Origin of the sequence: Bacillus sp. B19-2 (genome assembly GCF_022832475.1) — a bacterium.
GTDB classification, from domain to species: Bacteria; Bacillota; Bacilli; order Bacillales; family Bacillaceae; genus Bacillus; species Bacillus paralicheniformis.
This window is the reverse complement of the sequence record NZ_JALHKQ010000001.1, coordinates 1,091,368-1,206,710: the sequence shown is the minus strand read 5'-3', so window position 1 is coordinate 1,206,710 and position 115,343 is coordinate 1,091,368. Positions and strand designations below refer to the sequence as shown.

Genomic DNA, 115,343 nt, shown 5'->3' with positions numbered 1-115,343 from the left:
TGTCAAGAGGAAGCCATTTTAATTGTTCCAGACCGGAGATGGCAAAGAAAATGATCAAGGGAACAAACACAAAAAAAGACAAACAGCCAGCTCCGGCTAAACATCCTGATTTCTTTTTCTTCAATGGTTTCACCTCTGTAGCGCCCTGATGCAAAACAGTATACAGCCTCATTTATTATGACATATATCTTCAAGAAGACCAAGCGATATCCTTCTATCTTGGATCGCGGTCAAAGCCGAATGTGACGTTCGGAAGCGAACGGATTCTGAACAAAAAGTATATAAACCCGGCAATCAGCCAGCCGGCTCCAATCATGAGCGCATTTTTGCTGATGCTAAGCAGCAGCCAGCCGCAGAAAGAGGCCCCAAAAAAGGGCAGAACCAAATAGCGAAGCGTTTTTAAAAAGCCCCTCTCCTGTTCTCGAATGTAGTAATGGCCGATGACAGACAGGTGGACAAAAATAAATCCGATCAGCGCGCCGAAACTGATGAATGAATAGATGACCTCGAGTTCCCCGATCATGGCCGTCAATGAAATCAGTCCGATGAACATAATATTAAAGACCGGCGTCTTTAAAGTCGGATGCACATAGCCGAAAAAGCGTTTCGGAAGAGAGCTGTCCCGCCCCATCGCATACAAAAGCCGCGAAGCGCTCGCATGCGAAGAAAGCGAGGAAGAGATGACAGCGACCATCGTTCCCGCCAAAAAGAAGGACTTTAAAAAAGCGCCACCTGTATATAGGGCGATTTCCAGCGATGCCGAATCGGCGTGCCGGAAGCTATCATAGGACGGATAGATTTGCTGCATCAAGTAAGAAATCGCCGTAAACAGCGTTCCGCCGATCGCTACTGTTAAAAAGATGGCCAACGGAATGTTCTTCTTCGGGTTGACCGTTTCTTCAGACATGGTGGAAATCGCATCAAAGCCAAGAAACGAAAAACACAAAATCGTCGCTCCTGATACAATCAGGGACGGCTCGATATCAGAACGGAAAAACGGATCGGCTGACATCAGCTCGCCCGTCCCGAGGCCGTCTGCCAGCCCGGCGATCATAAAACCGGCAAAAGTCAGGGCGACGATCACTTGAAAAGCGACGAACAGTCCTGTAATATTTGCCGTTAGTCTGATGCCTAAAATATTGACAACGGTAATGGATAAAGCGAGCAGAACGACCCAAAAACCATGCGGCACTTCAGGAAAAGCCGCCGTCAAATAAGCGCTACCGATCGCAAAATTGACCATCGGCAAAAATAAATAGTCCAGCATGATCGTCCAGCCGGCTAAAAATCCTGCATGCGGATGAATACTTTCATATGCATATGTATAAACCGATCCCGCTTGTGGATAGGCCTTGACCATGCTGCCGTAGCTCAAAGCGGTCAAAAGGAGTGCGGCAACAGTAAATATGTATGCCGCCGGAACGTGCCCCTTTGTCAGTTGTGCGACCACTCCGTATGAATCAAATACGACGAGCGGGTCCATATAAGCAAGGCCGATCACAACGAGCGGGCCGAGTGTAAGACTTCGTTTAAGCGCAGTTTCGTTTTTCAATGACTTCTAAATCCCCTTATGTAAAAAATACAGAAATTAAGACATATTTTATCTGTTTTTTTGCACTTGAGCAACCGTATAAAACCTCTTTTTCCCGTATAAAAATAATAAATGTTGCAAACCCTTTGAAAAAAGGCAAGGAGTATGAAGACATGGATATATTGAGAGGCTATGTTGAAGCTGTCAAAAGAAATATCGAGACGATGAATGCATCTGATTATGATGGAAAAGAAGAGGATTTAAGAAGACAGCAGGTAGAGCTCGAACGCTATGAACAACGGTTAAAAGAGAAAAGCGCTTCGGCCGACCGATTTGATCAGATAGTCGATGCCGCTGTAGATTGTGCGGCCGGCGATATTTCATTTTCACAGCTTGAACATATGTATCAGCAAGAAGGCAGCTAGCGTCCGGGTCAGCGGACGCTTTTTTCACGTTTCAGGATGATGCGGACAGATCAGCCTGGATATCATGAATAATAGACTGCATATAGTAGCGAAAAAATCATGTATATGTGAAGAAGGTGGTAAAATATAGTTTGAAAGGGGAGGGAGCAATTTTGACTAACTATATTTGCACGACGTGCGGTGTTCAATATGACGCTGCTCCGAAAGAGCCGGCGGAATGCATTATTTGCAATGAAGAAAGGCAGTATGTCAATCATTCAGGGCAAGCTTGGACAACGCTGGAAGAAATGAAGCAAAGCGGAAGGTTTCAAAACGAGATCACATTGGAAGAAGAGCGCCTATACAGTTTAACGACAACGCCCGAATTCGGCATCGGTCAATCGGCATACCTGATTCAGGAGCCCGGTTTTAACTTGCTGTGGGATTGTATCACATACCTGGATCAGCGGACGTTTGAGTACATCGAGCGGATGGGCGGAGTCCAGGCGATCGCTTTATCACATCCGCATTATTATGCTGCACAAACGGAATGGGCTGAAATGTTTGATGCTCCGATCTATATTCATGAAGATGACAAACAATGGGTGCAACGGCCGAGCAGCCGGATTGTGTTTTGGTCCGGCGATTCCCTCAAGCTGTCAAGCGGATTGATCTTGCACCGGCTTGGCGGCCATTTTAAAGGGGGAGCGGTCTGCCATTGGGCAAACGGAAACGGAGGCAAGGGAATCCTCCTCTCAGGAGACATTATCCAAGTCGTTCAAGATCGCAGATGGGTGAGTTTTATGTACAGCTATCCAAATTTGATTCCTCTTCCCGCCGGCAAAGTGCAGCAAATGGCTGATCAAATAAAAAATGTTCCATTCAACCGGCTGTACGGCGCTTTTCGCCGCTCAGTGGAAAATCACGCCGGAGAACGTGTACAGCTGTCAGCAGCAAGGTATGCAGAAGCGCTTCAGGGGACGCTGTTTTCGACTTGATCTGTTCCCTGGCTATAAAACTTTTCAACCGGTATGTTTTGGTATATGATATGAAGGTAAAAGTTGCGCGGAAAAGGTGAAAAGCATGAGTGAGCACAATCAGGAAACAACAGAAAAACAGGTGCAGGCCGAGTTAGATGAAGAAACTTTATTTCTCGTTTCACAGACGTTTAAAGCGCTCTCAGACCCTACGAGAATCAAAATTCTTCACCTGCTCTCACAAGGCGAACATTCGGTCAATGAAATAGCGGAGAAGCTGAGTTTGCTGCAGTCAACCGTTTCTCACCAGCTCAGGTTTTTAAAAAACCTTCGTCTCGTCAAATCAAGAAGGGCAGGGACTTCCATTTTTTATTCCCCGGAAGACGAGCATGTCCTCGATGTACTTCAGCAGATGATCGATCATACACAGCATGACTAAAGCTTATGAAAAGGCAAACTCCACATCCCGAGTTTGCCTTTTACGCTGAGCGTTTTTCTTCGATTCTCCCTTTTTTTAAAACAAAAAAAGAGAAACCGACATAATAAACGGCCAGTACAAAAAAACCGATCATCGTCGCAGGGTCCTGCGCAAAAAGGGCGCCGTACGCTGCTGAACCCCCGTTTGAAACCGCAGACTGGAGCTGGCCGATCTCGGCGATCCGGTAAAGAAACCGGTATAAAAATAACAAAAGTACGATCAATTCAATCCATAAATGCGTTTTGAAATAAAGGATGCCGTCCCGATTTTCGATTGACACATGCTTCAGCGCATAGACGGTCAAGATGAGCCCGAGCGCGATCCCAATCAGATCATAAAAGTATGATAAAGGGTGAAGTGCGCTCATCGTCAGCAGAAAAACGAAAATTCCCGAAAAGAGGATGATCCGGAACAACATGCGTGCCGGCTTTAAAGGCTGATAGCCGACTGAGCGTTTGAACTTGATATAGACGATGGACACAATCGCGAAAAACTGTAAAAAATAAAATATGATGTTTTTAAAACCTCCTTTTTTTAAGGAGTATATGTCCAAACTGTATAAATCGTAACAGGAAAAGTGATTTTCTAAATAATTGGGTGATCAGATCCCCTTTTTTGTCATGATATTCCAAATGGTGTGTGCGTTAGAATGAAAATAGGCAGCGTAAGATGAATGTGAGGGATCTGCGATGAAAATTGACCGGCTATTGGCCATCGTGATTTTATTGATTAATAAACGCCAGGTGCAGGCAAAGGAGCTTGCCGGCATGTTCGAGGTCTCTGTCAGAACGATTTACCGGGATATCGAGGCGATCAACCAGGCGGGCATTCCGATTGTCACCTCACAGGGAGCGGGAGGCGGGATCAGCATCATGGAGCGGTTCCGGCTCGAAAAGAAACTGCTTTCTGCAGACGAACTGGCTGCCATTACGACGGCTTTGGAAAGCGTTTCTTCGACGTATGAAGTGCTCCATCACGGTTCTGCCCTTGAAAAAATCCGGTTTCTCGTTTCCGAAGAAGAAATGCCGGAATTCCGCAAGAAAACGGAAAAATGGTTTGTTGACATCTCTTCCTGGGGTGAAAGTCCTGTCATCAAAGAAAAGATCCGCTTGTTAGATGAGGCGGCAGACAGCACGCGGGCGGTCTCCTTTACATATATGAACAGAGAGGGGCAAACCGGAACAAGGAAAGCGGAGCCGCATACCCTCGTCCTAAAGGGAAGGCACTGGTATTTATATGCGTTCTGCCTGAAGAGACAGGCGTTTCGCTTCTTTAAACTGCTGCGTATGAAAGACGTGCGGATGCTTGAAGAAAAGTTTGAAAGAAAGGTAGTCGATCTGTCTTCACTTCCTTGGGAAACATCATGGTACAAACCGGACAATCTGACCGAGTTGACCCTTCTCATTAAGCCGTCGGGAGAGCCTTTGGCGAGAGAATGGTTTGGCTCAGAAGCGCTCACTTATGAAAACGGACAATGCGTGGCAACCGTTTCTTATCCGGAAGATCAATGGCTGTACGGATTTCTGCTCCAATTTGGAACACATATCGAAGTTCTCGCACCTCCCCGCATCCGTCAAAAAATAAAAAACTTGGCTAATCAAATTGTACATTTATACGAAACCTGACACGATGCTGTCAGGTTCCTTTTTGTATGATGAAGAAAAAGGAGGAATGAAACATGGAACATCATGTTTGCCAAAGCTGCGGCATGCCGATGACAAGCGAACTTTTCGGCACAGAAAAAGACGGGGGGAAGAATCGCGACTACTGTGTGTACTGCTATGAAAACGGAGCATATACACATCCGGATGCGACATTGAAAGATATGATCGAAATCTGTGTTCCTTATATAAAAGAAGAGGGGAAAACAGAAGCAGAAGCGAGAGCGCTCTTGGAGCGGACGCTCCCTCATTTAAAACGGTGGGCGGCGGATACGCAAACGAAAGGCGGGCAAAGAAGATGAGCTTTTCTCATTTCGAAAAACAGAAGGCACAGTTATTCAGCGGGATATCGACCGTGACAAGCAACCGTGATGAAGCATCTGAAAAAGGTAAAATTCCTTCCATGTGGAGTTTATACCGTGAAAAATTTCTGCATACTGAACGCCAGGACATACGGAGAGACACGATCGCCCTTTATTCAGATTATGAGACGGACGAACACGGGACATATACATTTTCAATCGGAACGTTCGTTGATCAGCAAGAAAAAGCGGCCAATCACATTTCGCTCCCTGCATCCGAATATGCCGTTTTTGTTTCAAAGCGGGGGAGGATCGCGGAGGTCGTGCTTGAGACTTGGCAGGAGATTTGGACATGGGATGAAAAAAATCTCCGTACTTATACCGGCGATTTTGAAGTTTATGATGAACAAGCAGAGAATCCCGAAAACGCCCAAGTTACCATCTATGTTGCTGTCGATCGAAAAAAATAATGCTTGCAAAACTAATACCATTAGTTTTAAAATGAAAACTAACGGTATTAGTTTTTTATTTTGATCGAAGAGGTGAAAGCAATGAAGATTACCCGATTTGAATCGGTCTACCAGCTGACTTTTTTTCCGCGCATATTTCCTGTCAACTGTTATTTAGCGGATGAAGAAGACGGCCTCACATTAATTGATACAGGGATTCCGATTAGCAAAACAGGGATTTTAAAGGCTGCGGATCATCTCCGCAAGCCGATTAAACGGATTTTGCTGACTCATGCCCACAGCGACCATGTCGGTTCGCTTGACGAGCTGTGCCACAGCCTTCCCGGTGTGAAAGTGTCCATATCTGAACGGGATGCACGTCTGTTAAAAGGTGATACAGAGATGCTGGAAGGGGAGCGCGGAACAATCAAAGGAGGCATTCCGAAAAACATCAAAACAAATCCTGATATCCTTTTAAAGGAAGGAGACAAGATCGGTTCATTGCTGACCGTTTCATCACCCGGGCATACGCCTGGCAGCATTTCGTTTTTTGATGAAAGAAGCGGCCTTCTCATAGCCGGTGACGCGTACCATACGCGAAGCGGCATGACGGTATCGGGGCATTTAAAGCTCTCATTCCCTTTTCCGGCTTTGGCCACGTGGGACAAAGAAATTGCTTTAGAAAGCGCGCAAAAGCTGTTAGATTTAAAACCGAAGGCGCTTGCCGCCGGCCACGGCGATCTTGTCCATAATCCGGCTCAAGCGATGAAAAAAGCGGTAAACGAAGCATATATCAAATTGAACAGGAAAGGATGAAGAAATCGTGTCTCCGCGAATCGGTTTGAATAAAGATGCAGTATTGGAAGCTGCCGCATTTCTGGCTGATGAGGAAGGCATTCATGAAGTGACGCTTGCTTCTCTTTCCAAAAGGCTGAATGTCAAATCTCCGTCTCTGTACAATCATATAAAAGGATTGAACGACTTACGAAAAGAACTCGCACTTTACGGCTTGACGATACTTTATGAAAACATGGCTTCTGCTGTCGAGGGAGCCGAAGAGGATCAGGCTGTCAGCAGAATGGCTCACGCCTATGTCGCTTTTGCCAAAAACAGACCGGGGCTTTATGAAGCCACTTTTATTGCAATGCCTGATGAAGATGAACGGCTCGACGAAGCAGGAGACAGAATCATCGAATTGGTGCTTTCCGTTCTGAAAGACTATCATTTAGACGATGACTTCGCGATCCATGCGGTCAGAGGCTTGAGAAGCATCATGCATGGATTTGCAACACTCAGGCAACACGATGCGTTCGGACTTCCTTATGATGTGGAAGAAAGTTTTGATCTGACAATCCGTGCCTTCCTAAAAGGCATTGCTGTCTATCAGACCGAATAAACAAGGAAATTTTCCCTTAATTGTTTACATTTTTTCGAAAATTTAGTATGATCGTCGTATGGCTCTTCCATTTTTTGAGTCATAGGTATGAGAAGGCTTAACCAGCCACTAATTGCCTTGGCCTAACAGCCGAGGATTTTTTTATGTCGGCAAAGAGAGACTGGATATGCAAAAATTGGTTCACACATGATGTGTTCCATGTTATGCTGTTATTGTGAATATATTCACAAAAGGGCGTGCGCAATGAAAAAAACTCCGATTTACGTAGAAATATCTATCCAGACAGATATGGAGCGGCTATGGCGCTATACCCAAGATCCTGCCCTCCATCGGCAATGGGACTTGCGATTTACGGACATTACCTATTTAAAGCGCAGACCGGGTGAACCGCAAAGGTTTTTATACGAAACAAGAATCGGCTTCGGCTTGAAAATTTCCGGTACAGGAGAGTCTGTCGGAAACGTATATCAAGACACGGGAGACAGAGTCTCGTCACTCAAGTTCGCTACAAACCACCCGCTTTCTGTCATTCGCGAAGGCAGAGGATACTGGAAATACAGCGAGAGCGAAACCGGGATCACGTTTATGACACAATACGATTATGACACCCGTTACGGGAGGCTGGGCCGGCTTGCAGATATGGCATTCAGGCCGCTCATCGGCTGGGCGACGGCCTGGAGCTTTGCTGCGCTTAAAATTTGGCTTGAAAAAGGACTCCATCCAAGGCTGCTTTTTCAAAAAACATTGATCTATTGGCTCGTTTGTCTGCTGTTTTCTTTCGTCTGGATTTACCAAGGGCTTGTTCCAAAGCTCATCATGGCTCATCCTGAGGAAATCAGCATGCTTTCGGCTTTCACGGGCGGCCGTTTTCATCCCGAAATGCTCCTGAAGCTTATCGGTTTGGCCGAGGTGATGGTCGGTCTGTTATGGCTTTATCCAGGTCGGAAAAGGAAGTGGTTCCTTCTGCATATCGCCCTGCTTGTGCTGCTTTCGGCATCTGCGGGAATGACTGATTTCGCATCTTTTGTCCAACCTTTTAACCCGGTCGTGCTGAATACAGCGCTTATCATCTTGTCCGTTGTCGGCTATGTGAGCGCTTGCGGCATTCCAAACGCGGGTAATACGATCAGAAAGAGGCGTTGATTTGGTTTCGATGTATGAACGGGTGATCGAGGACTTTCACCTTCTTCACCCAAAACTCAAGGAACGGTATCACCTCACTCAAGAAAGCGCGTTCAGAGGAAAAGGAGTCATGACGGAAATATCCGGCGGTTCGTACTTGATCAGGCTGTTGTTTAAAGCGGGAACGGTCTTCCGCTGTTTTTTTCCCGAAAGAGAGAGGAACGTTCCGTTCACGATTGAAAATCATATTCGACTGACGAAAAATGATACACCGGCAGCCGTTTGGAACAGAACTTTCTTTTTTCGTGACAAACAAAGGTATTTTGATGCTGTCATGATTTATGATGAAAGCCGTGTTGAAATCATCGACTATTTCGGACATCCGCCAATCTTAATCTCAAGCCTGCGGTTTAAGGCGGAAGCCGACGGATCGTTGTCGATTACTTCTGTCAGACAATGGCTGCCTTTATTCAGTAAAAAGCTGCCCCTTCCAAAGTGTTTATACGGTATTTCCAGCGTGAATGAATCGTATGACGAAGAAAAAGGCTGTTTTACGATTGATGTTCATGTGAAAAACCCGCTGTTCGGGACGCTGTTTGCCTACAGAGGAACGTTTAACAGGGAGGGGGAGACGGCATGAAAGTCCGCCGCTTTTTTGTAAGCGTTCTTTGCTTTGCGGTTTTTTTCGCCGGAAAAGCGCCGGACATCCCGGCAGCAGAGGCGCTGCTTTTATTATCGATGCTGTTTTTTGTTCCGGCCGCGCTCGATCTCATTCAGCATGAAAACGGAATGTTTCGGCTGATCAGCGCGTGCTTTCCTTATGCGGCATGCGCGGCTTCGTTATCCCTGTTGTTCCATTCCCCGCTTTTTTCATCGGTTTGGCTGTGCTATACGGGGATGATCGCCTTTTACGGCGTCCTTCGCCTCTGGGAAAGAGGAGGAAAGGGCCTTGAAGAGGCATCGATTGACAGCAGCCTGCTTTACCTTCCTTTCGGAGGGGTTTGGCTTTTTGCTTATACGCTGAATCTCCAGATCATGAATTTCAGCCCGCTGATTGTGCTGCTGACAGCGGTGCATTTTCATTATTCTGCCTTTCTCATTCCGATTTTTAATGGAATGCTCGGAAGGAAGCTGAAAAAGAAAGGCCTTCTTTATGCGGCGGTGACATGGCTCATCATGCTGTCTCCGCTTTTCATTGCGGTCGGCATATCGTTTTCGAAAACCATTGATGTCTTCGCCGTTGCGCTGTATTTGGCGGCCATATACGGCAGCGGCTTTCTCGTCTCGGTCGCGGCCTTCAAAAACAGCGCGGCTCGCCGCTTTGTTATCTTTTCGTCTTTAACATTGATGATCACTATTGCTTTTTCATTCATTTACTCTTACGGCGTTTTTCGCGGCCGGCCGACTTTTACAGTTCAGGAAATGATTTGGATTCACGGACTTGTCAACGCTTTAGGCGTCATTATTCCAGCGCTGACCGGCTGGCATCTTGAATCTCCTGAGCCGGACTGTGAAAGGAGGCAAGGCGAAACGATGAGCAACATTTACGGTACATGGAGAATCGGAGCCGATTTTTTACACCGGCAGCGATTACAAAGCGATTCGTCTTACCAAGGTCTTACCGATGATATGAGCGCATTTCAGAGAAACGGATTTCAGCTTGAGACCGTTTCTCCTCTTATTCTCGATTTCTACGAGCATACTGCCGATTATTCGTTAACAGCGGAGATCGCCTGGCGTCCATGGTTTAAGCCGCTTGCACACATATACCGGCTGATTTCAAAAATGACAGGGCAAATTCATTTGGGGACAAAGACCGGGCGGCAAACGATGGAGGGCGAGATTATCGGTGTTGATTCAGCCAAAGACGGCAGGAAGAATGTGCGCGCCTGGGTCAGAACGAACGAGGAAGGCGAGACTGTGTTCGTGGCGCTTTATTCTGCTCATACCCATAATCACATCACATATATGAATATTGCGCTGCCATTGCCGTTTTCCAATATGACAGGCATTTTAAAGCCGAAAGCAGAGGACGGCTGCCTGATTTTGACGAGCAGTGACAAACGATCTGACCGGGGGGATGAAGGGATTTTCCTTTCGACCGGAACAGGTACGTTTAAACTGCCGCTTGCCGAACGTTTTATCATCAAAGAGCAGGGACGAAAGAGGCTCTGCGCCCATCACCGCATGTGGCTGTTCGGCATACGGTTTCTCGACATTCAATATCATATTGAAAAAAAGGATTCTGCCGTCAATAGGGCGAAAATAGCAAATGAAAGCTAGGCAAAAATCGAATCGAACTGGAGGGTATTTATGCTAAAAAACGTTTTGCTTGAACAGTTTAAAGCATGCTATAACGAAACGACTTGGTTTGTTTGTTTTCAAACGGCTTCCGCTGATCTCACGGAAAGCCAGGCAAGGCAAAAAGGGGAAGGTTCGGAAAATTCGATTTTAGAAATTGCCAACCATTTGATTTTTTACAACGAGCGCTATTTAAAGCGGTTTAAAGGAATTCCCGTTCCGGCTTTTGATTATACGATCGATGATACGTTTGTAAACAAAAGCGGACTGGGCTGGGAAGAAAGCCGGCAGGAACTGAATACGATCTATGACGAATGGATCGATGCGCTTTCGGCATGCGAAGAGGAGATGCTGAACGAGCCGGCCCAGCATGATCCGCATTCCACCTGGGCGGAGATTTTGTCCCTTCTCATTCTTCATAACGCTTACCATCTGGGACAAATCGTCACCATCCGAAAACAGCAGAAATCGTGGGACCCTTCAAAAGGCGTCAACTAACGGTGTTGTCAGGCAAGATGGCGGCTTAAGGCGGTCACCCACCCTAAGCCGCAGTTCATTTTGCCTGGGGGGATGCTTCGATTATTGCTTTTAGGTGATAATAGGCGTCTTTTAGCCAGGGATGGACAACTTTCAGTTTATCTTTTTGTTTCCACAAATACTGAATATAAACAAACGCCCCGTGCTCCAGAGAAATTTCAAGCGCTTCATGAAGCTCCTTGATGTAAGGCGGAGTCCCCGTCTGATCCCATTCGATTTTGTCCGCTGAAAACAGGACAAGGTCGAGCTGGGAGGGATTTTTTTTAAGCGTTGTATGGCATTCTATTGCATCTAAAATATCTTGATCCGCCACCTGAAACAGGTCCCGCGCCATCACTTTCGACAGTTTTTGATGGATAATCATCGGAAATATCCGTTCTTCGGGCAGAATATCAATACCGAGCGCCTCAGCAGCTGCAATCCTTTTTGCATTAGGGATGACACCGCTGATGTCATGCAAAATTCCGGCTATTCCCGCTTTTTGTGCAGGAACATGAAAACAATTTGCCAAATCTTCCGCCGCTTTTTTCACCCTTATCGAATGTTCGGCTGTTTTTTCGTGGTTATGGCGTCTCAAAAATTCAAGGGCATCTGAACATACATCGCCTGTGCAGCGAACTTCCATCTCTATTCCTTCAATATTCATCAGCGATTCTCCTTTTTGATGTTATTTCATGATAAACAAAACACATTCGTTATCTTATCATAACATTGACAAATCCTAGAACATACAATTAAAATATTTTGTTAACCGGAAAATAAAAAGAAGGGACTGTCGATTGACTATGTCTGAACTGACAAAACAGCTGATCTATGATATGTATGTTAAACTCCTGCACCTGAACGAACAAAAAGCGGATACTGATCTCAAGGCATTTTTAAAGCAGGCGGCAGAATCTGATGTTAAACGGCTCCCGGGGAATATGACGACGATCCATGTCATCAGCTGTATCGGTCATGATGAACCGATTAACAACACAGGCATCGCCAAAAAAATGAATTTATCAAAAGCAAATATTACAAAAATCAGTTCAAAGCTGCTAAAGGAAGGCCTTATTAAACGGTTTCAATTGACGGACAACAAAAAAGAGATATACTTCAGGCTGACGCCTAGCGGAAAACAAGTGTTTGAGCTTCATGAAAAGCTTCATCAGCAAAAAGCGGAACAGTTTCAGCGGTTTCTCGATTCGTTTTCTGCAGCAGAACAGGGAGCTATTTTGAAATTTCTTCAAGGTATGGCGCATATGGCAGAAACGGATAAGAAACAATAATAATATTATGTTAACTTGAAAAAAAGAAGATAAAACCGATTGACAAGAAAACCCTTCCAGATTATAGTTGAGCTAATAAGTTAGTTATCCAGATAACTAAGAGGTGAAGTGAATGGCAAGGCCGAATGTGACATCAAAAGAAACGTTAATTGAGGCGGCTAAGCGCCGCATTGCCGGACATGGTCTGGACAAATTGACGTTAAAGGCGGTTGCTGAAGAAGCAAAGGTGACACAGGGAACGGTTTACTATCATTTCCGGACAAAAGAGCAGCTTGTGTTTGAAGTGGTCCGCGACCTTTGCCGCGCGTCGTGGGAAAGGTTGAAGGCAAATGATAAACCCGCTGCCGAAAAGATAAAAGACGGATTGTCATCGGCGAAATCAAGAACACGGAAAGATGCGTATTACCATCAGTTTTTTTTAGAATTGGCCGTTTTAGGTTTTCGAAATGAAAAGATAAACGAACAGCTTGGAGAACTTCTCGAAGAGGAAAATGCGGTGTTGGCAGAACAGCTTTCCGAGATGTGGAAGCGTTCTCCTGTTGACGGGGTTTCTTTCAGCACGTGGGGCGTTCTTTTAAACGCACTAATCGACGGTCTTGCGCTTCAGTCGCTGATGTCTCCGGAATTTGCCTCTGAAAAAGTCTACGGGGAATTAGAGGCGGTGCTGCAGATGCTGACGGAAACCGCTGTAAAACAGCATGGAGGGGAGTAAAGGGAGATGGAGATGTTGACTGAAAAACTCGGTTTGACTCTTGTTTTTTCGTTTTTTTGCTTCTTGAAGCCGGAACTTTTGCCCTGCTATATGCCGTGATCCTCGCTTACCGGCGAGTTGACAAATCGAGGTTTGCGGCGGTTAAGCTTGGCATTGTAGGGTCGGCAGTCGGTTTATTTCTCGACACTTTTTCTTTATGGCATCATTCATGGATTCTCCCGGCGCTTTCAAAGGGCCAGGTGAGTGGATTTGCGGTTTGGATGGTCTTCGCGTATGCCATGTATTTGATGATACCGTTCATACTTGAAAAAAGAAGGTCTGCAGTTTAAATGTTTTATGTAAGATTCGCCCGCTTTATGCCAAAACGGGCGAACAGTCTTTAATCTTGCGGAACCGATTGTTCTGCATTGATGTATCCCGCACCGTAAACATTTGAATCGCGATCTTTCCATAAATCGGTTCCGTCTATTAACAGTTGTTTGATTTCATCAGGTTCTGTCCCCGGGGCTTGCTGAAGAATAAGTGCTGCAATGCCTGCGCAGATCGGCGTGGCCATCGAGGTTCCCGATAATATCATATAATCCGTGCCGACTCTGTTTGCTTTTTGCATCTTATCAAGGAAAGATCCGGGTGAACGAAGCGATGTAATATTTGTGCCCGGTCCCAGCAAGTCCGGTTTAACTTGACCGTAGATCGTAGGCCCTCTGCTTGAATAAGAGGCAACATCATCATCTTCCCGGCTGACTGTATCCCGGTCATCCAAAGCTCCGACTGTAATAATCTTGCTGCTGACGCCCGGGCTTGCAATCGTTTGCGCATCAGGACCGGAATTTCCGGCTGCAGCACATACAACAATGCCTGCGTCCCATGCTGCATGAACAGCTTTAACGACCGGATCTTCTTCCTCATTCTCGTAGCGTAACGCATCTGCCCCCAATGACATTGAAAGAATGTCGATCGGATCATCAGGATTTTCCTCATTGAATTGAATGCACCAATCGATACCTTGAATGACGGTTTCCAGCGTGCCGGATCCCATTTTGTCCAATACTTTTACACCGACAAGTTCCGCTTCAGGAGCAGGTCCGCGGTACTGACCCGATGAGGCCGCTCCGTTTCCGCATGCATCGCCGGCGCAGTGTGTGCCATGGCCATTGTCATCATACGGTTCTGTCCTTTGGTTGACAAAGTCTTGAAAAGCCCTGATCCTGCCTTCAAGATCTTTGTGAGGGTATATGCCCGTATCAATGACAGCGATTGTGACACCTTTGCCTGTCAGTGTCTGGTTGTTTCTGATCACCTCTTTGGCACGGCTTGATTCAACCGCTACGTCAAGGAGCGCTTTCACTTTGCGATTTAAATAAATTTTGCGAATGTCACCGCATTGAGATAGAAGCGATTGCAAAGAAGAAGGGGTGACTTCCGCGCTGCAGCAGCTAATGTTGGAGAAGCGATGCTTGATTTTGTTTCTTCTATTACTGCCGATCATTTCATTGACTAATTGATAGCCTTTATGGTGGCTGTCTTTTTCAAATTCAATAATGACCGGTATTTTTTTGTTCTTCATTAATATTTTTTCGAAAAATCCGTGTAAAAAGCAAGGTGTCCATTTAAAAGGTTTATAGAGTTTCAGCACGCTTTCTCTCAGTGGCCGGTCCAGTTTATGGGCGTTGGACCTTACCATTTGAACCATATAGGAACCGAACATCCTAGTTCCACCTCATCTCTTAGTTTTTTCTTCCTCTTAATCTATGAATGAAAGGGGGTTCCCGTAAAGTTGGCTGTCCTAAAACGGCGGCAAAAGAGGCCTGTTTCCTATTCGCTTCTGGAAGTGGGAACGGAAGTCCAGGGTTTCAACGAATCAAAATACATGATATTCTAGTCATGTCAATATCACCCTCTAGAAAGCGGCCAAAGGAGCTGAATTCATGGCAACAATCGAAGATTTTTTTAAACTTGATATTCGGGTTGGGACAGTTATAAAAGCGGAAGAGTTTCCGGAAGCGAAAGTGCCGGCTATTAAGCTTGAGATCGATTTCGGAGAAGAGATTGGCGTCAAACGTTCGAGCGCTCAAATCACAAAGCGTTATACACCTGAAAAGCTTGTAGGCCGGCAGGTGACAGCAGTCGTCAATTTTCCGCCGCGGCGGATTGCCGGGTTTAAATCTGAAGTTCTCGTTCTTGGCGGCGTGCCGGAAAAAGGCGACGTTATTTTGCTGGCGCCTGATCAAGAAGCGCCCAATGGAACGAAGATCAGCTGATACATAAAAGAGAGGCTCCCTCCAAACAGGAGGTAGCCTCTTTCTTATTTCACCTTGAATTTTTTCGTCAATTCTCGCAGATCTTCCGCCATCTGTTCAAGTGTGGCAGAGGACGTGCTGATTTCTTCCATTGAAGCCAGCTGTTCTTCCGCTGATGCTGCAATATCTTGTATTCCGGCTGTGCTTTCCCTTGAAACATCGGCGATTTCCTGAACGGCACCGGAGACTTCCTGCGAGCCTTTCGACAATTGTTCGACTGCCGCATTGAGCGTTTGCAGCTTGCCGGCGATCTCATTCGTCATGCCGCTGATTTCGTGAAAGCTCGTTTCTGTTTTCTCGGTTATTTTGAGTCCGGATTGGACTTCATCGTTGACCGATTGAAACATGTTGAGAGAATGTTCGATTTCTTTGACGATTTCCTGAATCAGCGCTTCGATTTCTTTTGCCGAATCCGCTGATTGGGCAGCAAGCTTTCGAACTTCTTCGGCGACGACTGAAAAGCCTCTGCCTGACTCGCCGGCGCGGGCCGCTTCAATCGCAGCGTTCAATGCCAATAGATTCGTTTGATCGGCAATTCCGTTAATGACCCTGAGAATTGATGTGATATCTTTCGATTTGCCTTCGAGACCTTTGACGACGCTCTCAGCTTGTTTGACAGATCGATCGATGGAGTTCATCTGGCCGACCGTTTTCTGAACGAGTTCTCCGCCGGTTTCGGCGATTTCTGTCGATTTGATCGATGATTCAGTAATCGATTCCGACACTTCGGTCATTTCGCTCAGATGATCATTCATTTGACTGAGCTGCTGCGAGCTGGTTTCGACTTTTTCATTCTGGCTTTCGGCCCCGTTAGAGAACTGTTCGATCGCAGAAGTAATATGTTCTGTCGCCTGGCTCGTCTGTTCCGCGCTTGCTGTCAGCTGCTCTGATGATGAGGCGACATTCTCAACCGATTCCTGAATGGTGCCGATCAGTGTGCGGAGCGATTCCGCCATATCATTGAAGCTTGTGCCGAGCTGCCCGAATTCGTCATTTGAACGCACTTCGATTTGCTGAGTCAAGTCGCCGCTGCTGATGTGCTTTGCAGATAGAACGAGCTGATTCAATGGCTTGCTGATCGCGCGAACAATAAAGAAAATGAGAATTCCACCGAGCACCAAAGCCCCTGAAAAGACGATCAGAGCCATATAAAAGACGGGCTTTGTCGCGTTTGTTATCTCATCGGAAAACATCGTCCCGGCGATTTTCCAGCCTGTTAATTGATTTGTGGCAAACGCCATTTGCTTTTCTTTTCCTTCAAAAGTATATTTGAATTCGCCTTTTTCTTTGCCGTAAACTTGGTCAACCCAGCCGCCATCGCCTTCAGTTCCGGCTTTAATCTTAGGGTGGGCGATATATTTTTTAGATGCACTTGAGATAAAAGCAAAGCCGTCTTTTCCGACTTTGACATCGTTTGTCGCTTTAATCAACTCGTCGATATTCAAGCTGAGCGCGGCGACGCCCGACCCGTCTTCATTCTGCTTGGCGATGGTAATGACCGTGTTGCCGGTGGCGGCAGAGGTGTATGGATCAGTGACGATGATTTCGCCTTTTTTCTCAACCGCTTCTTTAAACCAAGGTCTTTCCGCGGGATTGTAGCCGTCAGGCATTTTCGTATAAGGATGCTGCACGTAGACACCGTCTGCAGAGCCTGTGAACACGGCTTCTACACCTTTATTTTGTCTGGCGTATTGTTCAAACTGTTGTCTTAACGAAGTCTGGCCTTTTTCCTTGTATGTTTTTTCTTTGATCTCTTCACTGAAATATGTAACAGCATCCGCTTTTTTCTCAATGTTTTGATCGATCATTTCGTTTAATTGATCGACGCTGTTTCTTGCGCTTCTCATGATTTCATCTTCAATCGACCCGCCTGCCGTATAATAGGAAACACCTGAAAGGATTATAACAGGGAGCGTTAAAATCAATAAAAATGAGACCGCTAATCTTTTGGAAAGAGATGGATGCTTGAACCAGTCCAATATTTTTTTCATTCGCCAAAACTCCTTTTTATAGGTTACGAGATTAATATCGGACAATTTTCACACTTTTGCATTAAATTTTAAATTTCAGACTTCGAAATAAAATTCTCAACTAAGGCGAACGCAACAGTTTTCGGGATTGGCTGAAAAAGGGCTGCATAACTGTTGACAAAGTTTACCTTCGTTTATATACTAATCGGTAAATACAGTGAAAGGAATAGGTATAGGGGACATGAAGCAGTAATCTTATTTTCCATCGTTTTTTTAAATATGAAAAAACGGAAACTTGGAGAATAGGATGAGTATGCCCTTTTATACCTTGCATCAATTTCTGAAATTTGCATGTTTTTTGTCGTGCAAAGAATTGGGATCGGTTCATACCGCTTTCACGATGCGTATTTTGGCATGATATCCTCTCCGGGTTTCCGCGAGAGGTTTTTTGTTGTCAGCCAAAATAAAACAGAGGTGAACGGTATGACGATCTTAATGAAAATAAGAGGTTTGCAAAAAAGCTTTGGAGAGCAAACGATTTTAAAAAACATCGATTTTGACATTTCCAATCAAGAGCGGATTGGGTTGGTCGGATACAATGGAGCGGGGAAAACAACGCTCGCAAATATATTGAGCGGTCATATAGAAGCCGACAAAGGTACTGTTCAAACAGACCGGACGCTTAAAATCGGCTATCTGCTCCAGTCGATTGAGTACTCCGTTCATGATTTCAACAGCATCTTAACAGGCGATGAGGGCGGGAAATTATATCAGTTGGCCAGCCGTCTTGGCTTATCAAAGGTCCAGAGCTGGAATTCCGAACGGCTCAGCCATTTGAGCGGGGGAGAAAAACTAAAGCTTGCACTGGCGCACGTCTGGAAAACGATGCCTGATCTCCTCATCTTAGATGAGCCGACCAATCACTTGGATTTAAAAGGAATCAGCTGGCTCCTTGAAGAACTGCAACAATATCGAGGGGCTGTATTGATGATTTCCCATGACCGTTATTTCTTGGATCAATCCGTCTCCAAAATACTTGAGCTGGAAGATGGGAAATTGCACACTTACCAAGGAAACTATAGTGCATACCGGCAGGAGAAAAAACGGTTATATGAAGAACGTCTGCACCAATACGAAGTTCAGCAGAAACAAAAAGAAAGAATCGAGTCACAGATTGCAATTCTTCAAAATTGGTCGCAGAAAGCCCACCGTGACTCAACAAAACAGGGAACACAATCAGAACGAAGGCAGCTCGGTTTTAAAGAATACCACCGGGTAAAAGCCAAAAAGCTCGATAACCAAGTCAAATCAAAACTGAAACGCCTTGAACAGGAATTGGAAAAAAACAAAGCGGAAAAGCCACAAGAAGCTGTGTCTGTCAATTTTCAATTTTCATCGGGAGAAAAAAGGGGCAAGCGGATTATTGAAGCAAAAGACCTGACAAAAGCGTTTGACGGACGCACTTTATTCCAAGACAGCCATTTTTACGTTAAACATGGCGAGAGAATAGCGCTTATCGGAGACAATGGCTGCGGCAAAACGACCCTTGTGAAGATGATGTTGAATGCTGAACCTGCAACAGCAGGAACGCTATGGAAAAGCCGATCTGTAAAGGCCGCATATTTAAGCCAGGATGTCAGTGATTTAAGCGTTGATCAAACAGTGGCTGATGTACTGAATTTGTCTGACAGAGCCGAAATCGCAAATGCGCGGACCATTTTGGCCAATATGGGAATCAAAGAAAACCGCTTTCATGATGAAATCGGGACGTTCAGTCTCGGGGAGCGGACCCGGATCAAACTGGCAGGCATGATTTTAAAGGATTATGATCTGCTGATTCTGGATGAACCGACCAACCACCTTGATTTGCCAAGCAGAGAGCAGCTTGAACAGACATTGCTTGAGTTTCAAGGCACGATCATCATTGTGTCGCATGACCTGTATTTTACAGATCAATTGTGCAACAAACTTCTTGTATTTGAAAATGGGCGCATCATCCGCGTCGAAACCGGATTGAAAGATTATCGGAACAGAAAGAAACAGCGACATGCAAAACGCGATGAAGAGGAGCGGCTTCGCATCGAAAATCGGATGACCGCTGTTCTTGGAGAATTGGCCGGACTCACACCCCAAGACCCAAGATATCATGAATTGGATCAGGAATTTTCAGAGCTGGCCAAACGCAAACGGGCGTTTTTAGAAAAAGAATAAATGGACAGAACCATTTGTGTTTTTTAACACAGATGGTTCTTTTTTTGTTTGACGTGGTTTAAATTACCACCCATTATAGATGGCACCCAAGGTAATAATAGGATAAAAATGATGGACTTACTACAGCAATAAAAAAGGGTGATCAACATGTGGAAAACCATTGTTTCCTATTTTCCGGACTGGCTAGTCCTGATGCAGGCTTTTTTTGTCTTTTTCATCCCGTTTGTCATATCAAAAGTATTTCTGTGGCTTCGCACGGCAGGGGATGATTGATATGAGATGGTGGAAAGCAAAAACACGCAGATTAATACAGTCGTCCAACAAACCGGAAACACCTAAAAATGAAGTGCCGTCTTTGGAATCAACGGGGTATTTGACCGGCGATTTTGATCACGACCTGCAAGCGGTCAAAACAGCCTTGGAGAATAACTCAGACGTTCATTTCCGAGAATTCGACTTAGGGCGCACCGGCATCCGGGCGGCGATAATTTTTGTTGAAATGCTTGCAGATCAAGACCTGATTGACAAACATATTATGAAATCCCTTATGAATGATTTTTCCAAAGAATATAACATTGAGCTTTCATCATTAAGAAGCAATGCACCGGACTTAATCAAAAAGCAGATTTTATCAATCAGCGGAGTATCAGTGGCAAAGCATGTCAGTGAAATGGTGCCGGAAGTGTTGATGGGTACGGCCATACTGCTGATCGACGGTTCAGCGGAAGTTTTATTGCTGGGAACCGTTAAAAAAAATACAAGGAAGATTGAGGAGCCCGTATCTGAATCCTTGGTCAGAGGGGCGCGCATCGGTTTTACGGAAACGATTGGCACAAATACAGCCCTTTTGAGGCAGCAAGGAAAAAACCAAAGTTTGTCTATGGTTCAATTTCAAGTTGGGAAGCGAGCCGTCAAAAACCTTGTCGTTGCCTATATTAAAGACGTGGCTGAACCAGGAATGGTGGAAGAAGTCAAAAAAAGAATCGAAAAGATAGATATCGATGATGCGCTCGAATCAGGTTTCGTCGAGCAGCTGATCGAAGACAATTATCTCAGTCCATTTCCGCAGGTGCAAAGCACTGAACGTCTTGACAGGGTGATGAGTGCGTTAATGGAGGGAAGAGTGGCCATTTTATTGGACGGGACGCCTTTTGTTTTAATCGTTCCGGTTACATTCAGCATGCTCCTGCAATCGCCCGAGGATTATTATGAACGCTGGCTCCCGAGTTCACTGATCCGCATCATGCGAATCGGCGCAGCCATGATGTCGCTTCTTGGCCCCGCTTTATATATTTCCTTTATTTCGTTTCATCCCGGGCTGATTCCGAGTGAACTTGCGATTTCCATTACCGGAACGAGGGTGGGCGTACCTTTTCCATCGCTGATCGAAGCGCTCATTATGGAAGTGGCGATCGAAATTTTGCGCGAAGCCGGCCTTCGGCTGCCAAAACCAATCGGTCCGGCGATGGGAATCGTCGGCGGTATCATCATCGGGGAGGCTGCCGTACAGGCAGGCATTGTCAGCCCGATTATGGTCATCGTTGTTGCCGTTACCGCGATTTCTTCATTCGCCATTCCGCAATACAGCGCCGGTATTTCGCTGCGCATGCTGAGATTTGTGGCGATGTTTTGTGCAGCCATGTTCGGCTTGTACGGGGTGATTTTATTTTTCCTCATGCTTGCCAGCCACGCGGTGAAGCTGAAAAGCTTTGGTGTTCCATACGCAAGCCCGGCTGTCCCTTATCGTTTGCGCGATTGGAAAGATTTCATCGTTCGCATGCCGATACAGATGATGAAAAAGCGGCCGAAGATGTTAAAAACAGACGATTCGACACGTCAGTAGCAGAAAAAGGAGGGGGACGCTTATGATGGTCAGGCACGAAGAGCGCATTACCACTTCGCAAACAGCTGTTATCATCACCAATTTCCTACTTGGGACAGGGATCCTGACGCTCCCGCGAACGTCTGTTGACGAGGTGGGGACACCTGATGTTTGGATCACGCTTGTATTAGGCGGCTTGGTCGCTCTCTTGGCCGCGTTTATTATGGTAAAGCTCAACCATCAATATCCTGATAAAACCTTTTATGAATACAGTCAGGACATCATCGGCAAATGGATCGGCAGCCTGATCAGTTTGTTTTTCGTGTCTTATCTATTGGCCCATTCCGGTTTTCAGGTCCGTTCAATGCTTGAAATCATCCGTTTTTTTTTACTGGAAGGAACTCCCCGCTGGGCAATTGTGATGGTTTTTTTGTGGGTGGGATTATACTTGATCGTTGGCGGTTTAAGTTCGATCGCCCGGTTGTTCCAAATCGTGTTCCCCATTACATTCATTCTTTTTCTGCTGGTCGTGTTTATGAGTATCGGAATTTTTGATGTGGACAACTTGCGCCCTGTACTTGGGGAAGGAATAGGGCCTGTCTTAAAAGGAATAAAGGTGACCGCATTGTCTTTTTCAGGTGTTGAAATCATTTTGATCCTGATGCCCTTCATGAATCAGCCTCGCAAGGCCATTCATACGGTTGCGATCGGGATCGCCATCCCTTTGCTTTTCTATATGATCACAGTCGTTATGGTGATCGGCGCCCTGTCTATAGACGGGGTGGTTTCACGGACCTGGCCGACGATTGATTTGATGAGAAGCTTTGAAATACCCGGTCTGATATTTGAAAGGTTTGAGTCGTTGCTGCTGGTCATCTGGATCATGCAGCTGTTCTGCACCTTTGTCATTTCTTTTTATGGTGCGGCATTAGGATTGGCCCAGCTCTTTAAAACAAATATTCGGCCGATGCTGTTTGCTTTGCTTCCGGTGATTTATCTCATGGCCATGATTCCGAAAAATATCAACAATATGTTTGCATTCGGAGACTTTATTGGAAACAGCGGCGTTTATTTAGGCGGCTTGGTCCCGCTCGTCCTGCTGGTGATTTCAAAAATAAGAAGGAGGAAACAAGGAACTGACAGAGGCTGATGATTGAAAAAGGAAAGGGGGGGATTTCTCCATGATGGTGAGTCAGCAAGACAAAATTACCGTTTCACAAACCGTCATCGTCATCACGAATTTTTTGCTGGGAACAGGCATCTTGACACTGCCGCGGACATCTGTGGAAGCGGTCAAGACACCGGATGTCTGGCTGTCTGTTGCATTCGGAGGATTGATTGCTCTATTAGCAGGTTTCATCATGGTGAAATTAAGCATGGAGTACCCCGAAAAAACGTTATATCAATACAGCCGCGATATTATTGGCAAGTGGCCGGGAAGGCTTTTCAGCCTGCTTTTGATTTGCTATTTTCTCGCAACGTCAAGTTTCCAAGTCCGCTCCGTTACAGAGGTTATAGGATTTTATTTACTGGAAGAAACGCCGCTTTGGGCGATGGCGATGGTTTTTTTATGGATCGGGATCTATTTAATAACCGGCGGTATCAATCCGATTGCCCGGCTTTATGAAATCATTTTTCCGATTACAGTTCTCATTTTTCTTGTCGTCATATTTATGAGCGTAAGCATATTCGATATCGACAATTTGCGGCCGGTTCTCGGGAAAGGGATCGTGCCGGTGGTGCAAGGAGTCAAGACAACGTCTTTTGCTTATACAGGCATAGAAGTCCTGCTGATCATTGTTCCTTTTATGAAAAATCCCGAGCAAGCGTTAAAAGCTACTTTGGTCGGGATTTCTTTTCCGATTGTCTTTTATATGATCACCGTTATTATGGTCATCGGTGCACTGTCGATCGATGGAGTGACATCCCGGACCTGGCCGACGATTGATTTGATGAGAAGCTTTGAAATGCCGGGGCTGATCTTTGAACGGTTTGAGTCCTTGCTGCTAGTCATCTGGATCATGCAACTATTCTCCAATTTTACGATCAGCTATTTTGCTGCTGCTGTAGGTCTGTCACAACTCTTGAAGAGAAGGATGGAACCAATATTATTCGGCTTGCTTCCGGTCATTTATCTCATTGCGATGACGCCGAAAAATATTGATCAACTCTTTCAATTTGGAGATATAATCGGCAACAGCGCCATCTATTTAGTCGGTGTGATCCCGCTCGTGCTACTGATGATTTCGAAAGTGAGGAGGCGAAAGTATGAAAAAAATTAGCACCATTCGCTTTTTATCGATTGTTTTACTCTTGTTTCTATTAACCGGGTGCTGGAGCAGCCACGAAATTGAAGAGCTCGGTCTCACATTTGCGATGGGGATAGACAAAGGCAAAGAAACCGAACTCGAAAAAAAATTTGACGAAATGGGAGGCGATTACCCGAAAAAAGACCGGATCACGATGATTTATCAATATGTGAACGAACAAGCCGCCGGTTCAAAATCGACCGGAGGAAGCACTGATCAAAAAACGTATATTAACATTTATGAAACGGGAGACTCGCTTCAGCAAATTAACACCGAAGTAGCATTGAGACAGGACAGACCTGTATTCAGTCCTCATTTAAAGGTGATTGTCATCGCCGCTGAACTTCTTCGCACCTATTCGCTCGCAGAACTGCTTGATCAGCCTCTCCGCGATAATGAAATCAGGCCGAGCAGTATGGTGATGGTCACAAGAGGGCGGGCGAGAGACACGCTTGAGCTGAAGGAAACTGGCGAAATGCCGGCGTTTCGTCTGCGCAAAATCGTCGAAAATGAATATAAAGCGAAAAAAATTCTTCCTCCTGTGACGCTTGCCAAATTGACAGGCAAAATGAGGTCAGGAACGAGCTATCTTCTTCAGAATGTTATCGGTACCGATGGAGAAGTCAAATATGCAGGAGCAGCCGCAATCAACGGAAAAACCAATAAGCTGATCGGCTATTTGGATGAACATGATTTAGAAGGGGTGATGTGGATCAGCGGTGAGGGAATTGGAGGCACGGTTAAAAGTTATGATCCGAAAGAAAAGAAGGTAATCGTATTTGGCGTCGAATCGATTAAAAGCAACATCAAGCCTATCGTTAAAGGAAACCGTCTTTCTTTTGAAGTGAACGTAAAGTCAGATGGATATCTGGCGGAAAACTGGAACACGAATGAAAAAGCTTTCGATGAAAAATTTTTGGAAAAAGCCGAGAAAATGACCGCGAAAACGGTGAAAAAATCGATGGAGAATATTACAAAAAAAATGAAAACCGAATACAAAGCAGATCTTGCCGGATTCGGAAACGAGCTGAGGATCAAGCATCCGAGGCTTTGGGAAAAACTAAAGAAAAATTGGGATGAAACCTTTACAGATATACCGATTACATTTCATGTTCAAATCGCGATTAAAGAATACGGAACCGTTGGGGATCAGTAACAGAAGTACTTCAAATCACGAAAGGCGGAGAAACGCGCAATGATCCGTTCCGAAGATAAAATCACGACTTCTCAGGCCATTGTTGTCTTTGTCAGTTATATTATGGCGGCCGGGATTCTATCCTTGCCGAGAACCGCTGCAGAAGAAGCCGGGACGCCGGATGTATGGATTTCCGTCCTATTAGGCGGACTTATCACAACGGCCGTCGGAGTGGTGATGACAAAATTAAGCCAGAATTATCCCTGCCAAACATTTTTTCAATATGGTGAAGACATTGTTGGAAAGTGGCTCAATATTGTGATCAGCCTGCTTTTCATTGACCATTTTATAGCGATTGCGGCTTTTGAAGCAAGAATTATGGCGGAAGTCATTACCTTTTTTTTGCTGCAGCAAACACCGATTTGGGTGATCGTCATGTCGATGATGTGGGTCGGATTATATGCAATAAAAGACGGAATGGGATCGCTTGCCCGTTTATTTGAAATCATTTTTCCGATTACAATCCTTTTCTTTTTAACCGTCGTATTTATGAGCTTTGGCATTTTTGAACTGGATAACCTGCGGCCAGTCCTCGGGAAGGGTGTCATGCCGGCAATAAAGGGGACAAAAGCGACAACGCTTTCGTTCATTAGCGCAGAAGTCATGGTGTTCCTATTGGCGTTTATGAAAAAGCCGAAAAATGGTGTCAAAGTCGTCGTCATGGGAATCGGCATCGCAATGCTCTTTTACTTAACAACGGTCGTATTTGTGATCGGGGGGCTTTCAGTTGACGGGGTGACCGCGATGACATGGCCGACGCTTGACCTCATTCGCAGTTTTGAAATGCCGGGCTTGATATTTGAACGTTTTGAATCGCTGCTTCTTGTCATCTGGATTATGCAGCTGTTTGCGACTTTTTCCGTCTCATTTTACGCTGCATCCCTGGGGCTCTCGCAAATTTTCAAAAAAAAGAGCAGACCGATCATGTTCGGTCTGCTTCCGGTGATGTATTTGCTCGCAATGACGCCAAAAAATATCGATGATGTATTTTCTCTCGGCGACATGATCGGCTATCAAGCGGCTGTTTTATTCGGCATTGTGCCGATTCCTCTGTTATTGATTTCGAAAATGAGAAAAAAGAAAACTTTGCAAAGCTAGATGTTCATCCCGCTTTGTTGACTCGCTTTTTAGCTCTCGGTTTCACCCTGTCATTCGGCATGAAAAACACGAGCAAAAAGGCGGCCGCTGCGGGGAAAATTGCCCAAGTAAACGTATGAACAATCGAATTTGACAGCGCCTCGGTGATGTGATTTAAAATATCCGGCGGCATTGATGCCCGGGCACTAGACAAAATCTGGTTGGCGTCATTCGGTGAGGCGGGATTTGAAGCGCCTGTGCTTTTAAACATATCTTCCATCTGTTCTGAAAATTGGTTTTTTTGAATCATTCCGAACATACTGGCGCCGATCGTCATGCCGAGAGAGCGCATAAAGTTGCTCGTGGAAGTCGCTGAACCGCGCTGTTCCGGACCGAAATGATGGATAGCTGCCATGCTTAATACAGAGAATGAAAAGCCGACTCCCAAGCCGACAACAATCATATAAATTGTTAATAATAAACGCGGAGTGTCCATGTTAAGCGTGCTTAATAAAGAAAACCCGCTGACGAGAACCAGTCCGGAGATGAGCATAATGTTCCGGTAGCTCATTTTTGTCGTCAAGAATCCGCCAAGCTGGGCTGATACGACAGAGCCGAGCATCATCGGCAAAAGAACAAGGCCGGAGTTTGTCGCAGAATCTCCGTACACACCCTGAACAAAGATCGGAATCTGGATGGTCGCCGAAATAAATGTCCCGCCGTAAAATAAAGCGACAAGCGTGCTGCCGGCAAACAGCCGGTTTTTAAACATATGAAACGAAATGATCGGTTCACTGGCCTTACGTTCGATCATGAGGAAGCAAATCAATAAGACGGCTGCACTTCCGAAAAGAGTAAGGATGACATTCGAATCCCAGGCGTATTTCTCCCCGCCGAGCTCCAACGCAAACATGAGGCAGACGACCGCTCCTACGAGCGTGATCGCTCCTAGCCAATCAATGCGATGCTTTTCATGCTGTTTCGTCTCTTTGTAAAATAGAAGAATGAAAACAAAAGAAACCATACCGAGCGGCAGATTCATATAAAAAATCCAGTGCCAGCTGATGTAGTCAGTGACATAGGCGCCGATGAGCGGTCCGAAAATGCTCGAAAGGCCAAAAACAGCGCCGAAAAGTCCAGTGATCTTACCGCGCTTTTCCAGTGGGAAAATGTCAAAAATGATGGTAAAAGCAATCGGAATGAGCGCGCCTCCGCCAATTCCTTGGACCGCGCGGTAAATGCTGAGCTGCTCAATGGTTGTAGCCGTTCCGCACAATGCTGATCCCGCCATGAACACGATGCTGCCAAAAAGAAAAAAACGTTTTCTACCATACATATCCGACAGCTTGCCGAATATTGGCATGCCGGCCATTTCGGCGACCATAAAGGCAGATACAACCCAGACAAAGCTGTCGAGTCCGCCAAGATCGCCGACAATTGTTCCCATTGCCGTGACAACAATGGTATTGTCCATCGAAGCCATCAAAATAGCGAGCAAAAGTCCTGCTACAACAAATCCTAATTTTTGATTTTGAGTTTGTGACAAATCAATCGATTCTCCTTTTAAATCAATTCGTTCTAAAGCAGCGTTTGGCATGGACGCTTCATCCTGTTATGATTATTTATATCAGAAAATAAATATCTTAGCTGCTAAGACATAATGATTTTATAGAAGGGTGTTACCGATGTCAAGAACAAATCATATTGAAGGAGAAGGGCTGCTCAACGAGCTGATACAGCAATTGAGGTTTCACAGCACCGCAACCATTTTTCTGCACGAGGCGATCGGCGAGAAAATCGGACTGAACGCAACGGATCATAAATGCCTTGAGATCATCTCGCGGGAAGGTAAAGTAACAGCGGGGGAGCTTGCCGCAAAAAGCGGGCTGACAACGGGAGCGATCACAGGCGTGATCGACCGTCTTGAGAAAGCGGGCTATGTCAGACGCATCAGGGATTCGTCCGACAGAAGGCGTCTATTAGTCGAGCTGATCCCGGAAAACCTAGAGAAGATCTCTCATATCTTTCAAGACTTGGCGCAAGAATCTGCCGGATTTTTAAGCCGATATTCAGAGGAAGAACTGCAAACCATTATCAAATTTTTGAAAAACAGCACGGCGTTTGCCGCCGATTATGCCAAAACTTTAAAGAAGCTAAAATGACAAAAAGACCGGTTTTGCATCAACCGGTCTTTAATACACGTTCATATTTTTCCAATTTGAACTCTTCCGGAAAAGAAAGTTGCTCCGCCGCCCATATCAGCTAATCGATCAGGCGTCAGTGCATTGACGAGATAATGCTTCCCATCTGCATCCGCCCATAATCCTTGGCTGACGGCCACACCCGGAAGGACGTGTTCTCCGACCGCAGCGGGCAGGATGCATGATCCGCGGTCATTCCAAACTTTCACCAAATCTCCGTTTTCAATGCCTTTTTCTTCGGCATCCTTTATATTCAAGTGAAGCTTCGGCTCCTTTTCTAATTTAGTATGCTTTTCATTGTTTGAAAAGGTCGAATTTAAAAAATTATGATTCGGTCCAGGTACAAATAAAAACGGATACTTGTCTGTTTCAACAAGCGGGGTATGAGTCGGCAGACCCGGGTAGCCGTGCTGTTCCATCAGTTTTGAATACAATTCAATTTTTCCGCTGGGTGTTGGCAGTTTATCAGGAAAAATCGTTTTCCGATTGGCTTTGACAAAATGCTTTTCAGTCAGGCTGTCGTAGTCAATGCCGTCGAGCCACGGATTATCAGGGCAGTCAAGCGCCTGTCTGATCATCTCTTCGTCGGAATCTTTCAGCGGTTCATCATCAAAGCCCAGCGCCTCAGCCAAAAGTCTGAATACTTCTGTATTTGACTTGCTCTCACCGTATTTCTCAATAACAGGCTGCTGAATTTGCGCATAATGGTGCCAATATGATGTATAGAAATCCGTATTTTCGAAAGCGGAAGAAGCCGGCAGGACGATATCGGCATACCGTGCCGTTTCCGTCAGGAATAAATCGTGAACAACCGTGAATAAATCATCGCGCTCAAGCCCTTTCCTGACTTTGTTCGCCTCCGGCGCGACGACGGCCGGATTGCTGCTGTACACAAACAGCGAACGGATCGGAGGCTCGGTTTCCAGGAGAGCTTTGCCGAGCTGATTCATGTTGATGACCCTTGGCGTTCTGCCTTTTAGTAAATCGGGACGCTGCAAAGCTTTTGTATTATAGGCCAAAAATGCCGTGTTGCCTTTGATCGCCCCGCCTCCTTTTTCCGTCCATTGGCCCGTGATCGCGGGCAGGCACGCGATGGTGCGAACGATCATTCCTCCATTGTCATGATGCTGAAGACCGTTGCCGATCCGGATCAGGGAAGGGGAGGTGCGGCCGTACAAGCGGGCGAGCTCGATGATATCATTCCGGGATACACCGGTGATTACCTCTACTGTGGCGGGATCGTATTGCAGCACATGGCGGCGGAGCTCTTCATGGCCGACTGTAAATTCATTCAGAAATGGTTCATCAGCCAAATTCTCCTCGAATAAGACATGCATCATGCCAAGTGCAAGCGCGCTGTCCGTGCCGGGGCGAATCGGAATAAACCAATCCGCCATCCGCCCGGTCTGATTTTTATGAACGTCGATCACAACGATTTTTGCACCGTTTTTCCGGGCTTTTTGAGCAATGGTGATTTGATGCATGTTGGTTGAGACCGCATTGATTCCCCAAAAGATAAACAGTTTTGTTTCCGTTGTATCTTCAGGGTCTGTGCCGATGCTTCCGCCCATCGTGTATTTATAGCCGACAGAACCGGCAGGAGTGCAAATCGCCCGGTCAAGCTGGCTCGATCCGAGGCGGTGAAAAAAGCGCCTGTCCATTCCTTCAGCCGTCAAGTTTCCCATATTGCCGTAAAAGCTGTAGGGCAGAATGCTTTCGGGACCTTCCTGTTCAATGAGCGACTGCCAGCGGGAGCGAATCGTTTCAATTGCTTCATCCCAGCTGATCGGTTCAAAAATCCCGTCTCCTTTTGGCCCCGTCCGTTTCAGCGGGGTTCTCAACCGTTTAGGATCATAAATACGCTCCGTCATATTGCGGACTTTATTGCAAATATTGCCCTGTGTGACCGGATGGTCCGGGTCGCCTTGTATTTTAACGATTTTTCCTTCTTTTTTATGAACGAGCAGCCCGCATTGATCCGGGCAGTCGAGCGAACATACGGATTTGAAAATCCCGTCTTTTTGATCAACAAATGACTCCATGGAATCCGTTCCTTTCCGATAAAATGAATATGATTCTAGCATTATATCACAAAATCTCGTCAATTCTGAAAATAAGAGCCGAAAGAATCACGGCAGAACAACGATAAAAAAGGATGCCCCCGGAAGGGCATCCTTTAAGTTTTTGTTTATTCTTGATCAAAATCAGGTGCGACCGCTTTTTTAATAAATAAAGCGGTAAAGAAAGCGATACAGCATAAAGCGAGAGCAAACCAGTAGGCATGGTGAACACCGTGAGTCATCGCTTCATTCACGATTTGCGGGCTTGCGGCTTCTTGTCCGGCAAGATAGCTTTTCTGGCCCTGGCTCATGATGCTGACGAACACCGAAACACCGAGTGCGCCTGCAACAGGCTGAAGTGTATTGGAAATTGCTGTTCCATGAGGATATAAATGTTTCGGCAATTCGTTTAATGCATTCGTCTGCGCAGGCATCATGATGGCTGAGATCGACAGCATCAAGATGATGTACACAATAATAAACGCCCAGACCGGCACCGAAGGATTGATCCTGCTGAAGAAAAACATCACGCCGACGAGAACGATCGTACCCGGAATGATGAGTTTTCTCGGCCCGAACTTATCGAATAAAGCGCCCATGGCCGGTGACATGAGACCGTTTAGCAAGGCCCCGGGCAAAAGTAAAAGCCCTGCTGCTTTGGCTGTAAAACCAAGCGGTCCTTGCAAATACATCGGCATCACGATTTCGGAAGCGAACATCGCCATAATGACAATCACAAATAGGCAGACCCCGCGCGTGTAATTTTTATAGGCAAACACACGCACATCCAGCAACGGTTGTTCAAGCTTCAGCTGACGAAGCACGAACAGCACGATACTGATCAGGCTGACGATGATTACACCGATGATCAGAGGGGACTGAAACCCTTCCGGAGCCTCTCCGGCACTGCTGAATCCGTATACGATTCCGCCGATCCCGATGGTCGAAAGAATGATCGATAAAAAATCAGCCCGCGGGCGCGTCGCTTCTCCGACATTTTGCAAATACTTCATCGCAAACAGAATTGAAAATACTGCAAAAGGAATGACGATAATAAACAGCCAGCGCCAGCCGAGGATGTCAACAATGACGCCCGAAAGAGTGGGACCGATCGCCGGAGCGAACATGATGACCAAACCGAACGTCCCCATGATTTTTCCGCGGACTTCAGGCCGATAAATCAGCAAGAGTGCGTTCATAATAATAGGGATCAAGAGACCTGTACCGACCGCCTGAATCATGCGTCCCGTCAAGAGCATCGGAAAATTCACTGCGCAAGCGGCGATGATGGTTCCGACTAAAAAAGTCGACATGACGCCGATAAACATCTGTCTTGTCGTGAACCATTGAATCAGTAAAGCGGAAACAGGCATTAAAACACCCATGACAAGCATAAATCCGGTTGCCAGCCATTGAACAGTCGGGGCATCAACGTGAAAGACTTCCATCAGCTCTGTTAATGCGATGTTCAACAGCGTTTCATTTAATATTGCAAAAAATGCACCAATCATGAAGGTGACTAATATTGCTTTAGAATTAAACTTTTTCTCCATATCAAACCTCCTGTAATACAATTTACCCAAAAACATGACGACAAATGATATGTAGGATTCCCGAATATCCGGAGTCCCAATTTGCTTCTTTCGTTTTTCATCTTATATAATAACGTGTCTCCACCGCCGTTCATCATTTTTCTTCATGATTGGCAACTATATGAGTATACTCGGTTTCACCCATATTTACAATAAAATTGTCAGGTTCATCTTTTCAAGTTAACGAGTGGATGATTATGAAAAGACAGGGAGGGAAGGGCATAGATCATCCGTTCAGTCAAATAAGTCCATTATTACGGTGTATTTTACCTTTATTGCGGACAGCTGTTCTGACTGAAGAAAATCATGCCCGAATCCTTTCCCTGATAGATAAAAAAGGTAAGAACTCTCCAAACCTGAAGAGTTCTTTTACATGCACTGTCGACTCCCGTATTCCTTTTCGCAGCAGACACCATTACAATATTTCGATATATCCCTCTGTACCGTGCACGCGAATTTGTTGCCCATCTTTTATCAGCCCAGTAGCATTCTCCACTCCGACAACTGCCGGCAGGCCATATTCGCGTGCGATCACCGCTCCGTGGGTCATTAATCCGCCGACTTCGGTGACCAGGCCTTTTATAGATACAAATAATGGTGTCCAGCCTGGGTCGGTAAAGGAGGTGACTAATATATCTCCATCTTCCAGATCAGCATTTTCCATGTTTAAAATGACACGCGCTCTTCCTTCTATCACTCCGGCAGAAACAGGCAGGCCTGCAATCGCATTAGCCGGCAAATTTTCTCGTTTGTACGCACCTGTAATGATTTCGCCATCAGACGTAATCACACGCGGTGGAGTTAATTTTTCATATGATTTGTACTCGTCTTTCCGTTTGCTGATGATTTGGTCATCTATTTTTTTTGTGCGTACGGCTTCGTGAAGTTCTTCAAAAGTGAGGTAGTAAATATCTTCTTTTTCATGAATAACGCCCGCTTGTACGAGTTGTTCGGCTTCTTTCAGTAACGCCTGCTTGTATACGAAGTAGCGACTGACTATGCCGTATTTTGGATATTCCCGGTAGCCGATGAAATTCCGAATGAGGTCGATCATTCGTTTTGTTTCTTTAGCTTTTTGTTCACCATCCGGTAATTGCTTCAATCGATCGATTAACTCTTGTTCTTTTTCCAAAGCAATCCGCCGCCCTTGTTCAAACTTTCGATTGCCGGCATTAGGCTCAAAGTTTTTAATATGACTAAGAATCATAGGGACAAGTGTAATTGGTTTTTCACTCCAGCGAGGTCTTGTAATATCGATTTCTCCGGGACACCGCATTCCGTATTTGCTGAGATAATCATAGATAGCGTCTTGGATTTGCTTTCCTCCATCAAACTTAACCAGTTCATCGAGAAAGTGATCTTCTTTTGCATGCTGCAAATAATCAATCACTTCTGGATAAGGGCGAATCACATCCGCCACATCCATCAGTGCCAGACCCATTTCCGAAGTAATATTGCCCGGTACAGATTGAGAAAGGGTATCAGCGGCGTTTTTTTCGCCTAGCCACTTGTTCATGTTTTCATTGATCCATGTTGTCGCATTTATAGCAGCCATAAACACAGCCGTACTTTGCGGGTCAAATACGATCTTCTTTAATTGCTGGATATCTTCCAGAATAAAATCAAACAAATCCGATCCCGATTTCGCTTGGATGTTTTGTTTTAACTCTTCGATCGATGTTTGATTGCGCTTCATCAAATCAGAAACGATTGTAGGATCGTTCTCGAATTGCGCCGGCATATCTGTTTGACCATTGCCCGGAATCGGTGCTGTTTGATCATTTGTTATCAATTTTATAAAATCTCGCTCGATTACGGTCATGAGCGCGTCTTTTGTAAGCGGATCTGCTCCAACGGTATTTAATAAAGTTTCCCGGCCGGCACGTGTCGTCAGCCTAGGCGCAACATCAACAAACAATCTCCCGCCGGCTTTACGCATAGGTGCAGGAGTAATTAACAGGTAAAAAGACAATCCTAACGGTTTAATAGGATCAGTCATCATTTGCTGATGACCAACAGATAGATAGACGTGATTTTCTTGATCATTCGCTTCAGGGATCGGGTATAAAGTCGTGATCGGCCGGCTCTGAACAATATAAAATGTATCATCAGCCAAACACCATTCGATATCTTGCGGCTGGCCGAAATGAGCTTCGATCTGTCTTCCGATACGGGCCAGCTGTAAAATTTGCCCGTCAGTAAGTGTTTGAGACATCTGCTGATCAGGATCGATCTGCTTTGTCTCTGTTCCGCCTTGTTTTCGTCCATAAATCGCCAATTTCTTGGTCGCTATTCTCTTATCGGCGATTTGGCCGTTTTGCACTTTATAACAATCGGCAGAGACCAAGCCGGAGACAAGAGCCTCTCCAAGTCCAAAGCCGGCATCGATTGAAAGCAGTTTCCGGTTGGAAGTTATCGGATCAGCGGTAAATAAAATCCCTGAAGCCTGCGGGAAAACCATCTTTTGAATGATAACGGATAAATAAACTTGCTTGTGATCGAATCCATTCTGCATACGGTAGATGACCGCGCGCTCCGTGAACAGGGAAGCCCAGCATTTACTGATATGCTGCAAGATCGCATCCTTGCCGATAATATTTAAATAGGTATCTTGTTGACCGGCAAAAGAAGCATGCGGTAAGTCTTCAGCAGTCGCACTGGAACGCACTGCATAAGCATGTTCCTCGCCATATTGGGAGAGATAGTGTGCAACTGCTTTCACAACATCAGAAGGAATTTCTGCTTCCATAATGATTTGCCGAATTTTCCTGCTGATTTCACCAATTTGATCCCGATCCTCAACTTTTAGCATGGCCAGTTGATCCAGCAACGCTTGGAACGTTTCGTTTCGATTGATGGCTTTTTGAAATGCTGCTGTCGTGACGCAAAAGCCTTCTGGTACTTGTATTCCTTGAATGTTTGATAATTCACCTAAATTTAACCCTTTTCCCCCGACAAGCAAAAGCTGTGTTTTTTCCATTTCGTGAAAACCGAGAACGAAATCACTCATTCTGCATCTCTCCTTCGAAAAAAATTTGACAAGAGCTTTTCAATATGTTAGACTTAAAGTATAAGATGGTATACCTATGACTATTAATCTAAAACATACGTGATCTGATTATATCATCGCGTCTGTTTTTATGCAATATGAAAAGAACCTGGTAAAACGATCCAGGTTCTTTTTTTGTTTCTTCAAGCAATCGAATATAACGATGGCCGATTTAATGGTCGGTTCGCAGACGGTTTATTCTTCGCAAGTCGTCATATTTGCAAAAACGCAGTTTATTTTCCTATAATTTAAACGTGTGATACATATAGAAAGGAAGTTTTTCATATGCAATCTTTACAAAACAAAACCGCTCTGATTACAGGAGGGGGAAGAGGGATCGGCCGCGCAACAGCGATTGCCCTTGCAAAAGAAGGCGTACATATCGGCCTTATCGGCCGTACAGCTGCGAATCTTGAAAAAGCAGCAGAGGGATTAAAGGCGTTCGGCGTAAAAGTATCTGTAGCCGCAGCTGACGTAAAGGATTTAACAGCTGTAGAACGTGCGGTCCAATCCGTAAAAGGAGAGCTTGGACAAATCGACATTCTCATTAACAATGCGGGGATCGGCGGGTTTGCAGGATTTCTTGAGCAATCCCCTGAAGAGTGGGAAAATATTGTCCAGGTGAATCTGATGGGGGTTTACAATGTAACACGCGCCGTTCTGCCTGAAATGATCGAAAGAAAAGCCGGCGATATTATTAATATTTCTTCTACAGCAGGCCAAAGGGGAGCAGCCGGGACAAGCGCCTACAGCGCGTCTAAGTTCGCGGTACTCGGACTGACCGAATCGCTGATGCAGGAAGTCAGAAAACACAATATCCGCGTGAGCGCCCTTACACCGAGCACGGTTGCGACGGACTTGGCAATCGACTCCAAATTAACAGACGGCAATCCGGAACGCGTCATGCAGCCCGAAGATCTGGCCGAATACATGGTCGCCCAGCTTAAACTGCACCCGCGCATTTTCATTAAATCAGCGGGCATGTGGTCTACAAACCCTTAAACAATCGGGAAAGGACAGGCTTGAAACAGCCTGTCCTTTTTTCATGCTATTTTTGCGAAAGGCGGACGGGGAGATGGCGGACGCCGAAGACAAACGGACTTTGAATCGCTTCAAGCTCCTCTGAGCTGTCCCTTTCCACTGATGCATGCCGAAGCAAGTAATCGAGTGCGACTTTCGCTTCAAGCCGGGCAAGGGGAGCACCGAGACAAAAATGGATGCCGAAGCCGAAGCTCATATGAGGGTTTGATTTACGATCAAGCCTAAAGCTGTCGGGATCGTCAAATTTCAGTTCGTCACGGTTCGCTGAAGCGACCCAGTTGATCACCGTGGAACCTTTTGCAATCCGCACGCCCTTGATGTCAAGGTCTTCAGCCGCCGTGCGGCCGATCGCTTGCACGGGCGGATAATACCGCAGTATTTCTTCAACAAAAACAGGAACGAGGGACAGATCTTGTCTTACGGCTTCCTGTGTGGCTTTGTCTTCGGCGAGATAGCGGACACTGTTTGCGATCAGGTTGGTTGTCGTTTCGTTGCCTGCGACCAAAAGAATGATGCAAAAATTCAGCAGCTCTTCTTCTGTCAGCGACTTGCCGTCAACTTCCGCCCGCAGCAAAAGCGAAATCAGGTCGTCTTTTGGCTCCTTTTTTCGCTGCTTGATAATGTTTTTAAAATAATCCGCCAAAAACCGATTGCCTTCTTCACGGCGTTTGTACATCTGTTCAGCGGCTTCAGCCGAGCGGTCTTCCGCACCTGCGACAAGGATGTCTGAATAATGTTTAAACATGAGGCGGTCTTCAGCCGGAACGCCCAAAAGTTCAGCAATGATAATGACGGGAAGGGGAGCAGCCAAGTCATCCACCACATCAAACAAATCCTTCTGCTTCGCTTCGTTAAATAAAAAAGCCGTCACTTCTTCGATATGCGGCTCAAGCTCTTTCACCGCTTTCGGCGTAAAAGCTTTATTAACGATAGCCCTCATTTTTGTGTGTCTCGGCGGGTCCATTGTTAATATGCTTTTTCCTTCCATATTACCGCCGCGCTTTGAAGAGAAAAGCTTCGGGTTTTTTAACACGAATTGAACGTCTTCATACGAAAAGATATCCCAGCATTTTCGCTCATCATCGTAACGTACAGGAGACGTCTTTCTGATCCGGTTATAAATCGGGAACGGAAACAGCCGGTCATTACGGGAGCTGATTTCCTTCATCGGAATCCAATTGGCATAGTGCTTGCTTGATTGAAGTGAATTTGAATTTGCCACAGTCAATTCTCTCCTTTAACATGAATCGTTTATACATGATGAACCGGTTCAATCTTTACGTTATCACTATTTTTACAACGGTTTCAACGGACATATCATGAAAAAATTGTCAATTGGCCGAAAGTATTGGATCTAAAAAAGGTAAAAAGGCGAGGTATGCTGAACAACTGCGGGAACATCAGCTCAGAGATGGATGAAAAAAACGAGGCCGCACCTGATCAGGTACGGCCTCGATCTTTCAGCTGACAGCTTCTCCCTGGGAGAACTGGCTGTTATACAAATCGGCATAAAATCCGTTCTCACGAAGAAGCTCTTCATGGCTGCCTTTTTCAATAATATCTCCGTTTTTCATCACAAGAATCAAATCGGCATCTTTTATGGTAGAAAGACGGTGGGCGATGACAAAACTTGTGCGGTTAGCCATCAGTTTATTCATCGCTTTTTGAATATTCATTTCCGTTCGGGTGTCGACACTGCTTGTCGCTTCATCCAATATTAAAATCTTCGGATCGGCTAAAATGGCTCTCGCGATCGTGAGGAGCTGCCGCTGCCCTTGCGAGATGTTTTGGGCATCTTCGCCCAGTACCGTATCATAGCCGTCCGGCAAGGTGCGGATAAAATCGTCGGCATAGGCGGCTTTTGCCGCTCTGATGATGTCTTCATCTGTCGCGCCTTCACGTCCGTAGGCGATGTTTTCGCGGATGGTGCCGTTGAACAGCCATGTGTCCTGCAAAACCATCGCAAACATGCTTCTGGCCTGTTCGCGCGACAGTTCGCTGATGTCGGTGCCGCCGACCTTGATGCTGCCTTTGTTTAATTCATAAAACCGCATCAGCAAATTGATGATCGTCGTTTTTCCTGCGCCAGTCGGTCCGACGATCGCAATTGTCTGGCCTTCTTTGGCATGGAGGCTTAAATCGCGGATGACCGGAACGTTTTCATCATAGCCGAAGGCGACACGTTCAAATGATACATCGCCTTTTAATGTGCCGGTATCGATGGAAGCCGGCGTCTCCTCGATTTCCTCGCCTTCGTCTAAAAGACTGAACACCCTTTCGGCGGATGCGATTGCCGATTGGATTGTATTCGCGATTCCGGCAGCTTGAACGAGCGGCTGGGAAAATTGCTGCGTGTATTGAATAAAAGCCTGCACGCCTCCGATCAAAAGGGTGCCGTTAAGAACGAAAATACCGCCGGTAATGCTGACAAATACATAGCCGAGGTTGCCAATGAATGTCATGATCGGCATCATCAGACCTGAAATAAACTGCGCTTTCCAGCCTGACTGGTAAAGACGCTCATTCACTTCATCGAATTGCTGAATCGCTTTTTCTTCATGACCGAATGCCTTTACTTCCTGATGCCCTGTGAACATCTCTTCAACGTGTCCGTTGATGTCGCCGAGTTCTTTTTGCTGCACGCCGAAGTGTTTCTGCGAAAATGAGGCTATAAATCGGACAGCGAGCATGCTGAGCGGAACCGTGATGAAGACGACGAGCGTCAGTACAGGGCTGATGAGAAGCATCATGACAATGATGCCGACTATCGTAATGACAGACGTAATCATTTGCGTCAGCGCCTGCTGCAGTGACGTATTAATATTGTCAATATCATTGACTGCGCGGCTGAGCGTGTCGCCGTGCGAATGCTTGTCATAGTACTTTAAAGGGAGCCGCGTCAGCTTTTCATTCACTTCCTGGCGCATTTCGTATATCGTTTTCTGGGCTACGCCGGCCATCAGGTATTGCTGCAAGAACGTAAAGAAAGCAGAAAGCAGATACAGCCCTGCCAGGATCATCGTGATCCTGCCGAGAAAGCCGAATTGAACACCGGTGCCTTCTGTAAAGCTGGCGAAAAGGGAAGAGGTCGCATCTCCGAGAAGTTTTGGACTGATGACATTAAACAACGTCGCCAATATTGCAGCACAGACAACGAGCACCAGCTGGAAGGTCCGCGGTTTTAAATAGCGGGCCAATCTCAAGAGGGTCTTTTTAAATTCTTTCGGTTTTGTCTCGTGCATTCCTTTTGGTATCGAGCCGTGATGCTTTTGTTGTTGGCTCATGCGCTTTCCTCCTCAGCCTGCTGTGATGCCACGATTTCCTGGTAAATGTCATTTTCAGCAAGCAATTGTTGATGGGTGCCGATACCGGCTATTTTTCCTTCATTTAATACGATGATTTGGTCCGCATCCGTAATCGTGCTTACCCTTTGGGCAACAATAATGACGGCGGCATCAGCGGTGGTTTTCTTCAGCGCTTTTCTCAGCTTTTGATCCGTTTTGTAATCAAGCGCGGAAAAGCTGTCGTCAAATAAATAAATTTCCGGTTTTCTGACCAATGCCCGGGCGATGGAAAGCCGCTGTTTCTGGCCGCCTGAAAGGTTGGCTCCGGCCTGCTCGATATCAGATTCAATGCCATTTTCCTTGCCTTCCACAAACTCGGCAGCCTGTGCCGTTTCAAGTGCTTCCAAAATTTCTTCATCTGTTGCGTCTTCTTTGCCAAATCGGATATTGTCCTTGATCGTCCCGCTGAATATTGAAGCTTTTTGCGGGACATAGCCGATTTTCGCGCGAAGCTCCTTTTGCGCCATCTTTCTGACATCTGTTCCGTTGACAAGCACAGACCCTTTTTCAATATCGAAAAATCTCGGGATCAATTGAAGAATCGTCGTTTTTCCGGCCCCTGTGCTGCCGATGATCGCAGTCGTTTCACCCGGTTTTGCTTTGAACGTGATATTTTCGAGAACGGGCTTTTCAGCTCCGGCATAACGAAAAGTCACATCTTGAAATTCCACATAACCGCGCAGGCCGCTGTCTTTCTGCGGCTCTTTCGGATCGGTAATCGAAGGCACTGTTAACAGCACTTCGTTAATGCGGTCGGCAGACGCCTGAGCCCTTGGGATCATCACGAATGTCATCGCAAGCATGATCAGCGCGATTAAAATCATGGATGCATATTGAAGAAAAGCCATTAAGTTCCCGACCTGCATGCTGCCTTGATCGATGCGGATGCCTCCGAACCAGATAATCGCGATGTTCGTGAAATTCATCATAATCATCATGACCGGGAATAGAAAAGCCATGATTCTGTTAACGGCGATACCTGTATCGCGAAACTCTTCGTTTGCCTTTTGAAAACGGGCTTTTTCTTGATCAACACGGTTAAACGCGCGAATGACGCGAACCCCCGTCAAACCTTCCCTGAGAACGAGGTTAAGACGATCCGTCTTTTTTTGAAGAACGCCGAATAAGGGAACAGCTTTCCTTGTAATGAGAAAAATCAGCCCCGCAAGGATCGGGAGAGCGGCCAGAAATATAATCGACAGCTTGGCATCTCTGGAAACGGCAAGCACAATACCGCCAACCAGCATTAACGGCGCTCTCGTCATCAATGAAAGCATCATGTTGAGCACATCTTGGACTTGCTTGACATCGTTGGTGGTACGGGTAATGAGAGAAGCAGAACCGATTTTTCCGAATTCATCCATTGAATAGTGTTCAACTTTAACAAACAGCTTGCGCCTGATATCTCTTCCAAAGCCGAGGGCTGTTTTCGAAGCGAAAAACGCTTTTCCGACAGTCATGATGATAGCCAGAAGAGAGCAGGCGATCATCCAGCCGCCGGTTCTCAATATGAATGGCATGTCGCCGTTCACGATTCCCACATCAACGACATCAGCCATTAACGTCGGCAAATAAAGCTCAAGCACACTGCTCAGCAAAGTAAAAACAGCGACAAGAATCACTTGCAGCTTATAAGGCTTTAAATATTTTAAGAGTGAGATCATTTTTCAACCTTCTTTTCACTTGTTTTTTCTCCGTGTTCGATAAACTCGGATAACTTATGAATCAAATCGGCGAACTGCCTGCTTTCATCCTCGCCCAGAAACCGGGTGAGCTGCAGGAACCACCGATCCAGCCCTTTAAGCGCATCGTCCGCCGCTTTTTTTCCTTCATCGGTTAAAAAAATCCGGACGATCCGCCTGTCATTCTCATCCATACGCCGAAAAACGAGTCCTTTTTTTTCCATTCTGTTCAACATCTGCGTGACGAAGGGGGAGGTGACATGCAGAGCGCGGCTGATTTCGGATGGCATTTTTCCTTCACCGCTTGCTTCATTTAAAAACATCAGCGCTTTTGCCTCAGTCTTTTTCCATTCAACTGCAGGAAATGACTGTTTCACTTCCGCATACCGCAGCCGTTTGAAAGCTTCGATCAACTGTATAACGGTCTCGCGGCTGACTTTATCTTGTTTCATAAAAGCACCTGCTTCTCCATTTTAATTAATTAAGTAAATAAACTAAAACACTGTATTATCATACATAGAACAACAAAAGATTGTCAAAGAAGAAACTTAGAAAAAAGAAAAACCCGATCATTGATGACATGATCGGGTCATTGTACGAGCTTCATAAAAAAATCTTTCATTTCAAGATGGCGAAGATGTTCCGGAACTTTTTCCGAACCGACGATGATCATCGGAGCCAAGCTATCCGTTTTATAAAGCGAGCCATGGCCGCCTCCGCCAAAATGGAGGGGAGACTTTTCGCCGGCAAATTGGAACCCGGGTTTCGCATCGGCGATCACAAACTGTCCACGATGCGAATGCATGGCGCTGTACAGGCGGGCAAGAGCATCCGGGTAATCGCCGTATTTGATCGATGCGCCGTCCGCTTTCATGTCCAATAAAGAAAAATCTCCGCTGATCGTCCATGACTGCCCGTAAGGATCTTGATAACCGCCTTCTGGACGAAACCGCAGCGGTTTTAAAGAACGCTTCGAATCGACGTATATCCAGCCGTTTTTTTTCCACGCTGTGAAAGCGATTCGTTCGTCTTTTTTCAATTCATTGACGGCATCTTGCAGCGGCATGTTTCGATCCGTGACATAAATGTATGCCATTCTGTCGTTTACCGCAAAAAGAAGCTGATCGTTTCGATCGGGGACTTCGTTTATTTTAGCGATCCGGTATCCTTTAAAAAGCGAATGAAGCCGGATGGCGGCCTTGTCTTTATCGCGTCCGATCGCTGTCTGCCCGCCGTCACCCATGATGACCCACACTTCTTTTTCGGCCGCATCGCGCCAAGAATCATATGCATTCAATATGCGCTGCAGCTGCTGATCCATTTTTTCGAGGCCTTTCATATCCATCGGGCCTTTTTTGTGTGCATCGTGGTCAAAATCGGGCAAGTAGGCGACAGTCAGCGCAGGAAGCTTCCTCTTTTTAATTAAATAGGCTATTTCCTGTGCCGTGAACTTGTCGTTAACGCCATAACCTTGCCAAATATGGTGGTAGGGGTTATCGGGATCGAGCTGGGCAAAGCGGCCGAATGAAAAAAGAGCCGGCCCGTTTACCGTCATATGTTCAGGCATCAATTTAAGCTTCTTGAGCGGGGGCGGGATGTTTAATTCGCGGCGGTCAGGCCCCCTGTATATGAGCCCGTTGATGGATGCCGACTGTTTTCCTCGCGCTTGCAAATCATCATGGACCGTTGCCGCCTTTCGGCTTAAATGACGGTGATTAAGAGAATATAGTCCGTCTTCGATCGTTTGTTTGATGCCTAGCGCGACGATTTCTTTTTTATCGCTCCCGTAATTCACGATTCTCTGTTCATCCTGGTTATACCAGACGAGCCCGGGAACGCGGTGGATATTCGGATAAGTTCCGGTGAGCAGCGTGCTGTCAATCGAGACCGACATCGTCGGATACGCGCTCACCACTTCAGGTTCATAATGACCGTTTTCAAGAAAGAATTTTAATGCCGGGGCGCGGCCTTCTTGAATCGCTTTTTTCAAAGGCTGATCCATCAAAGAGTCGATGATCAGGACAATGACCGGTTTTTTGGAAGATTTGACGGCCTCTGCTTCTTCATCCGGGAGCCCCAATTTTTCATCCCCGGCATTCAGCCATATAATAAATGAAATCAGCGCACATATAAAAATGACAAGTACAATGCTTAGCTTTTTCAAAACGGCCTCATTCCTTTAATCCCATCATATGCATATTCTGGCATGGGACGCCGGAAGTTATAGCTGGTAATAGGTTCTAAATGAATCACGGAAGCACTTGGGAAGCCTATTCAATTAGAAAGGAGGGTCAATGATGAAAAAGCATAAATGGTTAGCCGCATTTGCTATCATCGCAATTTTAGCCGTTATTGGCTATGTCGTGGTCAGACATCTTGAACCGGAATATGCATATATGCCTCCTAAAGAAAAAGTCATCTCAAAGGAAAAACGAGTGCACGGATACGATCTATGGGGAGCATTTACACCGGACAAGCCCGCCTCCGCAGGGGAGGGAGCTGTAAAGGTTGATGACCGCCTTCTCGACTTGGGGCGGGAGACGTTTTATAAGGAAACTTTCGGCAATGAAGTGTTTTTAACAGATATCACCGGACTGCTTGACGGTCCCATTACAGCAGCCAACATGACGAAAGCCATTGCCGGATTGAAAGGGAAAGGGACGACGAACTTGCGCATCGAATTGGCCGAAACCGTTAGGATCGGGGGGAAAACCTTTAAAAAAGGCGAGAAGATCGACACCGGCATTGATGTTGCAAAAGGGGCATACGCACCGCTCGGCATGCCTTTCAAATACGCTGACGGAAAAATCAAAGCCGGCATCAGCTGCGCGGCCTGCCACGCCGCAGTCGATCCGAAAACGATGAAGGTGATGGAAGGCGTGACAAATCCTGATTTAAATACAGGGCTGATGCTGGCGCTGGCGACAAATTCAGCGGCATATTTTACACATGCCGAAATTGATAACATTCAACAATTCATGAATGATAAAAGCCCTATGATCACCGCCAGAAACGGCAAAAAAGAACGCCTCCCCGATCCGGACCGACTCGAAGATGCAGTCGATCGTATCTTCCTGAAGTGGCCGAGAGGTTTTTTCGACTCGACGATCGATATGAAAAGCAATCCCACGCAGATTCCGGATGCTTATACATTGGGCGACCATCCGTACAGCTGGAGCGGTGCGGCAATGGCCGGTCCTTTTAAAGGCTTGACTGTGTTCAGTAATAATGTTCATGCGCAAAATTCGGACAGCCTCTCGCAAGCCCCAGCAAGCCGGGCGCTTTTCGGCATGAGCGAAGATGTTTATATCGGGACGATCCTGCAAAGAGCTCCCGCCTCAACATACAGGTATCAGCCGAAAAAAAAGGAAAGTCCGACTGCGTTTTTCAAAAAAGCCGATCCCACTCCCGGAGTACCGGGCGTCAACCAAATGGTCAAGCCGCCAAGCTTTCCTAACATCACATTAGCGGCGCCCGACGGCGTACTTGTGAGCTCACCCGGAGGAAAAGTGAATGAAGAAAACAACGCTGTATCCGCCTGGCAAAATACACTTAGACCGCCTGATCCGCGGCAAAAAACCGACAGACAAACCGTCAGGCGCGGCAGGCGTGTTTTTGAACAAGCGGGCTGCATATCCTGCCATGCCGGCCGGTATTTGACGAACAACAAGGTCATCTCGGCTGAAACAATCGGAACCGAGCCGACAAGGGCCCGGTCTTTTAAGAAAACGGAAAACATATTCGGGAAAAGCCTTATACATTCACCTGACACACCGGTGCCTCTGCCGCGCAAGCCAAAGATCCTGAAAGTCCCGACAGCCGGGTTTGACCCCGAACAGATCAAGCTTTCGTGGGCGCAGGGAGATTCCGAAGGTGGGTACAAAGTGCCGAGTCTGATCGGCGTTTACTGGCGCGCTCCTTATTTGCACGACGGAGGGGTTGCTGTGGGAAGCTCATTAAAAGAGACGGGCATACCAAATACGGTCATAAAAGGTAAACAGGCGGACCCTTATAACAGTTTGCTGGCGATGATCGACAGAGACTTAAGACAGCAGGTCGTCACAAGCAATTCGGAATCGCCCGACTTAAAAGCGGTCAGGGTAACCGGCAAAGGTCATGAATTCTGGATCGACGCCAAAAGCGGCTTTTCCGAACAGGAGCAAAAAGCGTTGATTCATTATTTAATCCATACCGATATGCCGAAAAAGTAAGGAATAAAATGAAACGATAAGCCGCCTGCTGAATGGCGGCCATTTTTAAATCTTCGTCACGGGAGCGGCGATATGATCGTCTTTTCGATCATTTGTGTGACGGAATATGTCATTCACTTCAGCGGTTTTGACGAGTCCAGGGCCGGTTCCAGGCTGCAGCCAGTGCAGGCGAGTCCGTTTTCAGACAGAAAAAACTGGCGTCAGTATGAAAAATCAGCATAAAAAAAGGGGATGAACATACATATATAAGATGCACTTTTTACAATAGAAGAGATGCGGCAGTAAATAAATGTGCAGAAAATTCAGATATTAATAGCTGTTTATGATAAAATGAAAGCAGCCAAGCTTTTGCGCCCGGCTGGTTTCGTTGTCATACTGGCTATTGGTATTGCTGAAGGCGAGAAAAAAACTTCTTTACGAACTGATAAAAGACTTTTGCAGAAGGGGAAAGTTCCCTGTTTTTAGGGGTGATGATTCCGACTGTGCGCTTTACTTGAGGATAATCAATCGGAATCTTCTTTGTAAAACGGGGAGCCGTTTCATTAAAGGCGCTTTCCGGCAAAAGCGTCACCCCCATATCAGCAGAAACCAGCCCTTTGATCGCATCCAAATCTTCGCCCTCTGAGGAAATTTTAGGCGTATATCCGACTTGCTTGCATGCATCAACAGCCATTTTTCGAAGGATGTATCCGTCTGGAAACAGCACATACTGATCATTTCTGAGATCGCCTAGATGAAGGCTTTTCTGGCCTGATAGCGGATGATTGATCGGCACGAGTGCCAAAAGGCTTTCCGAAAACAAAATGTCCCCTTTAATCTCAGCGATATTTGACGGAACAGGACCGAGAAAAGCCAAATCGATATCCCTGTTTTTCACCGCTTCGATTAAAAATTTATAAGATCCCTGCCTTAAAAGAAAAGCGACATTAGGATGCTCCTCTTTAAAAGCGGAAATAACCGTCGGGAGGAACTGGCCCGCAAGACTTGTCGGGAAACCGATTTTAACGGTCCCGCGATTCGGGTCCAAATACTCATCGATTTGTTCTTTCGCGAAATCGATCGCTTTCATCGCCGTTTTAATATGATCTAAAAACTGTCTGCCGATCGGAGTCAGCTTCACATTGCGGCCTTCGCGCTCGAACAAATCAACACCGAGCTCTTCTTCGAGATTGGCGATTTGCCTGCTGATCGCCGACTGAGCGACGTGAAGGTGCATGGCCGCTTCCGATACGTGCTCTCTTTCTGCAACTTCCATAAAATAATGCAATTGGCGTAATTCCATCGTTGTTTCACCTGCTCATCTCAAAATGAGATAGTTTTAATCTAAATTATATATTGTTTGTATAGATTTGAAAACCTACAATAGGATTAGAGTTTGTAAGATTTTATGACCGGGGACAAACGGGAAAAATGAACGGGGGAGAGGAACAATGACTTATAATCAACTACCAAAGGCACAAGGTCTCTACCGTCCTGAATTTGAACATGATGCATGCGGAATCGGCCTTTACGCTAATTTGAAGGGCCTTCCTACTCATGATATTGTCAAAAAAGGATTGCAAATGCTTTGCCAATTAGACCACCGGGGCGGTCAGGGCAGTGACCCGCATACCGGAGACGGAGCAGGCATCATGATGCAGATTCCGGATGCTTTTTTCAAAAAAGTCTGCGCCGGTTTGAACTTGCCTGAAAAAGGACGCTACGGCGTCGGGATGATCTTCTTTTCTAAGGATGACAGCGGGCGCGAAAAAACCGAAGCGCGCATTAACGAGCTGATCGAACAGGAAGGGCAGACGGTGCTCGGCTGGCGAACTGTACCTGTAAATGTCGGAAAAATCGGAACAGTTGCACAGGCAAGCGCGCCGGTCGTCCGCCAGGTATTCATCGGAGCAAATGAAACGCTGAAAGACAATCTGGCATTCGAACGGAAGTTGTATATCATTCGCAAACAGGCCGAAAATTGGGCAAAAGAACACGAGAAAACGTTCTATTTTGTCAGCCTCTCTAGCAATACCATCGTATATAAAGGACTTTTAACGCCCGAGCAGGTTGATGCTTTCTATGAAGATTTGCAGGACGAGGACTTCGTCTCAGCTTTTGCATTGGTTCACTCCCGTTTCAGCACAAACACGTTTCCGAGCTGGGAAAGGGCACATCCGAACCGCTATCTGATCCACAACGGGGAAATCAATACGCTGCGCGGCAATATGAACTGGATGAAAGCGAGGGAGCAGCAGTTTGTATCTGAAGCATTCGGTGAAGACTTGCCGAAGGTTTTGCCGATCCTGGATGAAAACGGAAGCGACTCCTCGATCTTGGATAACGCTTTTGAATTCTTTGTACTGGCTGGAAGGAAGCCGGCCCATGCTGCAATGATGCTGATTCCCGAGCCGTGGAACGAGAACCCGTACATGTCAAAAGAAAAGAAGGCATTTTACGAATATCACAGCTCTTTAATGGAGCCGTGGGACGGCCCGACTGCGATTTCTTTTACAAACGGAAAACAGATCGGAGCCATTTTAGACCGGAACGGGCTCAGACCCGCCCGCTATTATGTCACTAAAGACGACTACCTTATATTTTCCTCCGAAGTCGGCGTGATTGATGTCGAACAGGAAAATATCTTATATAAAGACCGGCTGGATCCCGGGAAAATGCTTCTTGTTGATCTTGTAGAAGGGCGGATTATCTCTGATGAAGAAGTCAAATCCGAAATCGCCGGAGAGTTTCCGTACCAGGAATGGCTCAGTAAAGAACTGGTTCATGTCTCAAACGATATTGAGGAAACCGAAGAAAAATCTGTTCCTGACCTATTGACCCGCCAAAAAGCATTCGGTTTTACGTACGAAGATATTCACAAATATTTAATTCCTGTCATTACAGAAGGCAAAGATCCGCTCGGTTCAATGGGTCACGATGTCCCGCTGGCGGTATTGTCAGACCGTCCGCAATCGCTGTTCAACTATTTTAAACAGCTGTTTGCACAAGTTACAAATCCGCCTATTGATGCAATCCGCGAGCAGATCGTCACTTCGACATTGACATGGCTCGGAGCGGAAGGCGATATTCTCCATCCGAACGAAAGCAGCTGCCGCCGGATTAAATTGTATACACCGGTCTTGACAAACGCGCAGTTCAATTCTTTAAAAGGACTTGTGCATAAGGATTTCAAAAGCAAAACGATTCATACGCTCTTTACAGACGACTTGAAGAGCGGTCTCGAAGATATGTTTAAAGAAGCGGACAGAGCGATCGCCGAAGGCGTGACTCTCCTTATTTTATCCGACCGCAAAATGGACGGTCAGAAAGCGCCGATTCCTGCGCTGCTAGCCGTCAGTGCCTTGCATCAATATTTAGTCCGCGCGGGAAAACGTACGAAAGTCAGCATTATCGCCCAATCCGGTGAAGCGCGCGAAGTTCACCATTTTGCCGCCCTGATCGGCTACGGAGCGGATGCGATTCATCCGTACCTCACGTATGCGACATACAAGCAGGCGATCGAAGACGGAGCGCTCACCATCAGCTATGAAGAAGCCGTTACAAAATACAGCAAAAGCGTGACAGAGGGCGTCGTAAAAGTGATGTCCAAAATGGGTATTTCCACTGTCCAAAGCTACAGAGGCGCACAGATTTTTGAAGCGGTCGGGATCAGCAAAGACGTCATAGACAGCTATTTCACAGGAACGGCATCACAGCTCGGCGGAATCGGCCTGGACACGATTGCCGAAGAAGCGAAGCGCCGCCACAGGGAAGCTTATGAAGATACATTCAGCGAAACGCTTGATTCGGGAAGCGATTTTCAATGGAGAAAAGGCGGGGAGCACCACGCTTTTAACCCGAAAACGATTCACACGCTGCAATGGGCATGCCGTAAAGGTGATTACAGCCTGTTTAAACAATATTCGCAAGCAGCTGATGAAGAAAGAATCGGTTTTCTCCGCAATCTCTTCTCGTTTGATGAAAACCGGAAGCCGCTGCCGCTTGAAGAGGTCGAATCCGCTGAATCGATTGTGCGCCGCTTTAAAACAGGGGCGATGTCATTCGGCTCTTTAAGCAAGGAAGCCCATGAAGCGCTGGCGATTGCAATGAACCGTCTCGGCGGAAAAAGCAACAGCGGGGAAGGCGGAGAAGATCCGGCGCGCTTTACCCCAGACGCGAATGGCGATAACCGCCGCAGCGCGATCAAGCAAATTGCTTCAGGCCGTTTCGGTGTGAAAAGCCACTATCTCGTCAATGCCGACGAGCTGCAAATTAAGATGGCGCAGGGTGCAAAACCTGGAGAAGGCGGACAGCTCCCTGGCAACAAAGTGTATCCATGGGTTGCCAATGTTCGCGGATCTACGCCTGGGGTCGGCTTGATTTCACCGCCGCCGCACCATGATATCTACTCGATTGAAGATTTGGCACAGTTGATCCATGATTTGAAAAACGCCAACCGCGATGCACGGATCAGTGTAAAACTTGTCGCTAAAGCCGGGGTCGGCACGATTGCAGCCGGAGTCGCCAAAGCGACCGCCGATGTCATCGTCATCAGCGGCTATGACGGGGGCACTGGAGCATCACCGAAAACAAGTATTAAGCATACCGGCCTCCCGTGGGAACTAGGGCTCGCCGAAGCTCATCAAACACTAATGATGAACGGTTTGCGCCAACGCGTCGTATTGGAAACAGACGGCAAATTAATGACCGGCAGAGACGTTGTCATGGCTGCGCTTTTAGGAGCCGAAGAATTCGGTTTTGCCACAGCGCCGCTCGTTGTTCTCGGATGCGTTATGATGAGAGCCTGTCATTTGGATACGTGCCCTGTCGGGGTAGCGACGCAAAACCCTGAGCTGCGCAAAAAGTTCATGGGCGATCCGGATCACATCGTGAATTACATGCTCTTTGTCGCAGAAGAAGTACGCGAATTGATGGCCCGGCTCGGTTTCAGAACAGTTGATGAAATGGTGGGCCGCACGGATGTCCTTCGTGTCAGCGAACGGGCGAAAGCACATTGGAAAGCGGGTCAGCTCGATTTATCAAAACTGCTATATCAGCCGGAAGGCGCACGCACATTCCGTACGCCGCAAAACCATAAAATCGATGAATCGCTCGATCTTACGCAAATTCTACCCGCCGTCCAGTCAGCTGTTGAAAACGGCACGTCTGCGGAAGCATCTTTTGAAATCCGCAACATCAACCGTGTAACAGGAGCCATAACCGGAAGCGAAATTTCTAAGCGCTACGGCGAAGAAGGCCTCCCTGAAGATACGATTACGCTCCGATTCACAGGTTCAGCGGGGCAAAGCTTTGGCGCGTTCGTACCAAAAGGAATGACAATGTATTTGACAGGAGATGCCAATGATTACATCGGCAAAGGTCTTTCAGGCGGAAAAATCGCCGTCAAAGCGCCTGACGAATTCAACCCTGCATTCCGTGAAAATGTTATTGTCGGAAATGTTGCGTTCTACGGTGCCACAAGCGGAGAAGCTTATATTAACGGACTCGCCGGCGAACGGTTTGCCGTCAGAAACAGCGGAGTCAGCGTTGTCGTTGAAGGCATCGGCGACCATGGCTGCGAATACATGACCGGCGGGCGCGTCGCCATTCTCGGCGACGTCGGCAAAAACTTTGCCGCGGGCATGTCAGGCGGAATCGCCTACGTGTACACCGAAGACAAAAAAGCCTTTAAACGAAAATGCAATCCTGAAATGATCGAATTTGAAACACTTGAAGCACCTGAGGAAATCGCCGAACTGAAAACGATGATCGAAAACCATTACAGATATACCGAAAGCTCAAAAGCAGCTTCGATACTTGATCATTGGGAAGAGACCGTCGACCGGTTTGTGAAAGTGATTCCGAAAGACTTCAAGCAAATGATAGAGCGGATTAAAGAGCAAAAAGAAGCCGGCTTGTCTGATGAAGAAGCGCTGATGTACGCGTTTGAAGCCGGTACGAAGCAAAAGATTGAACCGTCTGCGGCTGCTTCATCAAAAGAAGCGGTGGCACAGTAAGAAAGGGGAGGGGAAAATGGGCAAAGCAACAGGATTTATGGAATTCAAGCGGGAAAAGCCTGCTGAACGCGATCCTCTCACACGGATAAATGACTGGAACGAATATTCGTCTCCATTTTCTGAGGAAGCATCGAAAAGACAGGGAGCGCGCTGCATGGACTGCGGCACCCCCTTTTGCCAAATCGGCATGGATATAGGAGGTTATACGTCAGGATGTCCGATTCACAATTTAATTCCTGAATGGAACGACCTCGTTTACAAGGGAAGGTGGAAAGAAGCGCTTGACCGCCTTCTGAAGACAAACAACTTCCCTGAATTTACGGGGCGGGTCTGTCCGGCTCCTTGTGAGGGCTCTTGTACAGTGGCGATTTCCGACCCGGCCGTATCCATCAAAGGGATCGAACGGACGATTATTGACAAAGGATTTGAAAACGGATGGATTCAGCCGCGGATTCCGAAAAAACGGAGCGGCAAGAAAATCGCGATCGTCGGCTCAGGGCCTGCCGGTCTGGCAAGCGCCGATCAATTGAATCAAGCGGGGCATTCGGTCACTGTTTATGAGCGCAGCGACCGCCCGGGCGGCCTGTTAATGTACGGTATTCCAAGCATGAAGCTTGAAAAAAGCGTTGTCGAACGCCGCATCAAACTATTGACGCAGGAAGGCATTGACTTTGTCACCAATACGGAAATCGGCAAAGATATTACAGCCGACGAGCTAAAAGAACAGTACGATGCGGTTATCCTTTGCACAGGGGCCCAAAAACAGCGCGATCTCTTGATTGAAGGCCGGGAAGCAAAAGGTGTCCACTTTGCCATGGACTATTTAACAGGCACTATTAAAAGCATGCTCGATTCGAATTTTAAAGATAAACAGTTTATCAATACGAAAAATAAAGATGTCATCGTCATCGGCGGGGGAGACACCGGGGCAGACTGTGTGGCAACGGCCTTGCGCCAAAAAGCGCGAAGCGTCGTCCAGTTCGGCAAACATCCGAAGCTGCCCGATACAAGAACCGCCGAAAATATGTGGCCGGAACTGCCGCATGTCCATTCACTGGACTATGCTTATGAAGAGGCGCAAGCAGCATTCGGCAGCGATCCGAGACAATATTCGATCCAAACGAAAAAGCTTGTCGCAGACAAAAACGGCCATTTGAAAGAACTGCATACGATTCAAATGAAAAAAGTAAAGAATGATCAAGGAAAATTTGAGTTTCACGAAATTCCGGGAACGGAAAAAGTATGGCCTGCTCAATATGTCTTTATCGCCATCGGCTTTGAAGGAACGGAACAGCCGCTGCTTGAGCAATTCGGGGTAAATACGGTGAGAAATAAAGTTGACGCAGCATACGGGGAATATAAAACGAATGTCGATGGAGTCTTCGCAGCAGGGGATGCGAGAAGAGGACAAAGTCTGATCGTTTGGGCGATTCACGAGGGACGCGAAGTCGCCCGTGAAGTTGACAAATATTTAATGGGGAGTTCTGTACTGCCGTAAAACAAAGGGGTATTCACATCATATAAATAAAGCCTGTCCTGCGACCTTCTTTAGGTTGACAGGGCAGGCTGTTTTTTTGTTTGATTCACAGTTTTCACCTGCTGATTCGACTTGCCATATCGTTATTTGTTCGAAGTTATACAAAGGCAATGATAAAAAATTGTGTACGTACTCCATTTCATGGTATATAACATAACCTAAATTATGCAACACAATAAAGGAGGCTATAACAGTGGAAGAAACTTATCAATATCAAGATGACTGGACGGATGCGGATAGACAGCAGCCTTATACTTATGGCGGCTATGGCGGCTACCCCTATCCGCGGCCAAGACCGCGCCCTAGACCGAGACCGCCGTTTTATCCGTATCCATTCTTCTATCCGTTCTTTCCTTTTTATCCATACTACCCTTACTACCCGTACCCTTGGTAATGGGTAAAGCGAAGCTGTCTGGTGAAACAGACAGCTTTTTTCATTTTGATGAATTTTTCAAAACGCTTCCACGAATAATAACAGCGATATGATAAAAGCTCTATATTTCCAAAAGAGAACAAAATTGGATGTGGTATTCGTGTCGTTATTCGTCAAAAAGACCAGCAAGGAAAAGCGATATTTGATTTTCGCATTCAGTGTCATTCTTCTCTATGTCCTTCCGCTTTACATATTAAATGAAGACGCTCATATCCGCGTGCATGACAACCTGGATTCCAACATTGCATGGTATAAGGTGCTGGCGGAAAGCGGTCAACTGCTCGGCGGTGTTAAAGCCGTTATTCCGCAAATCATCAACGGACTGCCGCGGGATGCTTACGGAACGGAATGGAGCGGCATTGTCTGGCTTCATGCCCTGTTTCCCTCGATGACCGCATACGCTATAAGCCAAACGATCACGAGGGTGTTTGCCTTTGTCGGGATGTATCTGCTGCTGAAAAGCCATGTGATTCGCGATGAAAAAGCGTATTTCATCAGAATCGCGGTATCGCTTGCTTTTGCCCTGACACCTTTTTGGCCTTCGGGAATGCTCAGCACGCTTGGCCATCCTTTCGCTTTATGGGCGTTTTTAAACATCAGGGCAGGAAGAGACTCATGGAAAGAATGGGCGACCCTTGCGCTTTTGCCGCTTTACTCAAGCTTTGTGCTCGGTTTCTTCTTTTTCCTGGCGGCCGTTTCGCTGATTTGGCTTTATGATTTGATTACAAAGCGGAGCTTTAACCTTCGCTTTCTCGGAAGCATCGCTCTCATGACAGGCATTTTTCTGGCGATAGAATACCGGCTTGTTTATTCGGTTTTCGCTTCAGGCGAAACGATGCATCGGGTTGAATTTATTTCATCCAGGCATGACATCCTTCATTCGTTTCGGCTGTCATTTAAAAATTTCGTGCTCGGCCACAATCATGTTATGACCGTCCATACGGCAGTGATACTGCCTTTGATTGTGCTCACTTTCGGGCTCGTCGTTGCGAGACAACGAAAAAAGCGGCCAAGCGAAGAAAAGCTGTTCATCTTTTTATTCATTTTAAATTATGCGCTTTCTTTATGGTATGCCCTCTGGTTCAACAAGCTGTGGGCGCTTCCCAAGGAAAAGATCAGTCTGCTTTCGGCATTCAATTTCGCGCGTTTTCACTTTTTGCGTCCTCTTGTGATATACGCATGCTTTGCCGTTGCATGCTACATATTGTGGAAAATGGGGAAGCGATGGCGGCGCTTCGTCCATGCCGCGCTGGTCGCCCAGCTGCTCGTGCTTATACCGTTTCATGAAGAGCTGACTTACGGCGCATACCACCACGCCCCGACCTTTCGGGAATTTTATGCATCAGATCAGTTCAAACAGATCAAACGGTTCATCGGCCGTTCTCCCGATTCCTACCGGGTGGCGAGCATCGGCCTGCATCCCGCGATTGCGCAGTATAACGGTTTTTATACACTTGATACGTATGCCAATATTTATCCGCTGAAATACAAGTATCAATTCCGGAAAATCATCGCCAAAGAGCTTGATAAAAATCCGGTCCTGAAGCGCTATTTCGATGAGTGGGGGAGCCGCTGCTACTTGTTTGTTGACGAGCTCGGAAAACATTACGCGTTCAAAAAGAACACGAAGAAAAAAATCACGAACCTCGAATTGAACACTGAAGCGTTCAAAAAAATGGGGGGGCGCTATATTTTTTCTTCGGTTCCGATTATGAATGCAGAACAAAACAAGCTGGCGTTTTTAAAGCGGTTCAGCCACCCGCAGTCCGCTTGGAACATCTATGTATATGAAGCGAAATAAGCATCGATAAGGAGGAAGCAAATTGAATCTTCAACAGCCTTTGCTGACAATCGTCATACCCTGCTATAACGAAGAGGACGTGTTTGCCGAAACCGCAAAACAGCTGACTGCGGTATTGGATGATCTCACAGCAGACAAACTGATCTCTGCAGAGAGCAAGCTTTTATTTGTCGATGACGGATCGACGGACCGCACATGGCCGCTGATTGCTATGGAAAGCACAAAAAACCGCTATGTGACAGGCTTGAAGCTGGCCCGTAATTCGGGGCATCAAAAAGCTCTCTTAGCCGGACTCGATAAAGCGAAGCAAAGATCGGATTGCGTTATTTCAATCGATGCCGACCTTCAGGATGACATTTCGGCGATTCGCCGGTTTATCGAAAAATATCATGAAGGCTATGAAATCGTCTACGGCGTACGCCGCAGCCGGAAAACGGATACATGGTTTAAACGAACGACAGCCGCATGGTTCTACCGGATCATGAATAAGCTCGGCATCCAGCTGGTCGATAACCATGCCGACTTTCGGCTTTTGAATAAACGGGCGCTTGAAGAGCTCAGCCGCTATGCAGAAGCAAATGTTTTCCTGCGCGGTCTCGTGCCTTTGATCGGCCTTCGGTCGGCCAAAGTTTACTATGACCGTAAAGAGCGGCTGGCTGGAGAAACGAAATACCCGCTGAAAAAAATGCTGTCTTTCGCTTTTCACGGGATTACGTCATTCAGTGTCGCTCCGATTCGTTTTTTTACCCTGATTGGCTTCTTCTTATTTTTCCTAAGCTGTATCGCAGGTATATATGCCATGATTCAAAAGATACTCGGCTACACGAATGCAGGCTGGGCTTCGTTGATCATTTCGATATGGTTTTTGGGCGGTTTGCAATTGATGGGGATCGGCATTATCGGCGAATATATCGGAACGATTTTCACCGAAGTGAAAAGAAGGCCGAGGTATGCGGTGGATATCGATTTGTATACGGAACGGCTCGGCCGGCGCGAACCTGAAAAACGGCCCGGAACGAAGCTCAGTTAATGACGGGCCAAACGGATTACCTAACTTTACAGTTCATTATGAATAAGGAAGGATGTACAAACTTATGGCAGAAAAACAAACCTCTGGCATGACGGTTGTCGCTATCGGGTCGATCCCATTGATCATGACGTTGGGAAATTCGATGCTGATTCCGATTTTGCCGAAGATGAAATCTGAACTTAATTTGTCGCAATTTCAAGTCAGCCTTGTCATTACCGTGTTTTCGATCACTGCAGCGCTCTTTATTCCGCTGCTGGGTTACTTGGCGGACCGCTTCTCAAGGAAAGTGGTGATTATTCCGTGCTTGTTCCTTTACGGGGCCGGCGGGATTCTTGCAGGATTTGCATCGACGACCTTTGCGAACGCCTTCCCGTGGGTGCTTTTCGGGAGAGGACTGCAGGGGCTTGGGGCAGCCGGTACAGCGCCGATCGCAATGGCGCTGACAGGAGACCTTTTTAAAGGGTCTGAAGAAAGCCGGGTGCTCGGTCTCGTTGAAGCCTCGAACGGCTTCGGAAAAGTGCTGTCTCCGATTTTAGGATCATTGATTGCATTGATCGCTTGGTTTTGGGTGTTTTTTGCATTTCCGGCTTTCTGTATTGCACCGATCATTTTGACTTGGATTTTTATCAAAGAAAAAGACAAGAAAAAAGAGCCGCCGCCTCTCGGAAAATATGTGAAAGGGCTGACAAGCGTTTTTAAACATGAGGGCAGATGGCTTTTCACCGCATATCTCGCAGGAGCCGTCTGTTTGTTTACTCTGTTTGGCATCCTCTTTTACTTATCTGATGTTTTGGAAAAAGAATTTCATACAGACGGCGTAAAGAAAGGTCTGATCTTGGCGATCCCTCTGCTTGTGATGTGTACAACATCATATATAACAGGCAGTAAAATTGGACAAAACCAGCGGCTGATGAAAAAAATGATGGTCATCGGTCTTGCTCTGATTACGATTTCCTACGGCACACTGTCTTTTTTCTCCGCGCTCATTCCTTTTATTTCGATCCTTGTCATCAGCAGCATCGGTACAGGCTTTGTTCTGCCGTGTGTCAACAGCTTCATAACCGGGGCTGTCGGAAAAGAGAGGCGCGGCTTTGTGACCTCGCTGTACGGATCGGTCAGATTTTTAGGCGTCGCGATCGGTCCGCCGATTTTCGGGAGGTTGATGGAATGGTCGAAACTCGGCATGTTTATGTCGATTGCTGGCCTGACATTAGTCGTCGGTGTGCTGGTGCTGACGATGATTCACGTCAAAAAGGAAGACACCAAAAAAGGGGAGAAAGGGCTGCAGCCTGCTGACGCAAGATAGAAGGGGAGGAAAAAACATGCGCATAGAAAAGGTTGACACATTTCCGCTGTTCCACAAGCTTTCCTCTCCTTACGGCGATGCGAACGGATTGAAAAGCTACAGAACGTGCTACCTGATTCGGATCACGACAGCTTCAGGCCTGTCGGGATGGGGAGAATGCGCGGATTGGCTGCCTGCATTGGATGCAGGCTTTAAAAAACGGATCATTCCTTACTTAATTGGAAAAGAAGCGGGCAATCGCACGGAGCTTGTCACCATCATCAAAAAGTGGCATCAACGGGCCGCCGCTGCTGTAAGCATGGCTTTAACGGACATCACGGCGAAAAAAGCAGGCCTTTCGGTATGTGAATTATGGGGAGGAAAACTGAGGGAGCAGATCCCGGTCTATGCGTCATTCCAATCGTATTCAGACAGGCCCGATTGGAGCCGCCATTCCCTCCGGCTCGTCGAAAAGGCTGTGCGGTCCGGATTTAAAACCGTTAAGCTGAAAGCGGGAGGCAAGGTGTTTTCCGAAGATTTGGCGCATATTCAGGCATTCCAGGAGATGGCAGGGCAAAACACCGGACTGATCCTCGATGCAAACCAGAGTTACGACCAGGCCGCCGCACGGAAGTGGGAAACGTGGTTTTCCGCCTGGGGCAACGTGCTTTGGTTTGAAGAGCCCATGCCGTTTGACGTCCCCGCTGAATACCGGATGCTGCGTTCAGCGCTTTCTGTTCCGATTGCCGGAGGAGAAAATGTAAAAGGCGCAAAACCGTTTTTGCCGATTTTTTTGGAGAACGCAATCGATATTGCTCAGCCCGATGTTATGCACTGTAACGACACAGACGATTTTCAAACCGTTCTGCAGCTTGCCAGGCATTTCGGAAAAAGGGTTTCTCCCCACAGCTATGACGGCGGACTTTCAAGAATGTACGCCGTTTTCGGACAAGCCTGTCTGCCGCCTTGGACCAAAATGGACGGAGAAGATATCGAACCGCTCGAATGGGATGCGATGGAGAATCCGTTCACACAACTCGTGCCTGTCAGCATAAAAAACGGCTGCATTCAAGTCCCGGACAAAATCGAAATCGATACAGAGCTCGTAGAAGCGTATGGATGGGACGGCTCGTCTTACATATGATAGCGCCAACTCGAAAAAATGTGATATTTTTCATTTCCCCTTACATATAGTAGGAAGAGGACAAGTTTCTTTAAAGGAGATTATATCCGTATGGGAAGAAAGCTCAAAATCGTACATGCTATCGTGTTGGGCAGCGTGTTACAGGGACTCGGCATGGCGCTGTTTTTGTTTCCGAACCATATTCCTTCAGGAGGCGCAGCCGGCATCGCTGTTTTGCTCAATTTTTGGTTTCAGGTTCCGCACGGATTAACCGTCTGGGCTGTCAACTTTTCGCTGCTTTTGACGGCCGTTAAATGGCTTGAACCCGTGACGGTCTTCGGGACGATGGGGGCGATTACCATGACGTCCGTTTCGGTGCAGATCTTCGAATCCTGCATGCCCTTCATGACGACGAACAATATCTGGCTGGATTTATTTTACGGATCCGTCCTTTTGGGGACGGGGGTTGGACTGCTATATAAATACAATATTTCGAACGGCGGTTTTGGTGCCCTGGCTTTAATGATATCGATTTACCGCGGCGGAAAACCGGGAACTGCGCTGTTTATGATGAACGCATTCATCTTCCTTTTGACGGCGTCTGTCATCGCCTGGGGAATCGTTATCCAAGCTCTAATCTGTCAGTGGATTTCGACGAGGATCATCGATGCGATTTATCAGATTCGCTTCCGTCCGTTATTGATGCCTATCGCCAGTCTCCGCAATAAAAAATAGGCCGCTCTTCAAACGACCCTAATCATATAAATAAAATGTATCTGATCGAAGTCCCAGTCTCAGCGTTTCAAGCGGAATGGCATCCTGAAACGGTATATTAGCCAAATTGGCGTCAGGACCGATTTTTTCAATGAAACACGTCTGCAGCTGTTTCGTCGGCGCTTCAAAAATTAAATCCCTTGAAGCGATGCCGGAATGAAGAATCTCCTCAATAAGCTGGGACCGCATTTCTCCATCGCTTTTGCACAGCCCGCTCGTGCCGCTTTCCCTCGTTTCCGTGATCACTTTCTCGGCCCCGGCTTCAAGATCTTCGAGGATGTAATCGATCCATTCGGCTGACTCCAGCTCACTGCTGAGGGCGCTGTCTTTGCTGCCGACTTCGCTGAACACGTGAAACTCTTTCGAAAAATCGGAAATAAAGCTTGCTTTATCTTTATTAGAGAGACGGACCGTTCCGTTTGATATTTCCACATAACGACATCCATATAATTTGCAGTAGCGATAGTAATCTTCAATTTTATCCTGGCTTAAAAACTTCTCAAACAATGTTCCGCCAAAAAAGAATTGAACGTCATTTTGCTTCAGACAATCGATTTTCTCAACCAAATATTTCGTAATTAAAGACGTTCCCCATCCAAATTTCACAAAATCTATATAATCTGCCGCTCCGTGAATCGTATCTTTAAAAAAGTTCAAGGGAACCCCGTTATCAATCAGGATGGTGATCCCTTTCAATCTTGGTTTAAGCTGCCTGTCGGGCAGTATCAGTTCAGAAGAAATCATTGATTACCCCTCACAATCTGCTGTATCTTTCATCCTTTTAGGTAAATGTCTGTCGGCCATTATCCAGCTGTCACAATAAGAATTCACCTTTTCCCGTTTATCGTTTCTCCCATTCATGTGTTGCCGTTCGGCAAGGAGTGATCTTCGTCCACCTCCCCATTAGGCAGCATGTTAGCCTCTTATCGCCTGACTTGCTTCTCAACTAGGTATCTATCCATTTTGTGAAGTCAAAGTAAGTATATTCGCCGTCCTTTCATATGGTTCCTCACCAGTTCTTCACAATGAAAACTGACGTAAAAAGAAGGCCCGCGACAGATTCGCGAAGCCCTTACTTCACATTAGAAAATATATCAGTATATCAAATCCGGATCTCTCACCGTCCGTTTTTATTTTTAGTGCCGCAAGACAGATGTAAGGATTGACTGATATGAATCGGTTATTTCAATTTGGCGCGCCGGGTCTTTCAGATATTCACAAAATTGCTGAAATCATAACAATTTCCAGATCACATTTCGTTTGAAAAGTGAATAATCTGCCTATATGTTCTTTCAGTTCATGTTTCGTATCAGGGGGTAAGAAAACCTTTAGGACGTATTGGGGGAAAATCGATGAACGATGTTTTAACGTATCACACATGGAATGAAAAAGCTTCTGAAGAGGTGATGGATACCTTCAGCGGCGAGATGGACGTTTTGAAATGGGCGTACAGCACATATCAAAAAATCGTTTATGCCTGCAGTTTCGGCGCGGAAGGAATCGTTTTGATCGACTTGATTTCAAAAGTTGTGAAAGAAGCGGACATCGTGTTTTTAGATACAGGACTGCATTTTCCGGAAACATATGAACTTATCAATAAAGTGAAAGATCGCTATCCGGGTCTGTCGATTCGCTTTTTAAAACCCGGCCTCTCGCTTGAAGAGCAGGAAAAACGCTATGGCAGCGAACTTTGGAAACGCCATCCGGACCATTGCTGCCGCCTTCGCAAAATCGAGCCGCTCAGAGAGCATCTGTCAGGGATGGAGGCATGGATGACCGGGCTGAGGCGGGAGCAGTCGGAAACACGGAAACATGTCCGTTATATCAACAAAGACGACAATTTTAAACTGATTAAAATCTGCCCCCTTATTCACTGGACATGGGAAGATGTCTGGACTTACATTAAGCTGAATCAGCTGACGTATCACAAACTTCATGATCAAGATTATCCGAGCATCGGCTGTGAGGTGTGTACGTCTCCCGTGGCAGACGGCGGCAATTTAAGAGCGGGAAGGTGGGCCCGTCAGGAAAAAACAGAATGCGGGCTGCATCAATTCCGGTAGGAGCTGGGTAAAAGATGACGATTACCATTTTGGCATTCATTATCGCTTTGTTTTTTGCCATGAACATAGGAGCGAGCGGAGCAGCAGCTTCAATGGGAATAGCGTATGGCGCAGGCGCCGTCCGGAAAAGGCAGGCGGCCTTGTGGATCAGCGGAATCGGTGTATTTCTAGGCGCCATGATAGGCGGAGGAGAGGTTGTGAAAACAATCGGTTCAGGCATTATCCCCGCGTCTATTCTCAATGTGCATATTGTCGTGATTATCCTCGGAGCATCTGCGATTTCGCTGTTTATTGCAAACATCGCGGGGATTCCCCTTTCAACCAGCGAGGTGACGGTCGGCTCGATTGTCGGGGTCGGCGTCGCGTTTCAAGCGGTATTTACCGATAAGCTGTTGGTGATCGTCATGTATTGGCTGATCATTCCGATTGCCGCTTTTTTTCTCGCTTTTTTCATTGGACAAATGCTGAAAAAAGCCGAGAAGAGGCTGCGGTGGCTCAAACAGCAAAAATGGGCGCGGCTGCTCACTGCACTAGTGATTTTAACAGGGTTTTTAGAAGCCTTTTCGGCGGGAATGAACAATGTCGCCAATTCCGTCGGACCTCTCGTTGGAGCAGGCCTCTTGTCAGTCAGCAGCGGAACGTTTCTTGGGGGGCTGTTCGTAGCTATCGGAGCCATTTGCCTTGGAAGCAGAGTCATTGAAACTAATGGGAAAAAAATTACCGAGTTTTCGCTTTTGCAAGGGTCATGTGTTTCCGGACTCGGTGCGTCCCTGGTCATCGGCGCTTCGCTATTCGGCATTCCCGTGCCGCAAACCCAGATTACGACTTGCAGCATCATCGGGATTGGCCTTTCTGAAAAGGGAAGGGCAATTTTTCGTAAAAGCGTGATTTTGAAGTTAATGAAAGTATGGGTTGTTTCACCGGTTTTTTCACTTGTCATTTCGTATAGTCTCGTGAAAATCTTTCTCGATTTTGATTTATATTCAGTGGCAGTTGTTTTATGTGTTTTTCTTGCCACTCTTGGATCTGTAAGCCTTATGAAACATGCCAGGCAGAAACAATCAGATGTCCGAAGAAACAGGGATCATATAAAGTCGATCGTTGGAGGAAGAGGGCGTAAAAGAGAGCCTGCCGCATGGAGGGACTTTAGTTAACCGGGCCGCCTGTTTAGGATGATCGGGACTAAGCGTTCCCGAACTGCCCGGAATCAGCCGGATTGAAAAAAGGCGGCCGTTCAGCTTGATCTGGTTCATTGCCTGATGATCGCGAGAAGCCAAGAGCAACCGTTTGATCCAAGAAGAGTTTGGCACGACGCCGCTATTTTTTGAAGAATACAATGGATGGGCAGAAGGCGCGGCGCAGCAGATGATCCTATTTCTCAGGAAAAGTATTCCTCTGGTTTAAACTGCATCCCGATTGTTAACAATGAAGAGAGAGATTCGGGAGGGAACCTTGATGGAATATGTACACTTGGTAATCGAACTGACGATAGGGTTTGCAGCTTTATTTCTGATGACGAAAATTCTGGGAAAAACCCAATTTGCCCAAATTACGCCGTTTGATTTTATTTCCGCTTTAATATTGGGGGAGATGGTTGGAAACGCGATTTTCGATCAGGATGTCACCATCTGGAAAGTCCTTTTCGCCATCCTCGTTTGGGCCATTCTAATCTATTCAATAGAAGTATTATCACAAAAAGTGCAAAACATCAGAGGTTTTCTCGAGGGCAGGCCAAGCATTGTGATCAATAAAGGAAAAATCGATTACAGCGCCCTCAAAAAAAATAAATTGGACCTGAACCAGCTGCAGACATTGGCACGTGAAAAAGGCTGTTTTTCCTTAAACGAGATCCAATATGCCATCCTTGAAACAGACGGTTCGATCAGCGTCCTCCCAAAACACAAATACGGGATGCCGACAAAAGAAGACTTAAACATCCCTTACAAACCGGTTCAGCTCCCGGTGCCGGTAATCCTCGACGGCGAGCTCGAAAAGAACAATCTGCATGAAGCCGGCTTTGATGAGCTTTGGCTGCAAAATCAATTATCAAGTCAAGGCATTACACAGTATCAAGAGGTGCTTTATGCGGAATGGCGCGGCGATGAAGGGCAGCTTTACGTTACAACATATTGATATTGGCAAGCGCGGGTTCGACAAGCTTCGAGCCCGCCCTTTTCTATTTGCGCTCACACGGCTAAAGGATCATACTTTTTTACCGGTCCGAAAGGCTGCCAATCTCTAAAAAATTCCGTTAAATCATTCAAACGGCCTTCAAATGGAGGAAAGACAAACGACAAAAAGTGCAATTGAAGCTGAAAAATCTACTTTCAGCCTTCTTTTTTCTTCAAAAATCTCCATTTTTCACATGACCTGCGCCGTCCAATCAAAACACGCAAACTTGACATAAATATCTAAAGTGTTAATATACTAACCGTGTTCGAAAAATACGAACAGAAATGCGAACAAAGGGAGATGTTAAAGATCTTTAATCAAAAAAACGTAGCTTTTATAGGGGCAGGATCAATGGCAGAGGGAATGATCTCAGGCATCGTTCAATCCAAAAAACTGCCTGCTTCGCAAATCTATGTTACAAACCACACGAACCACCGGCGTTTAGAAGAACTCCAGCAGAAATATGGAATACGAGGCGTCAGAAAAGAAGAACTTGACTATCAGAACATCGATTGCTTCATCTTGGCGATGAAGCCGAAAGATGCAGAGAGTGCTCTTATTTCAATGAAACCGCATATTCAACCCCATCAGCTTATCGTGTCAGTTTTAGCTGGCATATCAATTTCATTTATTGAAAACGAGCTGCACGACATGCAGCCTGTCATCCGAATCATGCCTAACACCTCAAGTGCAATCGGCGCATCTGCAACCGCCATGGCCGAAGGCAGCCATGTAACAGCCGATCTGTCAAAAACCGCGAAACAACTGCTTCAATGCATGGGAGAAGTCTATTCCATCGAAGAAAGCAAAATGGACATTTTCACCGGCATTGCCGGCAGCGGGCCTGCTTACTTTTATTATTTAATGGAGCACATCGAAAAAGCGGGAGCCGAGGCTGGATTAAGCCAAAAACTAACGAGGGAAATCGGCGCGCAGACATTGCTAGGCACCGCCAAAATGCTGTTGGAAAGCTCTGAAGATACAGCTGTTCTCAAAGACAACATCACTTCCCCTAACGGTACGACTGCCGCCGGTTTAAAGGCCTTGGAGGAAAGCGGCGGAGGCGAAGCGATCGAACAGGCGGTCAAACAAGCCGCAAAACGATCCAAAACCATCAGTCTCGAACTTGAACAATTAGTCGCAGCAAAGTAAGCACCCGTAACGAAGAAAAATACTACAGGAGTGATAAAATGACCTCTAATCAACAGAGGGTAGTTGTCAAAGTGGGAAGCAGTTCTTTAACAAGTCTTCACGGCGAAATCAGCAGCAAAAAACTCGAAAAGCTCGTTGAGCAGATCGTCCGCCTCAAAGATGAAGGGCACGAAGTCCTCCTCGTTTCCTCTGGCGCTGTGGCGGCCGGATACCGGAAACTTGGCTTCATCAACAGGCCGGATACATTGCCTGAAAAACAAGCATCAGCATCTGTCGGCCAGGGCTTACTAATCGAAGCGTATTCCAAGCTCTTTTTATCCCATGGCTATATCGCTTCACAAATATTAATCACAAAAAGCGATTTTTCAGATGAAAAACGGTACAACAATGTGAGAAATACGATGAATGTGCTGCTGAAACGCGGCATTATTCCGATCATCAACGAAAATGACACAGTTACCGTCAACCGGCTCAAATTCGGAGACAATGACACGCTTTCTGCTAAAGTGGCGGGTCTGATCGACGCCGACCTGCTGACCATCCTCTCTGATATAGACGGCCTTTATGACGCGAACCCGCGAAAAACGCCTGACGCCGCGCTCGTCCGGGAAGTAAATGAAATCACGCCGGAGATAGAAGCTTCAGCAGGGGATGCCGGAAGCGAAGTCGGAACAGGCGGCATGAAGTCCAAACTGGACGCTTTTAAAATGACAATGGCTTCAGGCATTAAAGGATTTTTAGGGCGTGCAGACACCTCCGGTCTGTTGCAAGAAGCAATCAGCGGGACTGCGAGGGGAACGTATTTTATTCCGAATGACGATTCACACACGCTCAACCATAAAAAGCAATGGATAGCATTTAACTCTGGACCTGAAGGAGACATCATCGTCCACAACGAAAGCAAAGAGTTTATTATCGACCGTAAAAAAAGCCTGTATCCTTCTAGTATTTACGAAATTAACGGCCGTTTCAGCAACGGTTCCGTCGTTCGAATCCTTGATCAGGAAGGAGAGGAAATCGGCCTCGGCGTCGTCAACTTTTCCTCATCCCAGCTTCGTAAATGGAAGAAGGATACGAATCAGGAAACAGCCGCTTCCTCACAGGCTGTCGTTGACAGAGAAGCGTTTGTCTGTCATTTAGAGCTATCCGTTCCGCTTTAAAAAACAAATCAAAGGAGGAATTGACATGACTGCGACGAGCGAGAGCATCAAGGCACAAATCGAAGAAAAAGCGATAAAGGCAAAAACGGCCGCAAAATCTTTGCGGCTGACAACTGAACAAGACAAGAATGAGGCGCTTGCAGCACTGGCCGAACACCTGAAACAAAACATGGGCTATATTCTCACTGAAAATGCCAAAGATATTGAAGCGGGACGAAAAAAAGGCTATGATGCAGCCTACATCGACCGCCTGTCGCTCAATGAAGACAGAGTTCTGGATTTTGCCGATGGACTGCTGGAAGTCGCGGAACTGGATGATCCGGTCGGAGAAACGCTATCAAGCTGGACGCTCGACAACGGGCTGAAGGCGGAAAAAGTCAGCGTTCCTCTAGGCGTCATCGGCATGATCTATGAAGCGCGTCCGAACGTGACTGTCGATGCGACCGGGCTCGCTCTAAAATCGGGCAATGCGATCGTTTTGAAAGGCGGCTCTTCCGCCATTCATTCAAATACAGCGATCGTATCGGTCATGCACCAAGCGCTGGAAACGACAGGCATTCCCCGCGATGCTGTTCAATTTATCGAAAGCACGGATCGAAGCGCCACGAAGCAGCTCTTCAAGATGAAAGAGCATATCGATGTACTCATCCCCCGGGGAGGCGGCGCCCTCATTCAGGAAGTCGTTGAGAACGCAACCGTTCCCGTTCTTGAGACGGGAGTCGGAAATTGCCACATCTATATCGACCGGGAAGCAGATCCTGAAAAAGCGATCAATATCATGATCAATGCGAAAACAGACCGCCCCGCCGTCTGCAATGCGCTTGAAACGCTGATCGTTCACGAAAAATGGCTTGAGGAAAACAGCGCAGCGCTTAGCAATGCTTTAAACGAACACGGTATTCAAGTTCACGGGGACGAACAGGCGGTTCAATGGATTCCAGGCGCGATACCAGCGGGGGAAGCCGATTGGCAGAACGAATATTTAAGCCTTGATCTCGCGGTTAAAGTCGCAGGAAGTCTTGAAGAAGCCTGCGATCATATCGAAACATACGGAACAAAACATTCAGAAGCGATTATCACCGAAAATCCGAAAACAGCCAAGGCTTTTCTGAATACCGTTGATGCGGCAGCACTTTATCACAATGCTTCAACCCGGTTCACCGACGGCGGCGCACTCGGCTTCGGCGCGGAAATCGGGATTTCTACACAGAAGCTTCACGCCCGCGGCCCTATGGGTCTGAAAGAATTGACCACATGCAAATATGTCATGAGAGGCGACGGCCATATCAGAGGATAAATAAAAAAGCCTGCATTGAAACTGCACCTGAATTGTCACCTGACAATCTTGAGGTGCAGTTTTTTTCTTCCGGCTGCATCCGCCGTATCACGGGAAAACATACAGGCGCAGTGGTATTTCTTCAAGCATCCTTTCTTTACATCCTTTCAATCAAATTACATAATGATCTATGATATAGAATTCAGAAGGAGAGTGTGCGTTATGCAACCCCCAACCGGAAAAACCTGTGTTCCGACCGGCGTGGAACTTAATAACACCGGTTTTGGATATACATTATCATTGATAAGCGGCAAATATAAAATAATCATTCTATATTGGCTGTCTGAACGCGAAGTTATGCGGCATAATGAGCTGAAGCGAAGCATCGGCACCATTTCCTTCAAAACGCTGAGCATTATGTTAAAAGAACTGGAGGCAGACGGCCTTATTATACGCAAGGAATTTCCCCAAATTCCCCCAAAGGTGGAGTATTCATTATCTGAACGCGGACGTTCCCTCTTACCTTTGTTCAATATGATGTGTGAGTGGGGAGAGAAAAACAGGCTGGGCTGACAGCCTGTTTCAACCGGAATGATTTCCGGTAAAAATTAAAGATTGTCAATAAAACGCAAATAATCCCGGGCGCTTATCTCCAATTCTCCTGCTCCCGGCCCGGGCGCTTCTTCCTCATTTCCGCCGGGCTCATTTTCCTTGCCGTAAAACGCAAAAAATGAACGATAGTCTGCATGACAATATCGGAATGTCGTTTCAAATGGAACTAATATTTGTTCAAGCGTATAGCGGTACCTTCCGTTTTCACAATAATCTTCTTCTTTAATTCCGGCGGATACACCTAATGCCACTTTACGATTGTTTAATCGATCACCTCCATTTGAACCATAAGCCCATCCGTAAGCCAATACATCATCAAGCCATTTTTTAAGAACAGGCGGACAGTTAAACCAATAGATAGGGAATTGAAAAACAAGATTGCCATGCGCTTCCACCAATTTTTGTTCTTTTTCCGCGTCAATGTTTCCATCCGGATAAACGTCGGACAATTCGTGAACCGTATACTTTTCCGGATATTTTTTGAGCTCCTCTACCCAGCACTTATTGATAACTGATGTTTCTAAACTTGGATGTGCAACGATAACCAGCGTTTTCAAATATTTTCCTCCTCCAGCATGTTTTCATCTTGAGTATAAAGTTCACACTGCGAATTTGTAAGTATGCACTTTTAGTTCAGGTACTTACGTAAAGGTAAGTATCAGTTGGTCATCAAACGGTGCGATTTTGCATGTCCAAAATCCTCTGGCATGAAAAATGCACTTTTTTAATATAATGTTACAAAGCTCTGCTGCCTAAGGAATTTGACGATCCAAAAAGGGGGTCACTTTATGAATTTTGAACTAACCAGAGAACAGCAAATGGTTCGCGAGCTCGCCAGAGATTTTGCGAAACAGGAAATTGCACCGCACGCCGAACATGTTGACAGGACAGGAGAATTTCCGGTTGAGACATTTAAAAAAATGGGGGAGCTCGGCCTCTTGGGGATTCCGTTTCCGGAAAGCTACGGCGGGTCAGGCGGGGATACGATTTCCTATGCGCTTAGCGTCGAAGAAATCGGCAAAGCGTGCGGAAGCACAGGTCTAAGCTATGCTGCGGCTGTATCGCTCGGGGCTGCACCGATTTATTATTTCGGCACCGAAGAACAAAAACAAGAATATCTCGTGCCGCTTGCGACGGGCCGGGCGCTCGGAGCATTCGGGCTGACCGAACCGAATGCGGGATCAGATGCAGGCGGCACCCGGACAAAAGCCCGCTCGGAAGGGGACAGCTATGTGATCAGCGGTGAGAAATGCTGGATCACCAATGCCGGATATGCCCGGACCGTCATCGTCACCGCCGTCACCGGAAAAGATGACAACGGAAAAAACATCATCTCTGCCATCATCGTTCCGACAGATTCGGAAGGCTTCACCATTAATAGCGAATATGACAAAATGGGTGTCCGCGGCTCCAATACATCACAGCTCATCTTGGACAATGTCCGCGTTCCAAAACAAAATCTATTGGGAAGCCCGGAAAAAGGGTTTAAACAATTTCTCAATACACTTGACGGGGGCAGAATTTCGATCGCCGCGCTGGCCGTCGGTATCGCTCAAGGCGCATTTGAGGCCGCGCTCGCATACGCACACGAACGAAAACAATTCGGCCGTCCGATCTCCTATTTCCAGGCGATTCAGTTCAAGCTTGCCGACATGGCTATGGAAATTGAGCTTGCCCGCAATATGGTGCTGAAGGCCGCCTGGCTGAAAGATCAAGGCCGGCCGTTTACAAAGGAAGCGGCTTTCGCCAAGCTTTATGCCTCAGAGATGGCGTTCAGGACATGCAATCAGTCCATTCAAATACACGGAGGATACGGGTATATGAAAGAGTACGGAGTCGAGCGGATGCTGCGGGATGCAAAATTAATGGAAATCGGTGAAGGAACTTCAGAAATTCAACGGCTCGTCATCGCAAGGCAGCTCGGCATAGGCAAACAAGCGTCAAAATGAAAACGCTTTCCGACAGAAAGGAGGGACAACGTTGGCAGAGCTGCTCCATTTGACTATCGGAAAATTGTTGGAGAAAACAGCGGCAAACGCACCTGATCACGAGGCTGTCGTCTATCCGGACCGCCGCCTCCGTTATACGTACCGGCAATTTGACCAGTTGTGCAGAAAAGTCGCAAAAGGGCTGATGGCGCTCGGTATTGAAAAAGGTGAACATGTCGCAATTTGGGCTTCCAATACTCCAGAATGGCTCACCGCCCAGTTTGCCTCGGCAAAAACGGGCGCGGTGCTTGTCACAGTCAACACGAACTATCAATTATCAGAGCTTGAGTATGTGCTGAAACAGTCAGATGCCACAACTCTCATTTTAATGGAATCATACCGGGGCACTTCTTACATTGATATCCTTTACAAACTGATTCCTGAATTGAAGGAGTCGGAACCGGGCAAGCTCGTATCTGAAAGACTGCCTTTCTTAAAAAATATTATTTTGATGGGAGATAAAAGGCATCCCGGCATGTACCTTTGGGATGACATATTAAAGCTCTCCGGGTCGGTAAGCGAAAAAGCGCTTGATCACAGGATGGAACGACTCAAAGAGCATGATGTCATCAATATGCAATATACATCAGGTACGACAGGCTTTCCGAAAGGCGTGATGCTCACTCATTCCAATTTGGCAAACAACGCGGCAAATATTGCGGAATGCATGAATTTATCGAGAAAAGACAGAATGTGCATCCCCGTACCCTTTTTTCACTGCTTTGGATGCGTGCTGGGGACTCTCGCTTGCGTCACCGTCGGCGCAACGATGGTGCCGGTGCAAGAATTCAATCCAAAAGAAGTGCTTTTCGCCGTTGAAACGGAAAAATGCACGGCGCTTCACGGTGTACCGACCATGTTCATTGCCGAACTGAATGATCAAGATTTTGCATCATATGACTTGTCTTCTTTAAGAACGGGTATCATGGCCGGTTCAAACTGTCCGATTGAAGTTATGAAAAAAGTGATCGATAACATGGGGATGTCTGAAATAACGATTGCATACGGACAGACGGAAGCATCACCGGTCATTACCCAGACGAGGGTCAACGATTCGCTCAAAAGAAGGGTCGAAACCGTAGGGCGCGCCTTGCCGAACGTTGAAGTCAAAATTACTGAACCGGGCACAAACCAGGAGGTTGCAAGAGGCGTTCAAGGCGAGCTGTGCACACGCGGCTACCATGTCATGAAAGGCTATTACAAAAATTCTGAGGACACGGCAGCGGTGATCGATGAGGACGGATTTTTGCATACAGGTGATTTAGCCGTAATGGATGAAGAAGGCTACTGCCGGATTACCGGGAGATTAAAAGACATGATCATCCGAGGCGGAGAAAACATATACCCGCGGGAAATAGAAGAGTTTTTATACAAGCATCCCAACATTCTCGACGTCCAAATTGTCGGAGTGCCTGACAAAACATTCGGTGAAGAGGTATCGGCCTGGATCAAACTGAAAAGCGGAGCATCCATGACAGCTGACGAATTAAAAGAATACTGCAAAGGTAAAATCGCCCGTTATAAGATTCCGCGCTATATCGCATTTGTCGAAGAGTTCCCGATGACGGCATCAGGAAAAGTGCAGAAATTCAAATTAAGGGAGCAGGCGCTTGAGCATTTTCAATTGTAATTTTCTCTTGCAAGTGCGACGAACTAAAATGAGGGACTCTTTTGTTTAACGGATCATCCGCACATGTAAACGGCTGCCGTGTAGCCTAAAGCTTTTAAAAGTGAAGCAAAACTGTATCTTGATTGGTTAAGGTACAGTTTTTTTATGAGCTTTTTCAAAAACACGTGAGACGATATTTTTCACGAATAAATAATGACAATTTATTTCCATTTCGCTCGGAGTGCGTTGAATTTTAGCACTGTTTTTTGAATAAAATGGTATAAACATCCTGATATTCCCTCCGTTTATTCATTCTATTTTGAGCTTTTCATATGTGATGAGCAGTAAAGACAAGAATTTTGAAGATGAGATCAAATAACCATTTTCTAAAAAATTATTGAATTTATTGTAAACATTGTTGTATTTTATCGAATTTGTATTACAATGATTCTCATACGTCTAATTTAGCCATATATTGTAATACAACCTGTAATTATTTTACTTTTTTATTCTCTTATATTTGAAATGGAGGGGTTCCATTGAACACAACCTACACTTTGACCCATGCTCAAAGGAGAGTATGGTTTACCGAGCTGCTCGATCCGGGAACAAGTATCTGCAATCTTGCAGCCTGTGTCAAATTCAGGGGCGCTATCGACCTTGATGTACTGCGGCGGGCTTTGGACTTTTCAGTTTCCCAGCATGATTCACTTCATTTTCAGCTGACAGAAGGGAAAGGGGAAGAGCCTGATCTTTATCTTGCTGAACATCACCCGCTTTCCATAGAGACAATTGATTTGACAAAGGCCGGCAAGTCCGAACGGAATAAGTGGATTGACGATCAGACTTCAATTCCGTTTAAGCTATTTCATTCACCGCTTTATCAATTCACACTGCTGGCGATTTCGAGCGAAGAAGTTTGGCTTTATGCAAAATTCCACCATATCATAATGGACGGTATTTCTCTTAATCTGCTAGGCAATCAGCTGATTGAGATGTATCAAAAAATGATTCGGAATGAACCCTTACCTCAACATCATGAACCTTCCTATCTCACCTATATCGAAAAAGAGAAGCAATACTTGCAATCTTCCCGGTTTGAAAAAGACCGCTTATTTTGGACAAACACTTACCACACCATTCCAGAACATTTCCCACTAACAGAAAAAGCCTTGCCTCAACAACAAAGCACCGCCGCTATAAGAGAAACCCTGACTCTTTCACATCCTTTGGCAGAATCAATCCGACACTTTTGCGAAAAGAATCAAATCAGCATTCTTTCTCTGTTTATGGCTTCGTTTTACATATGCATCAGCAGGCTGACATCCAGTAAGGATATTGTGATTGGAACCTATTACGGAAACCGCGCCTCCAGGCTGGAAAAAGACATGCTCGGTATGTTTGTGAGCACACTGCCAATCAGAATGGAAGTTGATCCTGATTGTGATGTTCTTTCCTTTGTCACAAGCATCGGAAAAGAACAGCTGTCAGTCATGCGTCATCAAAAATATCCCTACAATCTGCTGATGAACGAATTAAGGCATCAGCATGGTGATCTGCAAAATTTAATCGTCACTTCCATACAGTATCAGCCTCTTCAATGGCAACAAGCGGATGGCTTTGAATATGAAACGGCCATGTACTTCAGCGGGCGCACTGCAAATCAGCTGTCTGTTTCAATTAAAGAGCGCCTTGATACCGGTATCATACAGTTAAATTTTGATTATCAAACCGCTATGTTTACTGAACATGACATCAAACGGATTCAATCCCATCTTTTAACCGTTTTGGAGAAGGCGCTTGAGAAGCCGGATCAGCCGATTAAAAACATCGATATGGTAGAGTCCAACGAAAAGGAACGGATTTTATCTGTTTTTAACGAAACAGATTCCGTCAAACCTTTGGCGCCGACGCTGCATGGTTTTTTCACCCGCCGCGCGGCTCTGTCGCCGCACATGCCGGCGCTTCGTTTTTCCTGCGGTGTCTTAACGTACCGAGAGCTTGATCAGTATACCAATCAGCTCGCTGTCCGGTTGAAGAAAAAAGGCGTCGCCAAAGAAAGTGTCGTCGGCGTACTCGCCGACCGTTCACCGGAGATGGTGATCGCGGTGCTGTCTGTTTTGAAAGTCGGCGGCGCTTACGTGCCGCTTGATCCAGACTATCCTGAAGAACGGCTCAGATATATGCTCGCTGACAGCGGCGCCCGGCTTCTCGTCACAGGGCCGGGTTTGTCCGTCTCCGGATTTTCCGGGGAAACGCTTGAAGTTAACCTGTCGTCGTTTCAAGCAGAGACAGCGGAGACCGAACCGGTTTGCTCTCATACGGATGGCGGCTCACTCGCCTATGTCATCTATACATCCGGTTCTACCGGGACACCGAAGGGCGTCGCGGTTGAGCACCGCCAGGCTGCCGCCTTTTTGTCCGGGATGCAGCGCCAGTTCCCATTAACTGAAGATGATGTCATCGTGCTGAAGTCATCGTTTTCATTTGATGCTTCGATCTGGCAGTTGTTTTGGTGGATGATACCCGGCGCCTCCATGTATTTGCTTCCGCCGGGCTGGGAGAAGGATCCCGCTTTGATGACAGAAGCTTTCGTCAATGAAGGGGTGACAACGGCGCATTTCATCCCGGCGATGGCCAACAGTTTTTTAGACCAGGTGGAGATGGAAACAGAGGAGAAAAGGACAAGCCTTGCGAAAACCTTGAAACGCGTATTCGCCGGAGGTGAAGCGCTCGCTCCCCAGACAGCCGCCCGGTTTGCCCGATCTTTGCCGGAAACTGCGGTCATTCACGGCTACGGGCCGACAGAAGCTACGGTGGATGCCGCATTTTTTCAGTACGACCAAGAAAAAGACAGTGAACGGATGCGGCTTCCGATCGGAATGCCTGTACCGGGAGCCCGTCTTTATATTTTGGACAGTGAGAAAGCCGTCCAGCCCATAGGGGTGGCCGGAGAACTGTATATCGCAGGCGCGGGGGTCGCGAGGGGCTACTTGAACCGTCCGGAGCTGACGAAAGAACGGTTTCTTGATGATCCGTTTTATCGAGGGGAACGCATGTATCAAACGGGCGATCTGGCGAGATGGCTCCCGGACGGCACCGTTGAATGGCTGGGCCGCATGGACGGCCAAGTGAAAATCCGCGGCTACCGAATCGAACCGGGAGAAGTCGAAGCGGCGCTTCGCCAGATCGACGGCATAAGGGAAGCGGCGGTTATCGCACGGACAGAAGGGGAGGAAACCGCGCTTTATGCTTATATTGAAGGGCAAGACCAACAGACGGCACGGGCAGAGCTGGCCAAACGCCTGCCGGCCTACATGATGCCTTCATCCTTCATCGAGATGCGTGAATGGCCTGTCACTCCGAGCGGCAAGCTTGACCGCAAGGCGCTGCCCGCTCCCGCCGGAGCGGCTGAACGACACGCTTACACCGCGCCGCGAACCATCACGGAAATGAAGCTCGCCAAGCTTTGGGAAGAGGTGCTGAAATACGGCCCCGCCGGCACTCGCGATCACTTTTTCGAAGAGGGCGGCCACTCGCTGAAAGCGACAGCGCTCGTCTCCCGCATCGCCAAAGCGTTTGGCGTGCAGGTGCCGCTGAAGGAGATCTTCGCCAAGCCGACACTGGCAGAGCTCGCCGCTGTGATTCAGGAATTGGATGAAAGCCCGCATGCGGCGATTGAACCGGCGGAAAAACAGGACACCTACCCGGTGTCCTCGGCACAAAAGCGGATGTATGTGCTTCAGCAGCTGGAAGACGGCGGTGTCGGCTACAATATGCCGGCGGCGCTTAAGCTGACAGGACCGCTCGACCGCGCCCGGCTTGATGAGGTTTTCAGGCAGCTGATCCGCCGCCACGAATCGCTCAGGACGTCGTTTGAAACCGGGGCAGACGGCGAGCCTGTCCAGCGCATCCATGATGATGTCCCGTTTCAGCTGATTTTGGCGGCGGCTGAAGACTTTGTCCGTCCGTTCCGGCTTCAAGAAGCGCCGCTTTTCCGCGCCGCTCTTGTGCAGGAGGCGGAGGAGAGCCACCTTTTATTAGTGGACATGCATCACATCATTTCCGACGGGGTGTCTGTCGGCACCTTGATCCGCGAATTCAGCGAGCTGTACGCCAGCCGGACGCTTCACCCGCTGCGGATTCAATATAAAGACTACGCCGTCTGGCAACAGGCATTCAAACAAGGGGAGGCGTACAAAAGACAGGAAGCCTACTGGCTGAAGCAGCTCGATGGCGAGCTGCCGGTGCTGGAGCTTCCGGCCGACAACGCCCGCCCGGCGGTGCGAAGCTTTGCCGGAGATCATGTGTCCTTTTCACTTGATGCGGACACTTCAGCCGGCCTTTACAAGATCGCCCGCGACAACGGATGCACCCTGTATATGGTTCTTCTCGCCGCGTACAGCACGCTTCTTGCCCGGCTCAGCGGACAGGAGGATATCATCATCGGTTCGCCGATCGCCGGAAGGCCGCACAAAGACTTAGAGCCTGTCATCGGCATGTTTGTCAACACATTGGCGATCAGGACTCAGCCGGCAGAAAACAAATGTTTCAGCGATTTCTTAAAGGAGATCCGCGAAACGGCACTTGAGGCATTTGAACATCAGGATTATCCGTTTGAGGAGCTTGTCGACCGGCTCGATGTCGTCCGTGATATGAGCCGCAATCCGTTGTTTGACGTTATGTTCGCTCTGCAAAATATGGAGCGGGAATCACTGACTCTGCATGACTTGCATTTGACGACTATAGCTCATAACGCCCATAAAGTCTCTAAGTTTGATATGACTTTTTATGCAGCTGAAGAAGATCAAGAGACAATCCGTTTTGATGTTGAATTCAATACAGACATCTATCAGAAACAAACGATTAAGAAATGGCTTTCCTACTATATTCATATTCTCCATCATGTGATCGAACATCAGAACATTCATCTCGGAGATATCCATGTATTAGATGAACATGAGACAAGCTCATTCATTCACACATTTAATCAGACAAAACAAGACTACCCGAAACACGAAACGATCAGCCGTTTATTTGAATATCAAGCAGCCAAAACACCTCACGCCCCGGCCGTTATACATGATAGGCAAACCTTGACTTACCGGGAACTAAACGAACGGGCCAACAGAATAGCCGCTGCGCTTCGAGCAAATGGCGTCGGTTCAGAAAGTGTTGTCGCTCTATTAACAAGTCGCACCCCTGAACTTGCGGTCGGGATTCTAGGTATTTTAAAAGCCGGCGGAGCCTATCTTCCCGTCACTGAAGACATGCCGACAGAACGGCTGGAATGGATGTTGTCTGACAGCAATGCTGTGATGCTCCTCCAATCAGATCGATTAGAATCTCATATGGCAGGAAAACGGTTATTCATAGAAGACATCCAGCTTGAGGCCGGCATTTCAGCAAGCAATCCCGAACAGCAGGGCGGTCCTGATTCTCTCGCTTATATCATGTATACATCCGGATCAACCGGCACGCCAAAAGGCGTAATGGTTGAACAGCGCGGCGTCGTCCGTCTCGTGAAAAACAGCGATATGGCATTTTCACCTGAAGACAGGATTTTATTGACAGCGTCATTGGGATTTGACGCGATGACATTTGAAGTATTCGGACCGCTATTAAACGGCGCTTGTTTATACATCAGTGACAAGGAAACTTATTTAGATTCCGATCGGCTCAAAACATTCATACAGCAGAACGGAATCACGACTTTATGGCTGACATCATCCTTATTTAATCAATTATCAGAACAAAATGAACGAACATTTTCCGACCTGTCCAGATTGATTCTCGGCGGAGAAGCCCTGTCGCCAAACCATGTCAACCGCGTTCGCAACGCGGCGCCGGATCTCGCGCTATGGAATGGCTACGGCCCAACGGAAAACACAACATTCTCAACGTGCTTCCGGATTGAACACGAGTATAAGCATTCCATTCCGATCGGCCGCCCAATCGCTAATTCAACCGCTTATATTGTCAACAGCCGCGGGAGATTGCAGCCCGTGGGTGTCATCGGAGAATTATGCGTTGGCGGGGACGGGCTAGCCAGAGGCTACTTCGGGAGACCTGAACTGACGAAAGAAAAATTTGTGCCAAATCCCTTCGCACCTGGAGAACGGATGTACCGGACCGGTGATTTGGCCCGCTGGCTGAAGGATGGGACGATTGAATATATCGGCCGGGTAGATGATCAAGTGAAAATTCGCGGCTACAGGATTGAGCTGGGAGAAATTGAAGCAGCATTACGGCAGATTGACGGTGTCAAAGAAGCCGCTGTCATCGCGCGAACCGGTCCCTCAGGACATAAAGAACTCCTTGCCTATATGAGTCTGCAAGCGGAAATGAATATCGAGAAAGTCAGATCTCTTCTTTCTCAGCAATTACCCGGGTTTATGATCCCGGCGCATTTGGTTGAGCTTGCCGCCTTGCCTCTCACACAAAACGGAAAGCTCGACAGAAGAGCGCTGCCTGAACCGGAGACCACAACAATCAACACAGCATACACCCCTCCGCGCAACCAGCTGGAGGAACGGCTTGCCGTGATCTGGCAAGAGGTGCTCGGCGTTGAGAAAGTTGGGATTGAGGATTCGTTTTTTGAACTAGGAGGCGATTCGATTAAAGCCCTCCAAGTATCTGCGCGCCTTGGACGGTTTGACTTGAAAATCACGACAGGCGACTTATTCCGCCATCCAACTATTAAAGAAGCCGCACCTCTCATCCGCAAGACTGAGAGAAGTATAGATCAACGGCCGATTGAAGGAGAAGTACCTTGGACGCCCGTTCAGCGCTGGTTCCTCGCGCAGCATATCGAAGAGCGGCAGCATTTCAACCAATCTGTCATGCTTCACAGCTCAGAAGGATTTCAGGAACAGCCGCTGCGAACAGCTTTACAGCATCTTGTCATCCACCATGATGCCCTCCGTATGACAATCATCGATGACGGCGGCCAGCTGCAGCAATTTAACAGGGGAATTCACGGAGAACTTTACAGCCTGAACATAAGAGACCTTTCTAAAACGGCACAATGGGAGAACATGATTGAAGACGAAGTCGCTGATTTGCAGCGCAGTATCCATTTGCAAACAGGCCCGCTGCTAAAAGCAGGCTTGTTCAACACAATGTCGGGAACTTATTTATTTCTCACCATTCATCATTTAGTCGTCGACGGAGTCTCATGGCGGATTTTGCTTGAGGATTTATCGGCAGCATACAGTCAGGCTGCCGCAGGACAACCGGTTCAGCTTCCGCGGAAAACGGACTCATACCAATATTTTGCGAACCGGCTTGCCCAATACTCAGAGAGCAGCAAAATCATTCGCGAACAATCGTATTGGCGCACTGTTGAAGAAGAAAAAGCCGCTTTACTTCCTTGCGAAAAACTGCATATCGCTGCGGACAACATTCGGAAAACAGAAAGCTTTACCCTTTCCGAAGGAGACACACACGTTTTAATCCACAAGGTCAACAACGCCTACAACACAGACACCCAGGATATTTTGCTGACGGCAGCATCATTAGCCCTGTGTGATTGGCTGGGAGAGAGGAAACTGCGCATCGCGATGGAAGGACACGGGAGAGATCACACCCTTCCTGAATTAGATATCAGCCGGACAGTCGGCTGGTTTACCACAATATATCCTGTATTGATTGATTTACACGCAGCCGAAGGCGAGTTGGGGCTGGCGGTGAAAACAGTCAAAGATACGCTCGGCAGAATACCTGATAAAGGAATGGGATACGGCATTTTAAAATATTTAACAGCTCCAGAAAACAAAACAATCCAGTTCGGCAAACCGCCTGAAATCGGATTTAACTATTTAGGGCAATTCAATGATACAGAACGCCAACAAAAGTTCAGTTTTTCGGGGCTTGCAAGCGGGAAAGACATCACGTCCACTTGGCAGCGTGAGCAAATGTTGGAAATGAGCGCCATGGTGAGGCAAAATCAGCTATATTTCAATTTAAGTTACCCGCCAAGCCGGTTCCATACAACAACAATGAAACAGCTGCTGCACACGTTGAAACAATATTTGCACAAGATCATCAAGCATTGCGCCGGTAAACAAGAAACAGAAAAAACAATCAGCGATTTTAGCAGCCAATCGTTAACAGCGGAAGATTTGGACAATATTGCGAGCTTTGTCGAAGAACTGTAGGAACAGGAGGCAGGGAAAAAATATGACACAAAAACATGAGATTCAGGATATTTATCCGCTTTCTTATATGCAGGAAGGCATGCTCTTTCACACCCTTCTTAACAAGGACACACAGGCATACGTCGAACAAGCCTCATTTTCAATGACAGGAAAGGTTGACACCGCCATTTTTCAGAAAAGCATCGCTGTTCTGTGCGCCCGGCACGACATTTTCAGAACGATTTTTGTCAGTCAACATGTATCCGTTCCGCAGCAGGTCGTCTTAAAAGAACGGACGATCACCGTTGAAGAAAAAGATCTGACTCATTTGGACCGATCCAGCCAGCTCGCATTGATCGATGACGTCAAAAAAACAGACAGAGCCAAAGGATTTCATTTGCAAAAAGATGGATTGATGCGCGTCATTCTTTTCAAAACAGGAGAACGCGAATTTACATGCATATGGAGTTTCCATCACATCATTATGGACGGCTGGTGCCTCGGGATTGTCCTGAAGGAGTTTTTCCATATATACGCTTCCCTTTTGCACCAAACACCATTAAAGCTTGAGCCTGCTGTGCCTTACAGGAGCTATATTCAATGGCTGATGGAGCAGGACAAAGAAGCCGCCGCCCGGTACTGGGAGGGTTATCTTGAAGGATATGACCAACAGAGCCGGCTGCCGAAGCAAAAAAAAGCGGGCGCCAAAAACAGACAAGAAGAAGTCACCTTTACCCTTTCTAAAACAGTTACGGATAAGCTGAAAGAGCTGGCCGCAAAGGAAGAAGTCACATTGAGCACAATTTTTCACACGCTTTGGGGAATGTTGCTGCAAGCTTATAACCAGACGGATGATGCGGTTTTCGGTTCGGTTATATCCGGAAGACCGTCTGAAATTGCAGGGATAGAGCGGATGATCGGCCTTTTCATTAACACGGTGCCGGTACGCGTTACCGGTACAAAAGTGCCTTTTGTGAAACTGATCAAACAAGTGCAAAAAGATGCGCTCAATGGGCAGCCGTACAGCTACCACCCGCTCTATGAGATACAGGCGGAATCCGCCGTCAAACAAGGCTTAATCGACCATATTCTTGTTTTTGAAAATTATCCTGTTGAAAAAGAAATCGCACTGCTGAACAGCGGACAAGATGCAGAGGATCTCTTTCGCATTCATGATTTCAACATGGAAGACGAGACCAACTACAGCTTTTATCTGATGGTGGCACCAGGTGAAAACATTCATCTCAAAATGAGATTTGATTCCGGCAGTCATGAACGTTCTTTCATCGAAAACGTCAAAGGCCATTTGCAGCATATCATCGCACAAGTGCTGGAAAATCCGAATTTGACCCCGGAGGAATTGACGATCACAACACAGCAGGAACAAAAAGACCTGCTCAGCCCGTTGAAAATAGAGACTAAACAGCGTGAATATGAAACGATCCAGTCGATGTTCGAACGTCAGGCGGCACAATCCCCTGCTGAAAAAGCCATTCACTATGAAGGGCAGTCGCTCACTTATAAAGAGCTGAATGAAATGGCAAACAAACTTGCACGCCTTCTCCGAAAACGGGGTGTCAAACGCCAGGAGCCGGTGGCGATCATGGTCGAACGATCTCCCGCATTAGCGGCGGGAGTCCTCGGCATTTTAAAAGCGGGCGCGGCTTTTGTTCCGATTGACCTGAGCCATCCTGCCGAACGCATTCGCTATTGCATAGAAAACAGCGGCTGTCAGCTCATTGTATCACAGCGTCATATGGCGGCTTTAGCAAAGTCAGCCGCAACAAAACGATCTGTGACATTCATAGAAGAAGCAGATGCGGAAAGAGACGGAAGCAATGTTGAGACGGTAAACACAGCGGAAGATTTGCTTTACATCATCTATACATCTGGAACAACGGGGAAACCGAAGGGTGTTTTATTTGAACATCGAAATATGGCCAATTTGCTTCATGACCAATTTGAAAACTCACGTATTGATTTCAAAACAAATGTGCTCCAGTATGCATCTTCTGCGTTTGACGTCTGCTATCAAGAATTGTTTACAACTTTGCTTAGCGGCGGCACGCTTTGCATCGCGCCTGAATCAATCAAGCGCGACCCAGCTCAGTTGTTTTTGTTGATTAATACACAGCGAACAGAAGTCGTCTTTTTCCCGACGGCTTTTGTGAAGATGCTTTTTAACGAGGAACACTATGCGAACCACTTTCCAAACTGTGTGAAGCATGTCATCACAGCAGGGGAGCAATTGACGGTCTCGCATATTTTTAAGGCATTGCTAAAGCGGCGCGGCATACACTTGCATAATCATTACGGCCCGGCGGAAACCCATGTCGTCTCGACATGCACCATTCATCCTGAGGACGGCATCCCGGATTCTCCGCCGATCGGAAAACCGATCAGCCAAAACGCCTTGTATATCCTTGACAAATACAAACGGCTTCAGCCCTGCGGTGTAGCAGGGGAGCTTTATATATCCGGCGCAAGCGTCGGGAGAGGATATGTTAACAATCCAGTCTTGACAAAACAGACATTTTTGCCTGATCCGTTCAGAGCGGGAGCCGTCATGTATCGAACAGGAGATATAGCAAGGCTTCGTGCAGACGGACAAATGGACTATATCGGCCGGACGGATGATCAAGTGAAAATCAGGGGCTACCGGGTCGAACCGAAGGAAATTGAGGTGACATTGGCAAATCATCCTGCTGTTAAGGAAGCGGTTGTCCTGGTTCAAAAAGACAGTGAAGGGGAACATGAATTGTGCGCATACTACAGCACGCGGAAACCGATCGACCCTTCTGCATTGCGTCACGATTTGGCCGACGCCATCCCCGACTACATGATGCCAGTAAAATGGACTGCTGTGCCAGCGATTCCGCTTAACGTAAATGGAAAAGTCGATAAAAGCGCCCTCCCAGAACCAACATCATCCGCTTCCCATCAGTCATACGCCGCACCTCGCAATTTGAACGAGCTCAGGCTATCACAGCTTTGGGAAGGTCTACTGAAAAGAGGGCCGGTTGGCATCCGCGACAACTTTTTTGAACTGGGCGGCCATTCTTTAAAAGCAACATCGCTCATCTCTCGCATCGCCAAAGAATGGAACGTTCAGATTCCGTTAAGTGATGTCTTTGCCCATCCGACCGTAGAAGGGTTGGCAGCAGTCATTAGTGAAGCGGAGGAAAACCCGTTTGCTTCGATTCAGCAAATAGAGAAGAAGGAGACATATCCGGTTTCTTCCGCACAAAAACGGATGTATGTTCTGCACCAGCTTGATAGCGGAGGAGTCAGCTACAACATTCCGGCCGTTTTGGAGCTGACAGGCGCGCTCGATCGACAGAGGGTGGAAGCTGTATTTCGCGAACTGATCCGCCGGCATGAACCCCTTAGGACATCATTCGAAGCAGGAGAAGACGGCGAGCCGGTGCAGCGGATTCATGAAAAGGTGCCGTTTGCTTTTTCAAACGAATCTTCATCTGAATCATTTATCCGGCCGTTTGATCTTGGAAAGGCTCCGCTTTTCAGGGCGGGCTTAGTGACCATTGAAAAAGGACGATATCTGCTTTTAGTGGACATGCACCATATTATTTCAGACGGTGTCTCCATCCACTTGCTCATGCAGGAATTCAGCGAGCTGTATAAAGGACATGAACTGGCCCCGTTGCGCATTCAATACAAAGACTATGCAGCATGGCAAGAAACATTCAAAACAAGCGACATATACAAACGGCAAGAATCGTATTGGCTCAAACAACTGGCCGGTGAGCTGCCAGTGCTCGAGTTGCCGACGGACAAACCGCGGTCCGCGGCAAAAAGCTTTGCAGGTGACAGGGTTACGTTCGTGATCTGTCAAGAGCTTACATCACGTTTACAACAGCTCGCAGGAGAAAACAGATGCACACTGTATATGACGCTTCTTGGGATATACACCGTTTTATTATCACGGCTAAGCGGGCAGGAAGAGATCATCGTCGGTTCGCCGATCGCGGGCAGACCGCATGCTGACCTTGAATCCGTGCTCGGAATGTTTGTGAACACATTGGCTTTTCGAACACGTCCGGTGAGCGGAGTATCTTTCAAACAATATTTACAGGATATTCGAGAAACAGCGCTAGAAGCCTATGAACACCAGGACTATCCGTTAGAGGAGCTGGTTGACCGCCTCGGCGTTCAGCGGGAGATGAGCCGAAATCCGCTCTTTGATACAACGTTTGCACTGCAAAATATGGAGCGGCAACAATTGTCGATGGAGGGGCTTGAGCTTCGGCAGAAAGATATCAGCCACCCGATTTCTAAATTCGACCTGTCACTGTACATGGCCGAAAGCGGCGGACAGATATATTGTCAATTTGAATACAGTACAGATTTGTTTGAACGGAAAACGATTCAAAAATGGGCCGATTTTTTTAAAACTTTGGCTAAAAACACTGTACAGCATCCGGAGTTGGAACTGGACCATTTGTCAATCCTTTCGAAAAAGGAAGAAAGCGCACTTCTGCAAAACTTCAGCCCGATGCAAAAAATCGATTTCCCGCTGGATCAGCCGCTTTATCATCAGCTCGAGCAGCAGGCGGAAAAGACGCCTGATCGTCCGGCCGTTTTGGCGGATGGCGTCTCCATCTCCTACAGAGAACTGAATGAACGGGCCAATCAAATTGCATGGAAGCTGATTGGTCTCGGTATTCAACAGGAAGATGTGATTGCCGTGATGGGGCGACGTTCACCAAATATGCTGATTGGAATTTATGGCATTTTAAAAGCGGGAGCTGCTTACGTGCCGATCGACCCGGACTACCCTACAGAACGGATCCGTTTTTTAATGAAGGACAGCGGCGCAAAGACTTTGCTTGCAGAATCTAATCTTGCCGAAACATTGATGTTTGAGGAAACCATTTTGCCGCTAGATGGCGGGCCCGAGAATCACGGAGAAGCGGCAGCCAATCCGAATCTCCCGGTGCCGCCCGATGCCTTGGCCTATATCATCTATACATCCGGCTCAACAGGACGCCCAAAAGGCGTCATGGTGGAACACAGGTCCGCGGTCAATTTTTTATACTCACTTCAAACCCGCTACTCACTTAACGACTCGGACATCATTCTGCATAAAACGTCTTATTCGTTTGACGCTTCAATATGGGAGCTGTTCTGGTGGCCGTTCGCCGGGGCTTCTGTTTATCTGCTTCCTCAAGGAGGGGAAAAAGATCCTGAAATCATCTTAAAAGCGCTGGAGGAAAAGAAAGTCACAGCCGCCCATTTTGTCCCTTCTATGCTTCACTCATTCTTGGAATATATGAATCATAGAAAAAAACCGGCCGACATCAGACATTTAAAAAGAGTTTTTGCAGGCGGCGAGCAGCTGGGGGCACACCTCGTCTCCCGTTTTCATGAGCTTCTGCCGGGGGTGGAATTGACAAATTCCTACGGACCGACGGAAGCGACGGTAGAAGCGGCATACTTTGATGTCCCTAAAAGGAAAACACTTGACCATGTCCCGATCGGCCGATCAGGACACAATATGAGACTCTATATTTTAAATAAAAAGCGGCAGCTTCTGCCGTTAGGCTGTCGAGGAGAACTGTATATCGCAGGCGCGGGCGTCGCAAGGGGCTACTTGAACCGTCCGGAGCTGACAGAAGAACGGTTTCTCGATGATCCCTTTTATCCAGGGGAACGCATGTATCAAACGGGCGATCTGGCGAGATGGCTCCCGGACGGCACCGTTGAATGGCTGGGCCGCATGGACGGCCAAGTGAAAATCCGCGGCTACCGAATCGAACCGGGAGAAGTCGAAGCGGCGCTTCGCCAGATCGACGGCGTACGGGAAGCGGCGGTTGTCGCCCGGACTGAAGGGGGGGAGACCGAGCTTTACGCCTATATTGAAGGTCAGGATCAACAGACCGTAAGGACAGAACTGACCAAACGCCTGCCGGCCTACATGATGCCTTCGTCCTTCATCGAGATGCGTGAGTGGCCTGTTACACCAAGCGGTAAGCTTGACCGCAAGGCGCTGCCCGCACCTCTTGAAGCGGCTGAGCGCAGCGCTTACACCCCGCCGCGAACCATCACGGAAATGAAGCTCGCCAAGCTTTGGGAAGAGGTGCTGAAATACGGCCCTGTCGGCACTCGCGATCACTTTTTCGAACGGGGCGGCCACTCGCTGAAGGCAACTGCACTCGTCTCCCGCATTGCCAAAGCGTTTGGCGTGCAGGTGCCGCTGAAGGAGATTTTCGCCAAGCCGACATTGAAAGAGCTCGCAGCCGTGATTCAGGAATTGGATGAAAGCCCTTATGCAGCGATTGAACCGGCGGAAAAACAAGACACCTACCCGGTGTCCTCAGCGCAAAAGCGGATGTATGTGCTCCAGCAGCTTGACGAAGACAGCACAGGCTACAATATGCCGGCAGCGCTCGAGTTGACAGGTCCGCTTGACCGGACGCGTCTTGATGAGGTTTTCAGGCAGCTGATCCGACGCCATGAATCGCTCAGGACGTCGTTTGAAACCGGGGCATACGGCGAGCCTGTCCAGCGCATCCATGACAAAGTTCAATTCCAGCTGACAGAGGAGGCATCAACAGAACACTTTGTCCGTCCGTTCCAGCTCCAAGAAGCGCCGCTTTTCCGTGCCGCTCTTGTGCAGGAGGCGGAGGAGCGCCACTTGTTATTGGTGGACATGCATCACATTATTTCCGACGGGGTGTCTGTGAACACGCTCATCCGCGAGTTTTGTGAGCTGTATGCAAACCGGACACTTGCCCCGCTGCGGATTCAATATAAAGACTATGCCGTCTGGCAGCGGTCATTCAAAAAGGGGGAAGATTACAATAAACAGAAGGACTATTGGCTGAAGCGTCTTGACGGCGAGCTGCCGGTGCTTGAGCTTCCGACCGACAACGCCCGCCCGGCGGTGCGCCGCTTTGGCGGGGAACATGTGTCTTTTTCACTTGATGAGGACACTTCAGCAGGTCTTTATCAGATCGCCCGCGACAACGGCTGCACCCTGTATATGGTTCTTCTCGCCGCGTACAGCACCCTTCTTGCCCGGCTCAGCGGACAGGAGGATATCATCATCGGTTCGCCGATCGCCGGACGCCCGCACAAAGACTTAGAACCTGTCATCGGCATGTTTGTCAACACATTGGCGATCCGAACGCATCCGGCCGAAAACAAATGTTTCAGCGATTTCTTAAGAGAGATCCGCGAAACGGCGCTTGAGGCATTTGAACATCAGGATTATCCGTTTGAAGAGCTTGTCGACCGGCTCGATGTCGTCCGTGATATGAGCCGCAATCCGCTGTTTGACGTTATGCTTGTCGTACAAAATATGGATCGCCAAGAACTTTTCCTGAATGGACTGCATATTCAGCCTGCCGATATGCCTCAGACTGGGGCGAAGTTTGATCTGACGCTGCAAGTTTCAGAAGGGGATGAACGGATACATTTTCGGTTTGAATATGCATCATCTTTATTTAAACAAGATACGATCGAACGCTGGGCATCCCATTTCACGACAATGCTTGAGCACATTGTCCATGCGCCGCAGACAGCGTTACATGACATCAGCATGCTGACAGCTAAAGAACAAAAGCTGCTGATGACAAACTTCAACAGAATGCCGGAACAACACCGCCCTAACATAACCGTTCACGAATTATTCGCCCGCCAGGCGGAAAAATCGCCGAGTGCAACTGCACTCATCACTCGGGAAGGTGTGCTCACTTATCAAGAATTAGACGAATGGTCCAACAAAATAGCGAGAACATTGCAAAATCAAGGGATTGGTCCGGATCTCACTGTAGGTATTATGATTCCTAAATCAACAGGCTTGATCGCAGCCGTTCTCGGAACCTGGAAAGCGGGGGGCGCCTATGTCCCAATTGATCTTGAATATCCGGATGAGCGCAAACAATATGTATTAGCCGACAGCGGAGCAAAACTGCTGATCACCGATAAAACGGCAATTCATCAAGTACCTGATCGTTTTAAAGGCGAAGTGCTTCTGATTGAAGATGTACAGGAACAGGACACCTCACCTATTCTAACTGCTTCCGGGCCGGATCATTTGGCCTATATCATCTATACATCAGGTACGACGGGCAAGCCAAAAGGCGTCATGGTGGAACACAGAGGAGTCGCTTATACAGTTCAGTGGCGCAGTGCTTTTTATGAATTTCATGATCATGATATCGTACTTCAGCTTTCCTCATTTTCTTTTGACGCATTTGTCACAAGTATGTTTGCACCGCTTATATCAGGAGTGCAAACCGTTATCCCGGCTGAGGAAGAAGCGAAAGACATTCTCGCTATAAAACAATATCTGGCCGATTACGGCATTACGCATATGAATCTCGTTCCGATTCTATACCGGACACTGCTTGACGTATTGCAGCCGGAAGATGTACAAACACTGCGACTTGTCACATTAGGAGGCGAAGCGATTGAACCGAATTTGCTGGAGCGCAGTTTCTCGCTCCGCCCTGACATAGAGATTTCCAATGAATACGGACCGACAGAAAGCAGCATCACGGCCACTGCAGCCAGAAGATTAAAACAGCAGGAAAACGTCACGATCGGTCGGCCGATCGGTTATACAAATGTTTATATTTTAAAAGGAGATCACTTGCAGCCTATCGGTGTCACCGGAGAACTTTGCATTACAGGACCGGGACTTGCAAGAGGATATATCAATCTTCCTGAGCAAACGGCAAAAGCCTTCGTTCAAGATCCGTTTCATCCGGATCAGCGCATGTATCGGACGGGGGATTTGGCGAAATGGTTGCCGGACGGCACATTGCAGTATGTCGGCAGGATGGATGAGCAAGTCAAAATCAGAGGCCACCGGATAGAGATTAAAGAAGTTGAAGCGGCACTCTCCGGCCTTGCCGTAGTAAAAGAAGCGGCAGTGTTGGATTCTGTTACCGCAGCAGGTCATAAGGAACTGTGCGCTTATATCGTTGTTGAAGACGGCGCAGATTGCGGCATAGTGCGCAAAGCTTTGGCCAAAAAAGTGCCGTCTTACATGGTACCGGCGTTTTTCCAGACGCTTGATGCATTGCCTACCATGCCAAACGGGAAGCTGAATAAGCCCGCACTTGCAAAGATTCCGCCCAAGGGAGAGACTAGGCAAACATTTACGGCTCCAACCACCGATATTGAAAAAGAATTGGCTGCCATCTGGTGCGGGGTGCTCGGTGTGGACAAGATCGGAACTGATGAATCATTTTTTGAGCTTGGCGGGGATTCCATTAAGGCATTGCAAGTCTCTGCGAGATTGCATCAATCAGGAAAGCAATTGGCCGTAAAAGATATCTTCAGCCATCCGACAATCCAAGAATTGGCGCCATATGTCAGTTCATCACAACAACCGATCAGCCAAGCATCTGTAGAAGGCGAGATTACATGGTCACCGGTGCAAAAATGGTTCCTGTCTCAAGATATAAAAGAAGCGCACCATTTTAATCAGTCGGTTATGCTGCATCGGTCAAATCCGTTAGATGAAGATGCATTGAGGAAAACGCTAAAAGCGATAACCGTCCATCACGATGCACTCAGGCTAATATGCGCCAAAGATGAACGAGGGAACTTGCGCCTTTACAATCGTCCAGCGAACATCGGGGAGGACCAGCTTTACAACCTGCGAATCTTCAATCTGACCGGCGAGCCAAAAGATCATGAACACATCATCAAACACCAAGTTCGCAAGCTGCAAAAAGCAATGGACTTGGAAAACGGGCCGCTGGTGCAAGCCGGGCTTTTCCGCTCAAGTGAAGGAGATGACTTGTTTCTTGCTATCCATCACTTGGCCGTCGACGGCATATCATGGCGGATTATCCTGGAAGACTTGGCATCCGGCTATGAGCAGGCGATTCGCGGAGATGACATAGCACTCCCGCCAAAAACCGCATCATTCCAGACATATACCGAGCAATTAGCCAAGTATGCAGAAAGCCGGCGGTTATTACAGCAAGCAGACTATTGGCGCGCCATCGAACAACATGAAACAGTTGCACTGCCAAAAGAGCAGACACATATCGGCAAATCCGCTTTGAAAAAACGTAACACCGTATCATTTACTTTAGCTCAACAAGAAACAGACGCGATCCTAAAAGATGTGCACAATGCTTACAATACGGATACCCAAGACCTGCTATTGGCGTCAGCGGTACTCGCTATATGGCAATGGGTGCCGCAAAAGGCGCTAAAAATCGCGCTTGAAGGGCACGGCCGTCAATCTGAGGCGGCAGATCACGATATCAGCCGAACCGTAGGATGGTTTACTTCCATATATCCAGTATTGCTTCAACTTGAACACAATACATGGGATGACCATCATGAAGAATATATGATCCGCACATTAAAAACAACAAAAGACACGTTGAGACGGATACCTGATAAAGGATTTGGATACGGTGTTCTCAAATATATGACACCGCCTGAAAAAGCAAAGATTGAATTCGGCAAAGCACCCGATATCACCTTTAACTATTTAGGACAATTTGAAATCGGAAACCGTGCGCAAACCGAAACAGAACAGCTTGATGCATTTACATTTTCTCCTTTGGGAGGCGGCGAGGATATCACCGGCACTTGGAAGCGTGAACAGTCGCTGGACATCAGCGCACTCGTAGCCGAAGGCAAACTGACCGTTAACATGACATATGAAACAGGTCGTTTTCAAAAAGAAACCATTGAGCGGCTTTCCCAAGATTGCCAGTACTATCTCAGAAAGCTGATGAACCATTGCCTCGGCAAAACTGAAACAGAGAAGACCGTCAGCGACTTTGATGATCGCGAGCTGACCGAGGAAGCTTTTAAAAATATCACCGACTTACTCGGATTTCATTAAACGAGCGGAGGGAAACAATGGATCATACACAAAAAATCCAAAACATTTATCCTTTAAGCCACATGCAGGAAGGAATGCTTTTTCATTCTTTCCTGCAAGACGAAGGAACCGCATATATTGAACAGTCCGTCTTCACAATAAGGGGTCAGCTCCATTTAGACTGGCTCCAACAAAGTGTCCAATCGATCATCGACCGCCACGATATTTTCAGAACGGTTTTTTTGCCTCATGTTGCCGGGCTGAAAGAGCCGCGCCAGGTCGTTTTACGCGATCGATCCTTTCAGTTGCATGCTGAAGACTTGACCGAAATGCCGGAGACTGATCAAACCGCATATATCAACCAGTTTAAAGAGCGGGACCGGCGGAAAGGCTTCAATCTGCAAAAAGATATGCTGATGCGGATTTCTCTGTTCAAAACGGCGCCGGAAAAACACGTGTGTGTATGGAGCCATCACCACATCTTAATGGACGGCTGGTGTCTCGGGATCGTGCTGCAAGAATTTATGCAGTTGTACAAATCCATCTATACGGGTGAATCTGTGCCTTTAGATCCTGTTCAGCCATACAGCGCATATATTTCCTGGTTGTATGATCAGGACAAAGACAAAGCCAAGGAATATTGGAAGAACTACTTGACAGACTTCAATGCGCCAACAGGTCTTCCGAAAGTGTCTGCAAAACCTGCGGAAAAGGGATATCGGCAGAAAGAGCTGATGTTTTCATTAGACCGAAAGTTAACGGCGAGACTCAAAACAATCGCCAAACAGCATGGAGCCACACTCGCCACGCTCATCCAAACCGTGTGGGGCTTAATGCTTCAGCGCTATAACCGGACAGATGATGTCGTCTTCGGCTCTGTCGTTTCCGGCCGTCCTTCCGTGATTCCGGGCGTTGAGAAGATCATCGGTTTATTTATCAATACTGTGCCGGTGCGAATCAAGACCGAGAGCGAAAATGAAACCTTTTCAGAGCTGCTTCGCCGCTCCCAAAAAGAAAGGCTCGCTCAAGACATGTTCAGCTTTTATCCATTGGCTGACATTCAGTCGCATATCGCTTTCAAACAGAATGCTATTGACCATATTTTCGTTTTTGAAAACTACCCTTTGCAGCAAATGCAAGACTCGGCAAACCGCGCCGGATCACCGCTTCAGATCGAAAATGTAAAAGTGTCGGAGCAGTCAGGCTACAACTTCAACCTCATGATTGCGCCGGATGATGAACTCGTCATCAAGTTCATTTACAATGCAAACGTTTATGATGAATCATGGATTGACTGTGTGAGGGGCCATCTGCTGGAAGCCCTGCGAAGAGCGGCGGAGGACACCGATATCCCCGCCTCCAGGCTGCCGATGATCGCGCCTGACGAAAAAGCCCGGATCATCGGGGAATTCAACGATACAAAAACGGATTACGATACGAACAAAACAATCGCCGACTTGTTTTCCAATCAAGTAGAGAAAACGCCGGAGCATATCGCATTACATGCCGGCGGCTTGACGATGACATACCGGGAGCTGGATCAAGCATCCACTGCATGGGCCCGCATCTTCCAAGAACAAGGCTTAAAGAAAAACGGAATTGCCGGCATTTTAGCAGAGCATTCACCTGAATTTATCATCGGAGTTCTTGCCGTTTTGAAAGCGGGCGGCGCCTATCTCCCGCTCGATGCCGAACTGCCGCCTGAACGAATCAGCTATATGCTGAAAGAAAGCGAAGCGGACGTATTGGCCGTTCAGAAAGGACTCAAGACGGACATTGATTTTCCGAAAAAAGTGTCGATATCCAAGGAAGCGCAATTGGCACCTGTCAGCAATATAAACATAGATACGCGTCCGGATGATCTGGCTTATATCATGTATACGTCAGGTTCGACAGGCAAACCAAAGGGCGTAATGATTTCACACCGCAATGTCGTATCACTGATCTCAAACAGCAATTACACATCAGCCGATACAAATGACCGATTAATCTTAACCGGTTCACTCGGCTTTGACGCCATCACATTTGAAATATTCGGAGCGCTCCTGAAAGGAGCATGTCTTCATGTTATTGACCGCTCGACGATGTTGACTCCTGCCCGTTTTGGCAGCTATTTGCTTCACCATGATATTACAGTGCTGTTTTTAACAACGGCTCTCTTTAACCAGCTGGCACAAGCCCAGCCGGACATGTTTTCAGGACTCTCCACTTTATATGTCGGCGGGGAAGCTTTGACGCCTGCACTGATGAATACGGTCAGACATCGGTGCCCAAACCTGAAGCTTTATAACATATATGGTCCGACGGAAAATACAACATTCTCTACATTTTATGAAGTCAAGCAAGATTTTTCACATGCGATTCCCATCGGAAAACCGATCAGCAATTCAAATGCCTTTATTGTTGACGAGAGCGGTCAGCTTGCGCCGATCGGCGTTCCTGGCGAACTTTGCGTCGGCGGCGATGGGGTTGCAAAAGGATATTTGCACAGACCTGATTTGACGAGTGAAGCATTTGTAGAGCATCCGTTTCAACCAGGTGAAAAAATGTACAAAACCGGCGATCTGGCACGCTGGCTGCCAGACGGCAACTTAGAATATATCAGCCGGATGGACCGGCAAATCAAAATTCGCGGCAAACGAACAGAACCGGCTGAAATAGAAGCGCGGCTCATCGAGATTGAAGGCGTTCAAGAAGCGGCTGTCATCATTAAAGAAAAAAACGAAGAAGCGTTCCTTATCGCATACTATGTAAGCGATGATCAAACAGAAGAAAAAACAATCCGTTCATTACTATCAAGGCAGCTTCCCGACTATATGATTCCTCATGATTGGGTTAAACTGGACCGCATGCCTCTTTCGGCAAACGGCAAAATCGACCGCCGCGCGCTGCCTGCACCTGAGCAAAAAACGGCTTTGAAACAGATCGTGCCGCCAAGAAACTGGGTCGAAAAAGAACTGATTGACATATGGAAACCTATCCTTGGCGTGAAGGAGCTCGGTATTGAAGATGACTTTTTTGAACTTGGCGGTCATTCGCTAAAGGCTCTTCAAGTCATTCACCAGCTGAAAAACAGCCAGGGGATCGATATTCCGATTGAATTATTATTCGAGAATCCGACAATTGAACAAATGGCTGATAAGCTGTTTTCACATGAGCTGCGCGCCTCGGCCGTACAGCATGTCAGCAGACTGAATCCGCCGACCGGAGTGAACCTTTTCTGCTTCCCTCCCATTTCGGGCTTCGGGATATTTTATAAAGATCTCGCTGCCAAGCTAAACGGCATAGCGACCGTGTACGGATTTAACTTTATTGAAGAAGACAGCCGTATGGAACATTACGTCAACAACATCATCAAAAAACAGCCTCGGGGCCCTTATATCCTGCTGGGATATTCAGCGGGAGGCAACACGGCTTTTGAGATTGTCAAAGAAATGGAAAATCGCGGTTTGGAGGTCAGCGATCTCATTATTGTCGATGCGTATCAAAAGAAACAAGCATTGCCGCCTCAGCCAAGCAGCGCCTCGGCAGAAAATGTTCCCGCTCACCTAAGGGAAGCAGTCATCAAAAAGACGGCAAACTATCAAAAGTATTGGGCGCAATTAATCAATAGCGGCCAAATCAACGCAAACATCCACTTTATTGAAGCCGGCATTCAGACGGAGCAAATCGACAGGTTCATATTGCAAAAATGGGCTGACGCCACAACAAGAAACTATCAAGAGTATAAAGGAGCCGGGCCGCATCAGGATATGTTCGAAACTGCCTTTCTGTCAAAAAACGCCGAGATCATTCAACATATCCTCACAAACAGCGGCAAACATGCAGAGCATTCCCGGTAAAAGCCGTCCAAACACCAACAGGCCTGAGCCAAAACATTGAGAGTTCTAAAGCGATTTCTTCAGCTTTAGGACTTTTTTCTTTCAAATCATCATAAGCTGTAAAGAACAGACAAGACCCGGCTGAACCTATGGCAGGAAACAGGATAAGCTACTTCACTTTCAAATTCGCACAATGAATAAATGAAGACGCTTTCAAATTCCATTTCAGACACTTTTGAATATGAAAGGGGGCATTTTTTTGTTTCAAAAATTGCTTATCGCCAATCGCGGCGAAATCGCACTTCGGATCATTCGAACTTGTAAACGGCTCGGGATTCAGACAACCGCCGTCTACTCTGAAGCGGATGCGGAGTCCCTGCATGTTAAAGCTGCAGATGAAGCCTGGCTGATCGGCAAACCGCGGGTCAGTGAAAGCTATTTAAATATCGAAAAAATCATCGAAACCGCTAAAAAAGCGGGGGTCTGTGCCATCCACCCGGGATACGGCCTGCTTTCCGAGAACAGCCGTTTTGCCGAAAGATGCCTGCAGGAAAATATCACGTTTATCGGTCCGCCGCCTGATGTGATCGCCAAAATGGGAAGCAAAATTGAAGCGAGACAAGCGATGGAACAAGCCGGGATTCCCGTCGTTCCCGGCGTGACAAAAAGCTTGGCCGGTCTGAATGAAGCCAAGGCTCTTGCCGAATCCATCGGCTATCCCGTGATGCTCAAGGCTTCTCTTGGAGGCGGAGGCATCGGAATGCAGCTGATCCGCAATGAAAGCGAATTAGCAAAAGCATATGAAGGCAGCCAAAAACGAGCCGCCGATTTTTTCGGAGACGGGGCTATGTACATTGAGAAATATATCGAAGATGCAAGACATATCGAGATTCAGATTTTAACAGACGAATACGGAAATGCCGTCTATCTTTGGGAACGGGACTGTTCGATTCAGAGACGCCAGCAAAAAATCATCGAAGAAGCACCTGCTCCGTTATTCGATGAAAACATGCGCGCGAAGCTCGGTGAAGCGGCCGTGAAAGCCGCGCTGTCGATCGGCTATGCCAACGCCGGGACAATCGAGTTTTTAGTAGACAGCAAGAATCATTTTTATTTTCTCGAGATGAATACCCGCCTGCAGGTCGAACACCCGGTGACAGAGGAAATTACAGGGCTCGACATTGTCGAAGAACAGCTCAATATCGCAGCAGGAAAAGCGCTTCCGTATAAGCAAAAAGACATTCGGCGGGACGGACATGCGATCGAAGTCAGAATCTGTGCCGAAGATCCGAAAACATTTTTCCCTTCGCCGGGACGGATCACTGACCTTAAGCTGCCTGAGCACCCGAATGTCCGTCATGAATGCGCAGCAGCCCCAGGTATGAACATTACCCCGTATTACGATCCGATGATCGCCAAGATGATCGTCAAAGGAAATAGCAGAGATGAAGCTATCCGCACATTGGCCGAAGCGCTCTCACAATATCAAGTGAAAGGCATTAAAACAAACATTCCGCTGCTTGAAGACATCGTACGTTCTGGCGAATTCCGAAAAGGCGGGGTCCAAACCGATTTTATCAGTCGCTATCAGTCAAAATGAAATCAAGGAGGCGTGCCATGAATACTGTTGTCACCAATATGGCGGGAAACGTATGGAAAATATTAGTGAAGGCAGGAGACAAAATCGAAAAGGGGCAGGAAGTCGCCATTTTAGAATCGATGAAAATGGAGATTCCGATTGTCGCCGAAACGGCCGGCACCGTCAAAACCGTCAGAAAAAACGAAGGTGATTTTGCCGATGAAGGAGACGTCTTATTGGAGCTTCAATAAGGTCTGGAGGATAGCAAATGAACGTACCGAAGAAAATTTTCATTAAAGAAGTCGGGCCGCGCGACGGTCTGCAAAATGAAGAAACCGCACTCTCGACAGCCGATAAAATCACCTGGATCGACATGCTTTCCCAAACAGGGCTTTCATATATCGAAATCACTTCATTCGTCCATCCTAAGTGGATTCCTGCACTGTCTGATGCCCTTGACGTCGCCAAAGGCATTAACCGGAAGCCGGGCGTCACCTACGCAGCCCTCATTCCGAACCGAAAAGGGCTGGAACGGGCTCTCGAAGGGGGGATCGATGAAGCTTCTGTTTTCATGTCGGCAAGCGAGACACACAACCGGAAAAATATTAACAAATCGATCGGAGAAACGCTTCCCGTCTTACAGGAAGTCACCGGGGCAGCGAAACAAGCAGGCCTCACCGCCAGAGCCTACTTGTCCACCGTATTTGGCTGTCCTTATGAGCATCACGTTCCATTGGAGCAAATCATACGCATCTCTGAAGCGCTGTTCGACATGGGGATCGACGAACTTTCTCTCGGAGATACGATCGGCGCAGCAAATCCCGTACAAGTTCAAAGAGTGCTTGACGTACTTTTAAAACGCTTTCCAAAAGAGAATATCGCCCTTCATTTTCATGATACGAGAGGGATGGCGCTCGCCAACATGATCGCAGCGATGGATATGGGAATCACCGTATTTGACGCATCATGCGGCGGGCTGGGCGGCTGTCCTTATGCACCGGGAGCCACGGGAAATGCGGCAACTGATGATTTGATTTACATGTGCGCCCAGATGGGCATCGAAACCGGAGTTGATCTCAGTAAGCTGCTTTCAGCTGCCAAATGGATCGAAGACAAAACCGGAAGAGAGCTGCCAAGCCGAAATTTGCAGGCGGCGAAATCAAAGAATTTCTTTTCATAGATTGAGGAGGAGGAAGACCGAATGGAGCCCAATGTTCTTTATTCCATCAACGAGCAGGCGGTCGCCGTGTTGACGTTGAACAGACCGCAGGCTGCAAATGCCCTCTCGCTCGGACTTCTCGACGACCTTCAGCATATCCTTCGCGATATCCGTTCAAACCCGGCCATCCGCTGTGTCATTATAACGGGAACAGGGGACAGGACGTTTTGTGCAGGTGCTGATTTAAAGGAGAGAGCCCGCATGAGCCCCACAGAAGTGAAGCAGGCCGTTTCCATGATTCAACAAGTGGTCAGCGAGACGGAAAAACTGCCGCAGCCCGTCATCGCTTCATTAAACGGAAGCGCTTTGGGAGGAGGGCTGGAGCTTGCATTGGCGTGCGACATCAGGATCGCAGCCGAACATATTGAACTCGGTCTCCCCGAAACAACGCTTGCGATCATTCCCGGGGCAGGGGGAACACAGCGGCTGCCCCGCTTAATCGGCAGGGGAAAGGCAAAAGAAATGATCTATACCGGCTGCCGCATCAGCGCCGAAGAAGCGCAAAAGATCAGCCTAGTTGAACATGTCGTTCCGCTTCAAAAGTTAAAGGAAACGGCCGAAAGTATCGCAGCGAACATCGCAGCGAACGGACCGGTGGCCGTCAGACAGGCGAAGTTCGCTATCAATCAAGGGCTTGAGACAGATATCGAAACTGGACTCGCGATTGAACAAAAAGCTTATGAACTGACGATTCCGACGAAAGACAGAACAGAGGGGCTGAAAGCTTTTACAGAAAAGCGGAAGCCGTATTATACGGGAGAATAAAACGAACGGGGGGACAGCCGATGCCGGCCGAAAAGGAATTGTATGAACGCGTCCGCCGGATTCAGGAAGGCGGAGCGCAAAAATACCATGAATCCAATGAGAAAAAAGGAAAATTATTTGTCAGAGACCGATTAAAGCTGCTGCTTGATGAAGGCCTCGACCTTGAGGACGCGTTTTTTGCAAATTGCATGGCTGACGGGCTTCCGGCAGACGGAGTCGTCACGGGAATCGGAAAAATCGGCGGCCGAACCGTTTGCGTCATGGCTAATGATTCAACGGTTAAAGCAGGATCATGGGGAGCGAGAACCGTCGAAAAAATCATCCGCATCCAAGAAACAGCCGAAAAGCTGAATTGTCCGCTTCTTTATTTGGTCGATTCGGCAGGCGCAAGGATTACGGATCAAGTTGACATGTTTCCGGGGCGAAGAGGAGCAGGGCGGATTTTTTATCAGCAAGTCAAATTATCCGGACGCATCCCGCAAATCTGTCTTTTATTCGGGCCTTCAGCGGCAGGCGGCGCCTACATACCGGCTTTTTGCGATATCGTCATCATGGTCGAAGGTAATGCCTCGATGTATTTAGGCTCACCGCGCATGGCGGAAATGGTGATCGGCGAAAAAGTGTCGCTTGAAGAAATGGGCGGCGCGCGAATGCACTGTTCTGTTTCAGGCTGCGGAGACATTCTTGCTGAAACGGAAGAAGATGCGATCAAGTCGGCGCGCCAATATCTTTCCTACTTTCCGCCGAACTACACCGAGAAAGCGCCTGTCATTGAAGCGAAACCCGCCCGTCCGTTTGACCGGTCATTGGAGGAGATCATTCCGAAAAACCAAAACGCACCGTTTCAAATGATGGATTTAATCGATCGGATCATTGATGAAGCATCTTTTTATGAGATCAAAAAATTGTTCGCGCCAGAGCTGATTACCGGCTTGGCAAGGATTCACGGGCAGCCTGTCGGCATCATCGCCAATCAGCCTCGGGTTAAAGGCGGTGTGTTGTTTCACGATTCGGCAGACAAAGCTGCAAAGTTTATCAATTTGTGTGATGCCTATCATATCCCGCTGCTGTTTCTGGCTGATATCCCCGGCTTTATGATCGGAACGAAAGTGGAGAGGGCGGGAATTATCAGACACGGTGCGAAAATGATCTCAGCGATGGCCGAAGCAACCGTGCCGAAAATATCCGTCATCGTCAGGAAAGCTTATGGCGCAGGCTTGTATGCGATGGCTGGACCGGCCTTTGAGCCTGACTGCTGTCTGGCGCTGCCTACGGCTCAGATTGCCGTGATGGGGCCGGAAGCAGCGGTAAATGCCGTTTATGCCAAAAAAATCGCACAATTGCCTGAAGAAGAGCGGTCCGCCTTCATCGCCGAAAAACGGGATGAATACCAAAAAGACATAGACATTTACCGGCTTGCTTCAGAAATGATTGTCGACGGGATCATTCCGGCCGATTCGCTTCGTACGGAACTCATCAAACGGCTGAATGCATATATGACCAAATCCATGATATTTACGGAACGGAAGCATCCTGTTTATCCCGTCTAAAGGCCAATGAAACGAAAAGGGGGAAACGGTATGGCCGAAAAAGCGGTTTGGCTGCCTGATCCGGAATTTGTAAAAACGACCCGGCTGTTTCAATGGATGACAGCTCTCGGTTTTTCCGACTATGATGATTTTTTGAAAGCAAGTACAGACGATATCGCCTGGTTCTGGGAAGAAGCCGAAAAAGCGCTCGGCATCAGCTGGTACAAGCGGTACAGCCAAACATTGAATCTCGATAAAGGCATAAAATGGCCGAAATGGTTTTCCGGCGGACGCTTAAATGCCGTTTGCAGCGCCGTGGAAAAATGGTCCCGACAGCCTGATACGGCCGGCAGGACGGCTCTCATCTGGGAAAGTGAAGACGGAAAAACAGAACGGATCACCTATTCTTCTTTACATCAAAAAGTCGCCCGTGCGGCGGCAGGCTTTAAAAAACAAGGCATATCAAAAGGGGATGTCATTGCGATATACATGCCGATGATCCCGCAAACGGTCATCGCCATGCTCGCCGCCGCTAAAATCGGCGCGGTATTCTCACCGGTTTTTTCAGGCTACGGCGCTCATGCGGCAGCCGCAAGACTCAGCGCTGCCGGAGCAAAAATTCTTGTCACAGCAGATGCCTTTTTGCGAAGGGGAAAGAAGGTCTGTATGAAGAAAGAAGCTGACAAAGCAGCAGACCTTGCCCCCACTGTCCAAAAAATTGTCGTCTGCCGGCTTCACGATGGCGAACAAGATTGGAATCATAAGAGAGATATAGACTGGAATGAATTGATGAAAAGCGATCCTCTCCAGATTACAGAAGAAATGGACAGTTCAGATCCGCTCATGCTGCTTTACACATCGGGCACGACAGGACAGCCGAAGGGAGCGGTTCATACCCACGCCGGTTTTCCGCTGAAAGCTGCATTTGATGCGGGCTTCGGGATGGATGTCAAACAAGGGGACACGTTTTTCTGGTTTACAGACATGGGCTGGATGATGGGACCGTTTTTAATATTCGGGGGTCTCATCAACGGAGCGGCAGTTTTGCTGTATGACGGAGCACCGGACTTCCCGGCCCCGGATCGGCTGTGGGAGCTTGTCAGCAGACATCGGGTGACACATCTCGGCGTCTCTCCGACACTCATTCGCTCGCTGATGCAGCACGGCGAAGATTTTCTCCATCAAAGCGACCTGAGCAGTCTGAAGGCAATCGGCTCAACGGGCGAACCATGGAATTATGAACCGTGGATATGGCTTTTCCGCCATGCCGGAAAAGAACGAATTCCTATCTTTAATTATTCAGGAGGAACGGAAATTTCAGGCGGCATTTTGGGCAATGTGCTCCTCCGGCCGATCACGCCGATGACGTTTAATTCGCCTCTGCCCGGCATGGCGGCCAATGTCTTCAATGAAAAAGGGGAGGAAGTCGTCAATGAAGTCGGGGAGCTTGTCCTGACAAAGCCGTGGGTCGGCATGACGAACGGTTTTTGGAAGGAGCCGTCCAGATATGAAAAAGCATATTGGAGCCGCTGGACTGACGTCTGGGTGCACGGCGACTGGGCAAAACGGGATGAAAACGGGTACTGGACGATCAGCGGACGTTCTGATGATGTGATCAATACTGCCGGGAAAAGGATCGGTCCCGCCGAAATAGAGTCCGTACTTGTCGGCCATCCGGCGGTGGCGGAAGCAGGCGTTATCGGCGTTCCGGATAAGCTCAAAGGTCAGGCTGCCGTCTGCTTCGTCGTCCTCACACAGTCGGAAAAGCCGTCGGAAAAACTAAAAGATGATTTGCTGAACCTCGCCGCTGATGCGATCGGTAAAGCGATCAAGCCAAAAGCGGTTTACTTTGTCAGCGGTTTGCCGAAGACGAGAAATGCAAAAGTGATGAGACGGCTGATCAGAGCTGCCTATTTGAACGAGCCGGCAGGCGATTTGTCAACATTGGAAAACCGTGAAACATACGATGAAATTGCCGGCCTTTCAGCGCAAAAAAATCTGTAGTATACTGGATAAGGCTTGCAGACTAAGAAGAAGGACACGTCCTTCCTCTTTTTATTTTGAAGAAGTTCGAATGATCAAAACTCACATTCTGACGATGACCGAACCGCCGCCTGCCGTGCAGACGCGATTCTGCTGCTCTTCAATTGAACGCAGCAGCTTATTGTTGCATTCCATGAGTTTGACCAGCAATTCCATTTGATCTTCGAGATTTTTCAGCCTTTGATTCATCTGCTGAGAAGATTGGCCGGTGTGCATTTGCGGGGCTGAAGGCGGATAAAACTTTTGAGAATTCCATTTTGAATACATAGAATAGGCCTCCATCATCTTAACTGATATATCTTATCGTATGATCCTAAAATCGCAACGTTCGCCTAAATCAAAACGAGAGGAAGCAAAACATGTACTTGACGATAAAGGAAACCGCAGAATATTTAACGCTTTCAGAAGCATATGTTGAACAGCTTGTGAGAGAAAAGAAAATCCGCACCGTCTTCGACGGACAGCAGCATTTAATTAACAAAGAACAATTCAATACCCACATGGAACAGATGGAAAAGTATAAAGCGTGGGCGGAATCCGTTCTGAACGAACCCATCCCCGAAGATCCGGATGTTAAAGATGAAGATTAACCAGAGAGAACGATAATTTCATTATGTAAACTAGATACGATTCTATGAAATGTTCGCACGACTCTATCATGACGTGTGAACGGGGCATTTCGTAAAAAAAGACACAATATAGGAAATGAAAGGGATGAAAGAAGCCCTATATATAAAGTTTTCTATGATTTTATTTCATTTCCGAAACAATCACGTTCATTTTTTGTTCAAAAAGTGTTATCATTTAGTAGTGAAAAATACAGCGTGTTTTGAGATTGCGGGTTTTCGGGAATTCCAGACTGAAAACAGCAATACAAACACAAAAGGGGAGAACCTTTTTGCGGACTTGTTTGTGCACAAATTCACAAACTATGAAAAAAGGGGTTCCTTCAAAAAACAGCACATCGCTTATTGAAAAGGAGAATTGGTTATGCCGGAAACAATCGATCAAACAGCTGATCAAACAAACGAATCTGTAAGCCAAAGCCAACGCGATCTTATCGATCAACTGCTAAAACCTGAAGTACAGGAGTCTTTGACTACTTTAGTCGACCAGCTTCCAAAGCTGACAGAACTGGTCAACATTTTGACAAAGTCTTACGATTTCGCACAATCCGTTGCAACTGATGAAGTATTAAAAAATGATACGGTCGGTGCCATTACAGAAATTCTTGAGCCTGTCAAAGATACGGCAAAAGAACTCGCGGCTACCGCCATTGAAGCAAAAGACCGCGCTGACGAAAGCAATGAAGTCATCGGACTTTTCGGTTTGCTGAAAATGCTTAAAGATCCGCAGGCCCAAAAGCTGTTCCGCTTTGTTCAAAGCTACCTGCAAATCATGTCAGAACGCGAAAAACAAAAATAATCACTATACATTCAGAATAAGGACGGAGGATTCACGATGTCAAAACATATCGTCATTTTAGGCGCTGGTTACGGCGGATTACTGTCTGCTTTAACAGTTCGCAAACACTACACAAAAGAAGAAGCAAAAGTCACAGTGGTTAACCAATACCCGACACATCAAATCATCACAGAACTGCACCGTCTTGCTGCGGGCAACGTGTCAGAACAGGCCATTGCGATGCCGCTTGCAAAGCTTTTCAAAGGAAAAGACATCGATCTTAAAATCGCCAAAGTCAGCACTTTCTCAGTTGACAAAAAAGAAGTCGCTCTTTCTGACGGCTCTACCCTGACGTATGACGCGCTTGTCGTCGGTCTTGGTTCTGTCACTGCTTACTTCGGCATTCCGGGACTTGCAGAAAACAGCATGGTGCTCAAATCTGCAAACGATGCAAACAAAATCTTCAAGCATGTTGAAGAGCGCGTGCGCGAATACGCGAAAACGAAAAATGAAGCGGATGCTACGATCTTAATCGGCGGCGGCGGACTAACAGGCGTCGAGCTTGTCGGTGAACTCGCCGATATCATGCCGAACCTTGCGAGAAGCTACGGTGTCGATCCGAAAGAAATCAAGCTGAAGCTTGTTGAAGCCGGTCCGAAAATCCTGCCGGTTCTTCCGGATGAGCTGATCGAACGTGCGACAAAGAGCCTTGAAAAACGCGGCGTTGAATTCTTGACAGGACTGCCTGTCACAAATGTAGAAGGAAACGTTGTTGATTTGAAAGACGGGCAAAAAATCGTCACAAATACATTTGTCTGGACCGGCGGTGTTCAAGGCAATCCGCTGATCGGCGAATCAGGTCTTGAAGTCAACCGCGGACGCGCAACTGTAAACGATTTCCTTCAATCCACATCACATGAAGACGTATTTGTTGCAGGAGACAGCGCCGTTGTCTTCGGTCCGGATGGCCGTCCGTACCCTCCGACAGCTCAAATCGCTTGGCAAATGGGCGAGCTGATCGGCTACAACCTGTATGCATACTTAGAAAACAAATCAATGGAAACGTTCAGCCCTGTCAACTCAGGCACGCTTGCAAGCCTTGGCCGCAAAGACGCAGTTGCCGTTATCGGCGCGAACAGCACATCTCTTAAAGGCCTGCCTGCTTCATTGATGAAAGAAGCGAGCAACGTCCGCTACCTGAGCCATATTAAAGGTCTGTTCAGCCTGGCTTATTAATGGAAATGAAGCGCTACTTATAGTTTAAACTATAAGTGGTGCTTTTTTTTGCTTTAAATTTGACGGGCAAATGAAAATATTGTGGTAAATTTGAACCAAAATCTATTGACAAAAAGAGGGACGCAGCGCATTATATGAATATAAAATAAAAATATTCATATGTTTATAAAACAAGGAGAGACTGACATGCCGAAATTTACCGAAAAAGAAAAGGAAGCGATCCGTTCAGCTTTAGTACAAAGCGGAAGGGAGCTTTTTGCGCAGCTTGGATTGAAAAAAACGAGCGTCGGAGAGCTGACAGCCTCGGCCGGAATTGCCCAAGGCTCATTTTATACATTTTTCGACTCGAAAGAGGAGCTATATTTTGAGATTTTGCAGCAGGAAGAAAAAAAGATCCGCGCCCAGCTTGAAGCCTTATTTTCTGAAAGCGGGAAAACATTTGCACAGTTTTTGCGTGAAGCATTGGCGGTGATGGAAGATAACCCGTATATTCGCCAAGTTTACGATGACAACTTACTTGAGACACTCTTCCGCAAACTCCCTGAAGAAAAGCTGCAGGCGCACTTCGCCAGCGACGAAGATTTTTTCAAGCCTTTAATTGAAATGGGCCAGGAAAAAGGCTGGCTTGTCAGAAAAAAACCGGAGACGATTATCAGCGTGATTCGCGCTATTGTTCTTTTATCCTTTCAAAAAACAAACATTGGGGAAGACCGCTACGACGAAACGATGGATTTGCTTATCGAATTGATCGGACAGGGACTTTCGGCCAAGGAGGATGCAGCTCATGATTGAAGTCAGCGGGCTTCGCTTCACATACCCCGGACAAAAAACGCCCGTATTGAAAGGAATCGACTTTTCCATTCAAAAGGGTGAAGTTTTTGGATTTCTCGGCCCTTCCGGCGCCGGAAAAAGCACGATTCAAAAAATATTAATCGGTATTTTAAAGCAATATGAAGGCCGGGTTTCTGTGATGGGAAAAGAATTGAATCAAGCCGACAGCTCCTTTTATGAGAAAATCGGCGTCGCTTTTGAATTTCCGAATTTTTATCAACGATTAACTGCGCTGGAAAACTTAAATTTGTTCCGTTCTTTGTATGCATCTGAAACCGAGGAGCCGGAAACGCTGCTCGCTTTAACGGGGCTTGAAGAGTACGGCCGGACAAAGGTATCCGCTTACTCAAAAGGCATGAAAATGAGGCTGAATTTTTTGAGAGCCCTGATCAATCAGCCTGATCTTTTATTTCTAGACGAACCGACCTCAGGGCTCGATCCCGTGCATGCCAAAACATTAAAACAGCTTATCCTGAAAAAAAAGGCGGAAGGGAAGACGATCCTGATCACCACGCACCACATGCAGACAGCTGAAGAAATCTGCGACCGCGTCGCTTTCATCGTTGACGGCAGGGTGGCTTTGATTGATTCTCCGCGCGCCTTGAAAGTGCAAAAAGGAAAAAGGCACGTAAAAGTGGAATACCGCAACCGCAGGCAGCTGGAAACCGCTCAATTCGACCTTGATCAGATCGGCAGCAGCCCGGAATTTTTGAACTTGATCAAAGAGCACCCTGTGGAAACCATCCATTCCCAAGAAGCGTCGCTTGAAGACATATTTATCGATGTGACAGGGAGGCGTTTAAGTTGAGGATCTTGTCAGCGATTTCCCATGATATCAAACTTCAGTTCAAGCACGGTTTTTATTATGCCTATTTGCTGATCAGCGCGGTGTATATCGCCGTATTGCTGTTTCTTCCGGCTGATTACAGGGAGGCGGCCAACATTGCCTTGACATTTTCAGACCCGAGCTTCCTGGGGTTTTTCTTCATCGGGGGTCTTGTTTTACTGGAGAAAGGGCAAAACATCCATGACAGCCTGTTTGTCACGCCGCTAAGTGCAAGTGAGTATATTCTTTCCAAAACGGCATCCTTGTCCGTTTTGTCTCTCGGATCGAGCATGTTCATCCACAGCAGCGTGTTCGGCTATGGAACAAATTCCGGTTTGTTCGCTTGCGGCGTGCTGTTCACTTCATTTTTCTTCACGATGATCGGCTTAGGTTTGGCGGTGCGGTGCGAAACGTTAAACGGATTTTTCTTTTTGTCTTCTTTGAGCACCTTTGTGTTCGTTCTGCCTTTGTTTGAAACAGCGGGCATTTGGAGCAGCCCGCTGTTTTACGCTCTGCCGTCAAAGGCCTCATTAATGCTGTTAGGTTCCGCGTTTACCGGCCTTCAGCAGTGGGAGCTCATCTACGCGATTTCCACTCTTTTGTTGTGGAATGGAGCCGCGTATTTGTGGGCGAGGCATTCACTGCAAACGTTCATCACATTAAAGCTTGGCGGAGGTGATACACGATGATGAAAATCATTCAGCTGGTACGCGGAGATATGAAACAGATCAGGCGTGATTCAATGCTCGCTTTTTACGGTCTGGCGCCTTTTCTGCTCATCGTTGTGACGGCAGCAGGCATTCCTTTGTCAGCGGAAATGACGGCATTCAATATCACCCCATACCGTCATTTGATCATGAGCTTTGCCATGCTGTTCACCCCCCTGATTCTCGGCATCATGTCGGGGTTTATCCTGCTTGATGAGCGCGACGAAAATATGATTCAGTATTTTGCCGTGACACCCTTGTCGAAGCGCGGATATGTCATGATCCGCCTCATCCTGCCGATGGCGCTCACTTTTTGCTACAGCATTTTGCTGTTTGCATCCGGAGGTTTAATGGCGCCCGGCTCTGTGTACCTTTTGTTCGTCCTGATTATGGTGACGCTTCAAGCCCCGATTTACACGCTGCTTTTAGCCGCTTATGCTTCGAACAAAGTGGAAGGGCTTGCTTTAATGAAAGGGTTCAGCCTGCTCACTCTTATGCCGGCCGCGGTTTATTTTATTCCTTTGCCGTGGCAGCTTCTCGGCGTTTTCACACCGACCTACTGGACAGCGAAAACGTACTTGGCAGGAACTTCTCACGAAGGGCTTGTTCTCGTTTTCGGATTCATCGGAGTTGTGCTGCATGTCATGATACTGCTGCTTTTATACCGGAGGTTTTTGGTGAAAACCGACCAATAGGAGTATATCCCGCCGCGTTTTGCAATAAAGTATTAAAACATCAGCGGGAGGCGGGATATTCTATGAAGAAAAATATGAAGCTTTGTCTGTGTATGATCATGATCTTTATATTGACGTTGGCCGGCAGCATAGACGGCTTGGCCGCCGGGGAAAAAGGCGGCGGCCTCAAAGGGCAAATCGATCAGCTGTTAAAGACCGAACCTGATTTAAAAGGTGCACTCGCAGGCATCAGCGTCAGATCCGCAGAAAGCGGGAAATTGATATACGGCCATATGAACGATACACGGATGAGGCCGGCATCCAATCTGAAGCTTTTAACGGCAGCAGCTGCCTTTTCCGTCTTGGGCGAGGACTATACCTTTCCCACAGAGGTGGTGACAGACGGCGCGCGAGCCGGTAGCACACTCAAAGGCAGCCTTTATATCAAAGGAAAAGGCGATCCGACGCTTTTGAAAGCGGATTTTCAGCAAATGGCCGAAGCACTCCGAAAACAAGGGATCACAGTCATCCGGGGAGACTTGGTCGGCGATGATTCCTGGTATGATGATGTCCGCTACTCTCAAGACCTTTCCTGGAGCGATGAAGACGCATACTACGGAGCGCAAATCTCGGCTTTAACGGCTTCGCCAAATGAAGACTATGATGCCGGAACAGTCATCATTGACGTGAATCCTGACGGCAAAACCGGAAAAAAACCGGCTGTATCGCTCACCCCGCAAACGAACCATGTCAAAATCGAAAACAATGCCAAAACCGTTGCCGCAGACGGAAAAAAAGAGATTACGATTAAAAGGGAACACGGCGGAAATACCATCCAAATCAAAGGGACGATTCCACAAGGCGCTTCAAGGGTCAGACAATGGGTTGCGGTTTGGGAGCCGTCAGAATATGCACTCGATTTATTTAAACAGGCTTTACAGCAACAAGGTATTCGAATCCTGGGAGAGACTAAAACCGGCAAAGTACCAAAAAAAGCGCGCCGCATCACCTCACATCAATCCATGCCGCTTTCAGAGCTGATGATCCCCTTTATGAAGCTCAGCAACAACGGCCATGGCGAAACACTGATCAAGGAAATGGGAAGGGCCGCGAGTCGTGAAGGAAGCTGGGATCAAGGTCTGGAAGTGTTAAATAAAGAACTGCAGGGATTTGGAATGGACACAGAAAAGCTCGTTCTCAGAGACGGCTCAGGCATCTCGCATATCAATTTGATTTCTGCCGACCAGATCACAAAGCTATTGTATTCCGTTCAAGAGGAGAAATGGTTTCCGTCGTTTGCCCGTTCACTCCCGGTTGCGGGAGAAAGCGACAGAATGGTCGGCGGCACATTAAGAAACCGGCTGAAAGACCCGGCTCTAAAAGGCAGAGTCAGAGCGAAAACAGGTTCTCTTTCAACCGTCAGTACATTGTCGGGCTATATCGATACTGCAAGCGGCAAGACATTGATTTTCTCCATTCTTCTCAATCAGCTCGCGGATGATGAGAAAGGAAAGGATATTGAAGACAAAATCGTTCAAATATTAGCTTCTTCATGACATCTCCCATTGCGACAGGCAATGGGTTTTCTTTATTGAAAAGGCTCTCCATTCACTTCGTACTTTTTTCAGCTGCGGCCATATAATGCTAAGAGATTTCTATAAGTTTAACAGCAGGCAGGGGGAAATATATGAACATTTTGCTGGCTTATTATCGATACTCTCCACATACAAACGGCCCTTCTACCTATATTGATATCCTTCGAAAAAGCTTAGAAGGAAAAGGGCATTCTGTCGATTTAATGTCGCACGATACCCGATGGCTCAACATTCAGGTCGCCGATCAGCAGCCGGCCGATAAACACCGATTAAAACATGAGCTGATATACCGTCTTCAAACGGCTTACACCGCAAAATATCCCCTGTGGATATATTGGCGTGAAATGGAGCGCTACAGTTTGGAACAAGCTGTTAAACAGTTTGATCTAGAAAAGTATGACTTGATCCACTGCCACGATTTTATGACGGCAAGAGCACTGGCCCGTTCCAAACCTCAGCACACGCCTTTAATCGTTTCCCTCCATAACTTTAAATATCACGAAGCAAAGATTACCGGGGAATATGGCGAGAAAAGCGGCCAGGAACAACAATACATGAAAATCGAAGAATGTTTGGGAGCAATGTCCGGAGACGTTGTGGCCGTTCCGTGCGAATGGCTGAAACACGAGCTGATTCAAATTGGTGTGACGCCTTCGAACATCCGAGTCATCCCGTATGGAATTGTAAAAACACCTTTTATCGAAAAGAAAAGTCATCTCCCAAAAAGCCGCCGGCATCAAGGAAAAAAGATCATTCTCTGTCCGGCGCGGCTCGTTCCGGTGAAAGGACACCGCTACTTGATCGAAGCGCTTTATAAACTGCGGTGCGAAAGGGATGATTTTCACTGCCTTCTCGCAGGCGAGGGTCCGGAGCTCGAAACTCTGCAAAGCCTGTCCGAAAAGCTCGGTATCGCGTCGGCGGTCTCTTTTCTCGGAAAGCGAAAAGATATACCCGACTTAATGAATATTAGTGATGTCATTGTTTTGCCGTCGCTTCACGATACATTTCCGCTCGTCATCCTGGAAGGGCAGTTCTCCGCAAAACCTGTGCTGGCGGCAAACGTAGGCGGGGTAAAAGAAATCATTGACGACGGTGCGGACGGATTGCTTGTTCCCCCGGCAGACAGCGAAGCGCTTGCTGAAAAGCTGCGCCTGCTGCTTGACGATGACAAGACCCGGAAAAAATTGGGCCGCCAAGCGTTTCAAAAAGCTATGAAACATTGGGATATCAGCTTTCACATGAGGTCGATCGAAAACCTGTATCAAACATTCGAGACACAAAAACGCGCAGTGGGGTCCTGCAAAAGTCATCGAAAAGAACAGGGGCTGGACCTGGAAATCCTCGAACAAATCGGTGAAAAGAAAAGGTCAGAAGCGGAGTACACGATAGCCGGGGAAATCCCGCAACACCTCAAAAGCCAACTTGAAAAAGAGGAACATTACATTCATGCTTATGATATGTCAGGCGTTTTACTGCAGACAAAAGCGGTCGATTCGAAAGGGTGCTATGAATTTCACCAGCTCCCCCGAGGCCGCTACGTCTTGAAAAGCACCATCGAAGCATTCGGCAATCAGTTCGTATCCCTCGGCTGATGATAAATACTTCTGCGCAAACCGGCTTTTTAGCCGGTTTTTTATATAACAGTTTTCATTTTATTTGACTTTATTATAATACAGATTCAAATAAGAAAATTGCTTCAAACAACATCCTATATTAGGAAAAACGCGATGTTCAAAGAACTTTCTCAAATTTGTTAACTATTTCACATAAATATGTGATTTTTATCACATTCAAAGCTGTTATATTGAACATAAGATATATATGCAACAACTGTTATATCATTTCAACTTGAAAAGAGGGGGATTTAAATGGAACAATGGAAAGGTTTCACCACAAACGTTTGGCAAAAAGAAGTCAATGTCCGCGATTTTATTCTCTCGAACTTTGAGCCATATCAAGGTGACGAATCGTTTCTCGAACCTCCGACGGAAGCTACATCGGCATTATGGGATCACGTAATGGACTTGACAAAAAAAGAGCGTGAAAACGGAGGCGTCCTTGATATGGATACAGAGATCGTCTCAACGATCACCTCGCACGGTCCCGGCTATTTGGACAAAGACTTGGAAAAAGTCGTCGGCGTTCAAACCGATGAGCCGTTTAAACGGTCGCTTCAGCCTTTCGGCGGCATTCGCATGGCGAAACAAGCATGTGAATCCTATGGTTTTGAATTGGATGAAGAAGTGGAAAGAATCTTTACCGATTACCGCAAAACCCATAACCAAGGCGTGTTTGACGCGTATACGGACGAAATGAAGCTCGCCAGAAAAGTCGGAATCATTACCGGACTGCCTGATGCTTACGGGCGCGGACGCATCATCGGTGATTACCGGAGAGTGGCGCTTTACGGCGTGGATTTCTTGATCGATGAAAAGAAAAAAGATGCGGCCGGCACCTCTCGGGTGATGTCTGAAGAAAACATCCGCCTTCGTGAAGAATTGTCAGAACAAATCCGGGCATTGAACGAACTTAAAGCGCTTGCAGCAAGTTATGGATTTGATATTTCCGAGCCTGCAGCAAATGCGAGAGAAGCATTTCAATGGCTGTATTTTGCCTATTTGGCTGCCATTAAAGAGCAAAACGGAGCTGCAATGAGCCTTGGCCGCGTGTCCACGTTCCTTGATATTTACATCGAAAGAGATTTAAAAACAGGCGCATTAACTGAACAAGAGGCCCAAGAACTAGTCGACCATTTTGTCATGAAGCTGCGCTTGGTCAAATTTGCGCGCACACCTGACTACAATGAATTGTTCAGCGGCGATCCGACGTGGGTAACAGAATCAATCGGCGGAATAGCGCACGACGGACGCGCACTCGTCACGAAAAACTCGTTCCGTTTCCTGCATACGCTTGACAATTTAGGTCCGGCGCCGGAACCGAATTTAACCGTCCTTTGGTCTGTCAGGCTGCCGCAAAAGTTTAAAAACTACTGTGCCAAAATGTCTATTAAAACAAGCTCGATCCAATACGAAAATGACGATATCATGCGTCCAGAATACGGTGATGACTACGGCATCGCCTGCTGTGTATCGGCAATGGCAATCGGCAAACAAATGCAGTTCTTCGGAGCACGCGCCAACTTGGCGAAAGCGCTTTTATATGCGATTAACGGCGGAAAAGACGAAAAGCATAAAATGCAAGTCGGTCCGGAAATGCCTCCGGTTGCTTCCGAGGTGCTGGACTATGACGAAGTCATGCATAAATTCGATCAGACGATGGAATGGCTTGCAGGCTTGTACATCAATACGCTCAATGTCATTCACTACATGCATGATAAATATTGCTATGAAAGAATTGAAATGGCGCTGCACGACACGGACATTTTGCGGACGATGGCCACCGGGATCGCCGGCTTGAGTGTTGTGGCCGATTCGTTAAGCGCTATCAAATATGCCAAAGTCAACGTAGTTCGCGATGAAAACGGCATTGCCGTCGATTTTGAAACAGAAGGCGACTTTCCGAAGTACGGAAATAATGATGACCGCGTCGACGCGATCGCCGTTGACATTGTCAAGCGCTTTATGAAAAAACTGCGCAAGCACCAGACATATCGCCAGTCCGTTCATACGATGTCCATTTTAACGATCACGTCAAACGTCGTTTACGGCAAGAAAACCGGAAATACGCCGGATGGACGCCGCGCGGGAGAACCGTTTGCACCAGGCGCGAATCCGATGCACGGCCGCGATACTAAAGGGACGCTTGCATCGCTGTCTTCAGTGGCAAAGCTGCCTTACAGCTATGCGCTCGACGGCATATCCAACACCTTTTCGATCGTCCCGAAAGCGCTTGGCAAAGACGAAGAGAGCCGCGCCGTCAATTTATCAAGCATCCTTGACGGGTACGCCGCAAAAACAGGGCATCACTTAAATGTTAACGTATTTAACAGAGAGACATTGCTCGACGCCATGGAACATCCAGAGCAATATCCGCAGTTAACGATTCGCGTCTCAGGCTATGCGGTCAACTTTATTAAGCTGACGAAAGAACAGCAGTTAGACGTCATCAGCCGTACCTTCCATGAATCGATGTAACGAGCATAAAGCGGAGCGCGGCCGAGGCGCTCCGCCCATAAAAAGAGGTGATCTTCATCATGGATGGAAATATTCATTCGATCGAAACATTCGGCACCGTTGACGGTCCGGGCATCAGATATGTCGTCTTCACACAAGGCTGCCTGATGCGCTGTCAATTTTGCCATAATGCTGATACATGGGAAATCGGAACCGGAAAACAAATGACGGTTTCCGAAATCGTTCAGGATGTCCAGCAATATCTCCCGTTTATTCAAGCATCAGGCGGAGGCATCACCGTTAGCGGAGGCGAACCGCTTTTACAATTGCCATTTTTAATCGAGCTGTTCAAAGCCTGTAAAAGCCACGGCATACACACGGCGCTCGATTCGTCCGGCGGATGCTATTCGGCGGCGCCGGCATTTCAAGAGCAGATTAAAGAGCTCATCCAGTATACAGACCTTGTTTTGCTTGATCTCAAGCATATCAACAGAAAAAAACATATCAACCTGACAGGAATGCCGAATGACCACATATTGGATTTTGCCCGGTTTCTCGCTGATCATCAAGTCCCCGTCTGGATCCGTCATGTACTCGTTCCGGGGATCTCTGATATCGATGACGATTTAACGGCACTCGGCACGTTTATCGGCACGCTGGCAAACGTTCAGAAGGTGGAGGTTCTTCCTTATCACAAACTCGGCGTCTACAAGTGGGAAGCGCTTGGCCTGGATTATCCGTTAAAAGGGGTTGAACCGCCAAGTGCTGCCCGGGCCGAAAACGCATACAGACTGCTCACCGCCCACTTGCAAGGCGGAACTATGCTGCAAGAAACATAAACCCTTTTAACCGGACAGACTTTTTCCAACAAAAGCTGTCCTTTTTGTCTTACCGCACGACCGTATAAAAAATCCCTTTTTTTACAATAGTAAGATGAGAAAGATGCGCCTGCTGCGGCAGGCCGACAATAAAACAGCAAGGTGGGCGGGAAGCATGTATCATTTGTATTCTCACAACGACTTGGACGGAGTCGGCTGCGGAATTCTCGCAAAGGTGGCTTTTGGCGAACGGGTCGAGGTCCGCTACAATTCGGTCACCGGACTTGATATGCAAGTCGGGCGTTTTTTGGAACGGACAAAAGGAAAGGAAAAACAGCATGAAGGCCTGTTTATCACAGACTTGTCCGTTCATCAAGAAAATGAAGAAAGGCTGGACCAATATGCTGAAGCGGGCGGAAAGGTCAAACTCATCGACCACCATAAAACTGCGCTTCATTTGAATGAACGCTCTTGGGGCATGGTAAAAGTTCAATATGAGGACGGCAGGCTCGCGTCAGCGACTTCTCTTTTTTATGAATACTTAATAGACAACGGCCACATTCAAGAGACAAAAGCGATGGATCAGTTCGTCGAACTCGTACGCCTCTATGATACATGGGAATGGGAGCAGACGGACGCGCTCGAAGCGAAACGCCTGAATGACCTGTTTTTTATGGTTTCCATCGACGAATTTGAGGAAAAAATGGTCCGGCGTCTTAAAGAAAACGACACGTTTTCATTTGATGAATTCGAAGAAAAAATCTTGGATATGGAAGAAGAAAAAATTGAACGGTATATCCGCAGGAAACGGCGGGAAATCGTTCAGACCTTCATCCATGCCCACTGCGTCGGCATCGTGCATGCGGAATCCTATCATTCCGAAGTGGGGAACGAACTCGGGAAAACGTATCCGCACCTTGACTATATCGCCATCTTAAATATGGGCGGCAAAAAAGTGAGCCTTCGCACCATCCATGATGAAACAGATGTATCAGAAATCGCCGGCACGTTCGGCGGAGGCGGCCATGCCAAGGCAGCGGGGTGCCCGCTGACAGATGAAGCGTTCAAGCTGTATGTGACTGAACCGTTTCCGCTGGAGCCCTTGAGAGCGGATGCCTTTAAAAACGTCTATAATGTAAAAGAGTCGGACAACGGCAGCCTTTATATCAACAGGGACGAAGATCAGTTTTTTCTCTTTCCTGGAGAACACGGCTGGAACATTCAATTAAACGGCGTGACTCAGCATGAGACATTTACTTCATTCGAAGAGGCAGAACGGTTTATTAAAAGAAATTATGCTGCATGGCTCGCAAGGGATGAAGCATTTGTCCAATATTTGATGCAGCAGGTGAAACAGGCGATTCAAACGACAGGCTAAAGACTTCAACATGTCTTGGCCTGTTTTTTCATATACAAAAAAGAACAGCCGGCATATAATAACAGAAAGTTCTGATTTTTCCAAAAGGGGAGATGTTCATGAAAGAGAAGAACACAAGCTGCGAAACAAAAGAATTTCGGGCCGTGTGGATCGCCACCGTGACAAACATTGACTGGCCTTCGAAAAAAGGGCTGACAATCGAAGAGCAAAAAACAGAGTATGTGAAGCTTTTGGATGATGTGACAACCATGGGGATGAACGCGGTTGTCGTTCAAATTAAGCCGGCGGCGGATGCGTTCTATCCTTCCGCATACGGGCCGTGGTCGGAATACTTAACAGGCGTTCAAGGAAAAGACCCAGGATACGATCCGCTGTCATTTTTGCTCGAAGAAACCCACCGGAGAAAGCTTGAATTTCATGCATGGTTCAACCCTTATCGGATCACGATGAATCATACGGATTTGAACAGGCTCTCACAGGATCACCCGGCTAGAACGCACCCCGACTGGGTCGTTGCCTACGGCAAACAGCTGTATTACAATCCCGGCATCCCTGAGGCTCAGGAATTCATTGTCCAAGGCATAGCGGAGGTCGTCAAGAATTACCAAGTCGACGCCGTTCATATGGATGACTATTTTTATCCGTATAAAATTGCGGGCGTCGAGTTTC

Annotated in this window: 85 protein-coding genes and 1 pseudogene (2 of these 86 only partly in view); 66 read left to right on the top strand and 20 right to left on the bottom strand. The window is 47.2% G+C overall.

Translation table 11 applies throughout. From position 1 onward, the window contains the following. Together MST20_RS06100 and MST20_RS06095 are read right to left on the bottom strand one after the other, a co-directional pair. Positions 1 to 124: the start of a lysozyme family protein gene (locus MST20_RS06100; RefSeq protein WP_347880855.1), read on the bottom strand. The gene continues 527 nt to the left of window position 1, outside the view; only the first 124 of its 651 coding nucleotides appear in the window; it begins with the start codon at positions 122 to 124; its stop codon lies off the left edge, out of view. Between the two features lie 90 nt (positions 125 to 214). Next, positions 215 to 1,552: an APC family permease gene (locus tag MST20_RS06095; RefSeq protein ID WP_165427209.1), complete on the bottom strand. Its 1,338-nt coding sequence runs from the start codon at positions 1,550 to 1,552 to the stop codon at positions 215 to 217. A gap of 152 nt (positions 1,553 to 1,704) precedes the next feature. Between MST20_RS06095 and MST20_RS06090 the strand changes: the two genes are divergently transcribed. The 3 genes from MST20_RS06090 to czrA all read left to right on the top strand — a co-directional run bounded on the left by MST20_RS06090 (position 1,705) and on the right by czrA (position 3,351). Next, positions 1,705 to 1,956, top strand: a complete 252-nt coding sequence (locus MST20_RS06090; RefSeq protein ID WP_243940806.1) for a YnfE family protein — start codon at positions 1,705 to 1,707, stop codon at positions 1,954 to 1,956. Between the two features lie 152 nt (positions 1,957 to 2,108). After that, positions 2,109 to 2,933 carry a hypothetical protein gene (locus MST20_RS06085; RefSeq protein ID WP_243940804.1) on the top strand — a complete coding sequence of 275 codons (825 nt, stop codon included), beginning with the start codon at positions 2,109 to 2,111 and terminating at the stop codon, positions 2,931 to 2,933. A gap of 85 nt (positions 2,934 to 3,018) precedes the next feature. Continuing rightward, positions 3,019 to 3,351 (top strand): Zn(II)-responsive metalloregulatory transcriptional repressor CzrA, encoded by a 333-nt coding sequence (gene czrA, locus MST20_RS06080; RefSeq protein WP_243940803.1) that lies wholly within the window; start codon positions 3,019 to 3,021, stop codon positions 3,349 to 3,351. Positions 3,352 to 3,391: 40 nt separating this feature from the next. On the opposite strand, the gene MST20_RS06075 is transcribed toward czrA, so the two are convergent. Then, positions 3,392 to 3,943: a CcdC protein domain-containing protein gene (locus MST20_RS06075; RefSeq protein ID WP_243940801.1), complete on the bottom strand. Its 552-nt coding sequence runs from the start codon at positions 3,941 to 3,943 to the stop codon at positions 3,392 to 3,394. A gap of 136 nt (positions 3,944 to 4,079) precedes the next feature. Between MST20_RS06075 and MST20_RS06070 the strand changes: the two genes are divergently transcribed. The 9 genes from MST20_RS06070 (at position 4,080) to MST20_RS06030 (ending at position 11,119) form a co-directional block, all read left to right on the top strand. Beyond that, positions 4,080 to 5,015, top strand: a complete 936-nt coding sequence (locus MST20_RS06070; protein WP_243940799.1) for a helix-turn-helix transcriptional regulator — start codon at positions 4,080 to 4,082, stop codon at positions 5,013 to 5,015. A 53-nt stretch (positions 5,016 to 5,068) separates the two neighbouring features. Beyond that, complete coding sequence (locus MST20_RS06065) at positions 5,069 to 5,353, top strand: zinc ribbon domain-containing protein (RefSeq protein WP_243940797.1); 285 nt, start codon at positions 5,069 to 5,071, stop codon at positions 5,351 to 5,353. Then, positions 5,350 to 5,823, top strand: a complete 474-nt coding sequence (locus MST20_RS06060) for a GyrI-like domain-containing protein (protein WP_243940795.1) — start codon at positions 5,350 to 5,352, stop codon at positions 5,821 to 5,823. Before MST20_RS06065 ends, MST20_RS06060 begins: the two co-directional genes overlap by 4 nt. 81 nt (positions 5,824 to 5,904) lie before the next feature. Then, positions 5,905 to 6,618, top strand: coding sequence for an MBL fold metallo-hydrolase (locus MST20_RS06055; RefSeq protein WP_243940793.1), 714 nt, complete (start codon positions 5,905 to 5,907; stop codon positions 6,616 to 6,618). Positions 6,619 to 6,625: 7 nt separating this feature from the next. Continuing rightward, the gene (locus tag MST20_RS06050) at positions 6,626 to 7,198 is read left to right on the top strand and encodes a TetR/AcrR family transcriptional regulator (protein ID WP_243940791.1); all 573 of its coding nucleotides are present in this window, start codon (positions 6,626 to 6,628) and stop codon (positions 7,196 to 7,198) included. A gap of 243 nt (positions 7,199 to 7,441) precedes the next feature. Further along, positions 7,442 to 8,341 carry a DoxX-like family protein gene (locus tag MST20_RS06045; protein WP_243940789.1) on the top strand — a complete coding sequence of 300 codons (900 nt, stop codon included), beginning with the start codon at positions 7,442 to 7,444 and terminating at the stop codon, positions 8,339 to 8,341. 1 nt (position 8,342) lies between these two features. Further along, positions 8,343 to 8,960, top strand: coding sequence for a DUF4166 domain-containing protein (locus MST20_RS06040; protein WP_243940787.1), 618 nt, complete (start codon positions 8,343 to 8,345; stop codon positions 8,958 to 8,960). Further along, positions 8,957 to 10,603: a YndJ family protein gene (locus MST20_RS06035; RefSeq protein ID WP_243940785.1), complete on the top strand. Its 1,647-nt coding sequence runs from the start codon at positions 8,957 to 8,959 to the stop codon at positions 10,601 to 10,603. Before MST20_RS06040 ends, MST20_RS06035 begins: the two co-directional genes overlap by 4 nt. Positions 10,604 to 10,633: 30 nt before the next feature. Then, complete coding sequence (locus MST20_RS06030) at positions 10,634 to 11,119, top strand: DinB family protein (RefSeq protein WP_243940783.1); 486 nt, start codon at positions 10,634 to 10,636, stop codon at positions 11,117 to 11,119. A gap of 55 nt (positions 11,120 to 11,174) precedes the next feature. Here MST20_RS06030 and yqeK read toward each other — a convergent pair whose 3' ends face one another. After that, positions 11,175 to 11,804: a bis(5'-nucleosyl)-tetraphosphatase (symmetrical) YqeK gene (yqeK, locus tag MST20_RS06025; RefSeq protein ID WP_377903955.1), complete on the bottom strand. Its 630-nt coding sequence runs from the start codon at positions 11,802 to 11,804 to the stop codon at positions 11,175 to 11,177. A gap of 139 nt (positions 11,805 to 11,943) precedes the next feature. Between yqeK and MST20_RS06020 the strand changes: the two genes are divergently transcribed. The 3 genes from MST20_RS06020 to MST20_RS06010 all read left to right on the top strand — a co-directional run bounded on the left by MST20_RS06020 (position 11,944) and on the right by MST20_RS06010 (position 13,470). After that, a complete protein-coding gene (locus MST20_RS06020) occupies positions 11,944 to 12,429 on the top strand; it encodes a MarR family transcriptional regulator (protein WP_243941181.1) in 486 nt (161 codons plus the stop codon). A gap of 112 nt (positions 12,430 to 12,541) precedes the next feature. Continuing rightward, complete coding sequence (locus MST20_RS06015) at positions 12,542 to 13,141, top strand: TetR/AcrR family transcriptional regulator (protein WP_243940781.1); 600 nt, start codon at positions 12,542 to 12,544, stop codon at positions 13,139 to 13,141. Between the two features lie 56 nt (positions 13,142 to 13,197). Beyond that, a complete protein-coding gene (locus tag MST20_RS06010; protein ID WP_481747885.1) occupies positions 13,198 to 13,470 on the top strand; it encodes a DUF5367 family protein in 273 nt (90 codons plus the stop codon). A gap of 50 nt (positions 13,471 to 13,520) precedes the next feature. On the opposite strand, the gene MST20_RS06005 is transcribed toward MST20_RS06010, so the two are convergent. Next, positions 13,521 to 14,849 (bottom strand): S8 family peptidase, encoded by a 1,329-nt coding sequence (locus tag MST20_RS06005; RefSeq protein ID WP_243940779.1) that lies wholly within the window; start codon positions 14,847 to 14,849, stop codon positions 13,521 to 13,523. Positions 14,850 to 15,069: 220 nt separating this feature from the next. On the opposite strand from MST20_RS06005, the gene csaA reads away from it, so the two are divergent. Continuing rightward, positions 15,070 to 15,402 (top strand): chaperone CsaA, encoded by a 333-nt coding sequence (gene csaA, locus MST20_RS06000; RefSeq protein ID WP_243940777.1) that lies wholly within the window; start codon positions 15,070 to 15,072, stop codon positions 15,400 to 15,402. 44 nt (positions 15,403 to 15,446) lie between these two features. Here csaA and MST20_RS21355 read toward each other — a convergent pair whose 3' ends face one another. Both MST20_RS21355 and MST20_RS21350 read right to left on the bottom strand, forming a co-directional pair. Continuing rightward, the gene (locus MST20_RS21355) at positions 15,447 to 16,397 is read right to left on the bottom strand and encodes a methyl-accepting chemotaxis protein (RefSeq protein ID WP_377923730.1); all 951 of its coding nucleotides are present in this window, start codon (positions 16,395 to 16,397) and stop codon (positions 15,447 to 15,449) included. Beyond that, a pseudogene (locus tag MST20_RS21350) lies at positions 16,392 to 17,432 on the bottom strand (cache domain-containing protein); the annotation flags it as partial. The pseudogene MST20_RS21350 and the gene MST20_RS21355, both read right to left, overlap by 6 nt. Before the next feature lie 462 nt (positions 17,433 to 17,894). Here MST20_RS21350 and abc-f point away from each other — a divergent pair. The 7 genes from abc-f (at position 17,895) to MST20_RS05965 (ending at position 26,046) form a co-directional block, all read left to right on the top strand. Further along, on the top strand, positions 17,895 to 19,622 hold the full coding sequence (gene abc-f / locus MST20_RS05990; RefSeq protein ID WP_243940773.1) for a ribosomal protection-like ABC-F family protein: 1,728 nt from the start codon (positions 17,895 to 17,897) through the stop codon (positions 19,620 to 19,622). A 147-nt stretch (positions 19,623 to 19,769) separates the two neighbouring features. After that, positions 19,770 to 19,895 carry a hypothetical protein gene (locus tag MST20_RS21160; protein ID WP_279599914.1) on the top strand — a complete coding sequence of 42 codons (126 nt, stop codon included), beginning with the start codon at positions 19,770 to 19,772 and terminating at the stop codon, positions 19,893 to 19,895. Position 19,896: 1 nt separating this feature from the next. Continuing rightward, a complete protein-coding gene (locus tag MST20_RS05985) occupies positions 19,897 to 21,465 on the top strand; it encodes a spore germination protein (protein ID WP_243940770.1) in 1,569 nt (522 codons plus the stop codon). Between the two features lie 22 nt (positions 21,466 to 21,487). Further along, positions 21,488 to 22,594, top strand: coding sequence for a spore germination protein (locus MST20_RS05980; protein WP_243940768.1), 1,107 nt, complete (start codon positions 21,488 to 21,490; stop codon positions 22,592 to 22,594). 31 nt (positions 22,595 to 22,625) lie between these two features. After that, the gene (locus MST20_RS05975) at positions 22,626 to 23,726 is read left to right on the top strand and encodes a spore germination protein (RefSeq protein ID WP_243940766.1); all 1,101 of its coding nucleotides are present in this window, start codon (positions 22,626 to 22,628) and stop codon (positions 23,724 to 23,726) included. Further along, entirely contained in the window at positions 23,713 to 24,909 is a 1,197-nt protein-coding gene (locus MST20_RS05970; protein WP_243940764.1) for a Ger(x)C family spore germination protein, read from the top strand. The genes MST20_RS05975 and MST20_RS05970 overlap by 14 nt, the downstream gene beginning before the upstream one ends. Before the next feature lie 39 nt (positions 24,910 to 24,948). Next, positions 24,949 to 26,046, top strand: a complete 1,098-nt coding sequence (locus tag MST20_RS05965) for a spore germination protein (protein ID WP_243940762.1) — start codon at positions 24,949 to 24,951, stop codon at positions 26,044 to 26,046. A 4-nt stretch (positions 26,047 to 26,050) separates the two neighbouring features. On the opposite strand, the gene MST20_RS05960 is transcribed toward MST20_RS05965, so the two are convergent. Continuing rightward, positions 26,051 to 27,622, bottom strand: coding sequence for an MDR family MFS transporter (locus tag MST20_RS05960; RefSeq protein WP_481747884.1), 1,572 nt, complete (start codon positions 27,620 to 27,622; stop codon positions 26,051 to 26,053). An 88-nt stretch (positions 27,623 to 27,710) separates the two neighbouring features. On the opposite strand from MST20_RS05960, the gene MST20_RS05955 reads away from it, so the two are divergent. Further along, the gene (locus MST20_RS05955) at positions 27,711 to 28,187 is read left to right on the top strand and encodes a MarR family winged helix-turn-helix transcriptional regulator (protein ID WP_243940760.1); all 477 of its coding nucleotides are present in this window, start codon (positions 27,711 to 27,713) and stop codon (positions 28,185 to 28,187) included. A gap of 41 nt (positions 28,188 to 28,228) precedes the next feature. Here MST20_RS05955 and MST20_RS05950 read toward each other — a convergent pair whose 3' ends face one another. The 3 genes from MST20_RS05950 to ppsA form a co-directional block, all read right to left on the bottom strand. Next, on the bottom strand, positions 28,229 to 30,268 hold the full coding sequence (locus MST20_RS05950; RefSeq protein WP_243940758.1) for a molybdopterin oxidoreductase family protein: 2,040 nt from the start codon (positions 30,266 to 30,268) through the stop codon (positions 28,229 to 28,231). Between the two features lie 146 nt (positions 30,269 to 30,414). Further along, positions 30,415 to 31,839 carry an MDR family MFS transporter gene (locus MST20_RS05945; RefSeq protein WP_243940756.1) on the bottom strand — a complete coding sequence of 475 codons (1,425 nt, stop codon included), beginning with the start codon at positions 31,837 to 31,839 and terminating at the stop codon, positions 30,415 to 30,417. A gap of 454 nt (positions 31,840 to 32,293) precedes the next feature. Then, complete coding sequence (gene ppsA, locus MST20_RS05940; RefSeq protein WP_243940754.1) at positions 32,294 to 34,888, bottom strand: phosphoenolpyruvate synthase; 2,595 nt, start codon at positions 34,886 to 34,888, stop codon at positions 32,294 to 32,296. A gap of 324 nt (positions 34,889 to 35,212) precedes the next feature. Here ppsA and MST20_RS05935 point away from each other — a divergent pair, with 324 nt between their 5' ends. Continuing rightward, positions 35,213 to 35,929: a 3-ketoacyl-ACP reductase gene (locus tag MST20_RS05935; RefSeq protein WP_243940753.1), complete on the top strand. Its 717-nt coding sequence runs from the start codon at positions 35,213 to 35,215 to the stop codon at positions 35,927 to 35,929. Between the two features lie 46 nt (positions 35,930 to 35,975). Here the strand turns inward: MST20_RS05935 and MST20_RS05930 are convergent, their stop codons facing one another. From MST20_RS05930 to MST20_RS05910, 5 genes are all read right to left on the bottom strand, one after another. Then, a complete protein-coding gene (locus tag MST20_RS05930; RefSeq protein WP_243940751.1) occupies positions 35,976 to 37,190 on the bottom strand; it encodes a cytochrome P450 in 1,215 nt (404 codons plus the stop codon). A gap of 238 nt (positions 37,191 to 37,428) precedes the next feature. Next, entirely contained in the window at positions 37,429 to 39,252 is a 1,824-nt protein-coding gene (locus MST20_RS05925) for an ABC transporter ATP-binding protein (RefSeq protein ID WP_243940748.1), read from the bottom strand. Beyond that, the gene (locus MST20_RS05920) at positions 39,249 to 40,976 is read right to left on the bottom strand and encodes an ABC transporter ATP-binding protein (protein ID WP_145650782.1); all 1,728 of its coding nucleotides are present in this window, start codon (positions 40,974 to 40,976) and stop codon (positions 39,249 to 39,251) included. The genes MST20_RS05925 and MST20_RS05920 overlap by 4 nt, the downstream gene beginning before the upstream one ends. Continuing rightward, positions 40,973 to 41,446: a MarR family winged helix-turn-helix transcriptional regulator gene (locus MST20_RS05915; protein ID WP_243940746.1), complete on the bottom strand. Its 474-nt coding sequence runs from the start codon at positions 41,444 to 41,446 to the stop codon at positions 40,973 to 40,975. The genes MST20_RS05920 and MST20_RS05915 overlap by 4 nt, the downstream gene beginning before the upstream one ends. A 137-nt stretch (positions 41,447 to 41,583) precedes the next feature. Further along, positions 41,584 to 43,158 (bottom strand): alkaline phosphatase family protein, encoded by a 1,575-nt coding sequence (locus tag MST20_RS05910; RefSeq protein ID WP_243940744.1) that lies wholly within the window; start codon positions 43,156 to 43,158, stop codon positions 41,584 to 41,586. Between the two features lie 130 nt (positions 43,159 to 43,288). On the opposite strand from MST20_RS05910, the gene MST20_RS05905 reads away from it, so the two are divergent. Both MST20_RS05905 and MST20_RS05900 read left to right on the top strand, forming a co-directional pair. Continuing rightward, positions 43,289 to 45,205, top strand: coding sequence for a di-heme oxidoredictase family protein (locus tag MST20_RS05905; RefSeq protein ID WP_243940742.1), 1,917 nt, complete (start codon positions 43,289 to 43,291; stop codon positions 45,203 to 45,205). 72 nt (positions 45,206 to 45,277) lie between these two features. Continuing rightward, positions 45,278 to 45,427 (top strand): hypothetical protein, encoded by a 150-nt coding sequence (locus MST20_RS05900; RefSeq protein WP_243940740.1) that lies wholly within the window; start codon positions 45,278 to 45,280, stop codon positions 45,425 to 45,427. A 157-nt stretch (positions 45,428 to 45,584) separates the two neighbouring features. Here the strand turns inward: MST20_RS05900 and gltC are convergent, their stop codons facing one another. Then, the gene (gene gltC / locus MST20_RS05895) at positions 45,585 to 46,487 is read right to left on the bottom strand and encodes a glutamate biosynthesis transcriptional regulator GltC (protein ID WP_165427176.1); all 903 of its coding nucleotides are present in this window, start codon (positions 46,485 to 46,487) and stop codon (positions 45,585 to 45,587) included. Between the two features lie 148 nt (positions 46,488 to 46,635). Here gltC and gltB point away from each other — a divergent pair, with 148 nt between their 5' ends. From gltB to MST20_RS05855, 8 genes are all read left to right on the top strand, one after another. After that, positions 46,636 to 51,201: a glutamate synthase large subunit gene (gltB, locus tag MST20_RS05890; protein WP_243940738.1), complete on the top strand. Its 4,566-nt coding sequence runs from the start codon at positions 46,636 to 46,638 to the stop codon at positions 51,199 to 51,201. A 16-nt stretch (positions 51,202 to 51,217) separates the two neighbouring features. After that, positions 51,218 to 52,699, top strand: coding sequence for a glutamate synthase small subunit (gene gltD / locus MST20_RS05885; RefSeq protein ID WP_243940736.1), 1,482 nt, complete (start codon positions 51,218 to 51,220; stop codon positions 52,697 to 52,699). Positions 52,700 to 52,931: 232 nt separating this feature from the next. Then, the gene (locus tag MST20_RS05880) at positions 52,932 to 53,132 is read left to right on the top strand and encodes a hypothetical protein (protein ID WP_243940734.1); all 201 of its coding nucleotides are present in this window, start codon (positions 52,932 to 52,934) and stop codon (positions 53,130 to 53,132) included. Between the two features lie 139 nt (positions 53,133 to 53,271). Beyond that, positions 53,272 to 54,972 (top strand): DUF6044 family protein, encoded by a 1,701-nt coding sequence (locus MST20_RS05875; RefSeq protein WP_243941177.1) that lies wholly within the window; start codon positions 53,272 to 53,274, stop codon positions 54,970 to 54,972. A gap of 22 nt (positions 54,973 to 54,994) precedes the next feature. After that, the gene (locus MST20_RS05870; RefSeq protein WP_243940732.1) at positions 54,995 to 56,002 is read left to right on the top strand and encodes a glycosyltransferase family 2 protein; all 1,008 of its coding nucleotides are present in this window, start codon (positions 54,995 to 54,997) and stop codon (positions 56,000 to 56,002) included. Between the two features lie 64 nt (positions 56,003 to 56,066). Continuing rightward, positions 56,067 to 57,308, top strand: coding sequence for an MFS transporter (locus MST20_RS05865; RefSeq protein WP_377903995.1), 1,242 nt, complete (start codon positions 56,067 to 56,069; stop codon positions 57,306 to 57,308). Positions 57,309 to 57,324: 16 nt separating this feature from the next. Next, the gene (locus MST20_RS05860) at positions 57,325 to 58,431 is read left to right on the top strand and encodes a mandelate racemase/muconate lactonizing enzyme family protein (protein WP_243940729.1); all 1,107 of its coding nucleotides are present in this window, start codon (positions 57,325 to 57,327) and stop codon (positions 58,429 to 58,431) included. Positions 58,432 to 58,521: 90 nt separating this feature from the next. Then, positions 58,522 to 59,145: a YitT family protein gene (locus MST20_RS05855; protein WP_145652444.1), complete on the top strand. Its 624-nt coding sequence runs from the start codon at positions 58,522 to 58,524 to the stop codon at positions 59,143 to 59,145. 18 nt (positions 59,146 to 59,163) lie between these two features. On the opposite strand, the gene MST20_RS05850 is transcribed toward MST20_RS05855, so the two are convergent. Beyond that, positions 59,164 to 59,928 carry a phosphosulfolactate synthase gene (locus MST20_RS05850; protein ID WP_020451713.1) on the bottom strand — a complete coding sequence of 255 codons (765 nt, stop codon included), beginning with the start codon at positions 59,926 to 59,928 and terminating at the stop codon, positions 59,164 to 59,166. Between the two features lie 608 nt (positions 59,929 to 60,536). On the opposite strand from MST20_RS05850, the gene MST20_RS05845 reads away from it, so the two are divergent. The 7 genes from MST20_RS05845 (at position 60,537) to MST20_RS05815 (ending at position 67,580) form a co-directional block, all read left to right on the top strand. Further along, positions 60,537 to 61,247, top strand: a complete 711-nt coding sequence (locus MST20_RS05845; RefSeq protein WP_243940727.1) for a phosphoadenylyl-sulfate reductase — start codon at positions 60,537 to 60,539, stop codon at positions 61,245 to 61,247. Positions 61,248 to 61,261: 14 nt separating this feature from the next. Next, complete coding sequence (locus tag MST20_RS05840) at positions 61,262 to 62,401, top strand: inorganic phosphate transporter (RefSeq protein ID WP_279599912.1); 1,140 nt, start codon at positions 61,262 to 61,264, stop codon at positions 62,399 to 62,401. A gap of 301 nt (positions 62,402 to 62,702) precedes the next feature. Next, positions 62,703 to 63,380 (top strand): DUF421 domain-containing protein, encoded by a 678-nt coding sequence (locus MST20_RS05835; RefSeq protein WP_243940725.1) that lies wholly within the window; start codon positions 62,703 to 62,705, stop codon positions 63,378 to 63,380. A gap of 339 nt (positions 63,381 to 63,719) precedes the next feature. Then, complete coding sequence (gene proC / locus MST20_RS05830) at positions 63,720 to 64,571, top strand: pyrroline-5-carboxylate reductase (protein WP_243940722.1); 852 nt, start codon at positions 63,720 to 63,722, stop codon at positions 64,569 to 64,571. Between the two features lie 38 nt (positions 64,572 to 64,609). Then, complete coding sequence (gene proB / locus MST20_RS05825; RefSeq protein ID WP_165427166.1) at positions 64,610 to 65,731, top strand: glutamate 5-kinase; 1,122 nt, start codon at positions 64,610 to 64,612, stop codon at positions 65,729 to 65,731. A 25-nt stretch (positions 65,732 to 65,756) separates the two neighbouring features. Then, positions 65,757 to 67,028: a glutamate-5-semialdehyde dehydrogenase gene (locus MST20_RS05820; RefSeq protein ID WP_243940720.1), complete on the top strand. Its 1,272-nt coding sequence runs from the start codon at positions 65,757 to 65,759 to the stop codon at positions 67,026 to 67,028. Between the two features lie 201 nt (positions 67,029 to 67,229). After that, positions 67,230 to 67,580: a winged helix-turn-helix transcriptional regulator gene (locus tag MST20_RS05815; protein WP_243940718.1), complete on the top strand. Its 351-nt coding sequence runs from the start codon at positions 67,230 to 67,232 to the stop codon at positions 67,578 to 67,580. A gap of 35 nt (positions 67,581 to 67,615) precedes the next feature. Here the strand turns inward: MST20_RS05815 and MST20_RS05810 are convergent, their stop codons facing one another. Further along, positions 67,616 to 68,176 carry an NAD(P)H-dependent oxidoreductase gene (locus MST20_RS05810; RefSeq protein ID WP_243940716.1) on the bottom strand — a complete coding sequence of 187 codons (561 nt, stop codon included), beginning with the start codon at positions 68,174 to 68,176 and terminating at the stop codon, positions 67,616 to 67,618. Positions 68,177 to 68,407: 231 nt separating this feature from the next. Between MST20_RS05810 and MST20_RS05805 the strand changes: the two genes are divergently transcribed. From MST20_RS05805 to MST20_RS05755, 11 genes are all read left to right on the top strand, one after another. After that, the gene (locus tag MST20_RS05805; RefSeq protein ID WP_243940714.1) at positions 68,408 to 69,568 is read left to right on the top strand and encodes an acyl-CoA dehydrogenase; all 1,161 of its coding nucleotides are present in this window, start codon (positions 68,408 to 68,410) and stop codon (positions 69,566 to 69,568) included. A gap of 31 nt (positions 69,569 to 69,599) precedes the next feature. Continuing rightward, positions 69,600 to 71,237, top strand: a complete 1,638-nt coding sequence (locus MST20_RS05800) for an AMP-binding protein (RefSeq protein ID WP_243940712.1) — start codon at positions 69,600 to 69,602, stop codon at positions 71,235 to 71,237. A 518-nt stretch (positions 71,238 to 71,755) separates the two neighbouring features. Continuing rightward, positions 71,756 to 79,375, top strand: coding sequence for a non-ribosomal peptide synthetase (locus tag MST20_RS05795; protein WP_243940710.1), 7,620 nt, complete (start codon positions 71,756 to 71,758; stop codon positions 79,373 to 79,375). Positions 79,376 to 79,397: 22 nt separating this feature from the next. Beyond that, on the top strand, positions 79,398 to 90,197 hold the full coding sequence (locus tag MST20_RS05790) for a non-ribosomal peptide synthetase (RefSeq protein WP_243940708.1): 10,800 nt from the start codon (positions 79,398 to 79,400) through the stop codon (positions 90,195 to 90,197). 17 nt (positions 90,198 to 90,214) lie between these two features. Continuing rightward, positions 90,215 to 94,018 carry a non-ribosomal peptide synthetase gene (locus MST20_RS05785; protein ID WP_243940706.1) on the top strand — a complete coding sequence of 1,268 codons (3,804 nt, stop codon included), beginning with the start codon at positions 90,215 to 90,217 and terminating at the stop codon, positions 94,016 to 94,018. A gap of 238 nt (positions 94,019 to 94,256) precedes the next feature. Next, the gene (locus MST20_RS05780; RefSeq protein ID WP_243940704.1) at positions 94,257 to 95,597 is read left to right on the top strand and encodes an acetyl-CoA carboxylase biotin carboxylase subunit; all 1,341 of its coding nucleotides are present in this window, start codon (positions 94,257 to 94,259) and stop codon (positions 95,595 to 95,597) included. 17 nt (positions 95,598 to 95,614) lie between these two features. Further along, entirely contained in the window at positions 95,615 to 95,827 is a 213-nt protein-coding gene (locus MST20_RS05775) for an acetyl-CoA carboxylase biotin carboxyl carrier protein subunit (RefSeq protein ID WP_003182452.1), read from the top strand. A gap of 17 nt (positions 95,828 to 95,844) precedes the next feature. After that, positions 95,845 to 96,756 (top strand): hydroxymethylglutaryl-CoA lyase, encoded by a 912-nt coding sequence (locus MST20_RS05770; protein ID WP_243940702.1) that lies wholly within the window; start codon positions 95,845 to 95,847, stop codon positions 96,754 to 96,756. Positions 96,757 to 96,777: 21 nt separating this feature from the next. After that, positions 96,778 to 97,560: an enoyl-CoA hydratase gene (locus MST20_RS05765; protein WP_243940700.1), complete on the top strand. Its 783-nt coding sequence runs from the start codon at positions 96,778 to 96,780 to the stop codon at positions 97,558 to 97,560. A gap of 20 nt (positions 97,561 to 97,580) precedes the next feature. Next, a complete protein-coding gene (locus tag MST20_RS05760; protein WP_243940698.1) occupies positions 97,581 to 99,110 on the top strand; it encodes an acyl-CoA carboxylase subunit beta in 1,530 nt (509 codons plus the stop codon). Positions 99,111 to 99,140: 30 nt separating this feature from the next. Beyond that, positions 99,141 to 101,093: an AMP-binding protein gene (locus tag MST20_RS05755; RefSeq protein ID WP_243940696.1), complete on the top strand. Its 1,953-nt coding sequence runs from the start codon at positions 99,141 to 99,143 to the stop codon at positions 101,091 to 101,093. Between the two features lie 81 nt (positions 101,094 to 101,174). On the opposite strand, the gene MST20_RS05750 is transcribed toward MST20_RS05755, so the two are convergent. Next, positions 101,175 to 101,399 (bottom strand): hypothetical protein, encoded by a 225-nt coding sequence (locus MST20_RS05750; RefSeq protein ID WP_243940694.1) that lies wholly within the window; start codon positions 101,397 to 101,399, stop codon positions 101,175 to 101,177. A gap of 92 nt (positions 101,400 to 101,491) precedes the next feature. On the opposite strand from MST20_RS05750, the gene MST20_RS05745 reads away from it, so the two are divergent. From MST20_RS05745 to MST20_RS05685, 13 genes are all read left to right on the top strand, one after another. Continuing rightward, positions 101,492 to 101,722 carry an excisionase family DNA-binding protein gene (locus MST20_RS05745; protein ID WP_145651984.1) on the top strand — a complete coding sequence of 77 codons (231 nt, stop codon included), beginning with the start codon at positions 101,492 to 101,494 and terminating at the stop codon, positions 101,720 to 101,722. A gap of 400 nt (positions 101,723 to 102,122) precedes the next feature. Further along, positions 102,123 to 102,557: a helical membrane plugin domain-containing protein gene (locus tag MST20_RS05740; protein WP_243940692.1), complete on the top strand. Its 435-nt coding sequence runs from the start codon at positions 102,123 to 102,125 to the stop codon at positions 102,555 to 102,557. Positions 102,558 to 102,593: 36 nt separating this feature from the next. After that, positions 102,594 to 103,772 carry an NAD(P)/FAD-dependent oxidoreductase gene (locus tag MST20_RS05735; protein ID WP_243940690.1) on the top strand — a complete coding sequence of 393 codons (1,179 nt, stop codon included), beginning with the start codon at positions 102,594 to 102,596 and terminating at the stop codon, positions 103,770 to 103,772. A gap of 186 nt (positions 103,773 to 103,958) precedes the next feature. Beyond that, positions 103,959 to 104,564, top strand: a complete 606-nt coding sequence (locus tag MST20_RS05730; protein ID WP_243940688.1) for a TetR/AcrR family transcriptional regulator — start codon at positions 103,959 to 103,961, stop codon at positions 104,562 to 104,564. Further along, entirely contained in the window at positions 104,557 to 105,411 is an 855-nt protein-coding gene (locus MST20_RS05725; RefSeq protein WP_243940686.1) for an ABC transporter ATP-binding protein, read from the top strand. The genes MST20_RS05730 and MST20_RS05725 overlap by 8 nt, the downstream gene beginning before the upstream one ends. Beyond that, a complete protein-coding gene (locus MST20_RS05720; protein WP_243940684.1) occupies positions 105,408 to 106,118 on the top strand; it encodes a fluoroquinolone export ABC transporter permease subunit in 711 nt (236 codons plus the stop codon). The genes MST20_RS05725 and MST20_RS05720 overlap by 4 nt, the downstream gene beginning before the upstream one ends. Beyond that, positions 106,115 to 106,831, top strand: a complete 717-nt coding sequence (locus tag MST20_RS05715) for an ABC transporter permease (RefSeq protein ID WP_243940682.1) — start codon at positions 106,115 to 106,117, stop codon at positions 106,829 to 106,831. The genes MST20_RS05720 and MST20_RS05715 overlap by 4 nt, the downstream gene beginning before the upstream one ends. A 62-nt stretch (positions 106,832 to 106,893) precedes the next feature. After that, on the top strand, positions 106,894 to 108,366 hold the full coding sequence (dacB, locus tag MST20_RS05710; protein WP_243940680.1) for a D-alanyl-D-alanine carboxypeptidase/D-alanyl-D-alanine endopeptidase: 1,473 nt from the start codon (positions 106,894 to 106,896) through the stop codon (positions 108,364 to 108,366). A 131-nt stretch (positions 108,367 to 108,497) separates the two neighbouring features. Further along, positions 108,498 to 109,997 carry a glycosyltransferase family 4 protein gene (locus MST20_RS05705; protein ID WP_243940679.1) on the top strand — a complete coding sequence of 500 codons (1,500 nt, stop codon included), beginning with the start codon at positions 108,498 to 108,500 and terminating at the stop codon, positions 109,995 to 109,997. 276 nt (positions 109,998 to 110,273) lie between these two features. Beyond that, complete coding sequence (gene pflB / locus MST20_RS05700) at positions 110,274 to 112,499, top strand: formate C-acetyltransferase (protein ID WP_243940677.1); 2,226 nt, start codon at positions 110,274 to 110,276, stop codon at positions 112,497 to 112,499. A gap of 59 nt (positions 112,500 to 112,558) precedes the next feature. Beyond that, positions 112,559 to 113,317, top strand: coding sequence for a pyruvate formate-lyase-activating protein (pflA, locus tag MST20_RS05695; protein WP_243940676.1), 759 nt, complete (start codon positions 112,559 to 112,561; stop codon positions 113,315 to 113,317). 154 nt (positions 113,318 to 113,471) lie between these two features. Further along, positions 113,472 to 114,674, top strand: a complete 1,203-nt coding sequence (locus MST20_RS05690) for a DHH family phosphoesterase (RefSeq protein WP_243940674.1) — start codon at positions 113,472 to 113,474, stop codon at positions 114,672 to 114,674. Between the two features lie 92 nt (positions 114,675 to 114,766). Then, on the top strand, positions 114,767 to 115,343 hold the 5' portion of the coding sequence (locus tag MST20_RS05685; protein WP_481747883.1) for a glycoside hydrolase family 10-like protein. 617 nt of this gene lie beyond the right edge of the window; 577 of the gene's 1,194 nt are visible here — the first part of the coding sequence; it begins with the start codon at positions 114,767 to 114,769; the stop codon falls past the right edge of the window.

Coding starts and splice junctions, on each gene's coding strand:
- MST20_RS06090 (WP_243940806.1), top strand. CDS start 1,705: ATGGATATATTGAGAGGCTATGTTGAAGCTGTCAAAAGAAATATCGAG.
- czrA (WP_243940803.1), top strand. CDS start 3,019: ATGAGTGAGCACAATCAGGAAACAACAGAAAAACAGGTGCAGGCCGAG.
- MST20_RS06070 (WP_243940799.1), top strand. CDS start 4,080: ATGAAAATTGACCGGCTATTGGCCATCGTGATTTTATTGATTAATAAA.
- MST20_RS06065 (WP_243940797.1), top strand. CDS start 5,069: ATGGAACATCATGTTTGCCAAAGCTGCGGCATGCCGATGACAAGCGAA.
- MST20_RS06060 (WP_243940795.1), top strand. CDS start 5,350: ATGAGCTTTTCTCATTTCGAAAAACAGAAGGCACAGTTATTCAGCGGG.
- MST20_RS06055 (WP_243940793.1), top strand. CDS start 5,905: ATGAAGATTACCCGATTTGAATCGGTCTACCAGCTGACTTTTTTTCCG.
- MST20_RS06045 (WP_243940789.1), top strand. CDS start 7,442: ATGAAAAAAACTCCGATTTACGTAGAAATATCTATCCAGACAGATATG.
- MST20_RS06035 (WP_243940785.1), top strand. CDS start 8,957: ATGAAAGTCCGCCGCTTTTTTGTAAGCGTTCTTTGCTTTGCGGTTTTT.
- MST20_RS06030 (WP_243940783.1), top strand. CDS start 10,634: ATGCTAAAAAACGTTTTGCTTGAACAGTTTAAAGCATGCTATAACGAA.
- yqeK (WP_377903955.1), bottom strand. CDS start 11,804: ATGAATATTGAAGGAATAGAGATGGAAGTTCGCTGCACAGGCGATGTA.
- MST20_RS06020 (WP_243941181.1), top strand. CDS start 11,944: ATGTCTGAACTGACAAAACAGCTGATCTATGATATGTATGTTAAACTC.
- MST20_RS06015 (WP_243940781.1), top strand. CDS start 12,542: ATGGCAAGGCCGAATGTGACATCAAAAGAAACGTTAATTGAGGCGGCT.
- MST20_RS06005 (WP_243940779.1), bottom strand. CDS start 14,849: ATGTTCGGTTCCTATATGGTTCAAATGGTAAGGTCCAACGCCCATAAA.
- csaA (WP_243940777.1), top strand. CDS start 15,070: ATGGCAACAATCGAAGATTTTTTTAAACTTGATATTCGGGTTGGGACA.
- MST20_RS21355 (WP_377923730.1), bottom strand. CDS start 16,397: ATGGCGGAATCGCTCCGCACACTGATCGGCACCATTCAGGAATCGGTT.
- abc-f (WP_243940773.1), top strand. CDS start 17,895: ATGACGATCTTAATGAAAATAAGAGGTTTGCAAAAAAGCTTTGGAGAG.
- MST20_RS21160 (WP_279599914.1), top strand. CDS start 19,770: ATGTGGAAAACCATTGTTTCCTATTTTCCGGACTGGCTAGTCCTGATG.
- MST20_RS05985 (WP_243940770.1), top strand. CDS start 19,897: ATGAGATGGTGGAAAGCAAAAACACGCAGATTAATACAGTCGTCCAAC.
- MST20_RS05980 (WP_243940768.1), top strand. CDS start 21,488: ATGATGGTCAGGCACGAAGAGCGCATTACCACTTCGCAAACAGCTGTT.
- MST20_RS05975 (WP_243940766.1), top strand. CDS start 22,626: ATGATGGTGAGTCAGCAAGACAAAATTACCGTTTCACAAACCGTCATC.
- MST20_RS05970 (WP_243940764.1), top strand. CDS start 23,713: ATGAAAAAAATTAGCACCATTCGCTTTTTATCGATTGTTTTACTCTTG.
- MST20_RS05965 (WP_243940762.1), top strand. CDS start 24,949: ATGATCCGTTCCGAAGATAAAATCACGACTTCTCAGGCCATTGTTGTC.
- MST20_RS05960 (WP_481747884.1), bottom strand. CDS start 27,622: ATGCCAAACGCTGCTTTAGAACGAATTGATTTAAAAGGAGAATCGATT.
- MST20_RS05955 (WP_243940760.1), top strand. CDS start 27,711: ATGTCAAGAACAAATCATATTGAAGGAGAAGGGCTGCTCAACGAGCTG.
- MST20_RS05950 (WP_243940758.1), bottom strand. CDS start 30,268: ATGGAGTCATTTGTTGATCAAAAAGACGGGATTTTCAAATCCGTATGT.
- MST20_RS05945 (WP_243940756.1), bottom strand. CDS start 31,839: ATGGAGAAAAAGTTTAATTCTAAAGCAATATTAGTCACCTTCATGATT.
- ppsA (WP_243940754.1), bottom strand. CDS start 34,888: ATGAGTGATTTCGTTCTCGGTTTTCACGAAATGGAAAAAACACAGCTT.
- MST20_RS05935 (WP_243940753.1), top strand. CDS start 35,213: ATGCAATCTTTACAAAACAAAACCGCTCTGATTACAGGAGGGGGAAGA.
- MST20_RS05925 (WP_243940748.1), bottom strand. CDS start 39,252: ATGAGCCAACAACAAAAGCATCACGGCTCGATACCAAAAGGAATGCAC.
- MST20_RS05920 (WP_145650782.1), bottom strand. CDS start 40,976: ATGATCTCACTCTTAAAATATTTAAAGCCTTATAAGCTGCAAGTGATT.
- MST20_RS05915 (WP_243940746.1), bottom strand. CDS start 41,446: ATGAAACAAGATAAAGTCAGCCGCGAGACCGTTATACAGTTGATCGAA.
- MST20_RS05905 (WP_243940742.1), top strand. CDS start 43,289: ATGATGAAAAAGCATAAATGGTTAGCCGCATTTGCTATCATCGCAATT.
- MST20_RS05900 (WP_243940740.1), top strand. CDS start 45,278: ATGATCGTCTTTTCGATCATTTGTGTGACGGAATATGTCATTCACTTC.
- gltC (WP_165427176.1), bottom strand. CDS start 46,487: ATGGAATTACGCCAATTGCATTATTTTATGGAAGTTGCAGAAAGAGAG.
- gltB (WP_243940738.1), top strand. CDS start 46,636: ATGACTTATAATCAACTACCAAAGGCACAAGGTCTCTACCGTCCTGAA.
- gltD (WP_243940736.1), top strand. CDS start 51,218: ATGGGCAAAGCAACAGGATTTATGGAATTCAAGCGGGAAAAGCCTGCT.
- MST20_RS05865 (WP_377903995.1), top strand. CDS start 56,067: ATGGCAGAAAAACAAACCTCTGGCATGACGGTTGTCGCTATCGGGTCG.
- MST20_RS05860 (WP_243940729.1), top strand. CDS start 57,325: ATGCGCATAGAAAAGGTTGACACATTTCCGCTGTTCCACAAGCTTTCC.
- MST20_RS05855 (WP_145652444.1), top strand. CDS start 58,522: ATGGGAAGAAAGCTCAAAATCGTACATGCTATCGTGTTGGGCAGCGTG.
- MST20_RS05850 (WP_020451713.1), bottom strand. CDS start 59,928: ATGATTTCTTCTGAACTGATACTGCCCGACAGGCAGCTTAAACCAAGA.
- MST20_RS05845 (WP_243940727.1), top strand. CDS start 60,537: ATGAACGATGTTTTAACGTATCACACATGGAATGAAAAAGCTTCTGAA.
- MST20_RS05840 (WP_279599912.1), top strand. CDS start 61,262: ATGACGATTACCATTTTGGCATTCATTATCGCTTTGTTTTTTGCCATG.
- MST20_RS05835 (WP_243940725.1), top strand. CDS start 62,703: ATGGAATATGTACACTTGGTAATCGAACTGACGATAGGGTTTGCAGCT.
- proC (WP_243940722.1), top strand. CDS start 63,720: ATGTTAAAGATCTTTAATCAAAAAAACGTAGCTTTTATAGGGGCAGGA.
- proB (WP_165427166.1), top strand. CDS start 64,610: ATGACCTCTAATCAACAGAGGGTAGTTGTCAAAGTGGGAAGCAGTTCT.
- MST20_RS05820 (WP_243940720.1), top strand. CDS start 65,757: ATGACTGCGACGAGCGAGAGCATCAAGGCACAAATCGAAGAAAAAGCG.
- MST20_RS05815 (WP_243940718.1), top strand. CDS start 67,230: ATGCAACCCCCAACCGGAAAAACCTGTGTTCCGACCGGCGTGGAACTT.
- MST20_RS05805 (WP_243940714.1), top strand. CDS start 68,408: ATGAATTTTGAACTAACCAGAGAACAGCAAATGGTTCGCGAGCTCGCC.
- MST20_RS05790 (WP_243940708.1), top strand. CDS start 79,398: ATGACACAAAAACATGAGATTCAGGATATTTATCCGCTTTCTTATATG.
- MST20_RS05785 (WP_243940706.1), top strand. CDS start 90,215: ATGGATCATACACAAAAAATCCAAAACATTTATCCTTTAAGCCACATG.
- MST20_RS05775 (WP_003182452.1), top strand. CDS start 95,615: ATGAATACTGTTGTCACCAATATGGCGGGAAACGTATGGAAAATATTA.
- MST20_RS05770 (WP_243940702.1), top strand. CDS start 95,845: ATGAACGTACCGAAGAAAATTTTCATTAAAGAAGTCGGGCCGCGCGAC.
- MST20_RS05765 (WP_243940700.1), top strand. CDS start 96,778: ATGGAGCCCAATGTTCTTTATTCCATCAACGAGCAGGCGGTCGCCGTG.
- MST20_RS05760 (WP_243940698.1), top strand. CDS start 97,581: ATGCCGGCCGAAAAGGAATTGTATGAACGCGTCCGCCGGATTCAGGAA.
- MST20_RS05755 (WP_243940696.1), top strand. CDS start 99,141: ATGGCCGAAAAAGCGGTTTGGCTGCCTGATCCGGAATTTGTAAAAACG.
- MST20_RS05750 (WP_243940694.1), bottom strand. CDS start 101,399: ATGTATTCAAAATGGAATTCTCAAAAGTTTTATCCGCCTTCAGCCCCG.
- MST20_RS05745 (WP_145651984.1), top strand. CDS start 101,492: ATGTACTTGACGATAAAGGAAACCGCAGAATATTTAACGCTTTCAGAA.
- MST20_RS05740 (WP_243940692.1), top strand. CDS start 102,123: ATGCCGGAAACAATCGATCAAACAGCTGATCAAACAAACGAATCTGTA.
- MST20_RS05735 (WP_243940690.1), top strand. CDS start 102,594: ATGTCAAAACATATCGTCATTTTAGGCGCTGGTTACGGCGGATTACTG.
- MST20_RS05730 (WP_243940688.1), top strand. CDS start 103,959: ATGCCGAAATTTACCGAAAAAGAAAAGGAAGCGATCCGTTCAGCTTTA.
- MST20_RS05725 (WP_243940686.1), top strand. CDS start 104,557: ATGATTGAAGTCAGCGGGCTTCGCTTCACATACCCCGGACAAAAAACG.
- MST20_RS05715 (WP_243940682.1), top strand. CDS start 106,115: ATGATGAAAATCATTCAGCTGGTACGCGGAGATATGAAACAGATCAGG.
- dacB (WP_243940680.1), top strand. CDS start 106,894: ATGAAGAAAAATATGAAGCTTTGTCTGTGTATGATCATGATCTTTATA.
- MST20_RS05705 (WP_243940679.1), top strand. CDS start 108,498: ATGAACATTTTGCTGGCTTATTATCGATACTCTCCACATACAAACGGC.
- pflB (WP_243940677.1), top strand. CDS start 110,274: ATGGAACAATGGAAAGGTTTCACCACAAACGTTTGGCAAAAAGAAGTC.
- pflA (WP_243940676.1), top strand. CDS start 112,559: ATGGATGGAAATATTCATTCGATCGAAACATTCGGCACCGTTGACGGT.
- MST20_RS05690 (WP_243940674.1), top strand. CDS start 113,472: ATGTATCATTTGTATTCTCACAACGACTTGGACGGAGTCGGCTGCGGA.